At 60.1% G+C, this 113,183-nt stretch carries 107 protein-coding genes, 2 tRNA genes and 3 riboswitches (2 of these 112 running past the window's edge); of the genes, 67 read left to right on the top strand and 42 right to left on the bottom strand.

What is annotated here, in order from left to right:
- Positions 1-404 carry the end of a peptide MFS transporter gene (locus JK199_RS02685; RefSeq protein ID WP_077930328.1) on the top strand. The gene continues 1,087 nt to the left of window position 1, outside the view, so the window shows 404 of its 1,491 coding nt (coding positions 1,088-1,491); its start codon lies off the left edge, out of view; its stop codon occupies positions 402-404.
- On the opposite strand, the gene JK199_RS02690 is transcribed toward JK199_RS02685, so the two are convergent.
- From JK199_RS02690 to JK199_RS02700, 3 genes are all read right to left on the bottom strand, one after another.
- Positions 358-573, bottom strand: coding sequence for a hypothetical protein (locus tag JK199_RS02690; protein WP_212360274.1), 216 nt, complete (start codon positions 571-573; stop codon positions 358-360). The two genes, JK199_RS02685 and JK199_RS02690, sit on opposite strands and share 47 nt — an antisense overlap.
- A 159-nt stretch (positions 574-732) precedes the next feature.
- Entirely contained in the window at positions 733-1,557 is an 825-nt protein-coding gene (locus JK199_RS02695; protein ID WP_212373748.1) for a glycosyltransferase family 32 protein, read from the bottom strand.
- A gap of 226 nt (positions 1,558-1,783) precedes the next feature.
- On the bottom strand, positions 1,784-4,177 hold the full coding sequence (locus tag JK199_RS02700; RefSeq protein WP_212373750.1) for a TonB-dependent siderophore receptor: 2,394 nt from the start codon (positions 4,175-4,177) through the stop codon (positions 1,784-1,786).
- A gap of 389 nt (positions 4,178-4,566) precedes the next feature.
- Between JK199_RS02700 and JK199_RS02705 the strand changes: the two genes are divergently transcribed.
- Positions 4,567-4,884 carry a DMT family transporter gene (locus tag JK199_RS02705; RefSeq protein WP_025829026.1) on the top strand — a complete coding sequence of 106 codons (318 nt, stop codon included), beginning with the start codon at positions 4,567-4,569 and terminating at the stop codon, positions 4,882-4,884.
- 177 nt (positions 4,885-5,061) lie between these two features.
- Here the strand turns inward: JK199_RS02705 and JK199_RS02710 are convergent.
- Positions 5,062-5,137 (bottom strand) — tRNA-His (locus JK199_RS02710).
- A gap of 85 nt (positions 5,138-5,222) precedes the next feature.
- Entirely contained in the window at positions 5,223-6,398 is a 1,176-nt protein-coding gene (locus tag JK199_RS02715; RefSeq protein WP_212373752.1) for an aminotransferase, read from the bottom strand.
- A 273-nt stretch (positions 6,399-6,671) separates the two neighbouring features.
- Here JK199_RS02715 and JK199_RS02720 point away from each other — a divergent pair, with 273 nt between their 5' ends.
- The 4 genes from JK199_RS02720 (at position 6,672) to JK199_RS02735 (ending at position 12,621) form a co-directional block, all read left to right on the top strand.
- Positions 6,672-7,010 (top strand): P-II family nitrogen regulator, encoded by a 339-nt coding sequence (locus JK199_RS02720; protein ID WP_006557470.1) that lies wholly within the window; start codon positions 6,672-6,674, stop codon positions 7,008-7,010.
- A 98-nt stretch (positions 7,011-7,108) separates the two neighbouring features.
- Positions 7,109-8,554 carry a type I glutamate--ammonia ligase gene (glnA, locus tag JK199_RS02725; protein WP_025829029.1) on the top strand — a complete coding sequence of 482 codons (1,446 nt, stop codon included), beginning with the start codon at positions 7,109-7,111 and terminating at the stop codon, positions 8,552-8,554.
- A 183-nt stretch (positions 8,555-8,737) separates the two neighbouring features.
- Positions 8,738-8,962: riboswitch (cobalamin riboswitch) on the top strand.
- A 123-nt stretch (positions 8,963-9,085) separates the two neighbouring features.
- Positions 9,086-11,293, top strand: a complete 2,208-nt coding sequence (locus tag JK199_RS02730) for a TonB-dependent receptor plug domain-containing protein (RefSeq protein ID WP_244984853.1) — start codon at positions 9,086-9,088, stop codon at positions 11,291-11,293.
- Between the two features lie 224 nt (positions 11,294-11,517).
- Positions 11,518-12,621 (top strand): L-dopachrome tautomerase-related protein, encoded by a 1,104-nt coding sequence (locus JK199_RS02735; protein ID WP_212374076.1) that lies wholly within the window; start codon positions 11,518-11,520, stop codon positions 12,619-12,621.
- A gap of 126 nt (positions 12,622-12,747) precedes the next feature.
- On the opposite strand, the gene JK199_RS02740 is transcribed toward JK199_RS02735, so the two are convergent.
- Together JK199_RS02740 and JK199_RS02745 are read right to left on the bottom strand one after the other, a co-directional pair.
- Positions 12,748-13,017, bottom strand: a complete 270-nt coding sequence (locus tag JK199_RS02740) for a hypothetical protein (RefSeq protein WP_212373754.1) — start codon at positions 13,015-13,017, stop codon at positions 12,748-12,750.
- Positions 13,018-13,158: 141 nt separating this feature from the next.
- Complete coding sequence (locus JK199_RS02745; protein ID WP_212373756.1) at positions 13,159-14,370, bottom strand: aldose epimerase family protein; 1,212 nt, start codon at positions 14,368-14,370, stop codon at positions 13,159-13,161.
- A gap of 485 nt (positions 14,371-14,855) precedes the next feature.
- Between JK199_RS02745 and JK199_RS02750 the strand changes: the two genes are divergently transcribed.
- The 5 genes from JK199_RS02750 (at position 14,856) to JK199_RS02770 (ending at position 22,018) form a co-directional block, all read left to right on the top strand.
- A complete protein-coding gene (locus JK199_RS02750) occupies positions 14,856-17,258 on the top strand; it encodes a glucose/quinate/shikimate family membrane-bound PQQ-dependent dehydrogenase (RefSeq protein WP_212373758.1) in 2,403 nt (800 codons plus the stop codon).
- A 118-nt stretch (positions 17,259-17,376) separates the two neighbouring features.
- Positions 17,377-18,243, top strand: coding sequence for an NmrA family NAD(P)-binding protein (locus JK199_RS02755; protein WP_212373760.1), 867 nt, complete (start codon positions 17,377-17,379; stop codon positions 18,241-18,243).
- 30 nt (positions 18,244-18,273) lie between these two features.
- The gene (locus tag JK199_RS02760; RefSeq protein ID WP_408742324.1) at positions 18,274-18,540 is read left to right on the top strand and encodes a hypothetical protein; all 267 of its coding nucleotides are present in this window, start codon (positions 18,274-18,276) and stop codon (positions 18,538-18,540) included.
- Entirely contained in the window at positions 18,537-19,343 is an 807-nt protein-coding gene (locus tag JK199_RS02765) for a helix-turn-helix transcriptional regulator (protein ID WP_212373762.1), read from the top strand. Before JK199_RS02760 ends, JK199_RS02765 begins: the two co-directional genes overlap by 4 nt.
- Positions 19,344-19,540: 197 nt before the next feature.
- Positions 19,541-22,018, top strand: coding sequence for a TonB-dependent receptor domain-containing protein (locus JK199_RS02770; protein WP_244984855.1), 2,478 nt, complete (start codon positions 19,541-19,543; stop codon positions 22,016-22,018).
- A gap of 22 nt (positions 22,019-22,040) precedes the next feature.
- On the opposite strand, the gene JK199_RS02775 is transcribed toward JK199_RS02770, so the two are convergent.
- Positions 22,041-22,397: a hypothetical protein gene (locus JK199_RS02775; RefSeq protein ID WP_212373764.1), complete on the bottom strand. Its 357-nt coding sequence runs from the start codon at positions 22,395-22,397 to the stop codon at positions 22,041-22,043.
- Here JK199_RS02775 and lepA point away from each other — a divergent pair.
- From lepA to JK199_RS02800, 5 genes are all read left to right on the top strand, one after another.
- A complete protein-coding gene (gene lepA / locus JK199_RS02780) occupies positions 22,396-24,201 on the top strand; it encodes a translation elongation factor 4 (protein ID WP_025828964.1) in 1,806 nt (601 codons plus the stop codon). The genes JK199_RS02775 and lepA overlap by 2 nt on opposite strands.
- Positions 24,202-24,301: 100 nt before the next feature.
- A complete protein-coding gene (gene metX / locus JK199_RS02785) occupies positions 24,302-25,465 on the top strand; it encodes a homoserine O-acetyltransferase MetX (RefSeq protein WP_212356184.1) in 1,164 nt (387 codons plus the stop codon).
- Positions 25,465-26,085: a methionine biosynthesis protein MetW gene (metW, locus tag JK199_RS02790; RefSeq protein ID WP_077930316.1), complete on the top strand. Its 621-nt coding sequence runs from the start codon at positions 25,465-25,467 to the stop codon at positions 26,083-26,085. The genes metX and metW overlap by 1 nt, the downstream gene beginning before the upstream one ends.
- A 47-nt stretch (positions 26,086-26,132) precedes the next feature.
- Positions 26,133-26,735 carry a nitroreductase family protein gene (locus JK199_RS02795; RefSeq protein ID WP_086655751.1) on the top strand — a complete coding sequence of 201 codons (603 nt, stop codon included), beginning with the start codon at positions 26,133-26,135 and terminating at the stop codon, positions 26,733-26,735.
- 450 nt (positions 26,736-27,185) lie between these two features.
- Positions 27,186-28,532 (top strand): DEAD/DEAH box helicase, encoded by a 1,347-nt coding sequence (locus JK199_RS02800; protein ID WP_086655750.1) that lies wholly within the window; start codon positions 27,186-27,188, stop codon positions 28,530-28,532.
- Between the two features lie 70 nt (positions 28,533-28,602).
- Here the strand turns inward: JK199_RS02800 and JK199_RS02805 are convergent, their stop codons facing one another.
- From JK199_RS02805 to JK199_RS02815, 3 genes are all read right to left on the bottom strand, one after another.
- On the bottom strand, positions 28,603-29,682 hold the full coding sequence (locus tag JK199_RS02805) for an endonuclease/exonuclease/phosphatase family protein (RefSeq protein WP_244984856.1): 1,080 nt from the start codon (positions 29,680-29,682) through the stop codon (positions 28,603-28,605).
- Positions 29,654-30,337, bottom strand: a complete 684-nt coding sequence (locus JK199_RS02810; RefSeq protein WP_086655749.1) for a carbonic anhydrase — start codon at positions 30,335-30,337, stop codon at positions 29,654-29,656. Before JK199_RS02810 ends, JK199_RS02805 begins: the two co-directional genes overlap by 29 nt.
- A 253-nt stretch (positions 30,338-30,590) precedes the next feature.
- The gene (locus JK199_RS02815) at positions 30,591-31,223 is read right to left on the bottom strand and encodes a LabA-like NYN domain-containing protein (protein ID WP_025829480.1); all 633 of its coding nucleotides are present in this window, start codon (positions 31,221-31,223) and stop codon (positions 30,591-30,593) included.
- A gap of 127 nt (positions 31,224-31,350) precedes the next feature.
- Between JK199_RS02815 and folK the strand changes: the two genes are divergently transcribed.
- The 20 genes from folK to gloA all read left to right on the top strand — a co-directional run bounded on the left by folK (position 31,351) and on the right by gloA (position 50,454).
- A complete protein-coding gene (gene folK, locus JK199_RS02820; RefSeq protein ID WP_212373766.1) occupies positions 31,351-31,887 on the top strand; it encodes a 2-amino-4-hydroxy-6-hydroxymethyldihydropteridine diphosphokinase in 537 nt (178 codons plus the stop codon).
- A 78-nt stretch (positions 31,888-31,965) separates the two neighbouring features.
- The gene (rpoZ, locus tag JK199_RS02825; protein WP_025829482.1) at positions 31,966-32,337 is read left to right on the top strand and encodes a DNA-directed RNA polymerase subunit omega; all 372 of its coding nucleotides are present in this window, start codon (positions 31,966-31,968) and stop codon (positions 32,335-32,337) included.
- Positions 32,338-32,376: 39 nt separating this feature from the next.
- A complete protein-coding gene (locus JK199_RS02830) occupies positions 32,377-34,701 on the top strand; it encodes a RelA/SpoT family protein (RefSeq protein WP_408742325.1) in 2,325 nt (774 codons plus the stop codon).
- Positions 34,698-35,105 carry a holo-ACP synthase gene (gene acpS / locus JK199_RS02835; RefSeq protein ID WP_212373771.1) on the top strand — a complete coding sequence of 136 codons (408 nt, stop codon included), beginning with the start codon at positions 34,698-34,700 and terminating at the stop codon, positions 35,103-35,105. The genes JK199_RS02830 and acpS overlap by 4 nt, the downstream gene beginning before the upstream one ends.
- Before the next feature lie 76 nt (positions 35,106-35,181).
- Positions 35,182-35,991: a signal peptidase I gene (gene lepB / locus JK199_RS02840; protein ID WP_077930312.1), complete on the top strand. Its 810-nt coding sequence runs from the start codon at positions 35,182-35,184 to the stop codon at positions 35,989-35,991.
- Positions 35,988-36,734, top strand: coding sequence for a ribonuclease III (gene rnc / locus JK199_RS02845; RefSeq protein ID WP_212373773.1), 747 nt, complete (start codon positions 35,988-35,990; stop codon positions 36,732-36,734). The genes lepB and rnc overlap by 4 nt, the downstream gene beginning before the upstream one ends.
- Complete coding sequence (gene era / locus JK199_RS02850) at positions 36,724-37,626, top strand: GTPase Era (protein ID WP_179194585.1); 903 nt, start codon at positions 36,724-36,726, stop codon at positions 37,624-37,626. Before rnc ends, era begins: the two co-directional genes overlap by 11 nt.
- A gap of 114 nt (positions 37,627-37,740) precedes the next feature.
- Positions 37,741-38,478: a UMP kinase gene (gene pyrH / locus JK199_RS02855; protein ID WP_025828795.1), complete on the top strand. Its 738-nt coding sequence runs from the start codon at positions 37,741-37,743 to the stop codon at positions 38,476-38,478.
- 143 nt (positions 38,479-38,621) lie between these two features.
- Positions 38,622-39,143, top strand: a complete 522-nt coding sequence (gene frr / locus JK199_RS02860) for a ribosome recycling factor (protein WP_212356201.1) — start codon at positions 38,622-38,624, stop codon at positions 39,141-39,143.
- Between the two features lie 47 nt (positions 39,144-39,190).
- Positions 39,191-39,937, top strand: a complete 747-nt coding sequence (gene uppS / locus JK199_RS02865; protein WP_035374663.1) for a polyprenyl diphosphate synthase — start codon at positions 39,191-39,193, stop codon at positions 39,935-39,937.
- Entirely contained in the window at positions 39,934-40,764 is an 831-nt protein-coding gene (locus tag JK199_RS02870) for a phosphatidate cytidylyltransferase (protein WP_212373775.1), read from the top strand. Before uppS ends, JK199_RS02870 begins: the two co-directional genes overlap by 4 nt.
- Positions 40,765-40,827: 63 nt before the next feature.
- Positions 40,828-41,985 (top strand): 1-deoxy-D-xylulose-5-phosphate reductoisomerase, encoded by a 1,158-nt coding sequence (gene dxr / locus JK199_RS02875; protein WP_077930307.1) that lies wholly within the window; start codon positions 40,828-40,830, stop codon positions 41,983-41,985.
- A 31-nt stretch (positions 41,986-42,016) separates the two neighbouring features.
- Positions 42,017-43,129, top strand: coding sequence for an RIP metalloprotease RseP (rseP, locus tag JK199_RS02880; RefSeq protein WP_212374083.1), 1,113 nt, complete (start codon positions 42,017-42,019; stop codon positions 43,127-43,129).
- Positions 43,130-43,258: 129 nt separating this feature from the next.
- Positions 43,259-45,688 (top strand): outer membrane protein assembly factor BamA, encoded by a 2,430-nt coding sequence (gene bamA / locus JK199_RS02885; RefSeq protein ID WP_086655744.1) that lies wholly within the window; start codon positions 43,259-43,261, stop codon positions 45,686-45,688.
- Between the two features lie 4 nt (positions 45,689-45,692).
- Entirely contained in the window at positions 45,693-46,586 is an 894-nt protein-coding gene (locus JK199_RS02890; protein WP_077930305.1) for an OmpH family outer membrane protein, read from the top strand.
- Positions 46,587-46,588: 2 nt separating this feature from the next.
- Positions 46,589-47,674 (top strand): UDP-3-O-(3-hydroxymyristoyl)glucosamine N-acyltransferase, encoded by a 1,086-nt coding sequence (gene lpxD, locus JK199_RS02895; RefSeq protein WP_025828784.1) that lies wholly within the window; start codon positions 46,589-46,591, stop codon positions 47,672-47,674.
- Positions 47,675-47,719: 45 nt separating this feature from the next.
- Positions 47,720-48,196 carry a 3-hydroxyacyl-ACP dehydratase FabZ gene (gene fabZ, locus JK199_RS02900; protein ID WP_077930303.1) on the top strand — a complete coding sequence of 159 codons (477 nt, stop codon included), beginning with the start codon at positions 47,720-47,722 and terminating at the stop codon, positions 48,194-48,196.
- 106 nt (positions 48,197-48,302) lie between these two features.
- Positions 48,303-49,190 (top strand): acyl-ACP--UDP-N-acetylglucosamine O-acyltransferase, encoded by an 888-nt coding sequence (gene lpxA / locus JK199_RS02905; protein WP_212356171.1) that lies wholly within the window; start codon positions 48,303-48,305, stop codon positions 49,188-49,190.
- On the top strand, positions 49,187-50,029 hold the full coding sequence (locus JK199_RS02910) for an LpxI family protein (protein ID WP_212373777.1): 843 nt from the start codon (positions 49,187-49,189) through the stop codon (positions 50,027-50,029). The genes lpxA and JK199_RS02910 overlap by 4 nt, the downstream gene beginning before the upstream one ends.
- Before the next feature lie 32 nt (positions 50,030-50,061).
- On the top strand, positions 50,062-50,454 hold the full coding sequence (gene gloA / locus JK199_RS02915) for a lactoylglutathione lyase (protein WP_025829078.1): 393 nt from the start codon (positions 50,062-50,064) through the stop codon (positions 50,452-50,454).
- A 22-nt stretch (positions 50,455-50,476) separates the two neighbouring features.
- Here gloA and JK199_RS02920 read toward each other — a convergent pair whose 3' ends face one another.
- Entirely contained in the window at positions 50,477-51,007 is a 531-nt protein-coding gene (locus JK199_RS02920) for a hypothetical protein (RefSeq protein ID WP_212373779.1), read from the bottom strand.
- A 151-nt stretch (positions 51,008-51,158) separates the two neighbouring features.
- Here JK199_RS02920 and rpmH point away from each other — a divergent pair, with 151 nt between their 5' ends.
- From rpmH to JK199_RS02960, 8 genes are all read left to right on the top strand, one after another.
- On the top strand, positions 51,159-51,293 hold the full coding sequence (gene rpmH, locus JK199_RS02925) for a 50S ribosomal protein L34 (RefSeq protein ID WP_025829074.1): 135 nt from the start codon (positions 51,159-51,161) through the stop codon (positions 51,291-51,293).
- Positions 51,294-51,316: 23 nt separating this feature from the next.
- The gene (gene rnpA, locus JK199_RS02930) at positions 51,317-51,724 is read left to right on the top strand and encodes a ribonuclease P protein component (RefSeq protein ID WP_077930298.1); all 408 of its coding nucleotides are present in this window, start codon (positions 51,317-51,319) and stop codon (positions 51,722-51,724) included.
- Positions 51,725-51,873: 149 nt separating this feature from the next.
- Positions 51,874-53,640: a membrane protein insertase YidC gene (gene yidC, locus JK199_RS02935; RefSeq protein WP_212373781.1), complete on the top strand. Its 1,767-nt coding sequence runs from the start codon at positions 51,874-51,876 to the stop codon at positions 53,638-53,640.
- Entirely contained in the window at positions 53,640-54,317 is a 678-nt protein-coding gene (gene yihA, locus JK199_RS02940) for a ribosome biogenesis GTP-binding protein YihA/YsxC (RefSeq protein ID WP_025829070.1), read from the top strand. The genes yidC and yihA overlap by 1 nt, the downstream gene beginning before the upstream one ends.
- 35 nt (positions 54,318-54,352) lie before the next feature.
- Entirely contained in the window at positions 54,353-55,258 is a 906-nt protein-coding gene (gene argB / locus JK199_RS02945; protein WP_086655738.1) for an acetylglutamate kinase, read from the top strand.
- Positions 55,259-55,401: 143 nt separating this feature from the next.
- A complete protein-coding gene (gene dapD, locus JK199_RS02950) occupies positions 55,402-56,250 on the top strand; it encodes a 2,3,4,5-tetrahydropyridine-2,6-dicarboxylate N-succinyltransferase (protein ID WP_212360337.1) in 849 nt (282 codons plus the stop codon).
- 29 nt (positions 56,251-56,279) lie between these two features.
- Complete coding sequence (gene dapE, locus JK199_RS02955) at positions 56,280-57,476, top strand: succinyl-diaminopimelate desuccinylase (RefSeq protein WP_212373783.1); 1,197 nt, start codon at positions 56,280-56,282, stop codon at positions 57,474-57,476.
- A complete protein-coding gene (locus tag JK199_RS02960; RefSeq protein WP_342356278.1) occupies positions 57,473-58,105 on the top strand; it encodes a hypothetical protein in 633 nt (210 codons plus the stop codon). Before dapE ends, JK199_RS02960 begins: the two co-directional genes overlap by 4 nt.
- Positions 58,106-58,266: 161 nt before the next feature.
- Here the strand turns inward: JK199_RS02960 and JK199_RS02965 are convergent, their stop codons facing one another.
- Positions 58,267-59,340 carry a YeiH family protein gene (locus JK199_RS02965; protein ID WP_212373785.1) on the bottom strand — a complete coding sequence of 358 codons (1,074 nt, stop codon included), beginning with the start codon at positions 59,338-59,340 and terminating at the stop codon, positions 58,267-58,269.
- Positions 59,341-59,451: 111 nt separating this feature from the next.
- Here JK199_RS02965 and JK199_RS02970 point away from each other — a divergent pair, with 111 nt between their 5' ends.
- A complete protein-coding gene (locus JK199_RS02970; protein WP_212373787.1) occupies positions 59,452-60,339 on the top strand; it encodes a LysR family transcriptional regulator in 888 nt (295 codons plus the stop codon).
- 6 nt (positions 60,340-60,345) lie between these two features.
- Positions 60,346-61,440: an NAD(P)H-dependent flavin oxidoreductase gene (locus JK199_RS02975; protein ID WP_212373789.1), complete on the top strand. Its 1,095-nt coding sequence runs from the start codon at positions 60,346-60,348 to the stop codon at positions 61,438-61,440.
- A gap of 21 nt (positions 61,441-61,461) precedes the next feature.
- On the opposite strand, the gene truA is transcribed toward JK199_RS02975, so the two are convergent.
- From truA to def, 3 genes are read right to left on the bottom strand one after another with little or no spacing between them, the layout of a single operon-like run.
- Positions 61,462-62,328 (bottom strand): tRNA pseudouridine(38-40) synthase TruA, encoded by an 867-nt coding sequence (gene truA / locus JK199_RS02980; protein WP_212373791.1) that lies wholly within the window; start codon positions 62,326-62,328, stop codon positions 61,462-61,464.
- Positions 62,325-63,272, bottom strand: a complete 948-nt coding sequence (gene fmt, locus JK199_RS02985) for a methionyl-tRNA formyltransferase (protein WP_212373793.1) — start codon at positions 63,270-63,272, stop codon at positions 62,325-62,327. The genes truA and fmt overlap by 4 nt, the downstream gene beginning before the upstream one ends.
- 18 nt (positions 63,273-63,290) lie before the next feature.
- Positions 63,291-63,851 carry a peptide deformylase gene (def, locus tag JK199_RS02990; RefSeq protein ID WP_179194581.1) on the bottom strand — a complete coding sequence of 187 codons (561 nt, stop codon included), beginning with the start codon at positions 63,849-63,851 and terminating at the stop codon, positions 63,291-63,293.
- Positions 63,852-64,093: 242 nt separating this feature from the next.
- On the opposite strand from def, the gene JK199_RS02995 reads away from it, so the two are divergent.
- On the top strand, positions 64,094-64,585 hold the full coding sequence (locus JK199_RS02995) for an Hsp20 family protein (protein WP_212373795.1): 492 nt from the start codon (positions 64,094-64,096) through the stop codon (positions 64,583-64,585).
- A 109-nt stretch (positions 64,586-64,694) separates the two neighbouring features.
- Positions 64,695-64,925, top strand: coding sequence for a DUF1150 family protein (locus JK199_RS03000; RefSeq protein WP_370684596.1), 231 nt, complete (start codon positions 64,695-64,697; stop codon positions 64,923-64,925).
- A gap of 156 nt (positions 64,926-65,081) precedes the next feature.
- Here JK199_RS03000 and hpf read toward each other — a convergent pair whose 3' ends face one another.
- Positions 65,082-65,696, bottom strand: a complete 615-nt coding sequence (hpf, locus tag JK199_RS03005) for a ribosome hibernation-promoting factor, HPF/YfiA family (RefSeq protein ID WP_212373797.1) — start codon at positions 65,694-65,696, stop codon at positions 65,082-65,084.
- Between the two features lie 324 nt (positions 65,697-66,020).
- Between hpf and JK199_RS03010 the strand changes: the two genes are divergently transcribed.
- Complete coding sequence (locus JK199_RS03010; protein WP_212373799.1) at positions 66,021-66,305, top strand: hypothetical protein; 285 nt, start codon at positions 66,021-66,023, stop codon at positions 66,303-66,305.
- A 12-nt stretch (positions 66,306-66,317) separates the two neighbouring features.
- Here the strand turns inward: JK199_RS03010 and lptB are convergent, their stop codons facing one another.
- The 8 genes from lptB to JK199_RS03050 all read right to left on the bottom strand — a co-directional run bounded on the left by lptB (position 66,318) and on the right by JK199_RS03050 (position 72,576).
- Positions 66,318-67,139 (bottom strand): LPS export ABC transporter ATP-binding protein, encoded by an 822-nt coding sequence (gene lptB, locus JK199_RS03015; RefSeq protein ID WP_099050337.1) that lies wholly within the window; start codon positions 67,137-67,139, stop codon positions 66,318-66,320.
- A gap of 3 nt (positions 67,140-67,142) precedes the next feature.
- Positions 67,143-68,243: an LptA/OstA family protein gene (locus JK199_RS03020; protein ID WP_212373801.1), complete on the bottom strand. Its 1,101-nt coding sequence runs from the start codon at positions 68,241-68,243 to the stop codon at positions 67,143-67,145.
- A 2-nt stretch (positions 68,244-68,245) separates the two neighbouring features.
- Entirely contained in the window at positions 68,246-68,980 is a 735-nt protein-coding gene (lptC, locus tag JK199_RS03025) for an LPS export ABC transporter periplasmic protein LptC (protein WP_212373803.1), read from the bottom strand.
- Positions 68,977-69,984, bottom strand: coding sequence for a KpsF/GutQ family sugar-phosphate isomerase (locus JK199_RS03030; protein WP_212356142.1), 1,008 nt, complete (start codon positions 69,982-69,984; stop codon positions 68,977-68,979). The genes lptC and JK199_RS03030 overlap by 4 nt, the downstream gene beginning before the upstream one ends.
- Positions 69,985-70,011: 27 nt before the next feature.
- Complete coding sequence (locus JK199_RS03035) at positions 70,012-70,671, bottom strand: ribonuclease D (protein ID WP_212373805.1); 660 nt, start codon at positions 70,669-70,671, stop codon at positions 70,012-70,014.
- 294 nt (positions 70,672-70,965) lie between these two features.
- The gene (locus tag JK199_RS03040) at positions 70,966-71,529 is read right to left on the bottom strand and encodes a DedA family protein (RefSeq protein ID WP_244984858.1); all 564 of its coding nucleotides are present in this window, start codon (positions 71,527-71,529) and stop codon (positions 70,966-70,968) included.
- Between the two features lie 217 nt (positions 71,530-71,746).
- Complete coding sequence (locus JK199_RS03045) at positions 71,747-71,968, bottom strand: hypothetical protein (RefSeq protein WP_212373809.1); 222 nt, start codon at positions 71,966-71,968, stop codon at positions 71,747-71,749.
- Between the two features lie 101 nt (positions 71,969-72,069).
- The gene (locus JK199_RS03050; protein WP_212373811.1) at positions 72,070-72,576 is read right to left on the bottom strand and encodes a YaiI/YqxD family protein; all 507 of its coding nucleotides are present in this window, start codon (positions 72,574-72,576) and stop codon (positions 72,070-72,072) included.
- Between the two features lie 157 nt (positions 72,577-72,733).
- Between JK199_RS03050 and rlmB the strand changes: the two genes are divergently transcribed.
- Positions 72,734-73,570: a 23S rRNA (guanosine(2251)-2'-O)-methyltransferase RlmB gene (rlmB, locus tag JK199_RS03055; RefSeq protein ID WP_212373813.1), complete on the top strand. Its 837-nt coding sequence runs from the start codon at positions 72,734-72,736 to the stop codon at positions 73,568-73,570.
- On the opposite strand, the gene JK199_RS03060 is transcribed toward rlmB, so the two are convergent.
- Complete coding sequence (locus JK199_RS03060) at positions 73,504-74,856, bottom strand: purine-cytosine permease family protein (protein WP_244984859.1); 1,353 nt, start codon at positions 74,854-74,856, stop codon at positions 73,504-73,506. The two genes, rlmB and JK199_RS03060, sit on opposite strands and share 67 nt — an antisense overlap.
- A 105-nt stretch (positions 74,857-74,961) precedes the next feature.
- Positions 74,962-75,780 (bottom strand): SDR family NAD(P)-dependent oxidoreductase, encoded by an 819-nt coding sequence (locus JK199_RS03065; RefSeq protein ID WP_077930278.1) that lies wholly within the window; start codon positions 75,778-75,780, stop codon positions 74,962-74,964.
- A gap of 121 nt (positions 75,781-75,901) precedes the next feature.
- Here JK199_RS03065 and gmk point away from each other — a divergent pair, with 121 nt between their 5' ends.
- The 4 genes from gmk to JK199_RS03085 all read left to right on the top strand — a co-directional run bounded on the left by gmk (position 75,902) and on the right by JK199_RS03085 (position 80,793).
- Entirely contained in the window at positions 75,902-76,552 is a 651-nt protein-coding gene (gene gmk, locus JK199_RS03070) for a guanylate kinase (RefSeq protein ID WP_086655720.1), read from the top strand.
- Positions 76,553-76,557: 5 nt separating this feature from the next.
- Positions 76,558-77,991 carry a D-glycero-beta-D-manno-heptose-7-phosphate kinase gene (gene rfaE1 / locus JK199_RS03075; RefSeq protein ID WP_212373815.1) on the top strand — a complete coding sequence of 478 codons (1,434 nt, stop codon included), beginning with the start codon at positions 76,558-76,560 and terminating at the stop codon, positions 77,989-77,991.
- A complete protein-coding gene (locus JK199_RS03080) occupies positions 77,988-79,208 on the top strand; it encodes an AGE family epimerase/isomerase (RefSeq protein ID WP_212373817.1) in 1,221 nt (406 codons plus the stop codon). The genes rfaE1 and JK199_RS03080 overlap by 4 nt, the downstream gene beginning before the upstream one ends.
- Positions 79,209-79,278: 70 nt before the next feature.
- Positions 79,279-80,793 carry a replicative DNA helicase gene (locus JK199_RS03085; RefSeq protein WP_086655717.1) on the top strand — a complete coding sequence of 505 codons (1,515 nt, stop codon included), beginning with the start codon at positions 79,279-79,281 and terminating at the stop codon, positions 80,791-80,793.
- Here the strand turns inward: JK199_RS03085 and JK199_RS03090 are convergent.
- Both JK199_RS03090 and JK199_RS03095 read right to left on the bottom strand, forming a co-directional pair.
- Positions 80,790-82,241 carry a PepSY domain-containing protein gene (locus JK199_RS03090; RefSeq protein WP_212373819.1) on the bottom strand — a complete coding sequence of 484 codons (1,452 nt, stop codon included), beginning with the start codon at positions 82,239-82,241 and terminating at the stop codon, positions 80,790-80,792. The genes JK199_RS03085 and JK199_RS03090 overlap by 4 nt on opposite strands.
- On the bottom strand, positions 82,238-82,648 hold the full coding sequence (locus JK199_RS03095; protein WP_212373821.1) for a hypothetical protein: 411 nt from the start codon (positions 82,646-82,648) through the stop codon (positions 82,238-82,240). Before JK199_RS03095 ends, JK199_RS03090 begins: the two co-directional genes overlap by 4 nt.
- Before the next feature lie 39 nt (positions 82,649-82,687).
- Positions 82,688-82,898: riboswitch (cobalamin riboswitch) on the bottom strand.
- Between the two features lie 126 nt (positions 82,899-83,024).
- A riboswitch (cobalamin riboswitch) is annotated at positions 83,025-83,234 on the top strand.
- A gap of 87 nt (positions 83,235-83,321) precedes the next feature.
- Here JK199_RS03095 and JK199_RS03100 point away from each other — a divergent pair.
- The gene (locus JK199_RS03100; RefSeq protein WP_342356279.1) at positions 83,322-85,595 is read left to right on the top strand and encodes a TonB-dependent receptor; all 2,274 of its coding nucleotides are present in this window, start codon (positions 83,322-83,324) and stop codon (positions 85,593-85,595) included.
- A gap of 7 nt (positions 85,596-85,602) precedes the next feature.
- Here the strand turns inward: JK199_RS03100 and JK199_RS03105 are convergent, their stop codons facing one another.
- From JK199_RS03105 to JK199_RS03125, 5 genes are all read right to left on the bottom strand, one after another.
- Positions 85,603-86,097, bottom strand: coding sequence for a hypothetical protein (locus tag JK199_RS03105; protein WP_086655507.1), 495 nt, complete (start codon positions 86,095-86,097; stop codon positions 85,603-85,605).
- Between the two features lie 139 nt (positions 86,098-86,236).
- Positions 86,237-88,666 (bottom strand): mechanosensitive ion channel domain-containing protein, encoded by a 2,430-nt coding sequence (locus JK199_RS03110; protein ID WP_212373823.1) that lies wholly within the window; start codon positions 88,664-88,666, stop codon positions 86,237-86,239.
- 138 nt (positions 88,667-88,804) lie between these two features.
- On the bottom strand, positions 88,805-89,053 hold the full coding sequence (locus JK199_RS03115) for a hypothetical protein (RefSeq protein ID WP_212374125.1): 249 nt from the start codon (positions 89,051-89,053) through the stop codon (positions 88,805-88,807).
- 80 nt (positions 89,054-89,133) lie between these two features.
- Positions 89,134-89,910: an ABC transporter ATP-binding protein gene (locus tag JK199_RS03120; protein WP_212373824.1), complete on the bottom strand. Its 777-nt coding sequence runs from the start codon at positions 89,908-89,910 to the stop codon at positions 89,134-89,136.
- Positions 89,907-90,692 carry an MlaE family ABC transporter permease gene (locus tag JK199_RS03125; RefSeq protein ID WP_025827744.1) on the bottom strand — a complete coding sequence of 262 codons (786 nt, stop codon included), beginning with the start codon at positions 90,690-90,692 and terminating at the stop codon, positions 89,907-89,909. Before JK199_RS03125 ends, JK199_RS03120 begins: the two co-directional genes overlap by 4 nt.
- Before the next feature lie 304 nt (positions 90,693-90,996).
- Here JK199_RS03125 and JK199_RS03130 point away from each other — a divergent pair, with 304 nt between their 5' ends.
- From JK199_RS03130 to JK199_RS03145, 4 genes are all read left to right on the top strand, one after another.
- Entirely contained in the window at positions 90,997-92,322 is a 1,326-nt protein-coding gene (locus tag JK199_RS03130) for a UDP-glucose dehydrogenase family protein (RefSeq protein ID WP_212373826.1), read from the top strand.
- Positions 92,323-92,389: 67 nt separating this feature from the next.
- Positions 92,390-93,778 (top strand): DNA repair protein RadA, encoded by a 1,389-nt coding sequence (radA, locus tag JK199_RS03135; protein WP_212373828.1) that lies wholly within the window; start codon positions 92,390-92,392, stop codon positions 93,776-93,778.
- Between the two features lie 55 nt (positions 93,779-93,833).
- Positions 93,834-93,907, top strand: a tRNA-Gly gene (locus JK199_RS03140).
- Positions 93,908-94,239: 332 nt separating this feature from the next.
- Positions 94,240-95,016, top strand: coding sequence for an alpha/beta fold hydrolase (locus tag JK199_RS03145; RefSeq protein WP_212373830.1), 777 nt, complete (start codon positions 94,240-94,242; stop codon positions 95,014-95,016).
- Between the two features lie 103 nt (positions 95,017-95,119).
- Here the strand turns inward: JK199_RS03145 and poxB are convergent, their stop codons facing one another.
- Positions 95,120-96,859 (bottom strand): ubiquinone-dependent pyruvate dehydrogenase, encoded by a 1,740-nt coding sequence (poxB, locus tag JK199_RS03150; RefSeq protein ID WP_212373832.1) that lies wholly within the window; start codon positions 96,857-96,859, stop codon positions 95,120-95,122.
- A 770-nt stretch (positions 96,860-97,629) separates the two neighbouring features.
- On the opposite strand from poxB, the gene JK199_RS03155 reads away from it, so the two are divergent.
- The 3 genes from JK199_RS03155 to JK199_RS03165 all read left to right on the top strand — a co-directional run bounded on the left by JK199_RS03155 (position 97,630) and on the right by JK199_RS03165 (position 101,040).
- The gene (locus JK199_RS03155) at positions 97,630-99,168 is read left to right on the top strand and encodes an alginate export family protein (RefSeq protein ID WP_244984860.1); all 1,539 of its coding nucleotides are present in this window, start codon (positions 97,630-97,632) and stop codon (positions 99,166-99,168) included.
- A gap of 66 nt (positions 99,169-99,234) precedes the next feature.
- Complete coding sequence (locus JK199_RS03160) at positions 99,235-100,590, top strand: amino acid permease (RefSeq protein ID WP_212357408.1); 1,356 nt, start codon at positions 99,235-99,237, stop codon at positions 100,588-100,590.
- 288 nt (positions 100,591-100,878) lie between these two features.
- Positions 100,879-101,040 (top strand): hypothetical protein, encoded by a 162-nt coding sequence (locus JK199_RS03165; RefSeq protein WP_167552530.1) that lies wholly within the window; start codon positions 100,879-100,881, stop codon positions 101,038-101,040.
- Between the two features lie 75 nt (positions 101,041-101,115).
- Here the strand turns inward: JK199_RS03165 and JK199_RS03170 are convergent, their stop codons facing one another.
- The 3 genes from JK199_RS03170 to JK199_RS03180 form a co-directional block, all read right to left on the bottom strand.
- Entirely contained in the window at positions 101,116-101,799 is a 684-nt protein-coding gene (locus JK199_RS03170) for a YoaK family protein (protein ID WP_077930269.1), read from the bottom strand.
- Positions 101,800-101,913: 114 nt separating this feature from the next.
- The gene (gene putA / locus JK199_RS03175; protein ID WP_212373834.1) at positions 101,914-105,549 is read right to left on the bottom strand and encodes a bifunctional proline dehydrogenase/L-glutamate gamma-semialdehyde dehydrogenase PutA; all 3,636 of its coding nucleotides are present in this window, start codon (positions 105,547-105,549) and stop codon (positions 101,914-101,916) included.
- A gap of 233 nt (positions 105,550-105,782) precedes the next feature.
- Positions 105,783-106,487, bottom strand: a complete 705-nt coding sequence (locus tag JK199_RS03180) for a GntR family transcriptional regulator (RefSeq protein ID WP_077930268.1) — start codon at positions 106,485-106,487, stop codon at positions 105,783-105,785.
- A gap of 561 nt (positions 106,488-107,048) precedes the next feature.
- Between JK199_RS03180 and JK199_RS03185 the strand changes: the two genes are divergently transcribed.
- The gene (locus JK199_RS03185) at positions 107,049-107,501 is read left to right on the top strand and encodes a DUF2501 domain-containing protein (RefSeq protein WP_077930266.1); all 453 of its coding nucleotides are present in this window, start codon (positions 107,049-107,051) and stop codon (positions 107,499-107,501) included.
- 234 nt (positions 107,502-107,735) lie between these two features.
- Positions 107,736-109,661, top strand: a complete 1,926-nt coding sequence (gene acs, locus JK199_RS03190; protein ID WP_342356280.1) for an acetate--CoA ligase — start codon at positions 107,736-107,738, stop codon at positions 109,659-109,661.
- Between the two features lie 152 nt (positions 109,662-109,813).
- Here the strand turns inward: acs and JK199_RS03195 are convergent, their stop codons facing one another.
- A complete protein-coding gene (locus tag JK199_RS03195; protein ID WP_086655499.1) occupies positions 109,814-110,263 on the bottom strand; it encodes a CHRD domain-containing protein in 450 nt (149 codons plus the stop codon).
- Between the two features lie 168 nt (positions 110,264-110,431).
- Entirely contained in the window at positions 110,432-110,683 is a 252-nt protein-coding gene (locus JK199_RS03200) for a DUF1653 domain-containing protein (protein WP_025827843.1), read from the bottom strand.
- Between the two features lie 40 nt (positions 110,684-110,723).
- Between JK199_RS03200 and JK199_RS03205 the strand changes: the two genes are divergently transcribed.
- Both JK199_RS03205 and JK199_RS03210 read left to right on the top strand, forming a co-directional pair.
- Positions 110,724-111,338, top strand: a complete 615-nt coding sequence (locus JK199_RS03205) for a hypothetical protein (protein WP_244984861.1) — start codon at positions 110,724-110,726, stop codon at positions 111,336-111,338.
- Between the two features lie 87 nt (positions 111,339-111,425).
- Positions 111,426-111,728 carry a hypothetical protein gene (locus JK199_RS03210; RefSeq protein ID WP_212373836.1) on the top strand — a complete coding sequence of 101 codons (303 nt, stop codon included), beginning with the start codon at positions 111,426-111,428 and terminating at the stop codon, positions 111,726-111,728.
- On the opposite strand, the gene JK199_RS03215 is transcribed toward JK199_RS03210, so the two are convergent.
- Complete coding sequence (locus JK199_RS03215; RefSeq protein WP_212373837.1) at positions 111,711-112,679, bottom strand: SAM-dependent methyltransferase; 969 nt, start codon at positions 112,677-112,679, stop codon at positions 111,711-111,713. The genes JK199_RS03210 and JK199_RS03215 overlap by 18 nt on opposite strands.
- Entirely contained in the window at positions 112,676-113,059 is a 384-nt protein-coding gene (locus JK199_RS03220) for a DUF423 domain-containing protein (protein WP_212373839.1), read from the bottom strand. The genes JK199_RS03215 and JK199_RS03220 overlap by 4 nt, the downstream gene beginning before the upstream one ends.
- 86 nt (positions 113,060-113,145) lie before the next feature.
- Here JK199_RS03220 and JK199_RS03225 point away from each other — a divergent pair, with 86 nt between their 5' ends.
- Positions 113,146-113,183 carry the beginning of a cob(I)yrinic acid a,c-diamide adenosyltransferase gene (locus tag JK199_RS03225; RefSeq protein WP_212373841.1) on the top strand. Its footprint extends 541 nt past the window's final position, so the window shows 38 of its 579 coding nt (coding positions 1-38); its start codon is at positions 113,146-113,148; its stop codon lies off the right edge, out of view.

Here is a 113,183-nt window from a genome sequence, read left to right on the forward strand (position 1 = left end):
CCTTCCTGATCTGGTGGTGGAGTGCCGCGACCGGGGGCAATCATCTTGTCTCCCCCTGGGTGATGTTCTGGGCCTATGGGGCGCTGTCTATCGGGGAGTTGCTGATCAGTGCGCTGGGTCTGGCTGTGGTCGCCCGTTATGCGCCCGCCAATGTGGGCGGCTTCATGATGGGCAGCTACAACGTGTCCAACGGTGTGGCGATGTATCTGGGCAGCGCGCTGGCCAATCTGGCTGCTGTCGGGCCTGCCGTGGCCTCGGCGGACCCGGCCCAGACTCTCCCGGTCTATGCCGGGCTGTTCCGTATGCTCTTCCTGCTGGGTGCGGGCTGCACGCTGCTGTTTGTGCTCTGCCTGCCTTTTACCCGCCGGTGGGATGCTCAGCACAGGGCGGCACAGGGGCGATAGCCGTAAGAGGCAGCCCGTCAGTTTGCATCAGTGCTGCGTGTGCGTGGGGCGGGGGGAAATCCTCCGCCCCATTTGCGTCCGGGCGGGCAAACAGGCTGCTGTTTGTCCAGAGTTCGCGCCTGCGCTCCGTCTGAAGGGCATCCGAAGGGCAGGGCGTCAGCGTTTTCACGAAAGTCTCTCCATCTCACCCGGCCCGCACAACAGCGGCCCGGCATTCAAGTTGCTGCCCAAACGCGGGGAGATGGGAAAGGTTCAGGTCGGTTTGATGTAACCGGAAGGTATGACGGACCTGTTACATGCTGCGGGCACCGTGCTGGCTCAGCGCGCCTTAACGGCGAGGTGCCCTTGCCTTGCGCCAGTTTCCTTCAGCGGAGGCTTTATAAGCAAGTTCATCGTGCCCGTAACTGGCATTCGCGCGGCTGTGGTGGCCAAGCAAAAATCCCTCACCTGTTGCTACAGAGGCTTCTGATGGTGTGGTCTCAAAAAGATATTTTATGGCGCCTATGGTCGTTACGCCGGGACCTGTATTCATCCAGATATTTTCAAAGTTGGCGGAATTGTTTTTGTAACGGGTAAGAGACTCACACAGTGCGTGAATAATACCTTCAATCAGAGGGTGTTTTTTTCTGGAGATAATAAGCCCGTTTTCAATGCACCATGGGGATCCAATGGCATACATTAGAAAACATTCGTAGGCAGCATGGCCGGTGATATCACTGAGCGGTGCGTGCATAGAAATATCAACATCAATATAAATCCCGCCGTGAATATACATGTCGCACATACGCCACAGATCAGAGCGCATGGTGGGATGAAAACACACATCAAAAAGCTCAACCATGCTCTGGCCGAAATGCGTAGCGAGAAACGCTCTCGCTGAGTCATCATGGGTGAGGGTCAGCTCAAAACCCGGATTATTGTTTTTTACTTTTTCGATGGAAGCTGACACGTCATCCGGCAACGTCTCACTATGCCAGTATTGTGAAATTCTTTTAGGGATAGAGGATGGAAAAATGCCCTCGCCTGGAGGAGCGATGTCTTCCTGAGTAAGCGTTGGAAGCCAGCCGCTTTCCACACCTTGCTTAAGGCAACGGAAAAAATCCATTTTGGCAACAGGCGTGGCAGGACGTTGTGAGTTGGTGTCTGTGCTCATGACATACTCTTTGCAATTTATTGTATATTTTTTAAAACTGACCTCTTCGCACAATGCAAGTATCAAGACTAAGTTTATAGATTTTGCGAATTATTAGGAAGTTATTTCTTCTGAAATGGATAAATCAGGCTGAATATTTTTCAGGCCCGCCACAGAGTGTAACGGGCCTGCCAGAAGGTAGTTTTGACTGTGGGGTTCTAACCTGAATGAAGTCTGAAAAAATCTCTCAGAATTCAGCAGACAGCGTGAAGTGATAGACACGCGGGAGGCCTGCATACAGGCTGGAGGCTGCGCCGGAGGTGCCGCTGGGGGCCCCTGTGTAGACTGACGCCCAGTAGCGTTCATTCGTGGCGTTGCTCACCCCGAAGCGCAGGACCATCGGCAGTCTTTCCGTCGCGCGGAAGCTGTAGCGCGTGCCAAGGTCCAGCGTGGTGTAGGAGCCTGTGTGCAGGGTGTTGGTCACGTTGGCAGCGCGGTTGCCCATGTAATGCACGTTGGCGTTAAACGCCCAGCCGGACGCAAAGCGCCCAAGGGAGGCAGGCAGGCGGTAATCCAGCAGCAGGTTGGCCTGAAGGGGTGCAGCGCCCACAATTTCCTTGCGGTCCAGCGCGCGGGAGGCCGCGTTGACCAGTTCCGCATCCAGCCATGTCATGCCCGCCAGCACGGACAGGTTGGGCAGGACTTCGCCCGAAATCTGGGCTTCCACACCATAGTTCCGCTGCGTGCCGCCGTACTGGTAGGTCTGGCAGTTGGTCATGGCGGCACACCCGGCATTCGGGTTGGAGGCCGCGACATACATGGCGTAGGGCGATGTCATGCGGAAGCCTGCCACGTTAAACTGCATGGTATTGTAACGCAGTTTGTAGCCGACCTCATATTCTTCCGAATGTGCTGCGGGCAGGGCAATGTTGGTGTTGGTGTAGCTTGTGCTGTTGGGCGTAACAGGCCCGGCTTCCACGGAGCGACCATAGGTGAAGTAGAAGGTCTGGTTGTCCGTTGGCTTATACATGATGCTGGCGGTCGGGCTGAATGCGGCGGAGGTTTCAAACGTGTCCCGCATGGCGGTTTTGGCGTTCAGCGCGCCGCGCTGATGGATCCAGCCCCATGAGAGCGTGCCCATGATGGACCAGTGTTTGTTCAGTTGCAGGGTGTCTCCCACAATAAAGGACTGGCTCATGATGCTGCTGGATTTATAGCGGCCATGATAATAAGGCTGCGTGCCACCGTTCTGGCTTGCGCCATACATATTGTGGATACCCAGATTCTGCGCTGCGGTTGAGGCCGCAACCGGGTTGTAGTTGCCCATCATGTAGCCGTTGGTGCCAATCACCAGATCATGCCGGATGGGGCCGGTGTAAACACGCCCGTTGAGGTAAGCCATGTTACTGCCAACGCGGAAATCATTCGCGGTGGTGGTGGCGGTCGCTTTGGAACTGTACCAGCCGTCGCTCCCGCGCAGGCCGCCACAGGTCTTGCCGCCGTCACACAGCGTATCGGCGACACCAAATGCCTGACGAGCTGCGTCCTGATACAGGCCACCGAGCGTGAAGCTCCAGTTCTCGTTGAACTGATGCTTGATCTTGCCCAGAAAGGTGTTGGTTTCCATGTGGTAACCGCTCCACTCCGGAGCCAGACGCTTGCTCAGGTCCGGGGCTTCAGGGAGTTTGTCACCGCCCACGCCGGTGGCCAGAATACCAAAACCGGGTGCACCGCCGCGCTGGTCATAGGTGTAGTGGCTGGCGTCAATTTCGATAACTGTCTTGTCGTCCAGATGGAAATCGAAATCCCCGCTCACCATTTCACGGCGCATGGAACTGCCCTGCGTATAGGCCGTGCCATCCGCATGCAGCATGTTCAGGCGGTAACCAAACCAGCCATTGCGGCCCAGACGCCCGGAAATATCGCCGTTTACCGTCGGGGTGCCGATGGAATCCACACCGACGGAAAGTCGTTCCGTGCGCCGGTCAGTCGGGCGTTTAAGCGTGTATTCAAACACGCCCGCCGGGTTTTCCGGCCCATACATGGCACCGGCCAGACCGTTGAGAACCTGAAGGTTATCCACCCATTCCGCCGGATACGGCGTGGTGGAGACAACGTTCAGGCCGTCCAGACGGGAGTTGGCCACAACATCGGATTCAAACCCGCGGGACTGCGGGCGGGAAGTGTTGGGGTCCCCGCGCACTTCAAGCTGCACGGAGGGCAGATACTGCGCCATATCATTGATGCTGCGGATCTGCTGGTTGACCACCACGTCATGCGTCACACCCATGACGGAATAGGGCGTGTCCAGCGTATCGCGGTTGCCCAGCGGGCCGAGATACACAACCTTGTTCATGTATTTGGCGGCCGTGCCGTCTGCTGCATGATGCCCGTGGACGTTAATGGTCTCCCCGTTGGAGCCGTCCAGAATCCCGGCAATGGGGGTGGAGGTGCGTCTTGCGGCCCCCACAGCGGCTGGAGCTTTCAATGCGGCTTTTCTGGCAGGGGTGGCTTTGACAACGGCGCGTTTGTCAGCCGTGTCGTACGGGGCCGAAGCCGGGGTTGCGGCCAGAGCGGAACTTGTCAGCAGGAGTGCGCCGAATGTTCCTGAAGCGAAAAGGCGGGGAAAACGATCGTGCATGGCTCAGGCAGGTCCGGGAATTGGTAAAGAACAGAAGGTGAGCCGCTTCTGCCGGTCCTGCCGGGTGTTGTCCATATACGGTGATGCATAAACCTGTATATGCAGGAATATAATCACTGGACTGATGCCAGAATAATACAGTCAGGCCGCGTTCACTCGGAAATCCGGCGGGACTGTTCGGTTTTCTGCATCGGCGTAATGCAGAAAATCTATCGGAGAAGGCGGGAAGGAACCCGGCCCCTGTCGTGCCAGCAGGCTCAGTATTCTTGTGGTCTGTGTGGGTGATGGCAGCCAGAGGGAGGCGGACGTCTCCGGGGTGTGCCTTTATTGTGCCCGCTTCAGCCTGTCTTTAGCATGCGCTTCATCAGGCAACCGGAGAGAGATGTTACGTGAACTGGCTGTATTTATTTATGAGCGGGTTTCTGGAAATTGGCTTCACCACCTGTATGCGTTTTGCAAAAGGGTGGCAGGATATTGGCTGGTTTATCGGGCTGCTGTTTTGTCTAGTGACAAGTATCGGGCTGGTGCAGCTTGCAACCCGCACCATTCCACTGGGTACGGCCTATGCCATCTGGACAGCATTGGGCACCGCCGGAACCGTTGTGTTCGGCATGGTGGCGTTTCATGAACCCGTTTCCGTCATGCGGCTGGTGTTTATTGCCGGGATTATGGTGTGCGTGATCGGGCTGAAAGTCTGTGGTGGCTAAAAATGCCGGGCGGCTGAACAGAGCCGAAAACGGGGGGCGCCAGCTAGTTTTTGCTCAGGCGGCATTTGTGCGGAGTGGGAAAATCCAGACAAAGGGCAACATGCTCTGAGAAGCACGCAAGGCGCGCCTCTGGCAGCAGAGACTTTGCAGGAACTACACATTTAAAAAGGGAAATGCTGGGGCGAATGACGGGGCTCGAACCCGCGACAACCGGTACCACAAACCGGCGCTCTACCAGCTGAGCTACATCCGCCACACAGCAAGCGCTCATGTAGAGAAACGCGTATGCCCCGTCAAGACCGAGATGCGGTGAAGACGGAGAAAAATTCTCCGCGGCTTCAGGTCCGGGTGCTGGCCCAGCGTTCAATACGGGCAACGGCGTCCTGCAACACCGTGTCCTGTTTGCAAAAAGCGAAGCGGACCAGATGCCGGGGCGGGGTGCCATTGGCAGGGTCATAAAAGGCTGAGGCGGGGATGGTCGTCACCCCGGCTTCTTCCGTCAGCAGGCGGGCAAAGGCGACATCATCCAGCCCGTTGGCCAGCGGGGTGATATCCACCATGACAAAATAACTGCCATCGCACGGCAGCACGTCCAGCCCCACGCCGCGCAGCCCGGCGGAGAGAATGTCACGCTTGCGGGCCATGTCCCCGGCCAGATCCCGGAAATACTGCACATCTTTCTTCAGGCCGAACGCCACGGCGCGTTGCAGGTTGGGGGCGGTGGCAAACACCAGATTCTGGTGGGCCTTGGCGACGACCGATGCCAGCGGAGCCGGGGCCGTGACGTAGCCAACTTTCCAGCCCGTGAGCGAGAAGCTCTTGCCTGCACTGCCAATACGCAGGCACCTCTCGCGCATGCCGGGGCGCGTCATGAGTGAGACGTGCGGCGTGCCGAAGGTCAGGTGCTCATACACCTCATCACACACGGCATAGGCGTCGTGCTGGCTCAGCAGGCCTGCGATGAAGTCCAGCTCATCCGGGGTGAACACCTTGCCAGTGGGGTTCATGGGGGTGTTGAGTAGAATGGCCTTTGTGCGGGCGGAAAAAGCGGCGGCCAGAGCCTCCCGCGGCAGCGTCCAGCCTGGTTCTTCCAGCCGCACCAGCCGGGGCACGCCGCCAAGCTGGCGGACCATGGGGAGATAGGTGTCATAAAGCGGTTCAATCAGCACCACTTCATCCCCCGGTTCAATCAGGGCCATCAGGCAGGCGGCAAGGGCTTCCGTCGCACCAGATGTGACCACCACCTCCGACTCCGCACTGACCTCCAGCCCCTGAAAGCGGGCATTAGAGTCTGCCACCGCCGCGCGCAGCTCCGGCAGGCCGGTGAGGGGCGCATACTGGTTGCGCCCATCGAGCAGAGCATCCGCCGCAGCCTGCACCATATCCTGCGGGCCTTCCGTATCCGGGAAGCCCTGCCCGAGATTGATGGCGTCATGCGCGCGGGCCAGCTCAGACATGACGGTAAAAATGGTGGTGGGCAGGGCGGCAATCTGCCGGTTGAGCGGTTTGGTCATGGCCGTAAATCCTGGGAGTTGCCGGGGGAAGGGTGGCGAAAAAAAGCGAAAGTGGCGCGCAGAGTGGCACGGCCTTGCGGCGTGAGAAAAGAGGGGAGATTGGTGCTGGATCGTTATATTTCGCACAAGCCCGATTGCCCGCGCGGCCAACCCGTGCAAGTTTGGGGCTGTTCGCTCTGAGTCTTCATGCCCCCCGGGATGCCCCATGGGCAGGTTGCGCGCAGAAAGAACCCCCTCTTGTTGAGTGCAGCACCAGAATATTGATGACGTGACATGAGAAAGATCGAGGCCATAATCAAGCCGTTCAAGCTGGACGAGGTGAAGGAAGCCCTTCACGAACTCGGCCTGCAAGGCATTACCGTGATCGAAGCCAAGGGCTTCGGGCGGCAGAAAGGGCACACGGAGCTTTATCGTGGCGCGGAATATATTGTTGATTTTCTGCCCAAGATGAAAATTGAGGTTGTCTGCCCTGCCAGTCTGGTGGAGCGCGCGGTGGAAGCCATTTCCGCTGCTGCCCGGACCGGACGAATCGGGGACGGCAAGATCTTTATTCTCCCGGTGGAAGATGTGGTGCGAATCCGCACGGGGGAAAGAGGGGAAGACGCTATCTGAGGTGCCCCGGTGCGGGGCCGCCCGGCGGCGGACGCGAGTTTTATAATCCTAGACGTGCCGCAAGAGTGTGGTGCGCAACAGGTTGTAGGTGAAGACATATGGTGAAGAAAACGACCACTGCGGGTGACAGCAAAGCCGCAGCGATTGCTAAGGTTTTTGACCTGATCCAGGAAAACTCGGTCGAGTTTGTCGATCTGCGTTTCACGGATCCGCGCGGCAAGTGGCACCACACCACGCAGTATGTCACCACGATTGAAGAAGACACCTTTACCGAGGGCTTCATGTTCGACGGTTCTTCCATCGCTGGGTGGAAAGCCATTAACGAAAGTGACATGGTTCTGCTGCCGGACCCGGAAACCGCTGTGATGGACCCGTTTACGGCGCGCCCGCAGCTGATCCTGTTCTGTGACATCATTGAGCCGTCCACAGGCCAGCCCTATAACCGTGACCCGCGCTCCACCGCCAAACTGGCTGAGCAGTATCTGAAGTCCTCTGGGCTTGGTGATACCGCCTTCTTTGGTCCGGAAGCTGAATTCTTTATCTTCGATAACGTGCGCTTTGGCACGGGCCCGAACTTCGGCAAATATCAGCTCGACAGCATCGAAGGACCCGGCGCCTCCCTGAAGGATTACCCGGAAGGCAATATGGGCCATCGTCCGGGCGTGAAGGGTGGCTACTTCCCCGTGCCGCCGGTGGATAGCGAAAACGACCTGCGCGCAGAAATGCTCGCCACCATGGGTGAAATGGGTCTGCCGATTGAAAAGCAGCACCATGAAGTCGCACAGTCCCAGCACGAACTGGGCACCAAGTTCGACACGCTGGTCCGCTCTGCCGATTTCATGCAGATCTACAAATACTGCGTGCACAACGTCGCTCATTCCTACGGCAAGACCGCCACGTTTATGCCCAAGCCGATCTATGGCGATAACGGGTCCGGCATGCATGTGCACCAGTCCATCTGGAAAGACGGCAAGCCGACGTTTGCAGGCAATGGCTATGCGGACCTGTCCGATACCGCCCTGTATTACATCGGCGGTATCATCAAACATGCCAAGGCGCTGAACGCCTTCACCAACCCGTCCACCAACTCCTACAAGCGCCTGATTCCGGGTTTTGAAGCTCCGGTGCTGCTGGCCTACTCTGCGCGCAACCGCTCTGCGTCCTGCCGTATTCCGTATGCCACCAACCCCAAAGCCAAGCGCGTTGAAGTCCGCTTCCCGGACCCGACGGCCAACCCGTATCTGGCCTTCTCCGCCATGCTGATGGCCGGCATTGACGGCATCAAGAACAAGATCCACCCGGGCGACGCCATGGACAAGGATCTGTATGACCTGCCGCCGGAAGAACTGAAGCAGATCCCGACGGTTGCCGGGTCCCTGCGTGAAGCGCTGGAAGCTCTGTCTGCGGATTATGAGTTCCTGCTGGCTGGTGGCGTGTTCACCAAAGACCAGATCGACAGCTACATCGCCATCAAGTGGGAAGACGTGTATCGCTTTGAACACACGCCGCACCCGGTTGAGTTTGAAATGTACTACTCCGTCTGATCCCTCCTTCCCGGAGTTTCAGATGATCAGGAACGCGGCCTTCTTCGGAGGGCCGCGTTTTTTTGTGCCTGTCTTGGGGGACATTGCCGGGTGGGAGGCTGATGTGTTTTTGCGATTTTGGCGTTGCGTGTTGCCCTGTGGCAGCACTGTTGCACCGGGTAATTGACTCGACCGGGCAACGCGATATGACACCCGTGTGATGGTTTCCCCTGCAACGGGGGATGAAAAGGGAACCGGGTGCGGGCCGTGCTGGCCTTAGTCCCGGGCTGTCCCCGCAACTGTAAGCGGCAGGGCTGAGGCTGCCCGGACGTACCGCGTCCGGCCCACTGGAGCAGACGATTCTCCGGGAAGGGAAGGCTCAGTCAAAGTGCCGCAAGCCAGGAGACCTGCCATCCGGCACGTGGTTGCAATCAGGAGACGCCAGCCGGGGTGTGCTGGCGTGCGTGACTGAGTTTTGCTCCGGCCTTTGCCGCATGAGCAGGCGGAGCACGTTTTCCTGTGGCAACGGCTGACCACAGGATACGAGTTAAAATGAGTTTTTTTCGTTGCGCGCTGACCACCTCCACCATTCTGGCTGTCACCGGACTGTCTGTGGCTGGCGCACAGGCCGCCGCCTCTTCCGCGACCAATGCGCGTTCTGGCAAACCTTTTACGCATAAAGCCGCAGCTTCGGGCAGCCATCTGAAAAGCCGCGCCACCGGACGGACCGCAACGGACAACACAGTTCCTGCAATGCCGGGGCAGTCTGTCGCGGCGCTCGCACCGACGGGCCGCACGCTTGTCTCACTGAGCCCGTCTCAGGGATTGCCGGAGGTGGTGACGGTCAGTGCGCTGCGCAGACCCATACGGGCGGATGATGTCGGGTCCAGCGTGACGGTGGTGACGGAGGAGCAGATTGCCACCCAGCAGCGCCGCACCCTGCCGGATATTCTGGCGCGGCAGCCGGGGCTGAATGTGGTGCGGTCTGGCGGATTTGGCGGAACAACCTCCATCTTTATGCGCGGGGCAAACGCCAATGATGTGAAGGTGCGGATTGATGGCATGGACATCAATGACGGCAGTTCCGCCAGCAACGCGTTTGATGCCGGGCAGTTTGTAACGGACGGCATTGGCTCCATTGAAATCTTGCGCGGCCCCCAGAGCGGCCTGTATGGCGCGGATGCCATGGCGGGTGTGATTGATATCAACACAAAGCAAGGGCAGGGGCGCTTTAAACCGTTTGTGCGGATTGAAGGTGGGTCTTATGGCACGTTCAATCAGGCCTTCGGGGCATCAGGCAGCAGCGGGCGCTTCCACTATAATGTTGTGCTCTCTCATTACCGCACGGATGGGTTTCATGAAATTCCGCGCTATATTGAGCGGTATAATGGGGCCAACCGGGCCCAGCGCCGCGCGGGGGACCGGAATGATAACCGCAGCGCTAACGTCAAACTGGGTTATGATGTCACGCATAATTTTGATCTGGGTCTGACAGCACGGCTGATACAGGCCAACTATCATACCTTTACAGCGTATGATCAGGTTTATACGCCCTATAACGGGGACCAGCTGATCCGGGACCAGAATACCCAGAACGAGGCCGTGGTGCGCGGCACGGCGCATCTTTCCTCCTTTGGCGGGCGGTTTGATCAGGTTCTGGGGCTTGGCTACATGACCAACCGCCGCCGGTACATGCAGGACGGGTTGTACGCGGATGGTGATCCTGCCATGACAGACCCGGATTATTACCGTTCCACACGCCTGAAAGTGGACTGGCATGGCACGGTTGATCTGCGGAAATTCGGGACGGTTCTTGTGGGTGCCGAGCATTTTCATGATGGCATCAATGTCGCGACGGATGACCCGACCGAGCCAGTGCACACCACCGCAGGCATGGATACCACGGCGGGGTACGGGCAGTATGAAGGCAACTGGAACCGTGTTCTCTATGGTGCAGCCAACGTGCGGTATGATGCCAATTCCCGCTACGGCAACCATGTGACATGGCGTGTGGCTCCCGCCATCCATGTGCCCAATACGGGCACCATCATCAAAGCCAGTGCCGGGTCGGGCTTTCATGCACCCTCGCTATATCAGCTTTTTGTCAATCAGCGCGGCGCTGGCTGGGCGGAAGAAGGCAACGCCAACCTGAAAGCCGAAACCATGATTGGCTATGATGTCGGTGTTGAGCAGAAACTGCTGCATGACAAACTGCGTTTTGGCGCCACATGGTATGACAACAAGGTGCGGAACCTGATCCAGTCTTCTGCTTACGTCATGCCTGCTGCAGGGAGTGCGTGGGGGGATTATATCTATTCCTTCGGCAATGTTGGGCATGCGCGCATGTATGGGGTGGAGGCATTTCTGGACTGGAAGGCACTGGACACACTCAGTTTTGCGCTGAATTACACATGGACCCACGCGCGGGATACGGATAGTGACGCGCTGTTGCAGCGCCGCCCGCAGCATAAGTTCAACTTCAATACCACATGGTCTCCGGTGAAGGATTTCACCCTGTCTGGTAATATTCTCTATACCAGCGGCTGGCGGGATTATCCTCTGGTGGGAGAAAACTTTTGCGCGACCTGCGCAAAAGGGCATGGATATTTTACCATTGATCTGACCGCGAATTACAAAATCAACCGCTATATCTCGGTTTTTGCGCGGGCTGATAACCTGCTGAACCGGCAGTATGAAAACCCGGTGGGCTACCTCCAGCCGGGTCGGGCCGGATATGGCGGCTTTACGCTGAATTACTGATCCTGCATGCGGTTTTGTGTGCCGGAAGGCCATTGCGGCGGGGGTACGCTCCCGTGGCAATGGCCTTTTTTGCGTCATGCGGTAGAATGAGCGCACAGGTTAAGACGCATTTCAGAAAGGCATTCCTTATGCTCACGCATCGCCCCGAAGCACAGCTAGCATCCCCCCAGCCCCAGCCCCAGCCCCGGCGCCGCAGGCTTGGCGTGTGGGCGCGGACCGGCCTGATGACGGGTCTGCTCTGTGCCAGCGTCTCCGGCACGGCACTGGCGGAAGACAGCACCGTGCATAACTGGACTACCAGCGGAAATGTGACGGTCGCGGACCGCTTCCCCACCGTGCAGGCGTCCGGTATTGCCCGTCTGCCAGATGGGCGGGTTGTGCTTTCCCTGCCCACCAGCGCCCAGCGGCATAAAGGCCCGGTGCTGGTCACGTGGGCACCGGGGCACCTGACGCCGTTCCCCAGTGCGGCCGCACAGAGCAAAATCCTCTCGCCACTTGGCATGACGGTCGATGCCAATGGTCAGCTCTGGCTGCTGGATGAGGGCGTTCGGGCTGGCAGCAAAGCCAGAGCAAAACCGGCCCTGCTGCATATTGACCCGAAGACAAACAGGATTATCCGTCGCTACGCCCTGACTGCGCCAGCGGTGCGGCCAGACAGCCATGTGAATGATGTGCGCGTTGACCTTACACATGGCAGCGCGGGCACGGCTTTTATCAGTGATACATCCCAGACCACACACCCGGCTTTGCTGGTAGTCGATCTGGCCAGCGGACAGGCACGGCGCATTCTGAAAGAAACGGTGTCCGTCAGCCCCATACCGGGTTTTGTGATGGAAGCCGACGGGCGTCTTGGCCGCTATGATGCGGAACATCCGACCGTGCCGCAGGGCGGTGTGGATGGCGTGGCGCTGAGTGCGGATTCCACCCGGCTTTACTGGTCTCCGCTCTCCTCCCGCCGCCTTTACAGCGCCCCAACCGCTGTGCTGGCAGACCCGAATGCCACTGAGGCCACGTTAGAGGCTGCGGTAAAGGATGAAGGGGAAGTCGGCATTATGGACGGGATGATTACCGCCCCTGACGGCAGCCTGTATGTGACGGATATTGAGCGGCACGCGGTTGTGCGCCGTGCGCCGGATGGCAGCCTGTCCCTCGTGGCGCAGGATGCCCGCCTGATTGCGCCGGACAGTATGGCGTTTGATGGGAACTCCATCCTGCTGACAGTCGGCCAGTGGGCGCGCCTGCCGGACTTCCATAACGGAAAGGATATGCAGGAGCGACCGTATATTCTGGTGCGGATTACGCCTCTGGAAGCGCCTGCTCAGCCCTGACGGTTTTAGAAAAATGGCTTTCTGTACCGGAACGGGATATCAGGTGTCCGGAACGGTGCAGAGAGGGTTTTTCAGGCTCAGGGCTTTTGGTGCGCGGGTTTGCCAGAGTGATGTCGGGCGTTGACCTTAAATAAACCGTGGCACTTTATGGATTTTCCTTGAGCGCATATTCATGAGCGTGCAGCACGCCAGAGCGAATTTATTGCGTGGAAAGCTTTTGCTGTATCCGTAGAGGAAGACACTATCTTCATTGGTGACGGCTTCGTTGTCTTTCCCAAGGGGAATACGCTTTTCCGGATTGTTTTTATGGATAAAATTCCAGCCGCTGACAAAAGCCAGGCAGGCTTCATAATAAACAACGACAAATTCACGAGTGTTCTGTTCATAAAATTTCACAAAATGCGCGCATGGGGTTGAAACCGGCCCGGCCAGAAGAGAGTGAGCAGAGAACACTGGATGGGGCATCAGGGAGGTGTAATCCCCCTCTGCCCGTGCCAGCGGGCAGCGTCCGGCAGGCAGTTTTGCGGGCCTTAAAGGTCAGCCCTGATCAGCCCCAAACTCAAAAATCGTGGTCTGATCAAAATCCTCACCCGGTCTGAGCACGGTGGAGGGAAAGTTGGGGTGATGCGGGGAGTCCGGGAAAAACTGGGTTTCCAGCGCAATACCATCCGTCTGGCGATAGGTCTGGCCGGACGGCCCGGCGTAGCGGCCATCCAGACTGTTGCCCGTATAAACCTGAAGGCCGGGCTGCGTGGTAGATACGGACAGGCTGCGCCCGCTGGCCGGGTCCGTGAGGGTGGCGGCAAGGCCGGGTGCTGTGCCGGTTGGGGCGTTGAGCACCCAGTTCTGGTCATACCCGCGCGCCTGAAGCATCTGGCTGAAGGTGCTGCGCAGTCGCTCCCCGATGCGGTGCGGTGTGCGGAAATCAAGCGGCGTATTCTCAACTTTGGCGATATCACCTGTCGGGATGGAGGCAGCATCCGTTGGGGTGTAATGGTCCGCATTCAGGGTCAGGACGTGGTTTTCCACTGTGCCGGAGCCTTCGCCTCCCAGATTGAAATAGCTGTGATTTGTCAGGTTCAGGACGGTAGGGCGGTCTGTGCTGGCGCGGTAGCGGATGCTCAGCCGGTTGGTGTTGTCCAGAATGTAGGACACATGCACGGTCAGTGTGCCGGGAAAGCCTTCATCCCCGTCCGGGCTGACCAGTGTAAGCTCCGCCCCCGTTGCGTCCGTCAGGTCAGGGATTTTCTTGACAGACCATATCTTTTTATCAAACCCGTTGCGGCCGCCATGCAGGGTATTGGGTGGTTCCGTGGCGGCAAGATGGTATGTGCTGCCATCCAGATCAAACGTGGCATTGGCAATGCGGTTGGCATAGCGCCCCACCAGCGCGCCAAAATACAGGCCCCCTGCGGCGCTGTCGCGCGTATAGCCTTCCAGTGTTGGAAAACCCAGAACAATGTTGGCGAATTTTCCCGTTTTATCCGGTGTGGAGATCGCGGTGATGATGCCGCCATAGGAGAGGAACTGCACGCTCAGCCCGGCTTTGTTGCGCAATGTATAGCGCGAGACTTTCTGACCATCCGCCAGTGTGCCAAACGGCTCGGCCTCAAACGCCGCGTCTGTTTCTGCATGGGACACAAACGGGAGCAGTGCCAGCAGTGCGGCGATGCCCGCCGTTGCCGGGCGGCGGAGGCGGGCGAGAAAGCTGCGCGGTGCGGCAGCGGGGGAGGGAGCGTGTGGCGTCATGGTGCAAAACCGTTCAGGCAAAACAGGAAGCAGGTCCTGATATGAGTGCAGGCGCAGGAGGCAGGATGCAAGAGGGCAGAATGGCTGCTCGCAGGGAACGCCCGCCGCGCCTCTGCGTTTGCGTGATCTCGCCCTGTAACGCTCTGAACGGCATGGTGGCATGACAGTTCGCCCGAGTAAGAAGGATGCCGGTATGATTTTTTGCAGTCATGGTTCGTGGTGAGATCAATTTTTCTGGAATAAATTCTTTAAAAAAGAAAGTTCCTTCAGTTTTTCTCGAAAAACCGTCCTATTGTTTGGCGGTATCAGGATATGTTCTTCATTAAGAAAAAATAAAAACCGATTTTTGGTCTGGTCCCTTGCAATCAGTTAATCTTTTTTCTGATAGGTGGGACGCCTGTGCCGGATTTTTCTGGAAAAAAGTGAATTTATCTTATACGGTTTCCTTCCTTCTTCGCATGTTCTGACAATACTGGTTGACCTGAATGACGCCACCCTCATCCCGGCCCCCTGTGCCGCTTCTGATTACAACAGTCCTTGTGGCAGTGCTTGGCCTGTTCCTGACCGGAGGCGGCGCGTGGCTCGCCGTGCTGGGCGGGTCCTGTTTTTATGTGCTGGCCGGTCTGGTCCTGCTGGTTACGGCGGGCCTGCTCTGGCGGCGTCGGCAGGAAGCCCTGTGGCTCTATGCCCTGCTGGTTTTTGCAACGCTTATCTGGTCCGTAGGGGAAGTCGGGTTTGACTTCTGGGCGCTCGCACCGCGGGGTGATGTGCTGCTGCCTCTGGGCCTGTGGATGCTCCTGCCGTTTGTCAGCCGTGGTCTGGCCCCGCAGTCCCGCTGGGCGCGGGCCCCGCTGGCGGCGGGCGTGGTGGCAGGGCTTGCCGTGTATGGCTTTGCGCTGACGCAGGACCCGCAGGATCTTGCAGGCGTGCTGCCCTCCGCCGCACAGCAGGCGGCGGTGCCGGGAGATGCGCCCGACGCGGCGGATGCCGACTGGCCCGCTTATGGCCGCACCCAGTTTGGGGACCGGTATTCTCCGCTGAAGCAGATTACCCCGGCCAATGTGGCAGGGCTGAAAGTGGCATGGGTGTTCCGCACGCATGACCTGAAAACCCCGAATGACCCCGGTGAAATTACGGACGAGGTTACGCCCATCAAGGTGCGGGACACGCTGTATCTGTGCTCCCCGCACCAGATCCTGTTTGCGCTGGATGCCGCAACAGGCAAGGAGCGGTGGAAGTTTGACCCCAAGCTCCAGTACAACCCGACATTCCAGCATATGACATGCCGTGGTGTGTCCTATTCTGAAATGCACCCCGGCGATGTGACGAGCGATGGCTCACCCGCGCCAACGGAGTGCAGCCGCCGCATTTTCCTGCCGACCAATGATGGCCGCCTGTTTGCGCTGGACGCGGAAACAGGGGAGCGCTGCCACGGGTTTGGCAAGGACGGGGAACTGGACCTGAAAGACGGCATGCCGATGCATGATGCCGGGTTCTATGAGCCGACATCTCCGCCGGTTGTGACGCAGAAGGTTGTGATTATCTCCGGCGCAGTAACAGATAACTATTCCACGCATGAGCCGTCTGGCGTAACGCGCGGGTATGACCTGTATACGGGTCGTCTGGTCTGGGCATTTGATGCGGGCAACCCGAACCCGAACGAACTGCCGTCCGGGAGCCACAAATATGTGGCCAATTCCCCGAACTCCTGGATTACGGCGTCTTATGACCCGCGGCTGAATATTGTCTACATCCCGACCGGGGTTGCCACGCCGGATATCTGGGGTGGCCATCGCTCTGCTGATCAGGAACGTTATGCGTCCGGTATTCTGGCGCTCAATGCGGATACGGGTGAGAAAGTCTGGTTCTACCAGACGGTGCATCATGACCTGTGGGATATGGATATCCCGTCTCAGCCGAGCCTTGTTGACCTGAAGCAGGCTGATGGGTCCGTCATTCCAGCGCTGTATGCCCCGGCCAAAACCGGCAATATTTTTGTGCTGGACCGCCGCAACGGGCACCTGATTGTCCCGGCTCCTGAAACACCGGTGCCGCAGGGCGCCGCGCCGGGTGACCATGTCGCCCCCACGCAGCCGTATTCTGAACTCACCTTCCGCCCGAAGCGCAACCTGACCGATGCGGATATGTGGGGCGGCACCATGCTGGACCAGATGGTGTGCCGCATCATGTTCAAAAAACTGCGTTATGAGGGGCCGTTCACACCGCCTTCCCTGCAGGGCACGCTGGTGTTCCCCGGGAATCTGGGCATGTTTGAGTGGGGCGGTCTGGCTGTGGACCCTGTGCGTCAGGTGGCTTTTGCCAACCCGATTGCCATCCCGTTTGTCTCCACTCTGGTGCCGCGCGGGCCGAAAAACCCGGCACAGCCCGACCCGAATGCCGGGCCGTCCGGCTCGGAAAGCGGTGTGCAGCCGCAATATGGCACGCCGTACGGGGTGGACCTGCATGCGTTCCTCTCCCCGCTGGGGATTCCGTGCAAACAGCCGGGCTGGGGGTATGTCGCGGGGATTGACCTCAGGACCAACAAGATCATGTGGATGCACCGTAACGGCACTGTGCGGGACAGTTCTCCGCTGCCTCTGCCGTTCAAGGTCGGGATTCCTTCTCTGGGTGGCCCGCTTGCCACGGCGGGTGGGGTCGCGTTCCTGACCTCTACGGCGGATTATTACATTCGTGCGTATGACGTCACGACAGGTCGCCAGCTCTGGCAGGACCGTCTGCCTGCCGGTGGTCAGTCCACTCCCATGACGTATGAAGCCAATGGCCGCCAGTTTGTGGTGACGGCCGATGGTGGGCACGGCTCCTTCGGCACCAAGCTGGGCGACTATATTGTGGCTTATGCCCTGCCGGAGGATGCTGAAAAGCACTGAGCGGCGCAGCGGGTATGATGCCGCCGGAATAAAACGGAAAAGGGGCGAGCCGGGAGATCGGCTCGCCCCTTTTTTGTGTGAGGCGCGCTGCTGAAAGGCCAGACAAAAAGGAGAGTCAATGTTTGTTGTCATGGGGGCCACGGGCCATGTTGGGGGCAGAGTGGCGCGGGCGGTGCTGGGGGCCGGGCAGGCCGTAACGGTCATCACGCGGAGCGAGGCGAAGGCGCAGCTCTGGAGAGAGCAGGGGGCAGAGGCCGCTGTGCTGGATGTACGGGATGTTCCCGCGCTGGCCACCGTGTTTCAAAAAGCGCGGCGTGCTTTTGTGCTGAACCCGCCTGCCAGTCCCGCGCTGAATACCGATGTAGAAGAACGCCGGACCATGCAGGCTATTCTGCGCGCCTTGCAGGGCGCCGGGCTGGAAAAAATTGTTCTTCAGTCCACCTATGGCGCGCAGCCGGGTGCCCATTCCGGGGATCTGGGCGTTTTGTATGAATTTGAAGAAGGTGCGCGCACGCTGGAAACGCCGCTCTGTGTTGTGCGGGCTGCGTATTACATGAGCAACTGGACGATGGGCAGTGAGGCTGTCCGGTCCACCGGTATTCTGGAAACCATGCTGCCTGCAACGCAGCGTGTGCCGATGGTTGCCCCGCAGGATGTGGGGGCTGTTGCGGCTCAGCTGCTGATGGCTCCGGTTGCTGAGGCGGGTCTTTATTCGATTGAGGGACCGGCATGGTACAGCCCGGCAGATGTGGCGCAGGCACTGGCGGCGGTTCTGGGGCGGTCTGTCCGGGTGGCCTCTCTTGCCAGAGCAGACTGGCTGGCGGCGTATCGCCGGGCTGGTTTTTCTGAAGAGGCAGCGCGCTCCTACGTACACATGACGGACATTTTTATCTCGCAGGCTTATGAAAGCCCTGCAAACCCCCTGAAAGGCGCGACGGATCTGCACACCTATTTTCAGCAGGTTTTTGGGCTGAAACAGCGCTGAGCAGAGAAGCTGCTTGCATTCCCGGTGGTGATTGGTGATTCTGCAACAATGTGGAATGAGCCGTATCTTGAAACCTGTTGTCGCTCTGCGTTGCACCGTCTGTGTCTGGCGGGGGCTGTGGGGCGTCCTGCCGGGCAGCGGGATGATCCGTGCCTGATCAGGATGGAAGGCATGGGGTTTGTCCGCGATAACGGGCAGGGCCGGTTTTTTGCAACCGACGAGGGCAAGGCTCGCCATGCCCGGGAAGTGCTGAAAGTGGCAGAGGGGGCTCAGCCCGCGTCTGCCCGGCATGGATGATCAGCCCCGCTGATGTGTGGGAGGCGCTGGATGCACTTGCGCTGGAACAGGGGCTGACGCCCTCCGGTCTGGCGCGTGCCGCCGGGCTGGACCCAACGACTTTTAACCCCTCCCGCAGGATCAGCCCGCATGCGGACGGGCGAGGGGATATGCGCTGGATGGCGCTCCCCACGTTATTGCGGGCGCTGGACGTTCTCAAAATTTCTCCGGCCCAGTTTATTCAGGGGCTGGACGGTGCGGGGCGGGGAGCGGGTCAGGCTTCTGTGAGGCGCCTGCGCGGGTTGCCTTTGTCACGCTTGCAGGGAGGCGGTCTGTTTAACAGCGCAGGCTACCCGACCGGCGTGCAGTGGGAGGATGTTACACTCCCCTGCGCCATAAGCGAGGATGCCTACGCTGTGCGTGTGGACACGGATGCTCTGGAGCCACTGCTGCGGGAAGGCAGTTCACTGGTTGTGATGCCGGATATGCCGCCAAGACGGTCAGACCGCGTCCTGCTTTTGCAACCCGGGATGCCGCCGGTTGTCGGGATTCTGGTTGATAATACGGCGCGGCAGAGGGGCGTAGCACCTGCACCTGCACCCGCATTGCCGGTCTCGGCAGCCGTGTCGCGTCCGCAGAGCACAGGCGACATGTCTGGACGCACTGCGGAGGGGCTGCGCTGGGGTGTTCTGCCTTATAAAAATTCTCAGACTGGCGGAGCAGACGCGCAGGGAAATGTGTGCGGTATGGAGGAAACTGTTGTGCCTGTGCAGGAGGGGAAATCCGGGGTGTGGGTGCATCGTATCGTCATGGCAACATTTTAAGAAACAGAGTATTTCAGTTATTTTCATAAAATCCGGAATAAATTATTCCCGTTCCGTAATTATTAATATGAAAAACAAATCTATTTCAAAGTGCTACACATAATGTGAACGGAAAGCCCTCAGGAATCCGTTCTGGTACCGTATCAGAATCCCCGACTTTGTGATCGTATATTATAATATATACGACATAGGTGAGCATGATGACGGTGTTGCGTTACGGCTGGCGAGGACGGTCCTATTTCTTAACCTGTACGGCTCTGGTGTTTTGCTCGGTTGGGGTGGCAAAACATGCACAGGCCGAGGCGGCATCGCCCAAAGCGGGCCGCGTGGCTGCAAAACGGCACCATCCCGAGGTGCCTGCCACTAAAAAATCTGTGCCTGCGCGAGGCCGGGCTGCATCGGCTCCGCATCGCCCCCGAGCGGTAAATTCCGCAGCGGGGGAGGAAGTGCAGGTTACGTCTAACCACGCGCATTCCACGGGTGCAAATGTTGTGGTCTCTCGTGCGGCTATTGATCATTTTACCGCAGGTTCCAGTCCGCTTCAGGTTCTTGCAGCGACAGCGCCGGGTGTCAGTTTCGGGTCTTCTGATGCCTTGGGGATGGATACAGCCGCCAGCACTTTTTACGTCCGTGGATTCAACCAGTCCCAGCTTGGCGGCACGATTGACGGTATCCCAATGGGGGGCTTCGGGTTTCATAACTGGTATGGTTTGAATATCGATCAGATTGAAATTCAGGATAATATCCAGTCCATGTCCGTCTCTCAGGGGGCAGGGGCGGTGGATATGCCATCTGGCCAGACGCTGGGCGGCGCGCTGACTTTTCAGTCTTCCGACCCTAAAGATAAGGCCGGAGGCAAAATCAGCCAGAGCTTTGGCAGCTATAACGGTTTTCGTACCTTTGCCCGCGTAGACAGCGGTATTCTGAATGAAAGCGGGACAAAATTCTATGCGTCCTTTGCCCGTACGTCTCAGAATTTGTGGAAAGGCTACGGGGACCAGCGAGAGAATCAGGCGAACGTCAAGCTGGTGCAGCCCTATCAGCACGGGCGCGGGAAGCTGACAGCTATTTTTGATTATTCGGGTTTTACACAATATAATTTTCTGACCATGACAAAAAACATGTGGCAGAACTACGGTCAGGTCGCCATGCTGAAACCGGACTATGCCAAGGCTGTCCGCTGGGCAGCGAACGCACAGGCTGGCACGGTGCCAACCGAAGTGCAGGGTGTCCTGTCGGCGGATGAAGCGTCCAATATTTACTGGGATGGATCACAGGTGCAGCGCAACTATCTCAGCGCGCTGGTGAATGAATATAATATTCTGAGCAATCTTAAATCCAACACCGTCCTGTATGGGCATGTTTCAAACGGCGATTACGGCGGCACGAACAACTTCCTCACATCCCCGACGTCCGGCATCCCCATGGTTCAGCAGATGGGGCACCCGGATGTCCGGCGCATCGGGTTTACGCAAAGTTTTACGCTCAAGCTGCATAATAACGATATTCAGAGCGGTTTCTGGTATCAGAATAACACCTTCAACTACCCCACACGTCTGTATGAAGATGGCGTAAATGGCGCGCATGCAACGCTGAGTGGTTTTAAAAAGGGCACCGGCACCACGTGGTGGGCGGACTCTTTCAACAGCAATACATTTCAGTTCTACATCAAAGATGTCTGGCACATTATTCCGGGTATGACGCTGGAAGGGGGCTTCCGCTCTCTGACGCAGACAACGCATGGCGGCACGACCGTGGATAACACAGCGGCTCTGGCTTCCACCTGGGGCACCTATTATGCGCACCCGGTCTCCGGCAGTATGACGGCCTCCAACGCGTTTCTGCCGCATTTTGCCTTTGACTACCATTTTCTCGATCAGCATGAATTTTACTGGGATATTGCGGAAAATATGCGCACATATGACTACGCAACCCAGACAAACGGCGGCACACCCTGGGGCGCGCTCGGCAATGCCAAAAACTCGGCGCAGCAGGTTTTTGATGAAAACAAAAGTAAACTGAGGCCGGAAAGAACATGGAACTATGTCGTCGGGTATCGTTATAACTCGGCCTTTTTCTCTGGGTCAGCCGATTTTTACCACACTGATTATTATAACCGGCTGGCGGGCATTACGTCCGGCCCGGTGAATAATACCTACAGCGCCTATCTGAACGTGGGGCGTGAAACCATGAATGGCGCGGACGTTCTGGGCACAATCCGCCCGTTCCACGGTCTGGAAATTACCAATAGCTTTAGCTGGAATGATGCGGAATATAAATCAACCGCCGTGCCGTATAATGGAAGCACCATCAGCCTGAAAGGTAAGCATCAGGTTTTCTATCCGAAGTTCATGTATAAGGCGAACGTCAACTATACATATCGCCGGGCCTCTTTTAACTTTAACACGACCTATAGCAGCGCCATGGCCATGACCTATACGAACGACGTAAAGGTGCCGTCTTACTGGACGTCCTCACTGATGGCATCCTACAATTTTGGAAAAATTGGTCACGCGTTGCAGGACTTCAAGGTCAGCTTCTCGGTCAACAACCTGTTTAATCAGAATTACTTTGGCGGCCTGTATGGCACGGCGGCTATGTCTGGCGATAATAACGCCATTCTGTATCAGGCTGCTCCACGGGAATATTTCGGCACACTTTCCGCCGAATTCTGATCAGGCCGGAAATTGCTGGTGGTTACTGGCGCAGGTCTGGAGATTTGTGCCAGTGCCAGTGCCAGTGCCAGTGCCAGTGCCAGTGCCAGTGCCAGTGCTGGCTGCATGGTGCTTGGTGCGAGATGCTCGGGCGGAGCAGGGGCGAGGAGAGGGGAAGCGGCAGATCAGTGTAACGTCGCTGGTCCGGATCGTATGAGCTTTGCGATCGTGGCGCTGTCCGGTGGTTGCTGTCCGGTCTGGCAGCGACCCGTTGCCGGGTGGGCGTGGCGGCAGGAGGCTGGTCCTGCCGGAGAGGGTCACAAAATTTTTTAGAGAAACAGCGCCCGGCGGTGCAGAACTGGCTGACAAGTCTCTCCGTATCGCTTAAAGGGAGCAGCATGACCGACACACCCCTTTCGCTCATCCGTAATTTCTCGATTATTGCCCATATTGACCATGGGAAATCGACACTGGCCGACCGCATGATTCAGGCTTGCGGGGCGTTGACCGCCCGCGAGATGACGAATCAGGTGCTCGATAATATGGAGCTTGAGCGCGAGCGCGGGATTACCATCAAGGCCCAGACCGTCCGGCTGACCTACCCGGCTAAGGATGGCAAGACCTATGTGCTGAACCTGATGGACACGCCCGGACATGTTGACTTTGCGTATGAAGTCAGCCGGTCTCTGGCCGCGTGTGAAGGGTCTCTGCTGGTTGTGGATGCCTCGCAGGGGGTGGAAGCGCAGACACTGGCCAACGTGTATCAGGCCATTGATGCCAACCATGAAATTGTGCCGGTCCTGAACAAGGTCGATCTGCCCGCAGCGGACGTGGAGCGGGTGAAGGCGCAGATTGAGGAAGTGATTGGCATTCCCGCGGATGACGCGGTGGAAATTTCCGCCAAGACCGGCCTGAATATTGAAGGCGTGCTGGAAGCCGTCGTCACCCGTCTGCCCCCGCCGGTGGGCGATGCGGAAAAGCCCTTGCAGGCCATGCTGGTGGATAGCTGGTATGACCCGTATCTGGGCGTGATCGTGCTGGTGCGCGTCAAGGAAGGCCGCCTCCAGCGCGGCATGAAAATGCGCATGATGTCCACCGGGGCCGTGCATCAGATTGATCAGGTCGGTGTGTTTGCCCCGCGTATGACGCCGGTGGACAGCCTCGGGCCGGGCGAGATGGGCTATATCAACGCGGCTATCAAGACCGTGGCGGACTGTAACGTGGGTGATACCATTACAGATGACCGTCGCCCGGCGGACAAGGCTCTGGCTGGCTTCAAGCCCTCCATCCCGGTTGTGTGGTGTGGCCTGTTCCCCATCGTGGCGGATGATTTTGAAAAGCTGCGGGACAGCCTTTCCAAACTGCGCCTGAACGACGCGTCTTTCCATTATGAGGCCGAGACATCTGCCGCGCTGGGCTTTGGCTTCCGCTGTGGCTTCCTCGGCCTGCTGCATCTGGAAATTATTCAGGAACGCCTGTCCCGCGAGTTCGATCTGGACCTGATCGCCACCGCGCCGTCCGTGGTGTACCACATCACGCTGACAAACGGGAAAGAGGAAGAACTGCACAACCCGGCGGATATGCCGGACCTCTCCCAGATTGAGCGGATTGATGAACCGTGGATCAAGGCGACCATCATGGTGCCGGATGAATATCTGGGCGCTGTGCTGACGCTATGCACGGAGCGCCGTGGCGTGCAGGTGGACCTGACCTACGTGGGCAACCGCGCCATGGCCGTCTATCGCCTGCCGCTGAACGAAGTGGTGTTCGACTTCTATGACCGCCTGAAATCCCTCACGCGCGGTTATGCCAGCTTTGATTACCAGATGGACGGATACGAGGAGAGTGACCTCGTCCGGATTTCCATTCTGGTGAATCAGGAGCCGGTGGATGCGCTGTCCTTCATTGCGCACCGGTCTGCCGCGGAAACCCGTGGCCGGGCCATTTGTGCCCGCCTGAAAGACCTTATCCCCCGCCAGCTCTTCAAGATCGCCATTCAGGCGGCCATTGGCAGCAAGGTGATTGCGCGTGAAACCATCGGCGCGCTCTCCAAGGATGTGACGGCCAAATGTTATGGCGGTGACATCTCCCGTAAGCGCAAACTGCTGGAAAAGCAGAAAGAGGGTAAAAAGCGCATGCGGCAGTTCGGGAAGGTGGAAATTCCGCAAAGCGCCTTCCTCGCAGCGCTCAAAATGGATAGCTGACGCAGGCAGGGCAGACCTGCGGCAGCGTTAAGGCGGACTTGATCCGTCCTGTTTTCGCTTTTATGTCGGAGGTCTTCCAGCCGGAGTTGGTATCACCGTCATGAACAGCACTTCGCCCCTTGATGTCGGCGACCATCAGCACGCCACCTTCCCCGATGGGCTGGATCTGGAATGTGGTGTGCATCTGCCCGCGCTTGACGTCGCTTATCGCACCTACGGCCAGCTTTCCGCCCGGCGGGACAATGCAATTGTCATTTGTCACGCGTTTACGGGGGACCAGTACGTGGCGGAAACGCACCCGCAGACTGGCAAACCCGGCTGGTGGGCGCGCATGGTCGGGCCGGGGCGGCCAATTGATACCAACCGCTTTTTTATTATCTGCACCAATGTGCTGGGCGGCTGCATGGGCAGCACGGGGCCACGCTCCCTCAAGCCCGGCAGCACGGAACGATGGGGCACGGATTTCCCGCCCATTACTATCCGGGACATGGTGCGCGCGCAGTATAAACTGGTGCGTTCGCTGGGGATTGAGCGGCTGTTTGCGGTTGTCGGCGGTTCCATGGGCGGCATGCAGGCGCTGGAATGGGCCGTGACCTATCCGGATATGATGCTGGCGGTCATGCCGATTGCCACCGCGCCGTATCATTCGGCCCAGAATATCGCGTTTAATGAGGTCGGGCGGCAGGCGATTTTTGCGGACCCGGACTGGTATGGCGGCCGCTACTGGGAACATAACGTCGTCCCGGCACGCGGGCTGGCCGTGGCGCGGATGATGGCGCACATCACCTACCTGTCCGAAGAGGCGCTGACCCGTAAATTCGGCCGCCGGGTGCGGCGTGACCCGAAGGATGCGCAGGCGCCGGAAGCCTCTCTGGCGATGTTCGGGGATGTGTTCGAGGTCGAATCCTATCTGCGCTATCAGGGCTCAGCCTTTGTGCGGCGGTTTGACGCCAATTCCTACCTGACCATCACCCGCGCGATGGACTGGTTTGACCTTGCCGCCGAGCATGATGGGGAACTGCCCGCCGCCTTTGCCGGAACGCCGGTGCGGTTCTGTGTGGTGTCTTTCTCGTCCGACTGGCTGTTCCCTACCTCAAGCGCGCGCTATCTGGTGCGCGCGCTCAATCAGGCGGCAGCCAACGTCTCCTTTGTGGAGATTGAAACGGATAAGGGGCATGATTCCTTTCTGCTGGATGAACCGGATCTGGACAGAACCGTGCGGGGCTTCCTCTGCGGTGTGGCAGACCATGCGGGGCTGGCCTGATGCGTCTTGATCAACGGCTGATTGCGGACATGATCGAACCCGGCACCCGGGTTCTGGACGTGGGCAGTGGCGATGGGGCGCTGATTGACCATCTGTTCCGCCTGCGCGGGTGCGATGCCCGCGGGATTGAAATTGACATGCGGGAAGTGACCCGCTCCGTCGCCCACGGTCTGCCCGTGGTGCATGGTGATGCCGACCACGATCTGGCGCACTACCCCAATGATGCGTTTGATTATGTGGTGTTGCAGCGGACCCTTCAGGCGGTGGAACGGCCACGGGAAGTGCTGCGGCAGATGCTGCGTATCGGGCGGCATGCCATTGTGTCTTTCCCCAATTTTGGCCACTGGCAGCTCCGGCTGAAACTCCTGCTGAGCGGCCGGATGCCCATGACGGCTGTGTGGCATACCCAGTGGTATGAAACGCCTAATATCCACCCCTGCACCATCCGGGACTTTATCGCGCTGTGTGAGGAAGAAGGTTATTGCGTGCAGCAGTGGATGGCGGTGGATGAAGAGGGTGAACGCGCGCCATGGCGGCGTTCAATCCGGCTGGCGAACCTGTTTGGTGAGCAGGCGCTGTTCCTGCTGCGGCGGGAAGGGGACTGCCCGCCCGCTGCCTGAACACTCTTCCTGCGGAAAATTCTGACCCTAAAGAAAGGCCGAGTAAGATGGATGTTCTGAAAGCTGTCGCAACGCGACGGGCCGTTAAGCAGTATGATCCGGATTTTCAGATCCCTGAAGCCGATCTTGCGCAAATTCTGGATGCCGCCCGGATGGGGCCGACGGCCTTCAATCTGCAAAACTGGCGCTTTGTTGTTGTAACAGACCCGGCGTTACGCAAACAGATCCGGGCCGTCGCGTGGGATCAGGCTCAGGTGACGGATGCATCCGTGCTGATTGTGGTCTGTGCTGACCTCGCTGCCTGGACAAAAAACCCGGCCCGCTACTGGCAGGACGCCCCGCAGGATGTGCAGACTCTGATGGCGGGGATGATTGACCAGTATTATCGCGGGCGTGAGCAGGTGCAGCGGGACGAGGCCATGCGCTCCTGCGGTCTGGCGGCACAGACGCTGATGCTTACGGCGGTTTCTCTGGGGTATGAGACCTGCCCGATGGACGGATTTGACTTTGATGCCGTGGGTAAACTGATCAATCTTCCGGAAGACCATGCAATTGGCCTGTTTGTGGCCATTGGCAAAGGGAGCGCCCCGCCAAAGCCCCGTGGCGGCAGTCTGCCGCGACAGGATGTGGTGATTTCCAACCATTTTTAAGGGGCTTCGGAGAGTTTCTTCTAAAACTTTGGTTAGTTGATTGCTTGGCCGGGTCTGCTCTTCACAGGGGCGTGTACCCGGCCTGTTTTTTTAAAACTTCCTTAAAAATTGAGAAAACCTGATTTTTTGCCCCAGTCTGCCTGCCTGTGCGGGAATGGGGCATGAACAGAGCATGACGATTATGAGGCGCTCTTCTTTTCGGACCAATATGGTACGGAAGGCTTGCGAGGCCTGAAAACACCTCTTATATACGATTTCAAGGCAGGGTTTTCAGACAGACTTTTTCTGAAAAGACGTGACGCTGCCAGTATTGTTAAAAAAAGTTCACGAACGTGAGTGAGAAGAACGCCTCCGTGTGTCCTGTTCGCTGCGTTCTGACACGATATGGTGCGTAGCTGAAAAAGGGTGTTCTCGTCTCGCTTTTCAGGCTGCACGAAAAGGTTTGCCCTGATGACCACGTTCTCTGATCTGAAGCTTGCCGCGCCTCTGCTGAAGGCTCTTGCCGAACAGGGGTATGAAACGCCGACCCCCATTCAGGCCCAGTCCATCCCGCATCTGCTGGAAGGGCGTGATCTGCTGGGTCTGGCGCAGACAGGCACCGGGAAAACGGCAGCATTTGCCCTGCCTATCCTGAATTACCTGCATGCCCACCCGAAGGTTGCCGGCCCCAAGAAGCCGCGAGTGCTGGTGCTGGCTCCCACGCGTGAGCTGGTTTCCCAGATCAGCGAGAGCTTCAAGGCCTATGCCCGCCACATGAAGTTCACGCAGGCCGTTGTGTTTGGTGGCGTGGGGCAGGGGCGTCAGGTTGAAGCCATGCGCCGGGGTGTGGACGTACTGGTGGCGGCTCCGGGCCGTCTGCTGGACCTGATTGGTCAGGGCTATATCGACCTGTCCGGGCTGGAAGTGCTGGTGCTGGATGAAGCAGACCGCATGCTGGACATGGGGTTTGTGCGCGATATCCGCCGCATCATGACGTATCTGCCGGAAAAACGGCAGACGCTGCTGTTCTCTGCCACCATGCCGCGCAGCATTGCCGATCTGGCAAGCTCCCTGCTGCATGACCCTGCAAAAGTGGAAGTGACGCCGCCGTCCAGCACGGTGGACCGCATCCAGCAGGCTGTGATGTTTGTGGATGGCACGGACAAACGTGATGCTCTGCTGACACTTGTGGAATCCCCCAAGGTCGCCCGCGCTGTTGTGTTTACCCTCATGAAGCATGAGGCCAACAAGGTCGCGGAGTTCCTGAACAAGAACAACATCGTGGCGGAAGCCATCCACGGCAACAAATCTCAGGGCGCGCGTGAGCGGGCAATGAGCGGTTTCCGCGCCGGTAGCGTCAAGGTGCTGGTCGCGACCGACATTGCCGCGCGTGGGATTGATGTGGACGATGTGAGCCACGTCTTTAACTACGATCTGCCGAACGTGCCGGAAAGCTACGTTCACCGGATTGGCCGGACGGCGCGTGCCGGGCGTGATGGCTGGGCTGTGTCCTTCTGTGACCCGGAACAGCGCGCATGGCTGCGGGATATTGAAAAGACGATCGGCAAGCCCATTCCGGTGGTGCGTGATCACCCCTGGCATTCTGAAAGTGCGGAAGCCTCTACCATGCGTCCCCCCGTTCTGGGTGGCGGTGGTGGCCGTGGGCGCGGTGGCCCGCCGCGTGGCGGGAATGGCGGCGGCGGTGGTCGTGGCCGTGGTGGCCCGCCGCGTGGTGGGAATGGTGGCGGTGGCCGTCCGGGTGGCGGCGGTCGCTCTGGTGGCGGTGCCTCTTCCGGCCGTGGCCGCGCCTACTCGTAAAAACCTCGACCCTTTCGGGGGTCTGGTGTGTTCTGAAAACCGCTGTGGTGCAAAGCCGCAGCGGTTTTTTTTATGGGGTCAGCCGGATGGAAACCGCGCAGTGGTCGGACAGGGTGGGGATGCCGGTTTCTGCCTTATAGGTCATGACGCGCAGGGAATGGGGTTGCAGCCAGTTCCGGGCCGCACCACCCAGCAGGATATGGTCAATAAAATACGTGCCATTATCGCACGGGCTGGCCCAGCCTGCGGTCGTCAGGCTCAGCGGGGCGGCCTTGTTCAGCAGCAAAAAAAACGGGTCATAAACCGTCATGCGCCGGTTGAAATCCCCCATGATAACAAACGCCTCATGCGCAGCCGTGCGGGCGCTGATCCAGTTTTGCAGAACGCCAAACTGTTGCAACAGCACGGGGCAGTTGTGTTTTTTGTCTGAAAGAGGCGTATCCCAGCACCCGGTTTTAAGGTGCAGCACCAGAACACGCAGCGGGCTTGTCCCGGTCTCTATCGTCACGTCCAGCCCGCGACGTAACTGATGCGCGGCGGCTGTGGGGGCGACGTTCAGGTCCACCACATCCGGGTTCTGGTGGGCGTGCAGCGATTTGCGGACGGCCAGCGCCGGATGCTGGAGCAGGGCATCCTGTGTGATGAAAATCTGATAGGCCTGCGGCGGGAAAAGTCTCTGTGCGGTGGGGATGGAATCCACCTCCTGCAAGCCGATCAGATCCGCATCCAGATGCTGCGCGTAGGCTGCCAGTTTTTCAAAGTCGGCGGGGGTGCGATGCGGGCGGTCCGGCGGGGCTGTGGCGGCCAGAGGTCCGTCTTCCGCCATCAGCCAGTCCATATTCCACGTCGCCAGTTTTAAGGGGTGCTGCGTAACGGGGCGGGTATCGGAGTCCGGCTGTGTGTCGCGCGCTATGGGGGCGTGCTGCGCCGTGAGGGCGGCGGCATGAGCAGCATAGGCGGTTGGGGGCAATGTACTGCCCAGAACAGTCAGGGCCAGAAAGACCGCGCGTGAGCGGGGCAGGGTTTTGAAATACGTCATGGGGCAAAGAAAAACCGGCGAAGCCTCTGCTTCGCCGGTCTTGTTTTGCGGCATCCGGGCTGAAAGCGGGATGACCAGCATGTCAGGCAGGCAGCGCTTCCAGACTTGCAATGGCCTGCGGGATGCTGGTGGTTTTACGGGTCTGTTCATCCAGAATGGTGATTTCACCCGTCCCGATGTCATAAAACCAGCCCTGCAGGAACAGTGTGCCGCGAGACATGGCGGCAACCACGGCCGGGTGCGTTCTGAGGTGGGAGAGCTGAAGCAGCACATTCTGTTCAGACAGGCTGCGGACATTGGCCGGACCGGCGTCTTCAGCCTTCAGGTCACCCAGCGCCGCGCGGGCGGCTTCTGCGTTGCGCAACCAGGAACGGACCGTCGGCATTTTATCCAGCCCGCTTTTTTCTGGTGCCAGCAGGGCCTTCATGGCCCCGCAGTCAGAATGACCGCAGACGATAATGGCGGATACACCCAGACCGGCGACGGCATATTCCACCGCGGAAGAGACCCCGCCCAGCATTTCCCCATAGGCCGGAACAATGTTGCCAATGTTACGGAGAATGAACAGGTCACCCGGTTCTGTCTGGGTGATCAGGCTGGGGTTAATGCGGCTGTCTGCGCAGGCAATAAACAGAGCGTTAGGAGACTGCCCGTCTGCCAGAGCGGCAAACAGGGTCTGTTTGGCGGGGAAAACCTCAGTATTGAAGTGTTCAACGCCACGCAGCAGCGAAATAAGGCCAGCTCGGGCTTCAGAACAAGTAGGCATAGGCTTCTCCAAAAAATACTCAGTGGGTGCAGGATTCGGTCCTGACCAAAGACCTTCGCTCTGCATGTTAGAGTTGAATGAAACGCATGGCACCGGCTTTTTTTCCATAACTCTGAAATTTTTTTTATAGAAACGTCAGAGTCGAAAGAAAAAGCACCGAAAAAAAGACCCCTGCCAGCCTATACCGGAAAACCGGAAAGGCTGAAGCAGGGGTCTTACCTGAAAATCAGAGGAGAGGAACGCTATTGCTGGATCAGAGGAGATCATCCTCGTCCAGATCCGGCTCGCTCATCTGATCCGCCGGGTGGCGGATGGGGGCGGGGGCGGCCCCTGTGCGGGGGCGCTGGGTTTCTGCCTGCTGGCGGCGGGTGAAGTTGCTGGCGATGGTCGCCAGTTCCATGAAGTTATCGGCCTGACGGCGCAGATCATCCCCGATCAGCGGCGGGGAAGAGCGCATGGAGGACACAACGGACACGCGGGTGCCCTGACGCTGCACGGCTTCCACCACGCGGCGGAAATCTGAATCGCCGGTAAAGAGAATGGCGTGATCAATATGCGGGGCCATCTCCATCATATCCACGGCAATCTCGATTTCCATATTGCCTTTAACGCGGCGTTTTCCGGTGGAATCGGTAAATTCGCGTGCAGGTTTGGTGACGAGAAAATAACCGTTATAGGAGAGCCAGTCTGTCAGCGGCTTGAGGGGAGAATAATCTTCCGTATCCAGAATGGCGGCGTAATAATAAGCGCGAATGATGTGCGTTTTAGAGGTAAAGAAATCCAGCAGCTTTTTATAATCGACGTCAAAACCCAGACCGCGAGAGGTGGAGTAGAGACTTGAGCCATCAATGAAGAGGCAGGTTCTCTCTTCTTTTTTGAGATTCATTTGGATTTTTTCCTCTAAATAATACAGTGATACGTTTTGAATGTAGGTTAAAAATCTATCGCATTCAGGGATTTAAGGCTAAGCCTGCGCGGATTATACCGGTGTTCAGAAAAAAAGATACATTCACATGGCAAATATATCAGGTCTGACAAAAACTCCGGACGAGGCAAATACCGTCCTTATCGCGATAGGGGCAAATCTGCCTTATGCGGGGCAGGCGGCGCTGCAAACATGCCATCGGGTTGTGGCCGCATTGCGGCAGGTGCCTGGATTAACGGTCGAGGCGGTTTCCCACTGGTATGAAAGTGCTCCTGTGCCACCGTCAGGTCAGCCTCCTTATATTAATGGTCTGGTCAGGGGGGTGGCCAGCATTGAGCCTGAGGCTCTGCTAAAGGCGCTTCAGACCATAGAAACGCAGTTCGGCCGGGAACGTTCCATCCCGAATGCGGCCCGCACGCTTGATCTGGACCTGATCAGCTTTGGGGCACTGTGTCAGACTGACCCGTCTCTGACCCTCCCGCACCCCCGCGCGCAGGAGCGGGCTTTTGTGCTGCTGCCCCTGCGGGATGTGGCGCCGGACTGGGTGCATCCTGAAAGCGGAAAAACGCTGGCGGACCTCCTGCCGGGCGTTGCAGATCAGGAAATCCGGCGGATTCAGGAATAAGGACTTCCTAGGGGTGGGGGGATGCGTTACAATGGTCCTTCTGAATTTTTTTGCTGAATTGTGTGGAGGCTCTTCGTAATGGCACGCGTCACTGTCGAAGACTGCGTTGAGAAAGTCCCGAACCGCTTTGAGCTGGTGCTGTACGCAGCCCAGCGCGCCCGTAATATCTCACGCGGTGAAGAGCTTACCATTGACCGGGATAATGACAAGAATCCGGTTGTCGCCCTGCGCGAAATTGCGGATGAAACTGTCAAACTGCCGGATCTGCGCAATGATCTGATCCGCTCTCAGGCGCGCGAGCCCGAGCCCGAGCCTGTGGATGAAGAAGTGCAGGATCTGGTTCCCACGGAACAGAATATCTTTGGTCTGCAGGAAGTCTCCCCGGAAGAGGAAGCTTCTGATGATGCCGGTGCGATTGAAGCCGCTCTCAGCGGGCGCGCACGGCGGTAAGAGCGTGTGACGCAGGCGGGGAGCGATAACAGAACCGAAATTCTGGTGCCTGAGGCAGGTGCTTCGGCTGGTTCTGCGCTCCTGCCTGGTGTGACGGGAGAAACTGCTCCCGTGCCGGTTGCCCCGGAACCGTCCGGGCGAGGCGATGTGACCTGTGACCGGCTGGTTAATATTGTGCGCGGCTACGCGCCCAATGCTGACCTTGACAGTATCCGCCGCGCTTTTGAGGTGGCGAAAAAGGCTCATGAGAGCCAGCTCCGCGATAATGGTGACCCGTACATAACGCACCCGCTGGCGGTGGCGATGATTCTGGCTGGCTTCCGGCTGGATGTTCCGTCCATCGTCACAGCCCTGCTGCATGATACGATTGAAGATACCGGCGTTACGCAGGAGGAACTGCGGGCGCAGTTCGGCGCGACGGTGGCTGATCTGGTGGATGGCGTCACCAAGCTGACGCGGCTGGAACTCCAGTCTGACCGGACCAAACAGGCCGAAAATTTCCGCAAACTTGTGCTGGCAATGTCCAAGGACATTCGCGTTCTGCTGGTCAAACTGGCAGACCGGCTGCACAACATGCGCACGCTGCATTTTGTGGAGCGTGTGGACCGCCGCCAGCGCATTGCGCGGGAAACGCTCGATATTTACGCCCCCCTTGCCGAACGTATCGGTATGGACCGGGTCAAGACCGAGTTGCAGAACCTCTCCTTCGCGCAGCTTGAGCCGGAAGCGGATGCCACCATCCGCGCCCGCCTGAACTATCTGCGCGGGCAGGGTGCGGATGTGATTGAAGAGGTGCGGCGGGAACTGCTGCGCCTGTGTGAAGAGGCCGGGCTGAAAAACGTCCATGTCTCCGGGCGGGAAAAATCGCCGTATTCCATCTGGGAGAAAATGCAGCGCCGGAATGTGGCGTTCGAGCAGCTTTCGGACATCATGGCCTTTCGCGTGGTGGTGGACACGCGCGAGGATTGTTACATGGCGCTGGGGGCTGTGCATGCGGCCTATCCCGTCATTGCCGGGCGTTTTAAGGACTATATTTCCACCCCCAAGGCCAACGGATATCAGAGCCTGCATACCGGGGTGACGCTGCGCTCCCCGCGGAACCAGAAGATTGAAGTGCAGATCCGTACCGAGGCGATGCATGACATTGCCGAAAACGGTGTGGCGGCGCACTGGGCCTACAAGGAAGGCGATGCCGGGAGTGAGGGGGGTATTACCGGCTTCCGTCGTCCGCGCTGGGTGCAGGATCTGCTGGAAATTCTGGAGGCGTCCTCCGCGCCGGATGAGTTTCTGGAAAACACCAAGCTTGAACTCTATCAGGATCAGGTTTTCTGCTTTTCCCCCAAAGGCCAGCTTATTTCCCTGCCACGCGGGGCAACAGCGGTTGATTTTGCCTATGCCGTGCATAGTCAGATCGGGGATTCCTGCGTAGGCGCCAAGATCAACGGTCGCCTGATGCCGCTGCGGCATGAGTTGCAGAACGGGGATCAGGTCGAGATCATGACCGCGCGTGGCGGCGCGCCGTCTCCCTCGTGGGAACGGTTTGTCGTCACCGGCAAGGCGCGTGCGCGCATCCGCCGTTATGTCGCGGCCCAGCAGCGTCAGACCTATCTGGATAGCGGGCGCGCGGCACTGGCCAAGGCCTTCCGTCAGGAAGGGGTCGATGGCTCCGAAAAAGTTATTGAAACGACCATCAAGGCGCTGAAGCAGAGTTCGCTTCAGGATCTGTATGTGGCTGTGGGCAACAATAATCTCGGGGCGCGGGATGTTGTGCATGCGGCCTATCCGGAACTGCGCCGCGCCACGCGGGCTCCGCGCATGGTGGCGGGGCTGCCGGGTGTTCTGGGTACGGCCGGGCCGCGCCCGCGGGCGACCAGTGGTGCCGGGAGCGGCCGGTCTGGCGGGGCTATTCCGCTGGTGGGGCTTGGCCCCGGCGTGGCCGTGCATTTTGCCGCCTGTTGCCATGCTCTGCCGGGGGACCGGATTGTGGGTGTGGTGGCAACCGGCAAAGGTGTGACCATTCACACCCGCACCTGCCCGACGCTGGAAAGTTTTGCTGCAACCCCCGAGCGTTTTCTGGATGTGGACTGGGATTATGACGCCATGGCCCGCTCGGGCAGTGGAGAGCTGCGGGTGGGGCGCGTGACCATTGTGGCGGAAAATGAATCCGCCGTGCTGGCTGCTATTACCAACACCGTGTCCAAAGCTGATGCGTCTGTGGTTAATCTGAAAATTGTGCACCGGCAGCTCGACTTCATGGAAATCCTTGTGGATGTGGAAGTGCGGGATCTGCGGCATCTGTCCTCGGTTATTGCGGCCCTCCGGGCGGCGCAGGGGATTTCTCAGGCGGACAGGGCACGGGCATGAGTGTCATTTCAGCCGGGATTGACCTGTGTGACATGCGCCGGATTGAGCGCGTGATTGAACAGTTTGGCGACCGCTTCCTCCAGCGCGTTTTTACAGCGACGGAGCGGGCGCGGGCGGACCGGCGGTACGGGCAGGCGCGGATTGGCGCCTATGCAAAACGCTGGGCCGCCAAGGAGGCCTGCGCCAAGGCGCTGGGCACAGGCTTTGCGCAGGGTGTGGCGCAAAGCCAGATCGGGGTGGAAAACCTGCCCTCTGGCCAGCCGACACTGGTGCTGACAGGTGCAGCCCTGCTCCGGTTGCAGCAGATCATGCCAGCCGGGCAGGTGCCGCATCTGGTGCTGAGCATGACGGATGAACATCCGTACGCGTTTGCCGAGGTCCTGATCTCGGGGCGTCCGGCTTGACATCGGGCAGGGTGCGCGGCTTGATCCCGCCGGTTTTTCTTTTCTTTCCTAATGACGCAGACAGGCGGTGCAGGACATGACCAACCCGAACCAGACTCCCACGGTATCAGGCGCAGGGGAGCCGGCAACACTCGGGCAGCTCGTGCTGGACTATGCCAGAACCATCATCGGGGTGGTGCTGGCGGTTACGCTGTTCCGCACTTTTCTGTTTGAAAGCTTTGTCATTCCGTCCGGCTCCATGATCCCGACCCTTCAGGTGGGGGATTACATCATGGTGTCCAAATACAGCTATGGGTATTCCCGCTTTTCCTTCCCGTTCTCGCCCAACCTGTTTCAGGGACGGATCTGGGGCGCTGAGCCGCACCGGGGGGATGTGGCTGTGTTCCGTTTTACCAAAGATACCTCGGTTGATTACGTCAAACGGATTATCGGTCTGCCGGGTGACCATATCCGGGTGACGGAAGGGCATCTGTATCTGAATAATGAGCTGGTGCCCTGCCTTGCCCCGCACCCATACACGGCGATGGATGAATCCCGCGTGCCGATGGAAGGGGAGGCCTGCGAGGAGCAGCTTCCCGCCAGCGGCGGTAAAGGGGTTGTAGCACATCAGGTGCTGAAGCTGATGGATGATGGCGCGCAGAATAACACGCCGGATTACGTTGTGCCGCCGGGCTATTTCTTTGCCATGGGCGATAACCGGGATGATAGCGCGGACAGCCGCTTTATGGGCGATGGCCCGAAAGACCTTGGTTTTGTGCCCATGGAAAATCTGGTGGGCCATGCCGGGCGCGTGTTCTTCTCGGTAGAGTCCGCGCATCCGTTCTGGCAGGTCTGGTACTGGCCGGTGGAAATTCGCTGGGCCCGGATTTTCCGGAGCATCACGTGAAACGCCCCGCTGTTTTTGCCGGAGAAGCCTCTGCGGTCATCGCTTTGCAGGATCGGCTGGGCTACCAGTTTCGCAATCCGGCCCTGCTGCATGAGGCTCTGACCCATCGGTCCGCCGCGCACCAGAACGCTGGTGGCCGCCGCCGCCCGCAAAAGGCGCGTGGCATGGGCTCCAATGAACGTCTGGAATTTATCGGGGACCGCGTTCTGGGGTTGCTGATGGCGGAATGGCTGCTGGAACGCTATCCGGCGGAGCAGGAAGGCGCGCTCGGCTCCCGTCTGGCGCATCTGGTCTCCCGCGCCACGCTGGCTGAAATTGCCGAGCGGATTGATCTGCCTGCCAGTCTGGCGGTCGCCACGCATGAGGCCCGCGTGGGGGTGCAGAGCACCGCCAATGTGGTGGCCGATGCGCTGGAAGCCGTGCTGGGCGCCGTCTTTCTGGATGGCGGGCTGGACCCGGCCCGCGCCATTGTACGCAAAGCCTGGAAGCCGATGCTGGATGCACAGGCCCGTCCGCCCAAGGACCCGAAAACGGCCTTGCAGGAATGGGTGCTGGGGCGCGGGCAAAGCCTGCCGGTTTATGAGACAATCGGGGCTGATGGCCCCTCCCACGCGCCTTTGTTTGTGGTGCAGGTGACCGCTGGTGGCCGGAGTGGAGAAGGGCGGGCTGGTAACAAGCGCGCCGCCGAGAGTGCCGCGGCAGCGGATCTGCTTGAACAACTTGGAGGCCCGGATCATGGGTGAGACGACGCGCTGCGGCTTTGCAGCACTGGTGGGGGCGCCAAACGCCGGGAAATCCACGCTGCTGAACAAAATGGCGGGGGCTAAACTCTCCATTGTCAGCCCGAAGGCGCAGACAACCCGTGCCCGCGTGCTGGGGATTCTGATGCGCGGCTCCACGCAGATTCTGCTGGTGGATACGCCCGGTATTTTCCAGCCGCGCCGGATGCTGGACCGGGCGATGGTCGCTGCGGCATGGAGCGGTGCGGAAGATGCGGATATCACGCTGCTGCTGGTGGATGCACGCTCTGGCCTGACGGACGCCGTTAACAGCATTATCGAGCGTCTGGCCAGCACGGGCCGCAAAGTCTGGCTGGTGCTGAACAAGACGGACCTTGTCTCCCCCGAGCGCCTGCTGCCGCTGACGCAGGAGATTACGCAGAAGCTGGCAGTGGAGCACGTCTTTATGGTCAGCGCCCGCTCTGGCAGCGGTGTGGAGGATCTGCTGGACCGTCTGGCCGCAAGTCTGCCGGAAGGCCCGTATCTCTACCCGGAAGATGATCTGACGGACCTGCCCGACCGTCTGCTGGCGGCGGAACTGGTGCGGGAGCAGATTTTTCTGCAAACGCATGAGGAAGTGCCGTACGGCGCCACGGTTGAGACGGAAAGCTATAAAGAGCGCCCGGACGGCTCCGTGCGGATTGATGCCACCATTTATGTTGGCCGCGCCGGGCATAAGGCGATTCTGATCGGGGAGCGGGGGCAGAAAATCCGCCAGATTGGTGAGCGTGCCCGTAAGCAGCTTTCCGGTCTTCTGGAACGGCCCTGCCACCTGTTCCTGAATGTCAAGGAGCGGTCCGGCTGGGATGAAGAGCGCGCCCGTCTGCGGGCCATTGGTCTGGATGATGTGCCATAAGGCGGCTCTGGCCGCTTGTAGCCGCGCGTCATGAAGGATAAGAGAAGGGCGACTTGTCCCGCCCCCTGTCCGGAGGCGGGGCCTTTTTCAGACGATCTGCGTGATTGAGGGCCAATGACTGCTTCCACTGGCGAGATGCCACCCCGTAAACGCGTATTGCTCAAAGTTTCCGGTGAGGCCCTGATGGGGTCAGGCGCTTATGGCGTCGATCAGCAGACGGTTGAGCGTATTGCCGCTGATGTTGCCGAGGTTGTGCGCAGCGGGTGGGAAGTCTGCCTTGTTGTGGGCGGTGGCAATATCTTCCGCGGTCTGGCCGCGGCGGCCAAGGGGATGGACCGCGCGCAGGGTGATTATGCCGGGATGCTGGCAACCGTGATCAACGCCCTGCTGTTGCAGAACGCGCTGGAAGGGCAGGATCTGCCGACGCGGGTGATGTCCGCCATCGGCATGTCCGCCATTGCTGAACCCTATATCCGCCGCCGCGCTGTGCGGCATATGGAAAAAGGCCGCGTGGTGATTTTTGCCGCAGGCACAGGCAACCCCTTCTTCACCACCGATACGGCCGCTGCCCTGCGCGCTGCGGAAATGGAATGTGACGTGCTGCTGAAAGGCACGCAGGTGGACGGCGTTTATTCGGCTGACCCCAAGCATGACCCGTCTGCCGTGCGGTATGAAGAGCTGACGTATATGGATGTGCTCTCCAATCAGCTCAGCGTGATGGATGCCGCTGCCATCAGTCTGGCGCGGGAAAATCGTCTGCCGATTATTGTGTTCAATATTGGTGAGCCGGGGTCTTTCCCGCGCGTGATGCGTGGAGAAGGCCCGTTTACGCGGATTATTGAAACCGCGTAAACCGAACGGAATGCCTTGTCCGGTGCGTTCTGCCGCCGGACGCTAATGCTAAGAGTGATGAGGCGGGCCTGCGGGTCCGTCCGGGAAACGGGAGAAAGACCGTGTCTGATCTGAATGCCCTTCTGGATGACCTGACGCGCCGCATGGATGGCGCGCTGGAAAGCCTGCGTCGTGACTTTGCGGGCCTGCGTTCTGGCCGCGCCAGCCCGGCCCTGCTGGAGCCGGTGCGCGTGGAAGCCTATGGCGGTGAAGTGCCGCTGACGCAGGTTGGCTCCATTGCCGTGCCGGAAGCCCGCATGATTACCGTGCAGGTGTGGGACCGCGTGTTGGTCGGGGCTGTTGAACGCGCCATTCGTGACGCAGGGCTGGGCCTGAACCCGGCTTCTGACGGCCAGCTGATCCGCGTGCCGATCCCGCAGTTAACGGAAGAACGCCGCCATGAACTGGCAAAGGCCGCTGCCCGCTATGCGGAAGGTGCCAAGATTGCCGCCCGTGGCGTGCGGCGTGACGGCATGGATAAAGCCAAGGCGTTTGAGAAAAAGAGTGAGATCAGTCAGGATGACGTCAAGACCTGGTCTGACGCTATCCAGAAGCTCACGGACCAGTATGTGAAAAAAATTGATGACATGCTGGCTGACAAAGATCGCGAGATTAAGCAGGTCTGACGCGCGTGGCGTCGGGATTCCTCTCTCTGGCCCGTGGTGGTGAAACCGTGCCGACAAAATCATCCGGGACTGTAGACAGGAAATCTGTCGTCCCCGCGCATGTTGCCATTATTATGGATGGCAACGGTCGCTGGGCGCTGGAGAGAGGTCTGCCGCGTCTGGCCGGGCACAAAGCGGGGGCGGAAGCGGTTTCACGCTGCCTGCGTGCCGCGATCAATCGTGGCGTAAAATATCTCACGCTCTATGCGTTTTCTTCAGAGAACTGGTCACGCGAGCCTGCTGAGGTCGCGGATCTGACCAGCCTTCTGCGGTATTATCTGCGGCACAAAGTGGCGGAACTGCACCGGGAAGGTGTGCGTATCCGCTTTATCGGGGATCTGGCGCGGTTTGACGTCAGTCTGCGGGAAGAACTGGCGCGTGCGGAATCCCTCACACGGGATAACGGGCGACTGACCCTGCTTCTGGCGCTCTCCTATGGCGGGCGTGGTGATATTGTGCAGGCCGCCCGGCGGCTCGCGCAGTCCGTGCAGCAGGGTGACCTGAAGCCCGAACAGATTGATGAAACCCTGTTTGCGGACAAGCTGTGGACCGCTGGCGTGCCAGACCCGGATGTGGTGGTGCGGACCAGCGGGGAGTTCCGGCTGTCCAACTTCCTGCTATGGCAGAGTGCTTACGCGGAACTCGTTTTTCTCGATATTTTCTGGCCCGACTTCAATGAAGGGCATTTTGCGACCGTGCTGGAGGCCTATGCCCGCCGGGAGCGCCGGTTTGGCGCGAGGCCCTCTGCATCATGAGCCAGCCTGATGCTTCTGCGTGGAGAGACCTGCGCACGCGTCTGATGTCCGCCTGCGTGCTGGTTCTGGTGGCCGGGCTGTGCATCGGCATGGGCGGTATCCTTTATGATCTTCTCATTCTGGGCGTGATGGGCGGCATGGCGGCGGAAGCGGCTCTGCTGTTCGGGCTCTCCCCGCGATCATGGCGGGGCAGCGTGTATGTGCTGTGGGCCATCGGGGCCGGGCTGGCGGCGGTTACGGGCCGGTGGGAGGCCTTTCCGGTTTTCTGCCTTTCTTCCATCATATTCGGGGCGCAGTTATGCGCGGTGATGTGCGTGATTGTGCTGGCGGGCACGGCTCTCGTCTGGCTGCGGCTGGAAAGCGTATGGCCGGTGCTGTTTGTGGTGGCAGTTGTGGTGGCGAGTGACACCACGGCGTACCTGACTGGCAGGTTGATGGGTGGGCCCAAACTGGCACCGCGTATTTCTCCCGGCAAAACATGGTCAGGCTCGGCGGGTGGTCTGGTGGGCGCTGTGGTGTGCGGCTGCGTGATCGCGGCTCTTTCCGGGCAGGGCGGTGTGGCAACTGCTGCGTTCTGGGGCGCGGTGCTGGGTGTGGCGGCGCAGGCGGGTGATCTGGCGGAAAGTGCCATGAAGCGCGCGCTGGGTGTCAAGGACTCCGGCACGCTGTTGCCGGGGCATGGCGGGTTGCTGGACCGGTTTGATGGTCTTGTCGTCGCCGCACCGGCTGCGGCTCTGATCTCATTATGTGTGGCGGCTCCGGCTCCGTTCTGGACGGCAGGGGCACACGCTGTTTTCGCTTTTCTGGCAGGAAAAATGCCGGGGTGAGTCTCAACAGGCGGCAGGCTTTTATCAGGCCATGCCGCCTTTGTCTGGTTTGGAAGAGGGCGCATGAGAACCGTTACCGTTCTGGGAAGCACAGGCAGCATTGGCTGCTCAACCGTGGATCTGCTGGAGCAGGCGCGTGACCAGTTCCGGGTGCGGGCGCTGGTAGGCGGCAGCAACGCCGCCAAACTGGCGGAGCAGGCAAAAAGCCTGAAGGCCGAACTGGCTGTTGTTGCCGATGAAAAGGCGTTTGAAGAACTGCGCACGCTTTTGGCAGGTAGCGGCACCGAGGTCGCCTGCGGCCGAGCGGCTGTGATTGCCGCTGCTGGCTTGCCAGCAGACTGGACAATGGCGGCTATCACCGGGGCTGCCGGGCTGGAGCCGACGCTGGCGGCTGTCAAAAACGGCAAGTCCATTGCGCTGGCCAACAAGGAAGCTCTGGTGTGCGCCGGGGATGTCATGCTCCGTGCTGTAGCGGACGCCGGGGCCACGCTGCTGCCGGTAGATTCCGAGCATAACGCCATTGCGCAGGCTATGGCGGACAAGCAGGCGGATCAGGTTGCCAAAATTATCCTCACGGCGTCCGGCGGCCCGTTCCGCAAAGCGTCTCTGGAAGAGATGGAAGCCGCGACCCCGGCACAGGCGCTCAAGCACCCGACATGGAGCATGGGGGCAAAAATCAGCATTGATTCCGCAACCATGTTCAATAAAGGACTGGAAGTGATTGAGGCCGCCCGCATTTTTGGTCTGACGGAAGACCGTATTGATGTGCTGGTACACCCGCAGTCTGTGGTGCATGGGCTGGTGCAATATACGGATGGCAGCCTGATTGCGCAGATGGGGTCTGCGGATATGCGGATCCCCATTGCGCACACGCTGGCCTGGCCGAAGCGCATGGCAACAACCTCTAGCCATCTGGATCTCGCGGCCTTTGCCACGCTTGAATTCAGCGCGCCGGACATGGTGCGTTTCCCGGCGCTGCGTCTGGCGCGGGAAGCTCTGCGGAGCGGCGGCGCTGCTCCGGCCATTCTGTCCGCGGCTAATGAAATTGCGGTTGAAGCGTTCCTGAAGGAACAGATCGGCTTTCTGGACATTGCCCGTGTGGTTGAGCAGACCATGACGGCGCTCGGCGCCCCCCCGGCGGATACGCTGGAGGCCGTGCTGCACTGGGATGCCGAGGCCCGTAAAGCGGCCCGCAGCCATACTCTTGCCCTGGCGGCTTGAGAAAACAGCTCTCTGAGCCGATATCCGGATAATCATGATACACGAATACCTGCGTACCCTTATCTCCTTTGCCTTTGTGCTCGGCGTGCTCGTGACCATTCACGAGCTTGGGCATTATCTGGCCGCGCGCTGGCGGGGGGTGCATGTGGAAGTGTTCTCTCTGGGGTTTGGCCCGGCCCTGTTCCGCTGGCATGACCGCAGCGGCACGGAATGGCGTGTCTGCCCCATCCCTCTGGGGGGCTATGTTCGCCCGCACGGGTTTGAAGACCCGGAGGACGCAACGGAAGAGCAGAAAGCCGCGTGGATTCCGGGCCGGACCTTCCATGATAAATCCGTCTGGTCACGGGCGATCGTGATTGTCGCGGGGCCGGTGTTTAACTTCCTGCTGGCGATTGTGCTGTTTACCATCATTTTTGCCTCGGTCGGCCAACCGACGGTGCGCAATGAGATTGCGTCCGTCATGCCCGGCGGGGCCGCCGCGACGGCAGGCGTGCAGCCCGGTGACGTGATCCGCAGAATCGGCACGCATGACGTCACGGACGTGCAGGATGTGCAGACAACTGTCACGGGGGAAGCCGGGGCTAAAACCACCCTCACGGTGCGCCGCGCGGGGCAGGACGTGGACCTGCCGGTGACAATCGGGACCGCAGCGGAGTCGTCCTCAGCGCAGCCGCATGGCCAGCTTGGCGTGATGTTTGCAACCGAAGCCGGCAAGCCGCTTTCCGTGCCGTCCGCCGTTGTGGCTGGCGTCAGGGCGACGTGGACAACATCCGTCCAGACACTGGATGGCGTGTGGCAAATTCTCACCGGCCGTCATACAGCCAAGGATCTGGGCGGCCCGCTCAAGATCGCGCAGCTCTCGGGGCAGGTGGCGCAGTATGGTTTTGCCAGCCTGCTTTCGTTCATGGCTTTGCTTTCTGTTAATCTGGGTCTAATAAATCTGTTCCCGGTGCCGCTTCTTGATGGCGGACGTCTGGTTTTTTATGCCATAGAGGCAGTAAGAGGGCGTCCGGTTTCAAAGCGTATTCAGGAAATCAGTTTTCAGGCTGGTTTCGCGCTTCTGGCTGGCCTGTTCTTGTTTTCGACGTTTAATGATCTGTCTGGTTTCGGATTGTTTAAGTGGATTGCATCGCTCGTAAGCTGAATTACAGTCGGGCTGGAACGGAAGAACTTGCGTGACACGGGTTATATCGGATACGTCCCCCTGCGGGCGACAGAACAACAGGGGAAGGTCTCCTGAGATGGGAACGACCCGGATGGAGGATGGCAAATCTTGACGGGTAAGCGTTCAGCCCTTTTTGTTTCTGTCTGCGTGCTGCCTTTCTTTCTGACGGAAGGAAAGGTCGCGCGCGCTGCGGCTGCGGATGATGGCGCACAGGCGCCTGCCTCCGTCTCTGCGCGGCAGGCCAGACTCTCGGCATCCACCTCTGCTCTGTCGGGACATTCCGGTGGGGTGATTGAAGATATTACGGTCTCCGGGAATACCCGTATCGAGACCAATACCGTGCTGTCCTACATGGTGGTGCGGCCGGGAGATTCGTTCAGTCAGGAAGACCTGAACCGCTCCCTGAAAACGCTTTACGCCACGGGTCTGTTCAAGGATGTTTCCATGCGGCGCGAGGGGGGGATCCTCCATGTGCGGCTGGTGGAAAACCCGATCGTCAACCGCATCGTGTTTGAAGGCAACCACGCGGCGAAGGATGAAGACCTGCGTAAGGTTATCGCCCTGCGTCCGCGTGCTGTGTATTCAGCAGAAACAACGGCGGATGACCGGCAGAAGATTCTGGACGTCTATGCCCAGAAGGCCCGTTACGCCGCTGTGGTGACACCCCAGATTGTCCGTCTGGCGCATAACCGTGTGGACGTTGTCTTCCAGATCAATGAAGGTCCGCAGACGCTGATCCGCAAGATCAGCTTCGTTGGCAACAAAGCCTATTCCGAAGCGCGTCTGGCCGGGGTGGTCTCCTCCAAGGAAACCGCATGGTACCGGTTTTTCTCCTCTTCTGATGAGTACAATCCGGACCGTCTGAAATATGATGCCGAGCTGCTGCGCCGTTTCTATCTGGCCAATGGCTATGTTGATTTTGACGTCAAGAACGCCACGGGTGAACTCTCTCCGGACCGCAAATCCTTCTACGTGACCTTCACGATGAACGAAGGTATTCGCTACCGTCTGGGGAAGGTGGATATCCGGTCCAGCCTGCGCCATGTTCCGGCGAAGTCCCTGCGTAAATATGTCGAGCTGTTTGCCCATCAGTGGTACGACGGTAAGGCCGTGCAGGATAACGCGACGGATATGGAGGAAATTCTTCAGGCACAGGGCCATCCGTTTGCGATGGTGCGCCCGGAAATTGCCCGTAACCCGGAAAAACATACCGTCAACCTGCTGTTTGATGTGAGCGAAGGCCCGCGCCGGTATATCGAGCGGATTGACGTGAACGGAAACACCGTCACGCAGGATAACGTGATCCGTCGCCAGTTGCCGTTTGCGGAAGGTGACCCGTACACCCCCAGCTACAAGAAATACGCCAAGCAGAGTCTGGAAGATCTCGGATTTTTCAAAAGCGTTTCGCTGGATGAAAATCAGGGGTCTGCGCAGGACCGTACCAACGTGTCTGTCAACGTGACGGAAAAGCCGACGGGTGAATTCTCGCTGGGTGGCGGGTACTCAACCGACGTTGGCGTGCTGGGCAATATCGGCCTGAAGCAGCATAACCTGCTCGGCTCAGGTGTGGATGCCGGTCTGTCCGGCACCATGTCCATGTGGCAGAAGCAGGCGGATTTCTCCGTGACTGATCCGGCCTTCCTGAGCCGCAACATGGTGGCGGGGATTGACCTGTTCGGGATTGAGAACAAATACCAGACCTATCAGAACTATTCAGAAAGCCGTTACGGTCTCACCCTGCGTATGGGGTATGCCTATAACCGCTATCTGTCCCAGTCGTGGAGCTACACCCTGATGCGCCGTAACGTCGGCAATACATGGGATGAGTCTTCATGGTATGTTCTGGACAATAAAGGGGCAACCACGCTCTCCCAGCTCAGCACCAATCTGGTCTATGATACGCGCGACAATCATATGGTGCCGCATAGCGGCTATATGGTGTCTGTCGGGGGTGATTTCGCTGGTATCGGCGGGAACTCGCGGTATGTCCGTGGCAAAGTGAATGGCGCGTACTATATTCCGCTGGATGACCTGACCAATAGCCATGAATGGACGGTCGCGCTGCGGGCCGGCATGGGGTACATGACCGACTGGGGCGACGGCAAGAAAAGCATCATTGATAACTTTTATCTGGGCGGTAACAATCTGCGAGGCTTCCTCGACGGTGGTGCCGGGCCGCGAAGCATCGGTTATTACGGGCATGCCTCGGAAGATCTGATCGGTGGCCGCTTTATGTATACGGCGTCTGCCCAGCTGAACTTCCCCATTCCGTTCCTGTCTGACATGGGCGTGAAGGGGCGTGCGTTTGTTGACTCCGGGAGTGTCGCCGGCTTGCGCGTTCAGCGGAATATTATCAATCCTTACACAAATAAGCAGGACGTAAGCGGTAACACCTTGCGGCCGCGTGTCAGTGCCGGTGCGGGTTTCTCCTGGAAAAGCCCCTTCGGTCTGCTGAATATCGATCTGGGCGTGCCCGTTATGCGTAGCCATAATGACCGCACGCAGCTCCTTCGCTTTGGCTTCGGCCAGCAATTCTGAGGTAATGATGCCTAACTTTAACAGAACAGCCGCTCTTTCTGCGGCTCTCCTGTCAATTTCCGTTGCGCTGGCTCCGTCCGCCATGGCTCAGAACGCGGGCGGCGGCTGGTTTGTGCCCAAAGCGGCTCAGCAGCCTGCTCCTCCGGCGGCACATACCCAGCATCGGGCACCGTCTCCTGTCCAGTTGCCAGCACCTCCGGCTGATAGCAGCGAAGCAGACCAGCAGCAGACCCCGCCGGTCCTGCCGCTGCCGCCCATTCCGTCCATGCAGGACCTGCCGAAGGGTGTCGCTCCGCCGCCGACCGTTATTGGCGTGATCAGCGTGTCCGGTGTCATGCGTCAGTCTACCGCTGCCATGCAGGTGGAGCGTACTCTGGGTGGCCGCCGTGATGCGCTGGCGCAGGACCTGCAGAAAGAGCAGGCTGGCTGGCGGAATGAGCAGCAGAATTTGCAGGCTCAGGCGAAAACCATGACGTCTGATCAGATTCAGAACCGGGAACGCAGCCTGCAGAACCGCGTGATGAAGGCGCAGCACGACTTCCGCAATCGCAACCGGATTATTCAGGAAGCGGCGCAGGTGTCTCTGGGGCAGATCGAGCGTGAGCTGGTTCAGGTCATTCAGAAAGTGGCCGCAGCCCATGGCATGAATCTGGTGCTGCATAGCGAGCAGATTGCCCTGCATGTTGACGGGCAGGACATTACGAACGAAGTGGCCAAGCAGCTCAACAGCGTGCTGCCGTCCGTGTTTATTCCGGATGCTAATGTAGACCCGGAAGAGCTGGCAAAATCCGGCAAGATGCCGACCACGGCAGACGCGGATCAGGATGCCCCGGCAACGGGTCCGGCTCCTGCTGTCGCCCCTGCGGCTCCGGCCGCCGCTCCGGCTGCGCATAAGTAAGGATGGCCAGCACGCAGGCGTCTTCCGGGCCAGCCGACCCCCGGTTTTTTACACGGTCTGGTCCGTTTGACGGGCAGGCTCTGGCTGATGCAGCCGGAGCCACACTGGTTCCGCCGCGTGAAGGCGGATTTCCCGAAGCTGGCTACGCTGGCATTGCCCCGCTTCAGGTCGCGGGGCCGGGAGATGTGAGTTTTCTTGATAATCGCCGCTATGCGCCTCTGCTGGAAGGCACAAAAGCCGGTCTGGTGATTGTGGCTCCGGCGTTTGCGGATAAGGTTCCGGCGCATTCCGCCGCGCTGGTGTCCGCAACGCCGTATCTGGCGTGGTCCCGTGTTGCGCGGCTGTTTCACCCCAAAGCTCCCGCGCAGCCGGGTATTCACCCCCTCGCAGTGGTTGATGCCAGTGCCGTGGTAGACCCCTCGGCTGAAATCGGCCCATTTGTGGTAATTGGCGCACGGGCTGACATTGGTCCCCGTTGCATCATCAATTCTCACTGTGTGGTGGGTGAGGGCGTGGTGCTTGGGGCGGATTGCCGCATTGGCTGCCATGTCACCCTGTCTCACGCAACACTGGGTGAGCGTGTGATTATCCTGCCGGGTGCGCGCATCGGGCAGGATGGCTTCGGGTTTGCCGTGGGGCCGAACGGGTTTGAAACCGTGCCGCAGCTTGGGCAGGTGGTGCTGGAACATGATGTTGAGATCGGGGCAAACACCACGATTGATCGCGGTTCCGTTAATGATACCGTGATTGGTGCGGGCTCACGGCTCGACAATCTGGTTCAGATCGGCCACAACGCCCGGCTTGGGCGGTGTTGCATTGTGGTGTCTCAGGCCGGGATTTCCGGCTCCACGGTGCTGGAAGACTATGTGACTGTCGCAGCGCAGGCAGGCCTTATCGGGCATATCCGTATTGGGGCCAAGGCGCGTATTGGAGCACAGTGCGGCGTGATGTCCGATGTGGAGGGCGGCGCTGATGTGATTGGCAGTCCGGCCATGCCGTTCCGGGAGTTTTTCCGGAATGTTGCGGTGTTGCGCAAGCTGTCCAAAAAAGCGTCTGGACCGGCAGAAGGCGGTTCGGGCAAGGGTTGAACAGGTACCGGGCGCTGTCCGGCTGAAAAAGGTGGTCCAGGGGACGTGGAGACGAAACAAGAATCGCAGCAGGACGTTCAGACAATCGATGCGATTGACGTCACGCGCATTATGCAGGCGATTCCGCACAGATATCCTTTCCTTCTTATCGACCGGATGGTGGATATCAGACTGGGGGAAGAGGCAACCGGCATTAAGAATGTCTCGGTCAACGAGCCGTTCTTCCCCGGTCATTTCCCTGTGCGGCCCGTTATGCCCGGTGTTCTGATTGTAGAAGCCATGGCGCAGACAGCAGCAACGCTGGTGGTGCTGACGCTTGGCAAGGCTTTTGAGGGCAAGGTTGTCTATTTCATGACAATCGAAAACGCCAAGTTCCGCAGACCTGTGGAGCCGGGTGACCAGTTGCGCATCCATGTTGTGAAGGAACGCCACCGCGCCAATGTGTGGAAGTTCCGTGGCGTTGCCAAAGTGGATGGGGTTTCCGTCGCGGAAGCAACATTCAGCGCCATGATCATGGGTTGAGTCCCGCATTATTTTTAAGATAAGTGTTACAAAATATCCTGATCTGCCCGGAAAACGCCTGTTTTCTGAGGCAGATAGTCCCGCGTAATGCGTTGTACTCTGCGGGATGCAAACAGGTGAAAGAGGAGTGGAACTGGTGCATGCAGTAGGAGAAAACGGGGGGGCGCGTGTTCACCCTACCGCCATTGTTGCACCAGAGGCTCGGCTTGGGCGTGGCGTGGTAATCGGACCCTGGTGTTCGGTCGGCCCCCATGTGGTGATTGAAGACAACGTGGAACTGATTTCTCACGTTGTGGTGGATGGGCATACGCGGCTGGGTGCGGGATCACGCTATTTCCCGTTCAGCACCATCGGCATGGCCCCGCAGGATCTCAAATATAAAGGTGAGCCGACCCGGTGCGAGGTGGGTGCCCGCACGGTGGTGCGTGAGCATGTGACCATCCATCGTGGCACCGCCGTGGGCACGGGCCTGACGCATATTGGTGACGATGTGCTGATTATGGCCAACGCCCATGTGGCGCATGACTGCACGCTCGGGAACCGGGTGATTATCGTCAATAACGTCGTCATGGGTGGCCATGTGACAATTGAGGATGATGCGCGGGTCATGGGCTCTGCGGCTATTCACCAGTTTGTCCGCATTGGCCATGCGGCTCTTGTTGGCGGTGTGGCCGGTGTGGAAGCGGACGTTATCCCCTACGGTAGCGTACTGGGGAACCGCGCGCGGCTTGTGGGCCTGCACTGGATCTGGCTGCGCCGGAACGGCGTGCAGTCCGCGGAAATCCACCGGATGCGCAAGGCGTTCCTTACGCTGTATCCGAAAGGTGTGTGCGAGGAAGGGCCATTTGCGGCGCGTCTGGAAGTGATGCGGCGTGAGTTTGGGGATGAACCCCGCGTGCGTGAAATTCTTGCTTTTATTGATGCTCCCAGCCGCCGTGGCCTTGTCCGTGTGGCGCGCGGAGACTTCAGCACGGCGGAAACCGAAGGCGCGTGAGCGCGCAGCCCGGCGCAGTTGGTATTCTGGCCGGGGGCGGTCCGCTTCCGGCACGCGTTGCCGAGGCCGCAGCGGCGGCCGGGCGGCCGGTTTTTATTCTCGGATTTGATGGATTTGCGGAGCCAGAGGTGATCAGCCCCTGGCCGCACCAGTTTGTGCGCCTTGGCGCTGCCGGGCACATGCTGTCTCTTCTGCGTGAGCATGGCTGCACGGATCTGGTGCTGATCGGCCCTATCCGTCGTCCGTCCCTGCGCAGCCTGTACCCGGATGCGGAAGGGGCGCGTATTCTCGCCCGGCTGGGGCGGGCGCTGTTTGCGGGAGACGATGGGCTTCTGGCGGCTCTGGTGCGTATTCTGGGCGAGGAAGGGTTTTGCGTCCGGGGTGCGCATGAATTTCTGGCGCATGCCGTTGTGCCGCCGGGTGTTCTGGGCGCGATTGCACCGGATGATCAGGCTCAGGCGGATATCAGCCGCGGGATTGAGGTTGTGCATGCGCTCGGCCGGATGGATATCGGGCAGGGCTGCGTGGTGCAGAATGGTCTGGTGCTGGCTGTGGAAGCCATGGAGGGCACGGACCGCATGTTGGCGCGCGCCGGAGAGTGCCGACAGCCGGGCGAGGGCGGTGTGCTGGTCAAGCTGCTCAAGCCCGGGCAGGACAAGCGGGCGGATATGCCCACCATTGGCCCTGCAACGGTGCGCAACGCGCATCTGGCGGGCCTGCGCGGGATTGCGTTTGAAGCAGGCCATACTTTGCTGACAGACCGCGAGGCCTGTGTGCGGGAGGCGGATCAGGCAGGATTATTCCTGATTGCGGTAACGCCGGAGCCTCTCGCGCGCTAAAAACAAGAGCGAAACAGAGGAGACGCAGCGCGATGGTACGCTATTTGCACACAATGGTCCGGGTGAAAAACCTGGATGACAGCATCGCTTTCTATAAACTTCTGGGCATGCATGAACTGCGGCGGCGCGAGGTGCCGGATGGCCAGTATACGCTCGTTTTTATCGGCTATGCTGATAATGCCGCCGGTGAGGCCGAGATTGAGCTGACCTATAACTGGGGCAAGGATGACGGCTATGACGTTGGCACCGGCTTCGGGCATTTTGCCGTGGGTGTGCCGGACGTCGCGGCTGCGGTGGAGCAGGTGCGGGCCGGGGGCGGTAAGGTTACGCGGGAAGCAGGTCCCGTGAAGTTCGGCACATCCGTCATTGCCTTTGTGGAAGACCCGGACGGTTATAAAATCGAACTGATCCAGCGCCCCGACTAACTCCGCGCAGCGATGCGTGGTTTCAGGACTGCGGTTTCTGCTTCAGGCGGAGCAGAGCGCGGTCCAGAGACTCGTCTATGGTTCTGACGGCCTTGAGCACCAGAGGGTCCGTGCTGGTGCCAAGCTGCTCGGCTGCGAGCATGGCGGGGGAGAGAATATTCCGGATATCGTGCCGCAGCTTTGGGTCAGTGTCCGTTGCTGTGGGAGCAGGGGCTGTGTCCGCCGCCACAGGAGCAGGCTGAGCCTGTGTGACTGAAGGCTGTGAGGGCAGCGTGGGCGTGCGGGGCGCAGACGAGGGTGCTGGAACCGCAGCCGGTGTTATAGAGGCATTCCGCTGCGAGTCTGCGGGCTGACTGTGGGTCGGATGGCGCGAATCAGCCAGAGCAGACGTCCTGAAACGGGTGCCGAGCCACGCCCCGATCCCGGCTGTCAGCGCAACAGGCAGCAGCCCCGCAGGGAAGGAAAGACCGAGCAGGCCCGCGGTCAAAGCGCCGAGGAGCGGCAGGCAGAAGAGAAGCAGCACGATGCTGAGGGGGGATTGAGAGGTGCTCATGGAGGACCAGCCCTTCTTTTTGTCGGAACAGAGTGTGCCGGGACTCTGCCGATATGATTGACGTTCTCCTTTCTGAACATTATAAGCCGCCCCTTCAAGACAGGTGGCTCTGGGCTGCCTGCATATCTGTATCAATGAAGGGAGTGCTGCAATGAAGCGCACTTATCAGCCGTCCCGGCTCGTCCGTAAGCGTCGTCATGGTTTCCGCGCACGTATGGCAACTGTTGGTGGCCGCAAGGTTATTGCCAACCGTCGTTCCAAAGGCCGTAAGCGTCTCTCCGCTTAAGCTTTTTATGGCTTACGGGCATCATGCAGCAGCGTGAGAGTCTGGAGGGAGCGGGGGCTGAGCCCGTTCGTTCCCAACGCCTAAAAAAGCGGAAAGAGTTTCTCTTTCTGGCCGCGCGTGGGCGTAAGGCGCCCGTGCGGGGGCTGGTGCTCCAGCTTTTTCAGCGGGCCGACTCCAACGCACCGCGCGTTGGGTTTACCGTTACAAAAAAAGTTGGCAACTCTGTGGTTCGCAACCGCGCCCGCCGAAGGCTGCGCGAGGTTGTCCGCATTGTGGAAACTGAAACACCTCTTAACGGCCTTGATCTGGTTCTGATTGGCCGCGCTGCAACCCTGAACCGCTCCTTTGTGGATCTGGTGGCAGATTTTCGCAAAGCCTTGCAGCAGTGTCTTTCTCAGGCTGACCGGAGCGCAAAGCCCGGCCATAAGTGAGATTTCTGCCTGCCTGACAGGGCAGGAAGATGCTTTCCCGGCTTGCATTCCTGCTCATCCTGCGCTGGAAACCAGAGTGCCGTGAAGACTCCGTGTTTCACGGTTGAATTATCTGTTCCGTTTCGTGCAGGGGGGCCAGCAGGCCAGCAATGGATACAAGACGTCTGATACTGGCAACACTGCTGTCAGCCGCGGTTCTTCTCGGGTTTGATTATTTCTTCCCGCAGGCGCCCAAAGCTCCTGTTACGCAGCAGACAACGCAAAGTGTTTCTGCGCCGCCGTCTGGTGCCGCGCAGCCTTCTCCCGCAGCCTCGGCGCAAGCCGCTGCCGATCCGGCCAATGAGGCCAGCGGGCCTGAGACGCATCTGGCGATTGATGCCCCTGCTGTGCAGGGTTCCATCAATCTGCGCGGTGCGCGGCTGGATGATCTGGTCCTCAAAAAATATCGGGAAACGGTCAAGCCGGACAGCCCGGACGTGCGTGTGCTGTCTCAGGACGCAAGTGCGCGGCCGGACTATATTGATTTCGGGTGGCGCGCGCCGTCCGACGTTTCCGTGCGTCTGCCCGATTCCCATACGTTGTGGAAGGCAGACAGCGCAAAGCTGGATTCCACGCATCCCGTCACCCTCTCATGGGATAACGGGCAGGGCCTGACGTTTGAAATTGCTCTGGCGGTAGATCAGGACTTCATGTTCACCGTTACCCAGCGCGTGCATAACGCAACGGGTCAGGCTGTGGCGCTGTATCCGTATTACCGCGTCAACCGTGCCTACACGCCGGAAACCAACGGCGGGATGCTGGTGCATGAAGGGCCGATTTCCGTCATTGATGGCCGCCTGAATGAAGGGTCCTACAAAGCCCTGCGGAATGAAGGCGTGCCGCCCGATAACGTCTCATGGAGCCATCAGGGCACAGGCGGCTGGGCCGGGATTACCGATAAATACTGGCTGATGGCCGTCCTGCCGGACCAGACCACACAGGCTGTGGGGGCCTATACCTATCTGCCCGCGCAGCACATCTATCAGGTGGGCTTTACAGCCAGCGCCCCGGTGCAGGTGGCAGCAGGCCAGACGGCCTCTTCCGAAGCACATGTGTTTGCCGGTGCGAAGGAAGTGCGGCTGCTGGACCGGTATGAGCACAGCCTGCATGTGCCCATGTTCTGGAAAGCGGTGGATTTCGGGTGGCTGGCGTTCCTGACGCGCCCGGTCTTCTTCGTGCTCGACTGGCTCTACACCATGATCGGCAATTTTGGTCTGGCGCTGCTGACCTTTACCGTGATCGTGAAGCTGCTATTCCTGCCGCTGACCATCAAGCAGATGCGCATGACGTGGAAGACGGCCCGCCTGAAGCCTAAGGTGGACCAGATCCGCGCCCGCTACAAAGACGACCCGATGGCCATGCAGCAGCATATTATGGGGCTGTACCGGGAAGAGGGCGTCAACCTGTTTGGTGGCTTCCTGCCCCTGCTTATTCAGGCTCCGGTGTTCTGGTGTCTGTATAAGGATCTGTATGTCACCATTGAGATGCGGCATGCGCCGTTCTTTGGCTGGATTAAGGATCTGTCTGCCCCGGACCCGACGAACGTTTTCAACCTGTTCGGCCTGATTCCGTTTGACCCGGCACAGGTGCTGTCCATTCTCTCCCTTGGTGCATGGCCCATCCTGTATGGCGCGACCATGTTCCTGATGCAGAAGATCAGCTCCAGCTCCACCAACATGGACCCTGCGCAGCAGAAGGTGATGACGTTCATCCCGCTGGTATTCACCTTCTTCATGGCGCATCAGCCGGTTGGTCTGGTGATCTACTACGCATGGAGCAACCTGCTGACGGCGTTGCAGCAGTTCATCATTCTCGGGCGCTTCAAGGCGGCTGATAAAACTGCCGATGGCAAGACGACTGGAGTGAGCAAGCGCTGATGCCCGAAGCCGGAACTGACTTTCGAGACCTGACGAATGACGAACAGATTGCCGCCGCCCTGGAAGAGGGGCGGCTGCTTTTTGCCGGTTCGTGCGATTTTATTTTTGGGGCGCAGAAGCTCGGGCAGCTCCCGCCGCAGACCCTGCCGGAAATTGCCTTTGCGGGCCGGTCCAACGTGGGCAAGTCCAGCCTTGTCAACGCGCTGACAGGCCGGAAGACGCTGGCACGCGCCTCATCCCAGCCGGGCCGCACCAAGCAGCTCAACTTTTTTGATCTGGCCCACCGGCTGATGCTGGTGGACATGCCGGGCTACGGCTTTGCCAAAGCCGCGAAGTCGGTCAAGGAAGACTGGCAGGAAATGATGTTTGACTACCTGCGCGGCCGCCCCGGCCTGCGGCGGGTGCTTCTGCTGCTGGATGCGCGGATTGAAGTCAAACCGCATGATCTGGAAGTGATGAAGCTGCTGGACCGCGCCGCCGTCAGTTTTCAGGTGGTGCTGACCAAGTGTGATGCCGTGAAACCCACGGCACTGGCCCGTAAGGAAGAAGAGGTTCTGGCTCTGACCAGACGCCACCCTGCGGCATGCCCCTTCCTTTCCCTGACCAGCAGCGAGACCGGACTGGGCATTGAGCCTCTGCGGGCAGAACTTGCAGACTTTGCTCTGCCGCCCCAATAACACCCGGCAGGATTATCGAGCAGGATTTTCAGCCCATGACCGACCCTTCTTCCTCAGTGCCTGATCTGCATCATGAAGCCGCCGTTCTGGCCGGTGCGCTGCCGTATCTGCGGCGTTACGCGGGTGATACCATTGTGGTCAAATATGGCGGACACGCCATGGGTGACCCGGAACTGGCGCTGACGTTCGGGCGGGATATTGCCCTGCTCAAGCTGGTTGGCATCAATCCGGTGGTGGTGCATGGCGGCGGCCCGCAGATCAACCAGATGCTGGCGCGGCTGGATATCCGCTCCACCTTTGTGGATGGCCTGCGCGTGACAGATGCTAGCATGGTCGATGTGATTGAGATGGTGCTGGCCGGGTCCGTCAATAAGGAAGTGGCGGAACTAATCAGTCAGGCCGGTGCGCTGGCGGTTGGTATTTCCGGCAAGGACGGCAAGCTGATTACCGCCCGCAAGCTGGCTCGTACCGTGCGGGATCCGGACAGCCAGATTGAGCGTGTGCTGGATCTCGGCTTTGTGGGTGAGCCGATCAAGGTCGACCCGCGGGTGATTTACGCTCTGTCTGGCTCCGGGCTGATTCCGGTAATTGCACCGGTTGGTCTGGGTGAAGATGGCGCAACCTACAACATCAATGCCGATACCGCAGCCGGTGCGGTGGCCGGGGCCGTGCATGCCACGCGCCTGCTGATGCTGACAGACGTGCCCGGCGTGCTGGATAAGGACGGCAAGCTGATCCCGGAACTGACAGCCGAGCAGGCCCGGCAGGCCATTGCGGACGGCGTGATTACCGGCGGCATGATCCCCAAGGTGGAAACCTGCATTGAGGCCGTTCAGGCCGGGGCGCGGGCCGCCGTGATCATCAATGGCCGCACACCGCATGCCTGCCTGCTGGAACTGTTTACGGCGTCCGGTTCCGGCACGCTGATCCGCGCGGACTGATCTGCGTGGGCGGATACCTGACAGCAGGTGTCCGTCCCGCCGCGTTGACAGGAGCGTGCCCTGTCCGCATGGTTCCTTCCTCTTTTTGCCGGTCGGGGGTTCCGCCCCGGCCCTGTCTCCATCCTGTCTGACGGTATTGTCTTATGACTGAAGAAACTCTCCGCGCTCAAATTGAAACTCTGTGGGACGCCCGTGACCGGATTTCCTCCGCCACGACCGGTGATGATCGCAAGGCGATTGAAACCGCTCTGGAGGCGCTGGATTCCGGGCGTCTGCGCGTGGCAGCCCCTAGTGAAGATGGCTGGGTGGTGCATGAATGGCTGAAAAAGGCTGTTCTGCTTTCTTTCCGTCTGAATGACAGTGTGATCGTGCCGGGTGCTGCCGCGGGTGGACCGGCATTTGATAAGGTCCCCGTCAAGTTTCAGGGCTGGGATCAGGCCCGTTTTGAAAAGGCCGGGTTCCGCGTGGTACCGGGTGCCATGGTACGCTACTCAGCCTATATCGCACCGGGTGCGGTGCTGATGCCCAGCTTTGTGAATGTGGGCGCGCATGTGGGCAGCGGCACAATGGTGGACACATGGGCAACCGTTGGAAGCTGTGCGCAGATTGGCAGCAACTGCCATATCAGCGGCGGGGCAGGCATTGGCGGTGTTCTGGAACCGTTGCAGGCGGCTCCGGTCATTATTGAAGATAACTGCTTTATTGGTGCGCGGTCCGAAGTGGCGGAAGGCGTGATTGTGGAGCGCGGCTCTGTTCTGTCCATGGGGGTGTTCCTCGGCGCGTCCACCAAAATTGTGGACCGTGCGACGGGTGAGATCTTCATGGGCCGTGTTCCGGCCTATTCCGTGGTGGTGCCGGGTACGCTGCCCTCGTCCAGCCCCGTCGGGCCGGATGGCCGCCCGAACCCCAATCTGGCCTGCGCCGTGATTGTGAAGCGGGTGGATGAACGCACACGCTCCAAGACGTCTATCAACGACCTGCTGCGCGACTAAGCACGGGATCTCTCAGGCAGATTATACACATGACCTATTCAGCGCCGGACCAGACCACCACAACCGGACCCCGGACCGGGCTTCTGCCCGATCTGACGGACCCGGTGGCGGTCACGCAGGCGCTGATCCGGCATGCGTCTGTCTCGCCTGACCCCGGCCCGGCCCAGCAGACTCTGGCCGCCATGCTGGAGGCGCTGGGCTTTACCATTATCTCCCTGCCGTTTGGGGAGGGGGCGGAGCGGACGCCAAACCTGTTCGCCCGGCTGGGCACGGCGGGGCCGCACATCTGTTTTGCAGGCCACACCGATGTAGTGCCGCCGGGTGCGGAGGGTGCCTGGACCCATCCCCCTTACGCGGCAGACATTGCAGACGGTATTCTGTTCGGGCGCGGTGCGTGTGACATGAAGGGCGGCATTGCCGCTTTTGTCTCCGCTGTTGCCCGGTGTGTGCAGCAGGGCGGCCTGCCCGGCTCCATCAGCCTGCTGATTACCGGGGATGAAGAAGGCCCCGCCACATACGGTACCTGCAAGGTGCTGGACTGGATGGCGGAGCAGGGGCAGATTCCGGATTTCTGTGTGGTGGGGGAGCCAACCAACCCCGCCGCCATGGGGGATATGATCAAGATTGGCCGCCGTGGCAGCCTGAACGCCCATATTGTGGTTGAGGGCGTGCAGGGCCATGTGGCGTATCCGCACCGGGCGGATAACCCGGTGCATAAGCTGCTCAGTGTGCTGAGTGCTTTGCGTGAGACGCCGCTGGATAACGGGTCTGACTGGTTTGAACCCTCAAGCCTGCAAATTACCAGTATGGATGTGGGCAATACCGCGACCAACCTGATCCCTGCAAAAGCGGAAGCGCGGCTGAATATCCGCTTTAATGACCTGCATACCGGCACAGGCCTGAAAGGCTGGCTGGAGACCATCTGCCGCCAGCACGCGCCCACGGCACGGGTGACTGTACGCATCAGCGGTGAATCGTTCCTGACGGCCCCGGGGGCGGCGACGGACCATCTGGTGCAGGCCGTGCAGACCGTGACAGGCCGCACGCCTAAGCTGGATACGGGTGGCGGCACATCTGATGCGCGCTTTATTGCAAATTATTGCCCGGTGGCGGAATTTGGTCTGGTCGGGGCCAGTATTCACAAGGTGGATGAACACACGACACTGGCTGATCTGGAAACATTGACGACGATTTATAAGACCTTTCTGGAAGGGGTCATGGCGTGATTTCAAGTTCGGGTTCTGGCAAACAGGGTAATGGCCGCAGAATTTTGCAAGGGATGCTGCTGCTGGCCAGTGGGCGGCGTGAAGGCATTGGCTGCTTTCAGGGAACGCCTGATTCCTTTGGTGCGGCCCTTGCGCCGCAACTGGCGTTATTGCTGGTTGGTATTTTTCAGGCCTCCATGCAGGCGGACAAGGTGCTGGGCTTTACCAAGCTCCTGCTTTCTCTGTGTGTGGTGCTGCTGCCTGCCGTAATCTCGCATTTTTACGCCCATAAATGGGGGCGGGATGCGCTCTGGCTCCGCTATATCACAGCTGCTACGTGGTGCGGTTGGGTGGTGGTGCTCATCTCGCTGGTGGCCACGGTTCTGGCGGGTCTGCTCTTCCCGCCGCTGCTGCATCAGCCGGGTTTTATGGCCGCGCTGATGGTCACGGTCTCTGTCTATGAAATCTGGCTGCAATGGTATGTGGCGCGTGTCGGGCTCGGGCTGAGCCGGGGGCGTGCCGTGCTGATGTATGTCTCGGTGCTGGCGGCGACGCTGGTTCTTTACGGTCTGGCGGCTCTACTGCCGCCGCATTACATCGTGATGCAGGATCTGCTTCAGCCGATGATTTCAGTTAAGCCGTCTCACTAAGTCTCTCACCAGACCACGCTGCGGAGAGTGCGGTCTGAGGGAAGAGAGTTGTTCTGTTTTTGAAAAGCCTGTGCAGGCATGAGAGCAATTCTCTCACGCCGCGCAGGTTTTTTTATGGGCTGCGTATCCGTGTGCGGAGTCTTGCAGGAGGGCAAGGCTTTTCACTTCAGGGCCACCAGACGGAGTAGAAGCAGGCTCAGCCCCCCTAACACGGTGAGCGATAGGACGACGGTTGTCGTGACGCGGCCTCCTGCTCTGGCGACGGTACGAACATCAACCCCCAGCCCCAGAGCCGCCATGGACAGGACTGTCAGCACTGTTGCCGTCTGCGTAAGCGGCGCAATCAGGCCAGAAGGGACAAGCCCGAGACTGCGGCAGAGCATGAGCGCCAGAAAACCGGGGATGAACCACGGGACAAACCGTGTGAGGCCGGGACGCCCGGCCTCGGCTGGCCCGGCGGTGACAGTGCTGCCATCCGGCTGCGCAGGAGGCAGGCGGGGCGCAAGGCAAGAGAGAACACAGCAGACCGGCCCCAGCATCAGCACCCGCACCAGTTTAACAACGGTCCCTGTCTGCACAGCCAGTGGGCCAAGGGGCGCTGTGGCAGGCAGAACCTGCGGCACGGCGTAAACCGTCATGCCCGCAACAATGCCGAAGGGCTGGTCAGGCATCCCGGTCGCAAAGGCCAGAACAGGCAGGGCAAGCACCACCCCAATCCCCAGAACAGCCGTAAAGGCGATTGAGGCTGCCACATCCTTGCTGTCTGCCCGGATCACCGGGGCCACGGCGGCAATGGCGGAATTGCCGCAAATAGCGTTCCCGCAGGCGACAAGCAGGGCCATGCGGGGCGAAAGGCCGAGCAGCCTGCCAAGGCCAAAACTGATCAGAATGGCCGTGGCGACGACGGCCGCAATCCCCGCCAGCAACCGGGGGCCAAGAGGTATGAGAGCGGCTGCACTGACGGAGGCGCCCAGCAGCATGACGGAAACCTCCAGCAGGGTTCGTGCGCTGAAGCAGATACCCGCATCCCACTGAGTGTCTGGCGTCCATAGGCTACGGATGCAGGCGCCCAGAAGGATGGCAAGGACAAGTGCTTCCAGCCACACCTTGCCAAACAGCAGGGATTCGAGTGACTGGAGGCCATACGCGCCTCCTGTAATGGCCGCGCATAAGCCAATGCCGGGGAGCTGGGTGCGGAGGGTGCGATAGACTGTGCCCAGAGGTGCGGTGATCATGGATGTGTCCTTCCGCCCTCTGATCTAGGCGCGGAAGATCAATCAATCCAACGCATTGTTTTTCTCATTCCAATCAGTAAAAATAATGAATTGGAAAAGGATGGCCTGATTGTGACTCTTGAGCAGCTTCGGATTTTTGTGTGTGTGGCGGAACGGGAGCACATGACCGATGCGGCCAGAACCCTGCATGTCACGCAGTCTGCGGTCTCGGCGGCCATTGCCGCACTGGAGGCGCGGCACGGGGTCCGGCTGTTTCACCGCGTCGGGCGCGGGATCGTGCTGACAGAAGCGGGCAGCCTGTTTCTGGCGGAAGCCCGTATTATTCTGGCGCGTGTTGCCGCAGCGGAGGCCATGCTGGATGATCTGAGCGGCCTGAAGCGGGGCACCCTGCGCGTTGTTGCCAGCCAGACCATTGCGGCATACTGGCTGCCGCCCGCACTCGCGGCCTTCCGGGCGCGGTTCCCGCATCTGGAAATCGTGCTGGAAATTGGCAACACCATGCAGGTTGCGGCCCATGTGCAGGCGGGGCAGTCTGACTTTGGCATTGTGGAAGGCAAAGTGGACAACCCTGTTCTGGCGCAGTGGCCCATTGCGCAGGATCGGCTGGTGCTGGTACGCTCCACACCGTTTGATGCGCAAAGCTGCACATCGGAAGCCCTGCAAAAGGCAGACTGGGTGATGCGGGAGCAGGGGTCTGGCACCCGCTCCACGCTGGATGAGTGTTTGCGGCAGAGCGGCGTGGACCCCGAGACGCTGACCGAGGTTCTGGTTCTGCCATCTAATGAGAGTGTGCGCACGGCGGTTGAGGCCGGGGCCGGGATTGCCGGTCTGTCCTCTCTCGTCGTTGCTCCAGCGCTGGCGGCGGGCACGTTGTATGCGGCTCCGCTGGCCTTCGGGCCGCGCGAGTTCTTCGGCCTGCGGCACAAGGAACGGTACCGGAGTCAGGCCGTTGAGGCTCTGACAGATTTTATCGCGCAGTATTCAGCGCAGCAGGGGTGAGGGCGCATGCAGACTCTTGACCGTCTGGGGCTGAGTGTCCCGGTTTTTCAGGCCCCGATGGCCGGGGTGGCGACGCCCCTGCTGGCGGCGGAAGTCTCCATGGCCGGAGGGCTGGGCGGGCTGGGTCTCGGCTCAGCCCGCCCCGCGCAGGCGCGTGCTATGATGGCGGAAGTCCGGGCCAGAACCGACCGTCCCTTTAACGTCAATCTGTTTGTGCATCAGACACCCCGGCAGGACCCGGAGCGTGAGGCGCGCTGGCTGGACTGGCTGAAACCGGTTTTTGCAGAATACGGGGCGGTGCCGCCTGAAAAATTGTCTGCGTCCTATACAAGTTTTCTGGATGATCCGGAGATGATGGCGCTGCTGCTTGAGGTCAGGCCAGCCGTTATCAGCTTTCATTTTGGCCTGCCGCCCGCAGCCTGTGTGACGGCGCTCAAACAGGCAGGCGCAGTGCTGCTGGCGAGTGTCACCAGCCCGGCGGAAGCCCGCGCGGCAGAAGCGGCCGGGATGGATATGGTCGTGGCGCAGGGGATTGAGGCCGGAGGGCACCGGGGTATTTTTGACCCCAATGCACCGGATGATGCACTGGGCACCTTCGCACTGGTGCGTCTGCTCAGCCGCCAGTGTCATGCCCCGGTGGTGGCAGCGGGCGGCCTCATGGATGGGGCAGGTCTTGCCGCAGCGCTGGATCTGGGGGCCGTGGCGGCCCAGATGGGCACGGCTTTTCTGCTCTGCCCGGAAACCGGCCTTGAGGACGGATACCGAAAAACCCTGATGGGGCAGGCGGCTTTTCATACCCGTCTGGTCAGTCTGATTTCAGGCCGCCCTGCGCGCGGGCTCTCCAACCGGTTTACCGCGCTTGCGGAACAAGCGGATAAGCCCGCCTGCCCGGATTACCCGATTGCGTATGATGCGGGGAAAGCGCTGGCCAAAGCTGCCCGCGCACAGGGGGATGCAGGTTTTGGGGCGTACTGGGCCGGGCAGGGCGCGCCACTGGCCCGCGCAGTGCCAGCGGGGCGGTTGATTCGGGAAATCTGGTCTGACTATCAGGACAGCGTGAAACAGCAGAAACGCTCAGCGGAGCGCGAGGGGCAGGTCTGAGACCGGCCTCCCCGGCCAGCGTCAGTCTGAGGGGATCTGGTCCGCAAACGGGTCCGGGTTGTAGCCAACGCCTGTCAGATACAGGCCGGTCGGCGGGGCTGTCGGGCCTCCCGCCGTGCGGGAGCGGGCTTCCAGTGCGGTGGTAATCCGCTCCGGTGTCCAGCGTTCCCGGCCGACAAGAATCAGCGTGCCGACCATGTTGCGCACCTGATGATGCAGGAAAGACCGCGCGCGGGTGCGGATATGAATTTCTTCTCCCACACGTTCCACGGTCAGACTGTCCAGCGTGCGGACCGGGTTTCTGGCCTGACAGGCGGCGGCGCGGAAAGAGGTAAAATCATGCGTGCCCACAAGCCTGTCCGCTCCGGCGCGCATCAGGTCCAGATTCAGGCGGGCGCGTACATGCCACATATGGGTGGCCCCAAGCGCCGGAGGGGCCGGTCGGTTGATAATGCGGTACAGGTAGGAGCGCCATGTGGCGGAAAACCGCGCACTCCATTTGTCCGTTACCCGCGCGGCCTGAAGCACGGCGACGGTGTTGGGCTTGAGGTGATAGCTCAGCCCATCCCGCACGATATGGGGGGCTAGGTTCATATCCGCGGGAAAGTCCAGATGCGCGACCTGCCCCGTGGCATGGACGCCGGCATCCGTGCGTCCGGCGGTAATGCTGGAAACGGGACGTCCGTTCGCCATACGGGTCGCGGCGGCTTCCAGAAGGCTCTGGACGGATGTGCCCTCATTCTGCTTTTGCCAGCCGACGAGACCCGTGCCGTCATATTCAATTTTAACGGCCCAGCGCTGGAACGCATCCCGGTTTTCCGCCGCAGCGTGCGGGTCAGACGGGAAAATGGGCGAACGATCCTGCAGGACCAGCGGCTGCTCTGTCATACGCTGTCTGGAGCAGCGGGGGGCGTGTGGTAGAGGCGGGTGCCAGCGGGAACAGGCTGGCCACGCAGGAAGGCCTCCGCGTCCATCATGCCGCGCCCCGGTTTTTGCAGGCGCGTCAGGCGCAGGGCACCCTCGCCGCAGGCAATGGTCAGGGCATCGTCCAGCGCCGTGCCAGGCGGGGCCGTGTGCGTGCGACCCGGCAGCGGGGTGGCCGCACCAATTTTCAGCACCGTGCCATCCGCCTGCACGGTAAAAGTGCCGGGCCATGGCGTGAGGGCGCGAATACGCAGGTCCAGTGCGCTGGCGGGCTGGGACCAGTCAAGACGCCCGTCCTCCCGCGTCAGCATGGGCGCGTAGGTCACGCCCTCTTCCGGTTGCGGGATGGGGGCAGGGTGGTCCGCCAGAACGCGCACGGCAAGCTGGCCTCCAATGGCGCTCAGCGCATCATGCAGGCTGGTTGCGGTGGTCTCAGTTGTAATCGGTACAGCCTCACGCAGCAGCATGGGGCCGGTATCCAGCCCGGCTTCCATCTGCATGATGGTCACGCCGCTTTCTGTATCGCCTGCCAGAATGGAACTCTGAATGGGGGAGGCCCCGCGCCAGCGCGGGAGCAGGCTGGCATGAATATTCAGGCAGCCAAGGCGCGGCGCATCCAGCATGACCTGCGGCAGAATGAGGCCATAGGCGGCCACAATGGCGGCATCAGCCTTGAAGGCGGCAAAAGTGGCCCATTCTTGCTCATTTTTGCGGAGCTTTTCCGGGTGGCGCACTGGCAGGCCGAGGGCTTCCGCCGCCTGCTGCACGGGGGAGGCCCGCAGCGCCTTGCCCCGGCCAGCGGGGCGCGGAGGCTGGGAATACACAGCGACAATCTCGTGCCCTGCGGCATGGAGGGCGTGCAGGGCAGGCACCGCAAAATCCGGCGTGCCCATAAAGATAAGACGCATGGTGTCCGGCCCTCCGGCTTATTTCCGCTTCTGTTCCTTGGCCAGCCGCCGCAGGATCATGTTCCGGCGCAGCACGGAGAGGTGATCCACAAACAGGATACCTTCCAGATGGTCAATTTCATGCTGCATGCAGGTGGCCAGCAGGCCGTCCACTTCACGCTCCATGACATCGCCATTCACCGTGCGCCACTGGACGCGCACTTTCTCCGGCCGGGTGACTTCCGCGTACTGGTTGGGCAGGGAAAGGCAGCCTTCCTCCCGCGCGGCCAGTGTCTCTGTCTCGGCAATTACTTCCGGGTTGATCATGACAATCGGCTCACGGGCCTCTTCCTCGCCCAGATCAACCAGCGCGAAGCGCAGGCCGAGCCCCACCTGCGGGGCGGCCAGCCCGATGCCGGGGGCGGCATACATGGCGGAAAACATGCTGGGCAGAACCCGGCGGATATCCGCCATATCTTCCGGTTTGACCTCACGTGTTTTGCGCCGCAGCACAGCATGCGGGGCAATGAGGATGGGCATGGGAGCGGCATCTGCCGCCGCAGCGGAAAAAGCTGCGTCTGTCATGGCTGCGTCTGTCATACGCCCGATTTAACCTCCCGCGTCCGGCTGCGCCAGAGGAAGATGTTCAGGATGTGCCAAAAACCGTGGGAAATATGCCGCACTCGCGACTCAGATGATGCAGGAGCGCGCCTGAGCGGCCTTTTCAGGCATGCGTGGGCCTCCGTGCAGTCTTGCGTTTGGCCGCGTGTCTCCCATATCGTGAGGAAAGCCGGGTGCCATGAAGGGCCCGGTTTCTGTCTCGCTCAGAAAGGGGAGGCTTTATGTCTGGCAGAGTATTTGGCTCACCCATGTTCCTTGGTTTTGACCATCTCGAGCAGATGCTTGAGCGGGCCAGCAAAGGCAATGGCGATGGGTACCCACCTTATAACATTGAACAGATAGCCCCCAACGGGCTGCGCATTACGCTGGCGGTGGCGGGATTCCGGATGGATGATCTCCAGATCACGCAGGAAGACAACCAGCTGGTCATTCGTGGTCGGCAGGTGGAAGATGGTGAGGAGCATGTGTATCTGCACCGTGGCATTGCCTCCCGCCAGTTCCAGAAGGCTTTTGTGCTGGCTGAAGGCATAGAGATTGGCGGGGCCTGGCTGGATAACGGCCTGCTGCATATTGATCTGTTCCGCCCGCAGCCGGAAGTGCGCGTCAAGCGGATTGAAATCATGCAGCCCAGCAGCACAAAAACGGCAGCCGCTGCGGCGGGTGGTCTGAAGCCCCGTTCTTCCCGCATGCTGCATAAGGTGGTGGAGGACTGAGCCGCCGGGCGCAGGCTGGTGGATCTTTTTCCGCCGGACAGCGTTGGTTTTCTAGAAACGGAAAGGAGACACCATGAGAGTCACGACCCGTAACGGACGTGTTGTTCTTATGCCCGATGAGTCGGATAAACCGTTGGATGTCCATCAGCTTTCCGAAAAACAGTTTCGGTCTCTGGGGGTTGCCAATGTCGCCTACGTGCGCCCGGCCCTGACGGAAGATGGCGAGGAAGGCTGCGCCATTCACGCTGCTGACGGCTCCCCGCTGGCCGTTGTGGAAGATCTGGAAACCGCGTGGGGGGTTATCCTCCAGCACGATATGGTGCCAGCCAGCCTCCAGTAACAGGCCTTCCATTCATTGATCTTTCCAGTCGCCGGTCTTTGTCATTTTCTGACCCATTAAAAACTCTGGCCCATTAAAAAACCCTGCCACGGGACGGATGAAAAATCCGCTGTGTGGCAGGGCCTTTTTTTGGGCGGTAGGTGCTCAAGGCGTCCTTCAGGACGGCCCCGTATCCACCCACCCGATATTCCCGTCATCACGCCGGTAGACCAGATTGATCTGCTGGTTCTTCCGGTTGCGGAAAAGCAGAATGCTGCATGCGGCAAGGTCAAGCCGCATGACGGCCTCACTCACGCTCAGGCTCGGGATATCCGTGGTGTGTTCCGCAATAATCGCGGCATAGGTCTCGGCTTCTGCCTGAGCCTCATGGTCCGTGCCGTGGTCCGGCCTGTCCTGCCGGGCTTTTGTGGCGGGCGGGGCGGATTGCAGCACATAGGAGCGACCGGTTTCCTGCGTGACATCCGCCTTGCTGGTGCGGGCGTGGGTTGTCACGCGGCGATGGTAGCGGCGAAGGCGTTTGGCAATATGTTCGGCGGCATCATCAAACGCGGCGTTGGCGTCAGCGGCTTCGCCCTCACCGCGCAGGGTCAGGCCACGGCCCGCATGCACGTTGATATCACAGGTGAAGAAGGACCGGGCTTTGCTGAAAGTCACATTGGCTTCCAGCGCCTTGTCAAAGTATCGTTCTGCAAGGCCGCCCAGGTGAGCATTGACCCGGTGCTTGAGCGCATCGGACAGAGCAATCTGTTTACCGGAAACATGAATATGCATCGGATGTCGTTCCTTGCTGGTTAAAAGCAGGACCGTCTTTGCCTGAGCGCGGAGCCGTAACAGATGCAGCCCTCTCTCAGGCGCAGGCGGTTTGACTCGTCAGACACGGAGCCTATGCCCGCGTGCCTGAACGTATTTGGGCATGTCCGGGCCGCGTCTGTCTACGGTTTTATGACAGTTTTAATGCAGGAACCCGAAGGGGCATGCAGCGTTACGGCGCGAGGATTTCGGCCCGTTTCTCAAAAAACCGCACGCTTCGGGGTTGCTGAGGCGGAAAGCTGGCGCATACAACACAGAACAGAGTTGCAAGCCAGACAGGATGCCATGCTTTTAAGATCCAGCCCGCCCGTCAACATGCCAAAGATGCGCCGCAAGTGGCGGGTCAAGGTAATGATCCTGCTGGCGCTGCTGGCCGCCTATGGCAGCATCATGTGGTACATGACGCATTACAAGCCGCCGATGGAACGGGTGGTGATTCCGGTGGAGGTGGTCAGGCAGAAGACCCGTGCCGGTCTTGCGGCCCCTCCGGCCCCGGTGCCGGAACTGGAGCCAGCGCCTCCGATGCCCGAAATTGCGCTGCCACAGTTAGTAATTAAAGGGCGGCAGTAAGGAGACCGCGCCTTACAGCGAGAAGCTTTCGCCCAGATACACGCGGCGCACATCCTCGTTCGCAACAATTTCTTCCGGTATGCCCTGCATCAGCACCTGCCCGCTGTGCATGATGTAGGCGCGGTCGATCACTTCCAGCGTCTCACGCACGTTATGGTCGGTAATCAGCACACCAATGCCACGGTCTTTCAGGTGCGAGACAAGGTCACGGATTTCCCCCACCGCAATGGGGTCAATCCCGGCCAGCGGTTCATCCAGCAGGATATAATGCGGCTGGCTGGCCAGTGCGCGGGCAATTTCCAGACGCCGCCGCTCACCGCCTGACAAAGCGAGGGAGGGAGAGCGGCGCAGATGCGAGATACCAAATTCACTCAGCAGTCCGTCCAGCATCACTTCCCGCTGGTCCGGGTCACGCTCCACCACTTCCAGCGCGGCCATAATGTTCTGCTCAACATTCAGCCCACGGAAAATACTGGCTTCCTGCGGCAGATACCCAATGCCCAGCCGCGCACGGCGGTACATGGGGAGCTGCGTGATATCCGCGCCATCCAGCGTGATGGAGCCGGTATCCGGCTGCACAAGGCCCACAATCATGTAGAAGCTGGTGGTCTTCCCGGCCCCGTTCGGCCCGAGTAGGCCCACGGCCTCGCCCCGGTGCACTTCAATGGAGACGTTTTTCACCACCTCGCGCTTTTTGTAGGATTTGCCAATGCCATTGGCAAACAGGCCCTGCCCGGGTGCATGGGGGGCGTTCAGGTCGGCCGGTTCAGGCCCCGGCCCGATGATCTGATTGTCCACGGCTTCGTCCGAGGTCCAGCTGATCTCCTGCGTCATCTGTTATTTCCTGTCCGATCCGTCGCCATTGTTCGGCACAACCAGCCCGCTTACGCGGCTGCCGGGGCGCTCGGTCATGGTTGCCAGACCTGTATGCATGTTGATGATGGCGGCAGCGCCTTGAATCTGGTTTGGCCCGCGGGTGATGTGCACATTCCCCACAATACGGGCAATGCCGGTATCCGGCACGTAGACGCCGCGATCCCCGGTGACGGTTTCCGTCTGGGTGCGGACCCACACATGGCCAAACGCATTGACCTTTTCCAGCTTGCCAGAACCATTTGCCAGCGGGTCGGACGAGGTCTGGCCCGCATCCTTCTTCTGGTCCGCAGGCTGGGCGGACTGGTCTGGCGGGGCGCTGTAGCCCACCAGCACATCCGCGCGGATCTGCCGGTTATCATTGGTGGTGACCGTCGCGTTGCCACGCCCGATGGAAATACGCTGCTGCGAGTAATATTCCATGGAATCCCGCGCCGTCAGAATATCCTGCGGGGTGGTGAGCTTCAGGGCATTGCCCGTCATCACCAGCACGGCCTGATCCATGTCATACACGGCCTTATCGCCCCAGCCCTGATCGGTCTGGGTGTAGATATGCACATGCCCGACGGCTTCCAGCCGGTAAATTTCATTCGCGCCGGAGGAATCCGGGTCCCCACCGCCTGCTTTGCTGTCAGCCGGTTTTCCGTCCGCAGGCTTGGTATCTGCCGGGGCCGGTGTGCTGGCCGGAGCAGGCGGCTGGCCGGTTGGGGCGGCGGGGGTGCCTGCGGCTGCGGCGGGTGCGTTGGGGCCGGCGGGTGTGCCTGCTGCGGCATCATCCGGGGCCGGGGCACCATCCGGCGTGGTTTTCTTGCGGTAATAGGCAATCAGCTTGTCTGCCGTGACCGTGACATCGCCACGCACGGCCTTGGCCTGATCATACGCAGTGACTTTTTTCTGGTTCTGGTCCCAGTCAAACCCACCGGCTGCGGTGACGGTAATCTGCCCGCCGTGGGAAAGGTCGATCGACTGGGCATGGGCTGTGCCGCAGAACAGAGCCGCCACCATTGGCAGGGCCATAAGGCCCGGAGCCACAGCCAGCTTAGCGGAAGGAGGGAGCAGACGCATGTTCAGGAAGCCTTCCCATCAGCCGGATGGCTGCCGCGGTCATCATTCAGGATCAGTCGGCCCGGCCCGCGGAACTGGGCAATGCCCTCATGCTGAGACACCAGATATCCTTTTGCATCAAGCACGCCAAACGGCCCTTCTGCCCGCACCCACGCGTTGGATGCAATAATGCCCGTACGGATGTTCACATCCGCCACAGGGCTGCGCATCATAAGGCCATCATCACGATACAGGGTTACTTCTCCGGTGAGGTCAAGAATCTGTGCATGCTGCATGTAGACGCCTTTTTCCGATCGGACCAGCAGCCAGCTTCCGCCCTGACTGAGGATATCCGCCACCGGGTCTGTCAGATCCATCCGTTCCGGGTTGGCCTGATGCGCGCTGTCCGCCGTCACCATAAAAGGTCGATTATGTTCATCCACACCCCGGTAGGTCGCGCCGATCAGATTCCCGCTTTCAATCTTGACCCTTGAGAGATCTTTCAGCGCCGCCTTGTTGGCGTTAATCAGCCGGTCCACTTCCGGCCAGACCGCAATGGAGCTGAGCAGCAGCAGGGCCGTGGCGGGCAGAACCCATTTGGCCCAGCGCAGCAGCAACCGCCTGCGGGCGAGTTCCGCGGCGTCCGGCGGCAGGCGGCGGGGTGCTGAGGGCGCCATGCGCTCACGCTGCTGGCGCACGCTCTCCTGCGAGCGCGCAAAATCATCACGCTGGGGGGGACGGTCAGCGGGGTCGGTCATCCCACGCCCGCCCGCAGCAGGTCATGCACATGCACAACGCCCATCGGGCGGCGGTCCGCGTCCAGAATGAACAGGGAGGTAATGGGGCGGTCACGTTCGTTCATCATGCGCAGCGCATCAGCAGCAAAAATGTCAGGCCCTATGGTAAGAGGGTGACGGTTCATGACATCCTTTGCCAGCGTGGTTGTCAGATCAAGGTCCAGCGCACGGCGCAGGTCACCATCCGTGATCAGCCCCGCCAGACGGCCATTATGGTCCAGAATGCCAATGCAGCCTAGGGCTTTGCACGTCATTTCCATAATCACGTCCCGCATAGGGGTGTCTTCCTGCCCCAGCGGGATATCCGCGCCGTTATGCATCAGCTCCTGCACGGTGCGCAGGCGGCTGCCCAGACGGCCTCCGGGGTGAAAATTGCCAAAATCGCTGGCGGTAAAGCCGCGCTGGCGCAGCAGGACCACGGCCAGCGCATCCCCAAACGCCAGTTGCATCAGGGTGCTTGTGGTCGGGGCGAGGCCCATCGGGCAGGCTTCCGGCATGGCAGGGAGCGTCAGGGCTACATCCGCCGCGGAGGCCAGTGTGGAGTTTGCCCGGCTGGTCACCGCCAGCAGCGGCAGCCCTGCCTTGCGGGTATGGGCTGCGATATCGCCCAGTTCCGTCGTCTCGCCCGAGTTGGAGAAGGCCAGAACGGCATCCCCCGGCTGCACCATGCCCAGATCCCCGTGGGAGGCTTCTGCCGGATGCACAAACAGGGCGGAGGTGCCGGTGGAAGAAAGGGTTGCCTGAATTTTCCGCGCCACATGGCCGGATTTACCAATGCCCGTTACCACCACGCGGCCGGACACGCTCAGCAGAATCTCCACCGCGCGGGCAAACGCGCCGCCCAGCCCGTCCGGGTCCTGCAAGGCGTGGACCAGCGCATCCAGCCCGGTGCGTTCCGTCTGGATCACGGCTGCGGCCTCGGTCGCGAGAGTGGCGGGAGAGGCCGGTAGAGTGCGGTCTGTCATGCGGGGCGGGTTCCGGTCCGGTCGGGATCAGGCGCGGTGGGAGAAAATATCGGGGTCTTCATACCCCAGAAGGTCAAGCCGGGCACGCGCGGGCAGGAAGTCGTAACAGGCCTGCGCCAGATCCCGGCGGCCTTCACGCACCAGCAGCGCATCCATTTTTTCCCACAGCGCATGCAGATACAGCACATCGGACGCAGCATAGGCCAGTTGTTCCGGCTTGAGGTTTGTCGCCCCCCAGTCGGACGTCTGCTGCTGCTTGCTCAGTTCCACTCCCAGAATGTCCCGGCACAGGGCGGCCAGACCGTGGCGGTCCGTAAAGGTGCGGACCAGACGGGCGGCTATTTTGGTGCAGACCACGGGGCTGACGGTAATGCCCAGCGCATGCTGGAGAATAGCGACGTCAAACCGCGCGAAATGCATGATCTTGGTGACGGCAGGATCGGCCATCAGGCGTTTGAGGTTGGGGCAGTCATACCCTTTACCGCCGAGGGATTCCGGGATGATCTGCACCAGATGCGCCGTGCCGTCTCCGGCGGAAAGCTGCACAAGGCACAGCCGGTCACGATGGGGGTTGAGGCCCATGGTTTCCGTATCCACGGCAACGGACCCGGTAAAGGTCAGCCCGTCGGGCAGGTCGTTATGATGAAGGGTGATGCTTCCCTCGGAAGAGGTCCGGGATGCGTTCATGACCCGCTCCTGCCTTGTTGTTGATCAGGCTCAGACGGATACAGCCGGGATGCAGGAATGTCCATTCCGGACACTCTGCCAGAGCTTTCAGGCGATTTGATGGTGAAGTCCTGCGGGAGTACTCCAGCCGGAACATGCACGAGAGTAAGGGCGGCGTCGCTCTTATCCCGGACGGCAAAGGCAAGCCGCCCGCTGGCCTGAGCTCTGAGTGTTCCAGAAGCGTATCTGGCGTGTGTTTGGGTGCGGGGATGCAGGATGTAGGTGCAGAAATAGGCCGGGTTTTCAGGATGCGTTTCAGGACGCCGGGAGTGTGCCGTTCCGGGATTCCTGCACGGCAAGCAGGGTCAGCCGTGCCTCGTTTTTCTTCAGGAAACGCCCCATGGCAATCATGCCACCAACCGCCGCAATGCCAATGATGATTCCGGCCGGGCCGGAAACTTCGGAGATCTTGCGGCCCAGCGCATAAGTGCCCAGCGCATAGCCGCCTGCCCAGCAGGTGCCCCCCAGCGCATTGAACAGCATGAAGCGCGGCCAGTGCATACGGCAGGCCCCGGCCAGCACGGCCACAAACACCCGCACGACGGAAATAAACCGGCCACAGAAGACAATGGCGCTGCCGTGGTGATGGAACAGATATTGCCCCAGAATCAGCCGGTCGGCATTGAGCCCGAAGCGCGGGCCGTATTTTTGCAGCAGGGGCAGCCCGACCCTGCGGCCAATGACGTAGCCGATGTTATCGCCAATAATCGCCCCGGCCACAGCCGCAACCGCCACCCAGCCAATGGCGAGGTGATGCGTCTTGAGGCAATAGAGCGAGGCCGTGATGATGCAGGCCTCAGCCGGAACAGGCACCCCCATGCTCTCCATCATGACAATCAGGGTAACAATGCCGTAGCCGTAATGCTGAAGCAGCGTGTCCAGATGGTGCAGCAGGGGTCAGGTGTCCTTGTGCAGGAGGGTGCGACAGAACCGCGCAGGGTAGGCGGACCATGCCGCAAACCTCTGCCGGGGAGAAGGCAGGCTGCGGCATGGCAGTTCTTCGGTCGTCCCGCAGAAGGGCGTGGGATGAAGGAGTTTAGTAATCCTGATCTTCATCAGGGAATTCATCATCCTGATTGTCGCCGAGATAATGGTCGGCGTAATTTGTCATTTCTTCAATAATGTCTTCGCTTTCTTCCGCGCGCTGGCGTTCTTCTTCATCTTCTTCCTGCTGAAGGAGCATGAGTTCATAGGCTTCGTCTTCAGCGGAGTTGTCGTAAAGATCGTCATCACCAGAGTGGAGCGGGCGGTTTGGCATTTTGAAAAACTCCCTTGCGAATCATCCGTTCTTCGGCAGTTTTATCAGCAGACTATGACGGCTGCACTTTCAATTTTCTGTTCAGGTAACTTGCCGGATAGTCAGACGCTCCGCCCACCCGGCGGGGCTGCAAGCCGTGCGGCGAGAAGACCGCCTGCGGCCTGTTTTTTGCCGCGCACCACGGCGGTATCCAGTGCGGAGAGAAACGCGGAGCGGTCTTTTTTGGTAAAGCTTTTCCCGCCGCCCGTCATGGTGCCCGTGGAGCGGAGGTCTTCCATCAGATTGCGCATGGCCAGCGCCATGCCGATGGCGTTTTCATCCAGAATGCGGCCGGTGGGGTTCAGCACACACGCGCCTTTTGCCACGCAGCGGGCGGCCAGCGGAATGTCTGATGAGATGACGATATCATGTGCCTGAGCATGTTCGGCAATCCAGTCATCCGCCACGTCCATGCCGTCCGTCACTACAACCCGTTCAATCTGCGGGGAGGCCGGAGCCGCCAGCAGGCGGTTGGAGACGACATAGGTTTTCAGCCCGTGGCGTGCGGCCACCTGATAGGTTTCATCCCGCACCGGGCAGGCATCGGCGTCTATAAAAATACGTATCATGGGCGCAAGCCTATGCCCTGCTGCAAGCGGGTGGCAAGGCCGCAGGGCCGCCGCCTGCACGGCGCGGCGTTCCCGAATGTCCCGCTTAAAGGGGGATAGCCCGGCAGGGGCAGTTTGCGGTAGGGAGGGGGCTGAACAAGATAGCTCAGGGTTTTTCATGCGTCCTCCCCGTTCTGGCCGTCCGCCCCGCCGCTCACGCGGTTCTTCTCCCGCTGGGCGTGAGGGGGCCGCGCCCGCTGGTACCTGCTGGCTGTTTGGCACGCATGCCGTGGCTGCCGCGCTGGCCAACCCGAACCGGGTGTTCCAGCGCCTGATGGTCACGGAGCCTGAACATCCCGCCCTTCTGGCTGCGAAGGAGGCCGGGGCCGTTATCCGCATTGAGCCGGAAATTGTGCAGCGCGCCCGGCTGGATGATCTGCTGGGGGAAGAGGCCGTGCATCAGGGTGTGGCTGCGCTGGTTAAGGCGCTGCCGAACCTGACGCTGGAAGAAGCTCTGGCCCGCCCCGGCCCGGTGCTGGTGCTGGATCAGGTGACAGACCCGCGCAATGTGGGTGCCATTCTGCGTTCTGCCGCCGCCTTTGGCGCGGCCTGCCTTGTGGTGCAGGACCGCAATGCCCCGGAAGAAACCGCTGTGCTGGCCAAGGCGGCTTCCGGCGCGCTGGAGACGGTGCCGATGGTGCGGGAAGTTAATCTTTCCCGGGCGATTGAGGCGTTGCAGAAAGGTGGCTGCTGGACAGTCGGGCTGGATGCGGGCGGCGGCCTGCTGGATGGTCCGTCCTTCAAAGGCCGCCGCGTGGCACTGGTGCTGGGGGCGGAAGGCAAGGGCCTGCGCCGCCTGACGCGCGAAAGCTGTGACGAGATTGCCGGGCTGTATATGCCCGGTGAGATGGAAAGCCTGAACGTGTCCGTTGCGGCGGCTGTCGGGCTTTATGAACTGGCGCGGGAACGCATGCCCAGCACATACCAGCCCCCGGCAACAAAAAAGCCCACGTAAGAGCCGATATCCGCCCCGTTCAGCCACCGGGCGACGGGGCCGGTATAAAGCTGGCTTTCTGAAAACAGCAGGATGGTCAGCACCGAGGTCACGGCAAAAATCGTGGCTCCGTACGTCCAGCCCGGCGGTACCGGGCGGGGCTGGCGCGTGCCGCAATACCAGTCGGCCAGCACAATGCCGATCCACGGTGCAATCCAGTACATCGTGACCAGCAGATAATCCGTATAAAGGGCTGTATAGCGCCCCGCTCCGGCCACAGCCAGCCCGTAGCCCAGCAGAGCGGTCAGGATGGCAGCGGTCACGCGCGGTACATGCAGTCCTGCGGAAATCAGGCTGTAACTGGCCGTATTATCGTTAAACGAATTGCCGGTAATGGAAGAGAGCGCAATGGCGGCCAGCGCCACAGCCCCCAGCGGCCCCATAGCCTGCTGGAGCGAGGCAATGACGGCGGTGGGGGAGGGGTTCGCCACGCTCCCGGCACTGATCAGCCCCAGAATCTGGAACGGGATGGCGGAACTCAGCAATCCGGCCAGCGCCAGCCAGACGACCTTTTTCGGGTCCGTATCCGCAGGCAGATAGCGCGTATAATCCGAGGAATAGGACGCCCATGAGAGGTTGAAGCTGACCAGAATCCCCGTGGCCAGCAGGAAGGTGGACAGGCTGACGGGATGATGCGCGGTAATAGGCGCAGACCCGCGCACGGCAAACACAACGCCCATCAGAATAAAGGTAATGAGCAACAGCCCGCCCAGATATTTCTGCACGGCCTGCACCACATGATGCCCGTAAATGGAGGCCACCATCTGCACCGAGGCCAGAACGGCCAGCGCCAGCCAGAACGGCAGCGCCACGCCTGCCAGCATGAGCAGCGCCATCAGGGCTGTGGCGGCGGGCACGTTGTTCACGGCGTCCCACCCCACGCAGTAAATCCAGTTCAGGAAGGCCGGAGGGCGCACACCCAGCCGCCCCAGCGCGCGGCGCGAGGCTTCCATCTGTGTCAGGCCGGTGGCGGGGCCAATAGAGGCGGCAAGGGCCACCGGCAGCGCGCCGATCAGATTGCCCAGCAGCACTGCCAGCACCCCGGTTTTAAAGTCCAGCCCCAGACTAATGAGCAACGCGCCCGTCACCCAGCCGCCCGGCCCCAGATTAGGGGAAAAATGGCTCCAGAACACCTTGTCCAGCGCCATGGTTTTCTGCGCTGCCGGGACAGGTTCCCGCACGGAGGCTTCGGAAAGGTCCTCCATCAGGCCGGACGGCGTGCGGGGGGGCGTGGAGGGCTGGGTCATGCCGGGCGGGTCCTGAAGCGGGATGGCCTGAAAAGCAGGCAGGGCTGCATGGAAAGGGACTGATCAAAAAGCCGGGAACGGGGCCGGGCGGCAGAGGCTGGACGGTCAGGACAGGTCCGGTTCCGGCATGCTGCCCGCGGCCCCGGTGGGCTGGTGGTTGTAATAGGCTTCCGCCAGACGGATGGGCAGCAGGTCCATAAAGCGGGACCCGGCCACCAGCCAGCGTGGGAAGATAATGCGCCGTTCATTACGCCGGAGTCCACGCAGAATACGGCGGCTTGCGTGATCCACATCCGTCAGCCCCGGCATGGGGAAGCGGTTGCGGGCCACCATCGGCGTGTTGAGAAAGCCGCAGACAACGGATGTCATCAGAATGCCCGCCTGCTTCATGTTGCCGCCCGTTGCAACCATAAAGCGATCCACCGCCGCCTTGGATGCACTGTATGAGGGTGTTCCGGGATAGGATACAACTCCTGCGACAGATGAAATGGCGCAGAGTCGCCCGCGCATGCCGTCCGCCGCCCTCGGCTGGCGCCGCATGATCTGCAGGGCTGGCAGCAGCGTGTTCAGAACCCCTTCCACATTGGTGGTGATCATCCGGCGGATCTGGGCGTCCGGCTCATACGGCGCATCATCCGGGCCGGGTGCGCGCCGGGTGCCGCCGGTAATGCCCGCGCAGGCCAGAACCATGTCCAGATGGCCGGTCGTGTGAATCCATTCTTCCATGGCGAGCCGGTCCGTTACGTCACACAGCCGGATGTCTGCCGCAGCCCCGCGGGAGATGCACTGGCGGGCTGTGTCCGTCAGCCGCTGGCTGTTGCGGCCGCCCAGAAAAAGTCTGCGGCCAGGGCGGGCCAGTGTCAGAGCCAGCGAGCGCCCCAGTCCGGAGGAAGCGCCGGTAATCAGAACGGTATCGTGTTTCATGTCGCCCTCTTAACCTGAGACTGTTAGAAGATCTCCCCATTATGGCACCCCGACGGCACTTGTGGCAGAGACGCCGGGTGGAGTGTGCGTTGAAAACACGTCAAGAGTGGGAAAGTCCGGGATGTCGAACGCAGTGTCTGATCAGGGTAAGGCCATCAAGCGGCGGGGGGTGTGCTTTGTTATTTCCGCGCCGTCAGGGGCCGGAAAATCGACCATTGCGAACGCGCTGCGGGCGTCTGACCCCAGGCTGCGGCACTCTGTTTCCGTCACCACACGCCAGCCGCGCCCCGGTGAGAAAGAGGGGGTGCATTACCACTTCCGCACCATGGAGCAGTTTGAGGAGATGGCTGCGCAGGGAGACCTGCTGGAATGGGCCACGGTGTTTGGCAGGGGCTACGGCACCCCCCGTGCCCCGGTGGAAGAGGCGCTGAACGCCGGACACGATATGGTGTTTGATATCGACTGGCAGGGCCACCAGCAGATTCGCGCCGCCCTGCCTGATGACGTGGTGAGCCTGTTTGTGCTGCCGCCGTCTCTGGCCGAACTGGAGCGCCGCCTGAATTCCCGTGCTTCTGACCACCCGGATGAAATTGCCCGGCGTATGGCGGCTGCGCGGGATGAAATTTCCCATTGGCGCGAGTTTGATCATGTGGTGGTGAATACGGAACTGGACCGCGCCATTTTTGAAGCCCGCGCGGTGCTGACGGCCGGACGCCTGCTTACGCGGCGGCAGACCGGGCTGGCGGAGTTTGTTCAGACATTCGGAGCCTGACGGGCATGGATTTTTCCTCGGTTTCTGTCCTCTGTCTGGGGGATGTGATGCTGGACCGGTTTCTGTACGGCACCATGGAGCGCATCTCTCCTGAGGCCCCTGTGCCGGTGCTGCTGCTGGAGTCCCGGCGGGAAATGCCCGGCGGGGCAGGGAATGTCGCCAACAACATTATCTCTCTGGGCGGGCGTGCCATTCTGGTCGGGCTTGTCGGGCAGGATGAGGCCGGGGCAGTGCTGCGGGAGGCGCTGAGCCAACAGGAGCGGGTGGTGGATGCCACCGTCCGCACCACCGCGCGCCCGACCATCTGCAAGACCCGGTTTATTGCCGTGCATCAGCAGGTCGTGCGTGCGGATGAAGAAAGCCGGGTGCCGCTCCAGCCGGAAGAGGCCGAGGCTCTGTGCCGCGCCATTGATGCACAGATTGATCAGGTTCAGGCCGTTGTGGTGTCTGACTACGGCAAGGGCGTGTGCAGCCCCGCCGTGCTGACGCATGTGTTCGCCATGGCCCGTGCGCGGAGCATACCGGTATTTGTGGACCCCAAAACGGCGGATTACACCCAGTATCGCGGGGCGACCTGCATCACGCCCAACGCGAAGGAACTCGCGCTGGCCTCCGGCCTGCCGGTCGTGACGGAAGAGCAGGCGGAACTGGCGGCCCGCACCGTGATGGCGCATGCGGAGGCCGCGGCCATTCTCGCCACACGGTCAGAAAAAGGCATGATGCTGGTGCGGCGGGATGGCCCGGTGCTCTCCGTGCCCGCCCGTGCGCGGGAAGTGTTTGATGTGTCCGGCGCGGGGGATACCGTGATTGCCACCATGGCGCTGGGTGTGGGCGCCGGCATGACGTTCGAGCAGGCGATGCGCGTGGCCAATGCCGCAGCCGGTGTTGTGGTGGGCAAGCTGGGCACGGCCACGGCGGATATTCAGGAAGTGCTGCACGAGCTGGAAGAACAGTCCGGCCCGGACCAGATGCCGCATCTGCTTCCGCTCTCCGCCGCCTGCGCGCAGGTGCAGCGCTGGCAGGCGCAGGGGCTGAAGGTGGGCTTTACCAACGGGTGTTTTGATATCATTCACCCCGGCCACGTTGGCCTGCTGGCGGAAGCCCGCGCCGCGTGTGACCGGCTGGTGGTGGCCCTCAATACGGACGCCAGCGTCAGCCGCCTGAAAGGCCCGGCCCGGCCTGTCAACACGCTGGAATCCCGCGCCCGCGTGATGGCCGCCATCCGGTATGTAGACGCCGTGGTGTCTTTTGATGAGGATACTCCACTGGAGACGATCCGCACCCTGATGCCGGACGTGCTGATTAAAGGCGCGGACTATAAACCGGAGCAGGTTGTGGGGGCTGATCTGGTTACAGGCAATGGTGGCCAGCTTGTGCTGGCCACGCTGGCGGCCGGACACTCCACAACGGCTACGATTGGACGGATTCAGCAATCATGAGTCGCACATTGCCCCCCAACCCTCTGACAGATGCACAGACCGACGGCGCACCGCTGCCTCTGGTTGCCGTGCGGGACCGGTTTTCGGACTGGCTGTTCCAGAAAGCTCTGCCGTTCTGGGCCACAACAGGGTGTGACGGCACCCCGCATGAGCTGGCTCTGCTGGGCGCGCAGGAACATCTCACGCTGGAGGGTGAGCCCGCTTTGCCGCCGTTCAAGCGGGTGCGGGTGCAGGCGCGGCAGTTGTTTGCGTTCTCGTGGGCTGCGTTGCAGGGGTGGGAAGAGGGTGTGTCCCGTGCGCACGGCATTTTCCGGTTCCTGCTGCATGCCCACCGGGAGGACGGGGGCTGGGCGCGCACCTTAACGCGTGAAGGCGCGGTGAAGGATGCCACGGCGGACCTGTATGATATCGCGTTTGTTGTGTTTGCTCTGGCCTGGTACGGGCGGCTGGAAGGTTCAGGCCGTGCCGAAAAACTGGCGCGGGACACTCTGGGCTGGGTGCACCAGCATATGGCCACGCCGGACGGTGGCTTTCTGAACTGGCTGCCCGATGACGGTGCCCCCCGGCAGCAGAACCCCCACATGCATCTGCTGGAAGCCGCACTGGCTCTGTATGGTACCACGCAACATGAGGCCGATCTGGCTCTGGCCCATACGTTATATGAGCTGTTCCGCACCCGTTTTCTGGACCCTGTAACGGGTACGCTGGGCGAGTTTTTCACAAAAGACTGGCAGCCGGTTCCGGGTGAGGCCGGGCAGTGGGTGGAGCCGGGGCATCATTTTGAATGGGTGTGGCTACTGGGGGAATATCAGCGCCTGACGGGCGTGGAGACGTCCGAGCCCGCCTTGCGGCTGGCCAGCTTTGCCACCCGCTTTGGCCTTGAGCCGGAGACGGGCCGGGTTCGGGATGTTCTGGCGCGCGACGGGTCTGTTCTGCGCGGTGGCTCCCGCCTGTGGGTGCAGGGGGAAGCCCTGCGCGGTATCCTGAGCCGTGACAGGCTGGATAGCCGGGGGATTGCGGTCCTGCTGGCGGAAAATCTGCTGGACCATTATTTTACCGGCTGCCCGGTTGGCACATGGGTGGACCAGCTGGATGCGGCGGGCGCACCGGCTGTAACCAAAATCCCGACCAGCTCCCTCTACCACATCATCACCGCGTTTGATGCACTGGATCTGGCGGCAAAGCAGGCCACAAAGCCCGTTCTGCCAAAGCTGTAAGGCATGGGCGTTTTTCGGTTAAAGCCGGAAGACGGATGTGTCAGGACCTGATAAACGAAACGGCGTGAGTATGACCCAGACCCAACCCGCGCGGCAGGAAGAAGAAACGCTTCTGTCGCTCTCCCTTCGCCATCCTCCTGCCAACCTTGAAGCAGAGCAGGCCCTTCTGGGCGCGCTGCTGACAAACAACCGGGCGTATGACCGTGTTTCCGACTTTCTGACGGGCGCGCATTTTGCCAATCAGGTCAATGGCCGGATTTATGATGCCATTGCCCGCCGGATTGAAAACGGCCAGCTTGCGGACCCTGTTACGCTGCGGGCCGAGCTTGAAAACTCCGGAATCCTGAATGATGTCGGTGGTATGGCCTATCTGGCCAAACTGCTGACCTCCATGGTCGGCATTATCAACGCCGGGGATTATGGCCGCGCCATTCATGATGCGTGGATCCGCCGCCAGTTGATTGATATTGGCGAGACCGTGGTGAACAGCGCGTTTGGCACAATTTCTGATCTGTCCGGCCCGGACCAGATTGCCGCGGGGGAAGAGGCTCTGTTCCGCCTCGCGACGGAAAAAGGGCAGGACGGCGGCTTTGTGGTGTTTGACCGTGCCCTGACGGACGCCATTAAAACAGCGGAACTGGCCTTCAAGCGGGAAGGGCATGTGTCCGGTCTGACTTCCGGCCTTCGGGATCTGGACAAGAAAACCGGTGGCCTGCACCCGTCGGATCTGATGATTCTGGCGGGGCGTCCCGCCATGGGGAAAACCGCGCTGGCCACCAAAATTGCCTTCTCCGCCGCGCGTGCGCTGATGATTGAGGCGGAAGAGAAAGGGCCGGGCGTGGAGCCAACCGGCACGGTGGCTATTTTCTCGCTGGAAATGTCGGCCGAGCAGCTGGCCACCCGTATTCTGTCCGAGCAGGCGGAAGTGTCCGGTGAAAAAATCCGTCGTGGGGATATCGGGCAGAAAGAGTTTGACCGCTTTGTGCGCGTCAGCCGTGAACTGTCCCGCCTGCCGCTGGTGATTGACGATACCCCGGCGATCTCGCTTTCCGCCATGCGGACCCGCTGCCGCCGGCTGAAGCGCACGCGCGGGCTGAGCCTTGTGGTGGTGGATTACCTCCAGCTTATGCGTCCCTCCGTTGGTACACGCCCGGAAAGCCGCGTTCTGGAAATCTCCATGATTACACAGGGCTTAAAGGCGATTGCGAAGGAACTGGAAGTGCCGGTTATCGCGCTCTCCCAGCTCTCCCGTCAGGTGGAAAGCCGGGAAGATAAACGCCCCATGCTTTCGGATCTGCGTGAATCCGGGTCCATTGAGCAGGACGCGGATTCCGTGATGTTTGTGTATCGTGATGAATATTACCTCCAGCAGCGTATGCCCAAGGAAACAGCGTTTGATTCCATGGAAAAATACTCAGCCGCGCTGGATGACTGGCAACGTAAAATGAGCCTTGTGCATAACAAGGCCGAACTCATTCTGGAAAAACAACGTCACGGCCCCACCGGTGTCGTGCATCTGTTCTTTGAAGGTGAATTCACACGTTTTGCGGATCTCGATATGGTGCATGAGGAGCCGCATCACTAAGAGCGGCCCGCTGCACGCAGGCTGGTGCGGCGCAGCCGCCTGATGCCGATAAGAACGCCGGACAGAAAAACGCAGAACACGCCACATAATAACGGCACGGCAATGCTTCGGTGCGTCAGGGTTCTGCGCAGTCCGGCCTGAAAATCCAGATCATGAAACCCGTACACCAGCCAGCGGGACCGGCGGGCAGGGCCGTCCAGAATGGTCTGCACAGCGCCGGACTGTCCATCCAGATAGGTCAAGGTGCCATCCGCCGCCTGTGCCCGCCAGACGGGAAAATGGCGTTGATGCGTGGGGCGGCTGAAGTAATAGGCATCCGCCTGCGTTAGAAACGTCAGATCGTCCGGCGTTTTCAGCAAGCCTGCGGACTGCAGGGGCTGCCTGATCTGCTCTGGGGTGAGAGGGGCTGGAGTGAGGGCTTCATCCAGTCTCCGGCTCCTGAGGCCGGCAGCGGTTTGCTCCGTGATCTGCATAAAAACTTTGCTGTTTAGAAAAGCCGTTTTTATGCCGGTGCATCCGGGTGGTGCGGCACTTATCAACCGTGAGAGAACCTGATGGATCTCCGCGCCGGTCGCCGTGCCAGTCACGCGCAGGGGGCGGGTCGCGTTTGGATTGCTTTGAAACAGGCCTGCGGGAGACATGGTAAGCAGCCCGGTTGTAACCCATAAAAGGGCCAGTACACCAAACACCGCGCCACTGAGGTGATGGACCCCATGCCACCTTTTATAAGGGGTAAAAGGGGCGGCGCGGCGGAGGCGCAAAACGCCAATCCATAGCCCGGTAACGGTGAGAAAAACTCCTGTGCCAGACAAAAGAATAACGACGTCGCTCCAAACCGCCGGGTGCTTGCGCAGCACCGCCGGGTAAAGCCAGTGTGGAATAGCCCCCACCCATGCCCAGAGGCGGGTGGAGCGTGTTGTGGCCTGCATGACCTCTCCGGTCAGGGAGGAGACGTACACCTGCGTGTGCGCCGCATCGGGAAACAGAAAGCGATAAAAGCCATTTTCCCGGCCATGCGTATCCAGAACCCACTGGTCGTCTGTGGTCAGGCCATCAAAGACGGGGCGGCCTTGTGCGCCGGTGGCCCGCGCGTATCGGATGGCGCTGGCAGCAGCATCTTCCGGGGGGATGCGCCCCGCATGGCCGGTGCGCAGGTCCAGCGCAAAAGGTGGGCCTTCCTGTGGCGTGAGTGTCAGAACCGGTTCGTGCCCTACCATATTGATCTGAAAAGCCTGAAAGCGTTCTGTGCTGCCCAGTTCAGCCAATTTCGGAAGTATGGCGGGCCAGTGGATTTCCGTCGGAACACGGCGCAGGGCGCTTTCCTCCGGCTGAGGCCATGTGTGCCAGAGCATGACAAGGCCGGAGGCGCACCAGCCTGCCATCAGCAGGCCCATGCCAATGCCCAGCCATCGGTGGGTCAGATACAGCGTCCGGCGGAAGGCCTTCATGCGGGGCTGTTATACAGCGCCATGGCGGCGTTCTGGGCGCCGCGCGTCCAGTGGACGGCAACATAGGCCCGCACAATGCGCTGCGCGGCAGCGGGCGGCATGTCCGTGCTGAGGGCTGGCATGGCTTCAAGATAGTCAGAGGCGGTGAGGAGCAGCGGCCGGAAAGCCTCTTCCAGCACAGCACCCCGTTCCCGGTGGGGGGCGGGCAGGGACGGGACCAGTTTGAGGAAGAGTGCGTGGCCGTTCTGGGCAATGACCTCCTCCTGCTCAGGAGGCGGCAGGTGCGCCAGATGCGCGGCCTGCAAGGCATGAGCGCGGGACGGGCAGGCGCTGAGCAGGCGGGAAAAAGCCGGGTGATATGCCTCTTCTGGTTGAAAAGGTCGGGGGAAGGGGGAAAACGGTCCCACTGGTATACTCCTGCCTTCCGGTACATCCCGCCCGGCGGCGCGGTCTGAACGACAACAGCAGGTCTCCTGGCTCACGGTTAAACGTCCGTCTCCCGCCTTCCCGGTTGTGCACCAGTGGCGTGCCTTGCGGCAAAAAGACACGGACAGACCGCCTACAGTTGCGGGAGCAGCGACCGACTGAGCCGTGCGGCACGGCATACGGTCTTCCCTTTTAACCCGCCTGCGCGGGGCTGTTGACTGACAGGGAGAGACTGTACGCAAATGCCGGTTTTGCGCAACAGGCTGGGATGCAACGTGTGCACGGCCTGCGCCTTAGAGCCGTTTTTTATGGGGTATAAAGCAGCACGTTCGTTGACAAGGTTTTTCAGACCCTGTTTACGCTGCACGCAGCAATGGTGCTTTGTGGCTGCGTGCGCGGCCAGAAGGCTAAGAGGGAAATCGGTCCAAGCCGATGCTGCCCCCGCAACTGTAAGCTGAGAGGGCTTGCGGCGTTTATGCCACTTTCTGTGCCACCCACAGGGGGGAAGGCAGCCGCAGGACCCGAGGACCAGCAAGCCAGGAGACCTGCCATTACGCCAAAGTCACGGACGGAGCTGCCATACGGGGTGATGTGGCGGCGAGGCACGGTTTGCTCAGTGCCTCCATCGCGGTGACGTTGTTTTGGAGCGAACCCGTGCGTCCAGTCTCTTATGCCCTCAGTCTTCTGTTCGGCATCAGTTGCGTGCCCGCAGCCTATGCGGCCACCCCTGATCCCTCAGACCCGAAAGGCAGCGCTGCCCATCCGTATAAAAAACGGACAGCAGTACCCCCGGCCAGAAAGGTGGCAGGCCCTGAATATATCACGGCTTATGGTAAAACTGCCCCTCTCCAGATAACACCCGCAGTCGGTGGGAAACTTGGCCTGTCCATCCAGCACACGCCGGGCACACTCAATGTGGTCTCGCATGATCTGATGATGCAGCGCGGTTATGCTCAGGCTGAGGCCGCGGCAGACAGCGCGCCGGGTGTTTCCTCTGGCGGGTCTCCGGGGTCACCCGCGCAGCTGATGATGCGCGGCTTTACCGGCAACCAGATTCTGGTGCTGCATGATGGCCAGTATTTTGGCCCGACCACCATGGTCAACCGGCCTCAGAACACCTTCAATCTGGAAAGTGTGCAGGTGCTTAAAGGCCCGTCCTCCGTGCTGTATGGGCAGGGGGCCGTGGGCGGCACGGTGGATATGCGTAGCCGTACGCCCACGTTTGATGGCCCGCATGCCAATGCGCTTGTGTCCTACGGCAGTTTTAATACGTGGAACGCCGGGATTGGTGGCTCCGTGCCCATTACGCAAACGCTTGCGTTGCGCACGGATTTCAGCCGGACATCGTCTGACGGATTTGTAAAAGGAGCTGACCCGCACTCGGATGATTTTACGACAACCTTGCTGTGGAAGCCGACGGAAAAGTTCACCGCGCGGCTGAGCATGGATTATCTGACGGACCGGCTTTCCACTTATTACGGCACGCCGCTGGTGGATCTGTCGCAAACAGGCGGGCGCGTAGGCGGTTTGCTAAGTTCCAGCAAAGGGTTGGGCCTTACCCGCGCGTCCCTGTGGCGGTACTATAACGTGCGGGACGGCAAGGCCGGGTCTGTCAACGCGACGCCCACACTGCATCTGGACTGGCGGGTGAACAGCCATGTTCTGTTTCATAACAGCAGCTATTTCATTTATTCCAAACGGCGCTGGAACAACGCGGAAAGCCTGACTTACATCAGCGCCCCCGGCCAGACGGATGCCGCAGGCAATGCCATTGCCCCCGGCAGCATCAGCCGGGACCGGTTTTATGTGTATCAGAACCAGCATCAGGTTGGGGATACGCTGCACGGGCAATTTGATTTTTCCATTTTCGGCATGAAGAACCGTTTTGTGCTGGGAGGCGACGCCTATTATCTGCGCTTCATCCGTAACCGGGGTTTTCCGGCTGCGGACTATGCGGACAGCGTCTCTCTTGTCAGCCCGGACGCCACGCCACTTGGGGCGTTTTCCGGGGAATATCCGTACATGAAATCCCCCACCACGATGGTGCAGGCGGGCCTGTTTTTAGAGGACGTGCTGACCATCCGGGATAATCTGCGGCTTGTGGGCGGCTTCCGGTATGACTGGCTCGCACTGGACCGGCAAAACTACCGGCAGAACGGGCAGTTTAACGCCGCAACCAGTTTTAAGGGGCACTACAACCCGGATAATTTCCGTATTGGTCCGGTGTTTGATCTGACAAAAAATGTCAGCCTTTACGGGGTATATACCACGGGGGAAGACCCTCCGGGCTCCAACCTGTTTCTGGCCAACCGGGGGCAGTTTACAAAACTCAGCCACTCCCGGCAGGGCGAAATTGGTGTGAAGGCCAGCCTGTGGGACGGGCGTTTGACCACCACTCTGGCGCTGTATGATATTCGCCGGACGCGGATGCTGGTTTCAACCGGGCCGGATACGGTGGCAACGGCGGGTGTCCAGAAATCACGCGGGGTCGAATGGCAGGGGGATCTTGTTCTCAACCGCCACTGGAGCCTGTCTGGCAATGTGGCTTATACCTATTCCCGTTACGGCTCTTTCCACCCCAGTGCCTCGGTTGATGCCTCTGGCAATCAGGTGCCTGATGTGCCTGCGGTCACAGCAAACCTGTGGGCTATCTGGTCCCGCGTGGGGGATCTGCCGCTCGATCTGGGGGCAGGGATGCGCTACGTCTCAGCCCGTAAGGGAGATTACGCCAACACGCTCTCCCTGAAAGACTATGCGCTGGTCAATGTTTTTGCAGGCTGGCATGCCTATAAAAACATTACGGTCTATGGCCGCATTGATAATATCGGCAACAAGCGGTTTATCCAGTGGGCGGATACGGGCTACGCCGGGCAGGTGATGCTCGGGGCGCCCCGCTCCTTCTCCATCAGTGCGCAGGCGGATTTCTGAGGCGAGGTTATGTGTGGTCGCGGTAAGGCTTGCGTGCAAGGTAGAGCAGCACAGGCGCCGCGATCACAAACACAATTCCAAAGCTTGCCGACACATCATCATTGGATGATGCGCCGAGCGCTAAAAATGTCCCAAAAAGTGAGTCGTCATAAGTGTGATATTCAACCGAATGACTACCGTAAACCTGCGTGACAAAGGACAATAGGCAGTAGGCGTAGGTCAGAAAAGACGCGCCGTCTGACAGGTTGAGGTAGCGTGCAAAATCCCGGTTATATCGTGCGTAGGCAGAGCAACAAAAGGCGATAACCGCCAGATAGTATTTCTTGCCACAAATCCTGTGTGCTGTGAAACTATAGGATGTTGTATGGAAAAACTGGGAATGGACATTGTGTACGGACGGCAGGATCAGGCCGGACAGAATACAAAGTGCAGCAAGAAGAGTCAGCTTGCGAGGTGATTTACGGATACTCAGGAAAAACTCATTGCTCAAAAAATTGCGCATGCCTGAAATTTTCCCTGATCTTTATAAAATTAAGCCAAACAAATTTTTAATAAGCAGAAGCAAAGAGATTAAAACTAGAAACTACCGGGCATCCTGTCCAGTATTTTAAGGTCGTGTCCCGCGAGCGGGGTGGCCCCCCTTAGCTGGGAGAGGCCACAACCGTCGCGCTGACGGTGACGGGAATCTGATGATCCTGAAACGCCTGCCAGAGGGCAAAAAGCGCCTGACTGCGCACGGCGGCGGTATCCATCCCCACCCGCGCACGGGCGGTGCCGGTCAGAATGGCGGAGCCATCCGCCACGGAGGTAATGCTGGCGGTGGGCACGGGCTGTGCCTCAACATTTTCACACTCCGCCAGCGTGCTCGTCATCACATTCATGGCTTTGTGCAGGTCAGACGTAAACGGCACCTGCAACGGAATGGTAAAGACGCCCGGCTTTTCCGCCCGCGTGGCATTGCGCACGGCGGAGGTGATGAACTGGGAGTTCGGCACGATCATGGTGGAGCCATCAGCCAGCTTGATGTTGGTAGACCGCACGCTGATGCGCGCGACCTCTCCGTGCGCACCGGCAATATCCACCACATCCCCGATGGAAACGGGGCGTTCGGCCATAAGGATAATGCCGGAGACAAAGTTCTGCACAATGGATTGCAGGCCAAAACCAATCCCGACGGACAGGGCGCTGACAACCCATGTCATGCTCTTAACCGTCACCCCGAGGGCTGAGGCCATGCACAGGCCGATAATAATCCAGGCGCTGTAGGACAGAATATTCAGGATGGACGCCTGCGCGCCAATATCCAGCCGCGTGGTGGGGAAGAAGCGCAGGCGGAACCAGTTTTTAACAATACGGATGGCGTAATGCCCAAGGATGGGCAACCCGGCGCAGAGCAGCACGGCATCCATGGAGAGGTTGAAGCTGCCATCTGTGGGCGCCTGCCCTTTGAAGATGGACAGAATACGGCGGCTGACCTGTGTCGGGTCAAAATCCGCGCCAGCCGTGGCGACGGAAAAAGCAATAATTAGCAGAAAAACATTGATCAGACCGGGCACGACCACACTGGCCTGATCCACCAGCCGGGCAGGCAGACCCAGCCGCACCAGATGCGCCCCCACGGGTGCTGAGGACGGAAAAACACTGCTACCTAGTGCCGTGGCCAGAAGGGAGACCAGCAGCAGGCCTGTCATGGTGATGGCCATGACGGACACCCATGAGATGATGGTGTATCCGAGCGGGATATATCCCGTCAGCACAGCCCCCCAGCAGACAATGGCGATAGTCGTGACCAGTGTTCTTAAAAGCGGGGCAATATTGGCGGAGTTTGCGGAAGGATCATCCTCCTGCGCGGACAGGCGGAGCTGGCGCGGGATGGCAAACAGCAGCGGGCTGACGGCCAGCGTATATAATCCGTCCAGAAGCTGGATGGGCAGCAGGCCGAACCCGCTCCGCGTATCCACATAGCGCAGCACCCCGCGCACAATCAGGGCCGAGGCAAACCAGAAGGGAAACAGGCGCAGATTACGGGCCAGCGTATCCGGCATGGAAAACACGCGCCATTCCGGCTTGCGGGACAGGATGCTCATGCCCAGTTCCAGCACAAACCCACAGAGCGGCACCTGTGCGGCCACCATGTCTGCCAGTGCAGAGAGATCATCCGCTACGGCGTCATTATTAAAACTGATGGCATTCCAGATGATCTGGAATGCGCCGCCCCATGCCACAACGCCGATCAGGGAGCAGATGACGGCGGCTGTAATAGGCCGGATACGGCCTGTGGGCAGAAAACGGGCAACCAGCAGCCTGACAGGCGTATGGCAGAAAAAATGCAGGGCCAGCAGCAGGCCGGAGAGCGCCAGCGCTCCCAGTGTGAGCAGGGCATGCTGGCCGGTAAAGGCCTCTTTGAGCACCGCCCCGGTTTCAGACGCCAGTGCTGCGGCGCGGTTTTTATCCTGCCCGGAGGTGCTGGAAAGCTGGGACCAGAAATTGATCCCCAGCGGGGTGGGGAACCGCTGCGTCATGGTCGCCTGCTGGATGGCGGTGCCATGCTGGCGGAGTTCCTGCACCAGTTGCTGTGCTTCAAGCTGATACAGCCGGAGGCGGGTAATCCGGCCGGAAATATCCTGCTGGCGGGTCGTCAGCATTTTGCGCTGCTGCGTGATGGAGTCCGGTTCAGCCGGGTCTGGTTTGCCCAGAATATCCACAAAGTTCTGATAAACCGATTCATACGGTTTGATCTGCGTCAGCAGGGTATCGGCTTTGGTCGCCACGGCGTTTGCACGGCGCAGCAGCATGGTCAGGGCGTTGGTGTTCTGGCTGGTGGAGTAGTCTTTCCGGCTGCCCTGATAGATGGCGCGGATTTCATCGCCCATCGCGTTCAGCGTGGCATCAGACGCAAAAAGCGTGATGTCGGCAATCAGAGGGGCTGGTGTCTGGGCGGGCGCCGCCTGTGCTGCGGGGGGCGGTGCGTCTGCGGCCTGTGCTGCCGGACTGAAAAATGTGGGGTGGAGAAACCCTGCCAGCACCAGGTACAAAACAGGAAAAAGAACGCGGAACGGCAGGCGGGTCATAAGGCTTCTCTACACTCCGGCACAGGGAACATGGGGGTTCCAACGTGCCAGAGAACCGGGTGGTTGCGAAGAGAAGCGCGTGACGGAGAGGGAACAGGCAGTCAGCGGAGGCGGCGTGGCCTCCCTCTCAGGTGTGGATCAGGAAGAGGACTTTTTCCGGTTCTTCTTTTTAGCGTCTTTGCCCTTGGCATCTTTGTGCGTCTGGAGCGGGTCGGCATCATCTGCTGAGCTGGGGCGGGTGGCCTGCGTTGTATCCTGCAGGTGGTCTTTGTAGCCGTATTTTTCCCACTGGGCCGCTGTGGTCATATGGCGCGGCTCACTTTTGCCGAACATCCCGCAGGAGCAGAGCGTCAAAGCACATACCAGCATCAGAACCGCGTGTTTCATGGTCTTGTTCCTGTGTTTCAATCCGGTTGTGCTTCTATCTCACCCGGCGGGGAGGCGGGCAAGTGGAAAAGCATTGCGGCTTAGCGCCGCAGTTCCATGGTAATCGGGCCTTCACGCCGCCCGTGCGTAAACTGGTCCACCATGGCGTTTCCGCTGTCCATCAGGGCACTTGCTGGCCCCTGCCAGATAAGCTGGCCTTTATAGAGCATCGCGGCTTCATCCCCGATGCGCTGGGCGGAGGCCATGTCATGCGTAATGGCAATGGCGGTGGAGCCCAGCTTTTTCACGCAGTCCACAATCAGCCCGTCAATCACGGCCCCCATAATCGGGTCCAGCCCGGTTGTGGGTTCATCAAAAAACAGGATATCCGGCTGGGCGGCAATGGCACGGGCCAGACCAACGCGCTTTTGCATCCCGCCAGAAAGTTCTGAGGGGTAGAGTTCCCCCACAGACGGGTCCAGCCCCACCTGCGCAAGGATGCCGCCTGCATGGGTACGCGCCTCCTTGCGGGTCAGGCGCTTGAGCGCCAGCAGGCCGAAGGTCACGTTTTCCCACACCGGCAGGCTGTCAAACAACGCACCGTTCTGGAACAGCATGCCAATTTTGCCGCGCAGCACATCCTGCCTGCGGGGGGAGGCGGTGATCAAGTCCTCGCCGTCAATTTCAATGCTGCCGGAATCAGGCGTGATCAGGCCGAGGATACAGCGCAGCAGCACGGATTTCCCGCTGCCGGACCCGCCGATAATCACAAAGGAGGTGCCGGGCATGACATCCAGATTGATGCCATCCAGCACCTTTTTGGAACCGAAGGACTTGTGAAGGTCCCTGATGCGGATTTTGGGGAGGGTGCCGGTCATTGTGAGAAGAACAGATCCGTCAGGAGGTAATCAAACGCCAGCAGCAGGATGGAGGCCGCCACAACGGCGGAGGTTGTGGCCGTGCCCACGCCTTCCGCGCCGCCTTTACTGTTATAGCCGTAATAGCAGCCCATCAGGGCAATCAGGAACCCGAACAGGGCGGCTTTTACCAGCCCGACTGTGACGTCAATCACCTTCACGGAGTTCAGTGTGGCGGTAATGTAGGCATGCGGCGAAAAGCCGAGCTTGACGACGGAGACGGTAAAGCCCCCGGCAACCCCCAGCACGTCCGCCACCAGCACCAGTAGCGGCAGGGCAATCAGCCCCGCCAGCAGGCGCGGGGCGACCAGATATTTCATGGGGTTGGTGGACAGCGTGGTGAGGGCATCGACCTGATCCGTCACCCGCATGGTGCCAATTTCCGCCGCCATGGCGGCCCCCACGCGGCCCGCAACCATCAGCCCGGCCAGAACCGGCCCCAGCTCACGGGTTACGGCCAGCACTACAATGCCAGCAATCGCACTCTGCACATGGTACTGCGCAAAGCCCGTGTAGGATTGCAGGGCAATCACGCCGCCGGAGAACAGGGCCGTGAGGGCCACGACAGGCAGCGAGAAAAACCCGGTTTCCAGAAAAGTGGACAGGAACACGCGCCCGTAAAACGGCGGCCTGACAATATGGGACAGGCCGGAGAGGGCGAACAGCGTCAGAGACCCGGCGGCGCGGATCAGGCCGAGGGTGGTTCGGCCCAGTCTGGCCACAAGATCGAGCAACATATCCATACGGTCAGGTGGTCCGGTCCTGTTTCTGGGGCAAAACTTTCAAGGGTTCAGCCGTAGCGTGAAGTCCCGGCCCCGTCAAAGGGTGTGTGGTGCTGGTATGCGGTCCGGGTGCTGTCTCTGGCGGGAAAAGAAAGGGGGATGCAGGCCGGGTTAGCCGCCTTGCCGTGGTCTGAATGTCTGAAATCTGTGCCACAGGCATTGCGGCAATCGTCTGCTGAGGGCATGTGTGTCAGCCAGTTTTGAAGTCCACCCCATCCGCTGTGATGAGTAGCAGCGGTGATGAGTAAAGGCAGGAGGGCAGCGGATGCGCATAGCCATGATTGGCGGCGGGTATGTCGGGCTTGTATCAGGCGCGTGTTTTGCCGAGTTCGGTATCAATGTTGCGATTGTTGAAACCAATCCTGAGCGTCTGTCCGCCCTGCGGGAAGGGCGTATCCCTATTTATGAGCCGGGGCTGGATGCGCTGGTGGCCTCCAACAGTCAGGCAGGCCGCCTGACGTTTGGGGATGATATTGCTACAGCCGTTGCCGGGGCCGAGGCCGTGTTCATTGCCGTGGGCACCCCGCCCCGCAATGGGGATGGCGCTGCGGATATGCAGTATGTCCACGCAGCCGCCCGCCAGATTGCGGAAGCCCTGACGGGTTATGCCGTGATTGTCACCAAATCCACCGTGCCGGTGGGCAGCAGCCGCCGTATTGCTGAAATTATCCGGCAGGCGCGCCCGGACGTGGATTTTGATGTGGCCTCCAACCCGGAGTTCCTGCGGGAAGGGAGCGCCATTGGGGACTTCATGCGGCCGGACCGCGTGATTATCGGGCTGGACCAGACACGCCCCGAGCGCGCCAGCCGGGCGGAGGATGTGCTGCGCCGCGTTTATCGCCCGCTCTCCGTGATTGAAGCCCCGCTGCTGTTTACGGGGCTGGAAACGGCGGAACTGACCAAATACGCGTCCAACTCCTTCCTCGCGATGAAGATTTCCTTCATCAATGAAATGGCCGATCTGTGCGAAACGCTGGGCGCGGACGTGCATGATCTGGCGCGAGGCATGGGGCTGGACGGGCGTATTGGCCGCAAGTTCCTGCAACCCGGCCCTGGCTATGGCGGGTCCTGCTTCCCCAAGGATACGCTGGCTCTCTCCCGCATTGCGCAGGAAGCCCACAGCGCCTGCCGACTGGTGGAAACCACCGTGCAGGTGAACGAGGCGCGTAAGGCTGGCATGGCGGGCCGTATTATTGCGGCCTGTGACGGGTCCGTCGCGGGGAAAACGGTGGCCGTGCTTGGCCTGACCTTCAAGCCGGAAACGGATGATATGCGCGAATCCGCCTCCATCCCGATTCTGCACCGTCTGGCGGAGGCCGGGGCGGACATCCGGGCGTATGATCCGGTGGGCATGGCCGCAGCCAGACCATTGCTGCCGGAAAGCGTAACCTATTGTGCCGATGCGCTGGATGCGGCGGAGCAGGCGGATGTGCTGGTGGTGCTGACGGAGTGGAATATTTTCCGGGCACTCTCCCCCGTTGAACTGCGCCGCCGGATGCGCACCAAAACCATTGTGGACCTGCGCAATATTTTTGACCCTACCGCCATGCGTGCCGCCGGGTTTACCTATGAGTCCGTGGGGCGTCCGTAACCCCCGGCTCTTGAGAACAGGGGTGTTCACCCCCAGATGAGCGACAGGATAACGGGGGAGAACGCTCTTGGCTAAACGACCAGCCCGCCAGTTTGCATGTCGGGCCTGCGGGGCGGTGTATCCCAAGTGGATGGGCCAGTGTGAAGCCTGTGGCGAGTGGAATACGCTGGAGGAAATAGCGGTTGAACCGCTTGCCGCCTCGTCCCCCCGCGCCAGCAGCAAGGGGCGGCGCGTCCAGCTTGAAGGGCTGGAGGGCATGGCGGCACCCCCGCCCCGCATTAAAACCAGTATTGAAGAACTGGATCGCGTGCTGGGTGGCGGCCTTGTGCCCGCGTCCGTCGTGCTGGTGGGGGGTGATCCGGGGATCGGGAAATCCACCCTTCTGCTTCAGGCGGCCTGCAAGCTGGCCGGGAAGGGCGACCGCGTTCTGTATATTTCAGGCGAAGAAGCTGTGGACCAGATCCGCCTGCGCGCCCTGCGTCTGGGGGTCGGGCAGGCCAAGCTGGATCTCGCGGCCTCCATTAACGTCGCGGATATTGTGGCCACACTGGAAGCCGAGCCGGATGTGCGGGCTGTGGTGATTGATTCCATCCAGACGATGTGGCTGGAAACGGTGGAAAGTGCGCCCGGCACAGTCTCACAGGTGCGGGCCTGCGCGTTTGAACTGATTCGTCTGGCCAAGCGCAAAGGGTTTAGCCTGATTCTGGTCGGGCATGTCACCAAGGAAGGTGCGCTGGCCGGCCCGCGTGTGCTGGAACATATGGTCGATGCCGTCATGTATTTTGAGGGCGATCGCGGGCACCAGTTCCGTATTTTGCGTGCCGCCAAAAACCGTTTTGGCGCGACGGATGAAATTGGTGTGTTCGCCATGACGGACCGTGGGCTGGAGGAAGTTTCCAACCCCTCAGCCCTGTTCCTTGCCGAGCGGCGCGGTAATATTGCCGGGTCCGCCGTGTTTGCCGGGCTGGAAGGTACGCGACCTGTCTTGCTGGAAGTGCAGGCGTTGCTGGCCCCTAAAAGCGGGGATAATGCGCCGCGTCGCGCAGTGGTGGGCTGGGATAGTGGCCGCCTGTCCATGCTGCTGGCGGTGCTGGAAACACGGTGTGGCGTCAAGCTGTCTGGCATGGATGTGTATCTGAACGTGGCGGGCGGGCTGAAGGTGGCCGAGCCTGCGGCGGATCTGGCCGTTGCTGCGGCTCTGATTTCCGCGGCGACTGGTATGCCGACCAACTCGGGGGAGGTCTATTTCGGGGAGGTCGGTCTGTCTGGTGAGGTGCGTCAGGTCTCACAGGCGGATGCCCGCCTGAAGGAAGCCGCCAAGCTGGGGTTTGATAAAGCCGTGCTGCCCCGCCGTATTGCCCGTGGCAGCGCGCGCAGCAAACCACCGGAGGGTCTGACGTTACGGGAGATCGGGCATCTGTCTGATCTGGTCACGGCGGATATGGAAGCGGACTAACGCTGTGCCCTATTGTCAGCCTTATAAGATGCCGCTATAGTCCGCGCCACGGAATGCGGATGTAGTTCAATGGTAGAACGGCAGCTTCCCAAGCTGCATACGGGGGTTCGATTCCCCTCATCCGCTCCAGTTCCCAAAAAATCAATGAAATCAACAGCCTGCGACCGTTAAACGGAAGCGAGTGCTACTGTGTTGGTCGTCGTTCAGCGGTAGTCCTTTCTGCTTAGGAAGGATGCTGAAATGTTTGGTCTGAAGCTGACAGGTGGCGGGACATGGTCTGCCCGCTTTTCCAGTCCTCGTGACCGCCGGGAAAACGTGGGCGCGGCTTTGGCATCGCTTCAGGCATCAGCCAGATTTTGATATGCCCCTGTAAACAGAGGGCGAGCATAACGTCTTCAAACGTAGACGCTCTGCCCTGAAAGCCTCTTATTTTCAGAGTCTTCCAGTAGAGGAAAATAGTCGTGCAGAGAAAAACCTTTCAGAGAGATAATCTGACTTTTTCCTATCTGGACACGGAAGGAGAAAAGCCGCTGCTGGTGGCACTGCATGGTCACATGATGGAAGGAGCCACCTTTCTGCCGCTTATGCAGGTTTTGCAGTCAAGCTTCCGGGTGGTTGCGCTGGATCAGCGCGGACACGGGGCGTCAGACCATGCGGCAAGCTACACGCGTGATGATTATCTTTGCGATATTGAGGCACTTTTACAAACGCTGGATTGCGATGCACCTGTTATTCTTCTGGGGCATTCTCTGGGCGGGGTGAATGCGTATCAGTTTGCGGCGCGTCACCCTGAGCTGGTACGGGCGCTGATTATTGAAGATATTGGCGCTGTGGTGAACGATAACCTTAGCTTTTGTCTTGCATGGTCAGGGTTTTTCAAAACACAGGAAGATCTTGTGGCGCGTATCGGCCCGAATATGGCGCGCTATCTTGCTCCGTCCTTCCGCCAGACAGCGCAGGGCTGGAAACTGGCGTTTAAGTCTGCTGAAATGGTGCAGTCCCAGACCTGTCTGAATGGAGACCACTGGACAGACTGGCTGGCAACGTCTTGCCCCGCACTTCTGCTGCATGGCGCGCAAAGCCCTGTTCTGACCAGCGTAATGAGCGAGGAAATGGCGAAGCGTCGCCTCAGAACACAGGTGCAGACCCTCCCCGGCGGGCATGTTCTGCATCAGGATGATTTTCCGGGGTATGTTCAGGCTGTGGAGGGTTTTCTTGCGCGCCTGTCAGCGGAATAGACCTGAAAACTCTCTGGCTGCACAGTAGAATTTTTGAAAAACTAAGCGGCAGCATTTGTATAATACTGCCGCTCAAAAAACTCTTTAAAACAGTTTTGGCGTATTACCGAAGAAACGGAATATTGGTTCTGGCAACGTCCAGAATTTCATCACCGCGCCCGTTCATCACGGCTTTCAGGGCGTAGAGGCTAAAGCCGGTAATCTGGGCTTTTTCAATTTTAGGAGGGAGCGCCAGTTCCTGCGTGTTGGTGACGGCATCCAGCACGGCGGGGCCGGGGTGGTTGAGAATATCGTCCACAGCAGCAGGCAGGTCCGCCGGGTTTTCCACCCGCACGGCATGCAGACCCATCGCGCGCGCCATGGCGGCGAAGTCGGGGTTTTGCAGGTTGACCCCTGTCTCCAGATAGCCTGCGGCCTTCATTTCCATGGCGACAAACCCGAGTGAGCCGTTATTCACAATCACCAGTTTCACAGGCAGCTTTTCCTGTGTCAGCGTAATCAGGTCCCCCATCAGCATGGTAAAGCCGCCATCTCCGGAGAGGCTGATAACCTGCCGTTTTGGTTGAGCAACCTGCGCGCCAATGGCCTGCGGGAGTGCATTGGCCATGGACCCGTGGACAAAGGAGCCAATCAGTTGCCGGCGGCCGTTCATGGTCAGGTAGCGGGCCGCCCAGACGGTCGGGGTGCCAACATCGGCGGTAAAAATGGCATCATCTGCTGCGGCCTGATCAACCAGCCGGGTGAGATATTGCGGGTGGATAGGGGCTTTGCCGTTGCCTGCTGTTGCCAGATCATCCAGTCCGTGCCGGGCTTTGGCGTACAGGTGCAGGCTGTGGTCCAGATGGCTGCGGTCTGAGCGCACGGGCAGGCGGGGGAGCAGTGCGTCCAGTGTGTCGGCTACATCGCCCACCAGCCCCTGTGCCAACGTACAGCGGCGGCCTAACTGCTCCGGGCGGAGATCAATCTGCGCGATTTTCGCGTCTTCCGGGTAAAACTGACGGTAAGGGAAATCCGTACCCAGCATCAGCACCACATCCGCCGCCATCAGCGTGTGGTACCCGGATGAAAAGCCGATCAGGCCCGTCATGCCGACATCATAAGGATTATCGTAAGCCACATGTTCTTTGCCGCCCAGCGCATGCACGATGGGCGCTTTAAGGGTTTCCGCCAGTTGCAAAAGCTGGGTGTGCGCGCCCGCACAGCCGCGCCCGGCCAGCAGGGTGATTTTCTTGCCGCTGTTTAAAAGGGAAGCCAGCGCGTCCAGTTCTTCTTCAGAGGGGAGAATACGCGGGGCTTTGGGCAGAAGGGCTGCCTGTTCAGAAATCGCGGTGGTGACCGCCGCCTTGAGCGCCACATCTCCGGGAAACACCAGAACAGCCACACCCCGCTGCCCCACCGCCGCCCGAATGGCGAGTTCTACAAGGCGCGGGGCCTGCTCTGGCGAGGAAATGGTCTCGCAATAATGGCTACAGTCACGGAAGAGTGCTTCCGGCCGTGTTTCCTGAAAGTAGCCCGAGCCAAGTTCCGCGCTGGGGATCTGCGCCGCGATGGCCAGCACGGGCACGCGGGAGCGGTGGGCATCATAAAGTCCGTTAATCAGGTGCAGGTTCCCCGGCCCGCAGGACCCGGCACAGACGGCCAGCCTGCCCGTAACATGCGCAGCCCCGGCGGCGGCAAAAGCCGCGACTTCCTCATGCCGGACGTGCACCCAGCGGATGGATTTATGCTTGAGCAGGCTGTCGGTAATCCCGTTCAAGCTGTCCCCCACCACGCCGTAAATGGCATCCACGCCAGCGGTGGCAAGCGTCTGAACAATAACATCCGAAACATTGGGCTTCGCCATCGGTCATTGGTCCTTCTGGCAGGGGAGGGAAAAGGCGGCACGGGCCGTTTGTGCGCAGAGAACGGATGAAGGCGGGGAGCGGTTAGAAAAGCCAGCGTCACAATTTTGTGACAACGCCCGAAGGGAACCAAAGGCTCCGTTTTTGATCATGAACAGGAAAATGGGGAGAAATGGGCTGGAAAGCCGTAGTTCACGGGTTTGTGTACTCTTTGGAGAGCCTTAAAAATCCGTTTTTTCCTTCAGAGCGGGCAAAAATTTGCCCGATATTTTTGTTTCGATTTCGTATGGTATAAGCCAGTAAACCTGCCTATTTCATTTTTATTTCAGAACCATATGCTTGAGAAACGTATTTTTGTTCTTTGCTTTTTCGGTAGAATTTGGGCTAATAACGTCCCTGTGCGGCAATAAATGAAAAGCCATCTTGTGCTTGAAAATAATATAATACCGTGCAAACCTTATATCACTGATTGGTTATTATAAGGTTTCTGGGCTTTTTTAGAGTCTTTTGGTGGCGTCTCTGCGGGGTGATGCTGCATGACTGTTTGCGTCTGCGCGTCATGCAATTATACCTTCTGGAAAACATTCTGTAAAATTCAAAGATTTTGCAGGGTGAGAAATGCGCCATACCTGCTGTGGCAGGCCGGACTGTACAGGCTGGCGGGGGTTCTGGCGCAGATTTCTGTGCTGAGAAGGCTCTGAAAAATAGGTGGAGTGTTTAAGGTATGAAACAGTGGAGAGCGGGCTGTGACCGCTGCCTGTGTTAGAACAGCATGCGTAAGACAGCTCATTTTCTGGCTCTTGGGGGCGCGTGCCTATGTCTGGCTTTTGGGCGTCAGGCTGCGCAGGCTGATACCACGCTGGTTTCCCTGCACGGGCTGACGCTGCAAGGGGGGCTGGATATTGGCGGGTCCGCGTTTTTCGTGCCGCATGCCAATTTTGGCGCGGGCTCTTACGCGCCACAGCGGAACGGCACCTATCAGCGGAATAAGAACCCTGTGTATGGTGAACTGTACGGCAAGCCGATCCTGACGGGCCAGTGGGCACTGGGGCATGGATTTACCGTTATTGGCAAAGCCTCCGCCCTTGGCGCCACCACTCTGGGGGACGGGGATGCGGAAGAAGTTTCTCAGACATCCGGCACACCGCGCTCTGTTTATCTGGAAGAAGCCAATCTGGGCGTGGAAATGCCCGTCAAACTCTTTGGTAAGCCCAATACGCTGACGGTTCTCGGCGGTCGGCAGGCTTTTGCGGTGGATGATGGCTTTCTGATTGGCAAAGGCACCTACAGTGCCGGGAACCGTGGCGCATGGTGGTATGCGCCACGCTTTGCCTTTTCCGGCCCCGGTGTGATCAAACTGGAAGGTAATCCGGTGCGCGCGGACGTGTTCATGCTGGAAAGCAATGCCGATAATGACATTGATAAAGGCTATGACCGCCCAAAAACCAAATTTGTCGGGTTTGATGTCAGCTGGTTTGTCAACCGCCCCGGCGGGCATGGGGAAAACACGTATGCGGACCGGGCCGCGTTTGTCACGCTGACCTATTTCCATGTGCGTGAGGCCGATACCTCCGCGCATTATGATTACTCTACACGCGCGGACAGGCAGGGCATGAATGTCGCGTCCCTGAGCTGGGGCGGGACGCTTTTTCCGATTAAACAGCTCGGAATTTCAAAGAATTTTACGTTCTACGGAGATTTTGTATCCGAACAGAACAGCCATGCGGGCAACGGCTATAAATCGGTTGAGGCCTACGGGATGTTTCTTGAGCCCGGCTACAGATTTTCCATGCTGCCCTGGCAGCCGTCCCTTTTCTATCGCTATACGCGCTATAGCGGTGCCAGAAATCCGGAAGGGTCCGTCAAACGGAGTTATGATACGTTCTTCCTGTATGACGGCAAACGCTACTGCTATGGCGGATACTGGCCGGGCGAAATTGTGGGGATGTACCTCGCCCCGCTTTCCAATCTGGAAGTGCATCAGATTGACCTGACCGCCACACCGCCGGTGCATCTGATGAACCCGAAGGACAGCCTGAAGCTCGGCCTGCATTATTATGATCTGTCTCTGCTCTATGCCACCGGCGCAGGCCTTAAAGCCCATACCGGGCGGCATATTTCAGATGAGCTGGATTTCTCCGCGGAATATACATTGAATGCCACAACCTCTGCCGCGCTGGCAGGCGGTGTCGCGTTCTCTGGCCCCGCGGGGAAGGCTCTGGCGCGCGCCGGAGCGCCAGCCGCATATGCCATGCCGGATCTGGGGCACCATGCCGGTATTATCGAAGGATATTTCTTCAAGCATTTTTAACGGAAATTTCCATCTTTCTTCCGAATGGGCAATAATCTCCCGACAACAACACAGGATGCCGCGCTTATGGTCGATCAGGACAGTTCCCAACCCACCACACAGCCTGCGGGTTTAAGAAACCGGCATATCGCGATGATCGCCCTTGGCGGCATTATTGGCGCAGGCCTGTTTGTTGGCAGCAGCGCGGCTATTGCGGCCACGGGTCCGGCTGTTCTGCTGGCGTTTCTGGCCGTGGGGATTCTGGTCATTCTGGTGATGCGCATGCTGGGGGAGATGGTGACGGCAGACCCCGGCCGCGGCTCCTTTGTGGAATATATCCGCGCCGCCCACGGGGACAGGCTCGGCTTTACCGCAGGCTGGCTCTACTGGTTTTTCTGGGTGGTGGTGCTGGGGAGTGAGGCCATTGCCGGGGCCATCCTGTTACAGGACTGGATTGCCCTGCCGGTCTGGGTATTGTCCATCGCACTGATTATTGTGCTCAAACTGGTGAATTTTGCTGCGCCCCGCGTGTTTGGGGAGTGTGAGTTCTGGCTTTCAATGATCAAGGTGATCAGCATTGTCGCCTTTATTGGTGCAGCATTGCTGTATGTGTTCCATGTCTTTGGGCCGGGCGTACCTGTGCGTGAAAACGTGCTGGGGCATGGTGGCTTTTTCCCGCATGGGTTTGTTGCGGTTCTGTCCATTATTCCCACCATTCTGTTCACCATGATGGGGTCTGAAATTGCAACGGTCGCGGCGGCGGAATCTCCGGAGCCGGGCCGCAATGTCGCCCGTGTGACGCGGAGCATCGGCACGCGCGTCACCCTGTTTTATCTGGCTTCCGTCGCGATGATTCTGATGGTGGTGCCCTGGCCGTCAGTGGTGCCCGGTCGTTCCCCGTTTGTGGCGGCCATGGATGTTATGGGCGTTCCGGGTGCGGGCCTGCTCATGCGCATTGTGGTGCTGAGTGCCGTGCTCTCCTGCCTGAATTCCAGCATGTATATTACCTCGCGTATCCTGACAGAACTGGCCGGAAGCGGAGATGCACCTGCCGTGCTGGCACGGACTTCCACCACGCAGACGCCGCGTCTGGCCATTACCGTCAGCAGTATTGCGGGCACGCTGGTTGCGTTTTCTTCCATTCTTGCGCCCAACACCATTTTTGCTTTTTTGCTGAGCTGTAGCGGCGGGGTGATTCTGGTGGTGTATTGCCTGATTGTGTCTGCTTATGTGCAGGCGCGGAGCAAGGCGGAAAAAACCGGGCAGGGGGAAGGGTTCAACCTGCCGCTGTTCCCGTTCTGCAATTACGGGACGTTGCTGGCTGTGGCCTTTGTGTTCATCGCCATGATGTTCAACCCGGAGGAACGGATGACCGCCATTGCAAGCCTTGGCACTTCGGTCTTTTTCTTCCTTCTGGCGTCTTTCAGGAACAGACGCGCTTAAGGGGGCTCTGTTTACCACGAGGAAAGGCGCTGGCTGTTTAAACACAACCGCCAGCGCCTTTTTTATGCGGCATGGTGCTGGTGTGGGTGTTGCGTAAGTGTCGGTGGGGTGCGGCGGTCCTTGAGTGTGCCGGAGAGTGTGCCAGAATATTTTTACCGACCCCGCGAACCGGGAAACCTTCTGTTCGCAGCGCGTTGTGTTGTAACACCATGCAGGCAGAGAAAAGCCGGAGCGTGCTGCGTTTCTGGCCTGCGTGGCGTGGTTTCACACATATTGTGAGGTTCTGTCATGGCCGACAAAAAAGATAAAAACACCAAGCGGCAGATTCAGGAAGACAATCTGGACGAAGCGCTGGATGACAGCTTTCCGGCGAGCGACCCACCGGCTCAGGGCGGCATTACAGGGGACCGTGGTCCGCCCAAAAAACCTGAAAAAGCCCCGAAGAAATAGCCAGACGTCAGGTTCTGGCACGGAGAGGCCTCATGGCCCTTCGTGCCAGAGACTGCCCGGTGACTGCCGCTGTCTTTAATGCACGGTAATCTGGTCCAGATGCGCGAGAAACCTGTGGTCGCGCAGATGGAGCAGGGCGCCCGCACTCAGGATGGTGGCTGCGGCAATCGCAATGGCGATGGAAATGCTGTGGCTGGATGTCAGTGTGCCAATAACGGCCCCCACAAACAGGCTACCAATCGCCGTAAGCCTGCGCCATGTGCCGGGGTTGGTGCCACCGGCAAAGGTGCTGTTATGCGCCAGACCATGCAGCAGCATGGTGGCGGCGGGCAGGCTCATATCCGCAACCTTGGCGTGGCGCGTGGCGGATGTTTGCAGCCCCATGGCAAAGGCCAGCAGGCCGAGCGTGATATAAATGCAGCCCGGTGGTTGCGCGGCCCATTCCAGTGCTGTTAGCCCCACAATAGAGCCGACACCCAGCAGAACATTGCCCACCGCAAGGCGCACTGTATGGGCCCGCCGCACAAGGCGGCCGCCCGTCAGCGCGCCCAGAAGATACAGGCCAATCGCCTCAAACCCGGACAGAACGATGGTTTCTGACGTGGCGATATGCACGGCCATCAGCAGGACTGTGGCGGTCATGTATCCGGCAAAAATCTTGAGATGCACTAAGGAAATAGCGTCCAGCATCCCCATGGCCATGGTTACCAGAATAATGCTGATAACCAGTCTTGGGTCATGGCCGGTACGCGTACTCATAGGGGCTCCACTCACACGATAAACTCAGGAAAAGTTGAACAAGCCGGGCTTCATATCACTCTTTGCCCGGCTTGTGTGCGGTGTCTTGGCAGCTTTGCTGCCAGCGCAGGGCGGTCAGCCCAGCGCCATCAGGCTGGCATTGCCGCCTGCGGCCGTGGTGTTAATGCTGCGGCACTGTTCTTCCACCACACTTTCCGGCGCAGGCAGACCGGCTGCGGTGAGCCATGCGGAGGCAATGGGGCGGTTGCTTGTGCTGAGCGCCTTGCGGGCCTCGGCAAAGGCCGCATCATCCTGTTCACCCAGCACAATGGCGCAGGGTTCATCCTTTGCGGTGCTGACGGGGCGGATTACCAGTTGCAGCGCATCTGGCAGGCCCGCAATCCAGCCGGTCAGGCTTTTGTCAGCCAGAACAAGGGCTGCGTTATCGCCTGACAGGGCGAGGGAAATCTGGTCATACAGACCGGCTTTTGTCTGGGCGAGGCACAGAATATTGCCGCGCCGCGTCAGGCTGTACAGGTTGCTTTCCCCCACTGGTCCGGGGAGGGTGATCTGCCCGCCCACCAGTGTCTGGCGCGTCAGCGCTGCGGCGGTGGCGGCGGCTTTACTTTCCCCCTGCTCCCGCAGCCAGTCGGTCCAGCGTGCCATGGTGGCGGGGATACGCCCGCGCACCAGCGGCGGCAGGGCCGGAGCCTGCGCCAGCAGGCGGCGCAGAATCAGCGGGCCGCCTGCCTTGGGGCCGGTGCCGGACAGGCCCCGGCCGCCAAAGGGCTGCACGCCCACCACCGCGCCAATGGTGTTGCGGTTGACGTAGAGGTTCCCGGCATCAATGCGGGACAGCACATGCTGCACGGTGGATTCAATGCGGGTGTGCAGGCCAAAGGTCAGGCCGTATCCGGTCTCGTTAATGCTGGAAAGCACGCTATCCAGCGCGCTGCGGGAGTAGCGCAGCACATGCAGCACGGGGCCGAACACTTCGGGGCCGATTTCCCGGATGTTGGCGACTTCAATCAGCGTCGGGGCAACAAAGCTGCCCTCGGAGCAGTGTTCCGGCAGCGGCAGCGCATAAACCGGCGCTTTTTTCTGGCGGAAGCTCTCCACGTGTCTGGTAATGCCCTCAGCCGCTTCTGCCGTAATAACCGGCCCGACATCGGTGGAGAGCAGAGCGGGGTTGCCAATCCGCAGTTCACGCATGGCTCCGCGCAGCATGGTCAGCACATGGTCCGCACAGTCTTCCTGCACACACAGCACACGCAGGGCGGAGCAGCGCTGCCCGGCGCTGTCAAAAGCGGAGGCGACAACATCTGTCACCACCTGCTCAGCCAGAGCGGAGGAATCAACAATCATGGCGTTCTGGCCACCAGTTTCCGCAACAAACGGAACCGGCTGGCCGGTGTGGGTGCGGCGGCTTTCAAGCTGGCGGTTGATGATCTGCGCGACCACGGTAGAGCCGGTGAACATCACGCCGGACACGCGCTCATCCCCCACCAGAGCGCCCCCAATATCCCCTTCGCCCGGCAGCAGTTGCAGCGCGGCGGCAGGTACGCCTGCCTCATGCAAAATCCGCACGGCGAGGGCGGCAATCAGCGGTGTTTCTTCCGCCGGTTTGGCCAGCACCACGTTGCCTGCGGCAAGGGCTGCGGCAATCTGGCCGAGGAAAATAGCCAGCGGGAAGTTCCACGGGCTGATACAGGCCACCACACCCAGCGGGGTATGGGTTGCGTTATCAAAATCCCGCGCAATGGTGGCGGCGTAATAGCGCAGGAAGTCCACGGCTTCCCGCACTTCCGCAACACCATTGGGCAGGGATTTTCCGGCCTCGCGGGAGAGCAGGGCCAGCAGTTCATCCCGGTGGGCTTCAAGGCTGTCAGACGCTTTGACAAGGATATCCGCGCGGGCCTGCGGGCTGAGCCCGGACCATTCGGCCTGCCCTTTGACAGCAGCCTCAGCAGCTTTCTGCACGATTTCCGGCGTGGCGTATTCCACCGTGCCGACGCCATCCTGCCGGTTGGACGGATTGGTGACGGACTGTGTGTTTTTACCGGGTTTGACGCCCACAACCATCGGGCCAGCCTGCCAGGGGCCGGAGGCTTTGGTCAGGCCCGTCAGCAGCTCCGACAGGACGGAATCATCCGCCAGATCAGTCCCGGCGGAATTGCGGCGCTCCGCCCCGAACAAAGCGGGCGGTTTGAGAATATCCGGGTGAGACGCGCCATAAGGCGTAAAGCCATGCGCGACGTCTACCGGGTCCTGCACCAGACTGGACACCGGAATGGCGGCATCCCCGATCTGGTTGACGAAGGAGGAGTTTGCGCCGTTTTCCAGCAGACGCCGCACCAGATATGCCAGAAGGGTTTCATGTGTGCCAACAGGGGCGTAAATACGGGCAGGGCGGTTGAGTTTGCCAGCGCCCACAACCTGTTTGTACAGTGGTTCCCCCATGCCGTGCAGGCACTGGAATTCATAGGAGCCAACGTCAAATTTCTCACCGGCCAGTGTGTAAATGGTGGCAAGTGTGCGGGCATTATGCGTGGCAAATTGCGGGAAAATGACATCTCGCGCGCCCAGCAGCTTACGGGCGCAGGCAATGTAGCTGATGTCTGTGTGGGCTTTGCGGGTATAGACGGGGAAGTCTTTCAGACCTTCAACCTGCCCTTTTTTAATCTCGCTGTCCCAGTAAGCCCCTTTGACCAACCGCACCATGATGCGATGGTTGCTGCGGCGGGCGAGGTCGATAATGTAATCCAGCACATACGGGCAGCGTTTGCCGTAGGCCTGCACCACAAAGCCGATCCCGTTCCAGCCTTCCAGCCCCGGCGTGTGGCACAGGGCTTCCAGCAGATCGAGCGAGACGTCCAGACGCTCGGTTTCTTCCGCATCAATATTGAGGCCGATATCATATTTACGGGCCAGCAGAGTGAGGTCCTGCACAACCGGCAACAGTTCCGTCATGACCCGCTCATGCTGCGCGCGGACATAGCGTGGATGCAGGGCGGACAGTTTGATGGAAATGCCGGGGCGTTCATACACATTCGCCCCCTGCGCGCTCCGGCCAATGGCGTGAATGGCGGTGATGTAGTCCTGTTTGTAGCGCTCGGCATCCTGCGCGGTGAGGGCGGCTTCCCCCAGCATGTCGTAGGAGTAGGAAAAACCGATCTCTTCCAGCTTGCCGCTGTTGGCGCGGGCTTTTTCAATTGTTTCGCCCAGCACAAACTGTTCGCCCATCATGCGCATGGCGGCATCGACCGCTTTGCGGATGACGGGTTTTGTGCCCCGGCTGACAAAGCCGAGCAGGGCGGAGGTCAGGCTTTTATCATCCTGCGGGGTGACGAGTTTGCCAGTGACAGCCAGCCCCCATGCGGCGGCATTGGCAAAAATCGGCGTGCTGCGGGAGACGTGGGAGAGCCAGTCTCCTTCCCCGATCTTGTCCCGGATCAGCGCGTCCCGCGTTGCGGTATCGGGAATGCGCAGCAGGGCTTCAGCCAGACACATCAGCGCCACGCCCTCGGCGGAGGAGAGCGCAAATTCCTGTACCAGACTTTCCACAATGCCGGGTTTGCGCTCAGCGCGCAGGGCCGTGGCAAGACCGGCGGCGAGATCCGTCACGCGCTGGCCTTCAGCGGTGGACAGGGTGGCATCGGGGGTCAGTGCGGCAACGCACGCCTCTTCCGGCTGGCGCATGGCGTGGATAATGGCCTGACGCAGCGGGCTTCGGGAGGCGAATGCAGGCGCAAAAGAGTCTGATAAAGACATGGCATGAATTCCGAACAGGACAAGCCGGACTTCACCTGAGAGCAGGGGACTCAGGAAGTTTTGGCTCCATAACGATTTTTCCTCGTTACACGATATTATATGATTTGCAAAATCATATAATCACCGCGCAGCCAGTCGCCTGTTTCCACGGGTTTTCTGCGGGGGGCAGACCAGTGCAGACTCGTCTGTCTTGTGAGGTGAGGGCTTTGCAGACGCCTTTGTCTGCCAGAAGTTTAGCCTGCTTTGTTCAGGCTGCTCTGCTTGCGGAAAACCTCTGCGGAAATGTCCGCGGCTTCCAGAATATGGATGCGGGTCAGGCGGGCGGCGAGGTCCGCATCCCGCGCGCGGCAGGCTTCCAGAATGGCCAGATGCTCGGTGTCTGTCACGGTCTTGCGGCCTTCAAGCACCAGATGGCAGCGAATATAGCGATCCAGCCGGTTATGCAGATCATCAATCATGCCCAGCAGGCGCGGCTTGCGGGCGGCGGCGTAAATGGCGTTATGGAAGGCGCGGTTCAGCGCGCCGGAGGGGCGGGTGGTGTCCGGGTTGCGGGTGCCTTCCACAAAGGCCTCATACGCATCTTCTATATGCGCGAGGTCCACGCGCGTCATGTTCGCCACGGCGTCCCGCGCGGCCTGTTCTTCCAGCAAAGCGCGGATCTGCGAATATTCCAGAATATCCGCGGCATCCAGCCCCATGACCATAGCGCCCCGGTTGGGCTGGAATGTCACCAGTCCTTCTGCTTCCAGATGTTTTAAGGCTTCCCGCACGGGAATGATGCTGACCCCGAACCCCGAGGCGAGTTCAGACTGCGGCAGCGCCTGCCCGGCGCGCAGGGTATCGGCCAGAATGGCTTTGCGCAGAGCGTCGCAAATGGTTTCCGATGCCTTGCCGTGGCCTGCAAACTCGGTCTGGCGAAAAAGACTGGCCGGCAGCATGGGCGGCGGCTCCCTTCAGATCATTTCTGACTCGTGACTATCTATCATAGTCAGCGGAGGCCTTCTGTCCAATCAGTTTGCAGAAAGCTGCCGGAACAGGGGGTTGGGCGGTTTGGTCACACTATCGTGATCATCACGAAGCGGCGGTCTGGGGGTGTTTGAGGAGAGGGCGGTGTGCCTTGCGCAGCGGGAAGAATGATGCCGGGTTTCTGGACGGAAAAGGTCACAGCGCAAGGCGCGTGTATGGAAGAAATGGATGCGGTGCAGGACGTGGCCCGCGACCCGAAAATTCCTCTGTTATCAGGATATTTAGTCATCTTTCCAAACCGGATGCGCTCTGCGGTGCCGGGGCCTCTCCGGCCAGCCAGTCCGGGCGGCGGGCGGGATGGGGCAGAGGGCAGGCGTGCGTCCCGCTTCTGTTTTGCCTGCGGTCTGCGGTCTGGCCGCAGGAATGTGGCGGGCAGGCTGTGGGCTGCCATGCTCTTGGTGCGCAGGGGGCTGGCTTGATCTTTCCTGAATTTGCAGGCCAGTTTGGCGCATATTCCGCTAGGGAGATTCTGAATGAAACTGATTTCCGTACGTGCCCTGTCGGCGCTTGCTGTTACAACAATGCTGGCTGGCGCGCCGCTGTTTGCTCACGCTGCCGATACCCCGGCTCCCGTCTCCAAAGGGGGTGAGCAGGCTGAAACTGGCGTTAAAACTGCAACGCTGACCGACACGGACCTGTCCGGTTATGTTGGTTCCATCAACCCGGCTGAAGTCGGTGGTCTGCTGAACTACTGCACCCAGAACAACTACGTCGCTGATTATGACGACGCCTTCAAGGTGCTCCAGTCCTATAATCAGAAAACCAATGCTGTGCCGGACGGTCAGGAAGGCAACATGTTCTATGCCCGTGGCACGGCAGGCCAGTTGCAGGCCAATGGCAAAACCTACTCTATTGCCACGTCCAGCATCCCTGTGCGCCAGAAGACCTGTAAAGCTGTTCTGGATCGCGCCAAGGCCGCTCTGTAAGGCATGCCTCAGGCCATTTGCACCGGGCGGGGTTAAGCCGCGCCGGGTGTAAAAAGCCAGAGCGGGAAAGGGTCAGTCGGATAGCGGCTGGCCCTTTCTGCGTTTTATGGAATAATTTTAATATTTCCGATCAAGTGGCTGTGCCTTTCCCCCTTGCTCCTGATGTGATCAAAACCATTCTGTCCCTGCAATCAGACACAGCAGGGCGCAGAGTATCAAGGGAGCGGAACGAGCGTGTCAGAAGCGTTTGAAGCTCCGGCTGGAGCAGGGCTGACAGCCGGGCAATACAAAGACATGGTGCTGAAGGCCGGGCAGGAGCCTGACGCCTTCTGGCTTGAGCAGGCCCGCAAGCTTGTCTGGCATGTTCCGCCGCAACAGGCGTCCCGCTCCGATTTTACGGGTGATGTGCGTGTTGACTGGTTTTCTGACGGGTATCTGAACGTTTCGGAAAACTGTCTGGACCGGCACGTCCGCACCCATCCCGATAAGCTCGCGCTGATCTGGCAGGGGCAGGACGAGGACCAGAAGGAGAGCCTGACCTATCAGGAGCTTCATGCCCGTGTGTGCCGTCTGGCCAATGTGCTGCGGCGTCTGGGCGTGAAGAAGGGGGATTGCGTCGCGATCCATCTGCCCATGGTGGTGGAAGGGATTATCGGCATGCTGGCCTGCGCCCGGATTGGTGCGGTGCATGTTGTGCTGTTTGGCGGCTTCTCGGCGGAGGGGCTGGCCGAGCGCCTGAGTGACAGCGGTGCCGTGCTGGTGCTGACAGCCGATGTGGCGCGCCGGGGGGACAAGCGCATCCCGAGCAAAACCATCATGGACGAGGCCATTGCGCGCTGCGGGGCGGAAAGCCGGGTGCGGCATGTTCTGGTTGTGTCGGTGACCGGGGCGGATGTGCCGATGCAGCCGGAGCGGGACCTGTTTTATACGGATGAGGTCGCGCAGGAGCAGCCAGACTGCCCGGCAGAGAGCATGAGCGCGCAGGACCCGCTTTTTCTGTTGTATACGTCCGGCAGCACCGGGCGGCCAAAAGGTCTGGTGCATGGCTCCGGCGGATATCTGGTCTGGGCCGCGTTTACCCACGCCACCGTGTTTGACCATAAGCCGGACGATATTTTCTGGTGCACGGCGGATACAAGCTGGATTACCGGCCACACTTATGTGGTCTATGGCCCGCTGGCCAATGGCGGCACCATTCTGGTGTATGAAGGTCTGCCCTCATGGCCCGCGCCGGGCCGCTGGTGGGATGTGATCGACCAGTATGGCGTAACCGTTTTCTATTCCTCCCCCACAGTCGTGCGGGGCGTCATGCGGGAAGGGAATGATGTGGTGCGGAGCCGCTCACTGGCCAGCCTGCGCGTGATTGGCACGGTGGGGGAACCGATCAGCCCGGAAGCCTGGCAGTGGTTCCATGATGAAGTGGGTAAAGGCCGCTGCCCCGTGGTGGATACCTGGTGGCAGACGGAAACCGGCGGCGTGATGATTACCGCTGCTGCGGGCTGTGTAACGCCGCGCCCCGGTGCGGCCTGTCTGCCGCTGCCCGGTGTGCGGGCCACATTGCTGGACACCCAGGGTCAGGTTGTGGACGGGGCGGGGGAAGGCCTGCTGTGCATGGCGGCGTCATGGCCGGGGCAGGCGCTGTCCATCTGGAAAGATCATGATCGTTTCCGCCAGACCTACTTTACCACCTGTCCGGGCTATTACTTTACGGGCGATGGCGCGCGGCGGGAGGCTGACGGCTATTACTGGATTACCGGCCGCGTTGATGATGTGGTGAATGTTTCCGGCCACCGGATTGGCACGGCGGAAATTGAAGATGCCGTGGCGATGGACCATGAGGTGGTGGAGAGTGCCGCCGTGGGTATTCCGCATGACCTCAAAGGTCAGGGGCTGGTGGTGTTTGTCGTGCCGAAGGAGGAAGGCGTCTTCCATCCATCCGCTGTAAACCGTGCCGTAGCCGAAGGCGTCGGGCGTTACGCTGTGCCTGAGAAAATCTATGTGGTGCGGGATCTGCCCAAAACCCGGTCTGGCAAAATCGTCCGCCGCCTGCTGCGCAAGATCGCAATGCATGATCTGGAAGGGCTGGGGGATTTGTCCACTCTGGCTGACCCTGAGATCGTGCCGGAACTGATTACTCAGGTGAAGGCGCAGGATGCCTGAGGTTTTCGCCCGGTAAAAGGGGAAAGGCTTTTAGATCAGCACTGGCAGACGGTATTTTTTCTCTGCGCGAGACTTGCTCACTACAGAAAACGGGGGCTGGCGGTTCTGCCAGCCCCCGTTTTTTTCTGAGTGCCCGTCAGGATGGCACCAGATTATTTGGTGTCGGTGCCCGGAGCCGGAACGAGCTGCGCACGCACTTCACCATGCGGGTGGGCGGCGGTGCCCAGACCCACAAACAACTGACCATGACGATACAGATCAATCTGGTCGGCGCTGAGTGTCAGGGTGCCGGTCAGCGGGGCAACATACGGGCCTTTCAGATCCGCAACTTTTTCCGCTGTTTTGGAAAGATCCTTCGCCGCCATCAGTTCAGCGCCGGTCACCGGGCCGGAAAGGTTATTCCACGTGATGGTGTAGCTGAGCTGATTGTTTTCAGTTTCCAGCGTGGCGCGGACACCGCCGGTAACGCGGGACGGCGTGGCTTTTGCACTGGCAAAATGGCCTTCGGTCTGGATGGTTTCCGCGTGGGACAGGGCTGGCGCAAAAGCCAGAGCACCGGTCAGAAGAGCAGCGCTAAGCGTAAAATGTTTTTTTGAAATCATAGTCGTCTCCTGTGAAGTATAATGTGTCTTACAGAAGATCTAAACGCGCTTTATGGCGCCGGGTTCCCTGATATATTTTTAAAGGAGTTCTGAGCGAACACATATCTGTGTTGCTCAGGGTCTCTTTTTTTATTGGGAACCCGGATCTGAATAGTCCGGATGGACCAGTTATTCGGTTTCAGGCTGCGGGATGGGAGCAAAACGCGGCACGCCGTTTACGGTTTCCTGCCACATGGCCAGAGGCCGCACCCAGTAATCCCCTCGGGCTTCACTCCGGTAGGTAACAAGCCATTCCTCGGTCTCGCTGTGGCGCCCGACACAAATCACGGTATAAAGTCCGCCTTTATAATGTCGGTACGGGCCGGGGCGCGGATGGTCGGGTTCGGGTGTATCGAGAATGTTGGGGTCGTGCGTTTTCATGGTAGTCTTCTGTTCCACAGCTTGCGGGGGGATCGCAACCTTGAACCGACATGTTCTTTCAGGCCGGGCGCTGGCTGCTCTCGCCGTGCTGGCCCTGAGCGTGGCACCCGGTTACGTGGCAGCACGCGCAAAGACAGGCACACACACCAGCAGCACGCATAAAGGCCATGCCAGCAAGGCCACGGCATCGCAAAGCGGGGACCCGGTTATCATGACGAGCCAGCCCGGCACGGCGCTGGATAAGGAAGCCCGTATTCTGAACGCGGATGATCTGGCCTCCGCCGCCCGCCACCATGAAAAACCGCTAGTGCTGATCGGCTCGGCCCCCCTTTCTGCCAGCGGGAAAAGCATAGGCCTGTTTGTGCAGGTGCAGTCAGCCAGCCTGTGCGGGTCTGCCGGATGCTCAACAGACGTCTATTTGCAGCAGAAAGGCCGCTGGGTGAAAGTTCTGGATTCCGTCAGCGGGCCGATCACGCTCGGGCCGTCTTCCCACGGGATCATGAAAGATATTGTGGTGGACGGGTCTGACCGCTGGGTCTGGAAAAAAGGCGCGTATGCGGACACGCTGGTGGCGACGGACCTGCCGGGCTTTAAAACCTCCATCCGCCGCCATCAGGCGGCTATGAAGAAAAGCGGCCACCCCGTTTCTGAATAACACACAACACGAGTTTGACCGCCTTAAGAGCCAGTCCAGCCTCATTTGTGCGCGGACTGGCTCTTAAGGCCCAAAAACGGAGCGAGTATGCCGGAAAACAGGCCTCCCCCCACATCTGCTGGCAGCCTTTGGCGCACGGTGCTGAAAACACTCTGCACTGTAGGGCTGACGGCTTTGCTGATCAGCCTGCTGCGCGAAGGGCTGAGTTTGCTCCCTTGGGTTGACCGCCAGACAGGCCAGCATGTGGGGGCCTCAGTGCTTCAGGTTCTGGCGGCCGACGGCAACGCAAGCCAGCAGCAGATGATTGCGGCAGGCCTTATGGTGCTCTGCTTCCTGCTGGCGATTGTGCTGGTGCGCTGGGGCGAGCGGCTTTTAGACCGCAGGCGCTGAGGGCGCTTCCGCCTCGGCCCTGGCCTGAGACCAGAAAAATGTCAGCTCATGTTTGTTATGCGCCAGATGGCGCAGGCTGCCGCCGGGAATAGCCTCAAAGGCCGCAACGGTCTCATGGTCCGTGTCGCCCTGAAATTTGACGGTCAGCACCATGTTCCGTGTGCGCCCGGACTCAATCCAGCGTCTGGCCAGCGCCAGCAGGCGGGCGGGGTAGGCAATAATATCGGAAAAAACCCAGTCAACTTCCGGGAAGGAGGCGGGCTCCAGCCCGAAGGCGCTGCCTTGTTGAAACTGCACATGCGGCATGGCGGCCACAGCCGGGTCCAGCGGGGCGCGGTCAATGGCCGTCACGTCCGCGCCAAGCTGGGCAATGGCCCATGTCCAGCCGCCGGGAGTGGCTCCCAGATCTAGGCAGGTCTCGCCCGTTTGTGGCCAGCGGCGCAGCAGCGTGCAGGCCTCCCACAGTTTCAGGTAGGCGCGGGAGGGTGGTCCTGTCCGGTTTTCCACAAATTTCGGGGCCCCGTTGATAAACGGGCTGCTTTTGCGGGCTGAGAACAGCATGGTGTTCGGCGTCAGCAGGGTCCACGCGCCAAGGGGGGCGGTGGGCGCAGCCGTCGGGAAGGTCAGCAACGCGGTTTTGATAGGCGGCAGGTTTTCTTCAATCAGGGCAGCGCGGCGGAAGAAATCAGCTGCATACAGACCCCAGTTGCGCTGATGCCCCCGCAGGATTTTTGCCGCCCCTTTAATGGACGGGATGGTGACCTGCTCCGGTGCTTCCCACACATCCAGCGCCCAGGGGGAAAAGACGGACGGCTGGCGGGAGAGCGCAAGCTGCCCATGCCAGCGGTCTATGGTCACGCCGCGCCGCTGGAGATCCTGTTCCAGAACGGCTTCCAGCCCTTCCGCGCCAAGCCATGCGCCACGAATCACGTCTGAAATCCCGTCAGTCATGCGCGCAGCCACCCTGCGGCGAGGCAGAGCCATGAGAGGATGAGAATGCTGCCGCCTGTCGGCGCAATATGAGCCGCGTGCTGGCCTGTCAGGGCTGTGTAATACACGCCACCGCAAAACAGCAGCGTGCCCAGCAACAGGCCGCAGCCGCCCAGTGCCAGCGGTTTTGCCGGACGATCACGCGTTGTCAGCCCCAGAACCAGCAGGGCCAGCCCGTGCCACATCTGCATTTCCAGCGCGCCATGCGCCATCAGGCGGCCGCCGGGGCCGAAATCTGTATCAGGCAGATGCGCGATCAGCGCGCCAGAAATGGTGCCAAAGCCTGCAAGCAAAGCGCCGCAGACACGCCATGAACGGGGGAGACTGGATAATGAAAGCATGATGCCGCTTTATAGAGGCAGAACCGGGCAGGGCGGAAGCGGAAACCTGCCTGAAACAGACGAACCTGAACGGAAGAGGACACCCTATGAGTATCCGTATTGATCGCGTTGTGACCCGTGGGGG

This window comes from Acetobacter persici, assembly GCF_018256955.1.
Taxonomy (GTDB): Bacteria; Pseudomonadota; Alphaproteobacteria; order Acetobacterales; family Acetobacteraceae; genus Acetobacter; species Acetobacter persici.

What these genes read in the sequence shown, in the direction of transcription:
- JK199_RS02870 (WP_212373775.1), top strand. Translation starts at nt 39,934, where the DNA reads ATGAGCCAGCCTGATGCTTCTGCGTGGAGAGACCTGCGCACGCGTCTG.
- JK199_RS03030 (WP_212356142.1), bottom strand. Translation starts at nt 69,984, where the DNA reads ATGACAGACCGCACTCTACCGGCCTCTCCCGCCACTCTCGCGACCGAG.
- JK199_RS02745 (WP_212373756.1), bottom strand. Translation starts at nt 14,370, where the DNA reads ATGACGCCACACGCTCCCTCCCCCGCTGCCGCACCGCGCAGCTTTCTC.
- JK199_RS02775 (WP_212373764.1), bottom strand. Translation starts at nt 22,397, where the DNA reads ATGCTGCTCCCTTTAAGCGATACGGAGAGACTTGTCAGCCAGTTCTGC.
- JK199_RS03180 (WP_077930268.1), bottom strand. Translation starts at nt 106,487, where the DNA reads ATGCTGCCGGCCAGTCTTTTTCGCCAGACCGAGTTTGCAGGCCACGGC.
- JK199_RS03155 (WP_244984860.1), top strand. Translation starts at nt 97,630, where the DNA reads ATGCGTAAGACAGCTCATTTTCTGGCTCTTGGGGGCGCGTGCCTATGT.
- JK199_RS03040 (WP_244984858.1), bottom strand. Translation starts at nt 71,529, where the DNA reads ATGGGGGTGCCTGTTCCGGCTGAGGCCTGCATCATCACGGCCTCGCTC.
- lptC (WP_212373803.1), bottom strand. Translation starts at nt 68,980, where the DNA reads ATGACCGACCCCGCTGACCGTCCCCCCCAGCGTGATGATTTTGCGCGC.
- lpxA (WP_212356171.1), top strand. Translation starts at nt 48,303, where the DNA reads ATGCAAACAGGTGAAAGAGGAGTGGAACTGGTGCATGCAGTAGGAGAA.
- JK199_RS02715 (WP_212373752.1), bottom strand. Translation starts at nt 6,398, where the DNA reads ATGACCAAACCGCTCAACCGGCAGATTGCCGCCCTGCCCACCACCATT.
- JK199_RS03120 (WP_212373824.1), bottom strand. Translation starts at nt 89,910, where the DNA reads ATGACCGGCACCCTCCCCAAAATCCGCATCAGGGACCTTCACAAGTCC.
- rlmB (WP_212373813.1), top strand. Translation starts at nt 72,734, where the DNA reads ATGCGTCCTCCCCGTTCTGGCCGTCCGCCCCGCCGCTCACGCGGTTCT.
- frr (WP_212356201.1), top strand. Translation starts at nt 38,622, where the DNA reads ATGGATGGCGCGCTGGAAAGCCTGCGTCGTGACTTTGCGGGCCTGCGT.
- JK199_RS03170 (WP_077930269.1), bottom strand. Translation starts at nt 101,799, where the DNA reads ATGAGTACGCGTACCGGCCATGACCCAAGACTGGTTATCAGCATTATT.
- gmk (WP_086655720.1), top strand. Translation starts at nt 75,902, where the DNA reads ATGTCGAACGCAGTGTCTGATCAGGGTAAGGCCATCAAGCGGCGGGGG.
- JK199_RS03130 (WP_212373826.1), top strand. Translation starts at nt 90,997, where the DNA reads ATGCGCATAGCCATGATTGGCGGCGGGTATGTCGGGCTTGTATCAGGC.
- truA (WP_212373791.1), bottom strand. Translation starts at nt 62,328, where the DNA reads ATGACAGAGCAGCCGCTGGTCCTGCAGGATCGTTCGCCCATTTTCCCG.
- JK199_RS02795 (WP_086655751.1), top strand. Translation starts at nt 26,133, where the DNA reads ATGGATGTTCTGAAAGCTGTCGCAACGCGACGGGCCGTTAAGCAGTAT.
- JK199_RS03090 (WP_212373819.1), bottom strand. Translation starts at nt 82,241, where the DNA reads ATGAAGGCCTTCCGCCGGACGCTGTATCTGACCCACCGATGGCTGGGC.
- JK199_RS03165 (WP_167552530.1), top strand. Translation starts at nt 100,879, where the DNA reads ATGGCCGACAAAAAAGATAAAAACACCAAGCGGCAGATTCAGGAAGAC.
- JK199_RS02965 (WP_212373785.1), bottom strand. Translation starts at nt 59,340, where the DNA reads ATGATCACCGCACCTCTGGGCACAGTCTATCGCACCCTCCGCACCCAG.
- JK199_RS03045 (WP_212373809.1), bottom strand. Translation starts at nt 71,968, where the DNA reads ATGCCAAACCGCCCGCTCCACTCTGGTGATGACGATCTTTACGACAAC.
- JK199_RS03065 (WP_077930278.1), bottom strand. Translation starts at nt 75,780, where the DNA reads ATGAAACACGATACCGTTCTGATTACCGGCGCTTCCTCCGGACTGGGG.
- acpS (WP_212373771.1), top strand. Translation starts at nt 34,698, where the DNA reads ATGAGTGTCATTTCAGCCGGGATTGACCTGTGTGACATGCGCCGGATT.
- JK199_RS03020 (WP_212373801.1), bottom strand. Translation starts at nt 68,243, where the DNA reads ATGCGTCTGCTCCCTCCTTCCGCTAAGCTGGCTGTGGCTCCGGGCCTT.
- JK199_RS03160 (WP_212357408.1), top strand. Translation starts at nt 99,235, where the DNA reads ATGGTCGATCAGGACAGTTCCCAACCCACCACACAGCCTGCGGGTTTA.
- JK199_RS03000 (WP_370684596.1), top strand. Translation starts at nt 64,695, where the DNA reads ATGCCCGATGAGTCGGATAAACCGTTGGATGTCCATCAGCTTTCCGAA.
- JK199_RS03195 (WP_086655499.1), bottom strand. Translation starts at nt 110,263, where the DNA reads ATGATTTCAAAAAAACATTTTACGCTTAGCGCTGCTCTTCTGACCGGT.
- JK199_RS03200 (WP_025827843.1), bottom strand. Translation starts at nt 110,683, where the DNA reads ATGAAAACGCACGACCCCAACATTCTCGATACACCCGAACCCGACCAT.
- rpmH (WP_025829074.1), top strand. Translation starts at nt 51,159, where the DNA reads ATGAAGCGCACTTATCAGCCGTCCCGGCTCGTCCGTAAGCGTCGTCAT.
- def (WP_179194581.1), bottom strand. Translation starts at nt 63,851, where the DNA reads ATGACAGACGCAGCCATGACAGACGCAGCTTTTTCCGCTGCGGCGGCA.
- JK199_RS02750 (WP_212373758.1), top strand. Translation starts at nt 14,856, where the DNA reads ATGACGCCACCCTCATCCCGGCCCCCTGTGCCGCTTCTGATTACAACA.
- JK199_RS03115 (WP_212374125.1), bottom strand. Translation starts at nt 89,053, where the DNA reads ATGAAACACGCGGTTCTGATGCTGGTATGTGCTTTGACGCTCTGCTCC.
- lptB (WP_099050337.1), bottom strand. Translation starts at nt 67,139, where the DNA reads ATGACGCAGGAGATCAGCTGGACCTCGGACGAAGCCGTGGACAATCAG.
- JK199_RS03215 (WP_212373837.1), bottom strand. Translation starts at nt 112,679, where the DNA reads ATGACTGACGGGATTTCAGACGTGATTCGTGGCGCATGGCTTGGCGCG.
- JK199_RS02720 (WP_006557470.1), top strand. Translation starts at nt 6,672, where the DNA reads ATGAGAAAGATCGAGGCCATAATCAAGCCGTTCAAGCTGGACGAGGTG.
- poxB (WP_212373832.1), bottom strand. Translation starts at nt 96,859, where the DNA reads ATGGCGAAGCCCAATGTTTCGGATGTTATTGTTCAGACGCTTGCCACC.
- folK (WP_212373766.1), top strand. Translation starts at nt 31,351, where the DNA reads ATGGCAAATATATCAGGTCTGACAAAAACTCCGGACGAGGCAAATACC.
- JK199_RS02815 (WP_025829480.1), bottom strand. Translation starts at nt 31,223, where the DNA reads ATGAATCTCAAAAAAGAAGAGAGAACCTGCCTCTTCATTGATGGCTCA.
- JK199_RS03035 (WP_212373805.1), bottom strand. Translation starts at nt 70,671, where the DNA reads ATGAACGCATCCCGGACCTCTTCCGAGGGAAGCATCACCCTTCATCAT.
- putA (WP_212373834.1), bottom strand. Translation starts at nt 105,549, where the DNA reads ATGTCTTTATCAGACTCTTTTGCGCCTGCATTCGCCTCCCGAAGCCCG.
- yihA (WP_025829070.1), top strand. Translation starts at nt 53,640, where the DNA reads ATGCCCGAAGCCGGAACTGACTTTCGAGACCTGACGAATGACGAACAG.
- JK199_RS02730 (WP_244984853.1), top strand. Translation starts at nt 9,086, where the DNA reads ATGAGTTTTTTTCGTTGCGCGCTGACCACCTCCACCATTCTGGCTGTC.
- dapD (WP_212360337.1), top strand. Translation starts at nt 55,402, where the DNA reads ATGACTGAAGAAACTCTCCGCGCTCAAATTGAAACTCTGTGGGACGCC.
- JK199_RS03185 (WP_077930266.1), top strand. Translation starts at nt 107,049, where the DNA reads ATGAAACTGATTTCCGTACGTGCCCTGTCGGCGCTTGCTGTTACAACA.
- JK199_RS02700 (WP_212373750.1), bottom strand. Translation starts at nt 4,177, where the DNA reads ATGCACGATCGTTTTCCCCGCCTTTTCGCTTCAGGAACATTCGGCGCA.
- metX (WP_212356184.1), top strand. Translation starts at nt 24,302, where the DNA reads ATGAACAGCACTTCGCCCCTTGATGTCGGCGACCATCAGCACGCCACC.
- JK199_RS03210 (WP_212373836.1), top strand. Translation starts at nt 111,426, where the DNA reads ATGCCGGAAAACAGGCCTCCCCCCACATCTGCTGGCAGCCTTTGGCGC.
- JK199_RS02810 (WP_086655749.1), bottom strand. Translation starts at nt 30,337, where the DNA reads ATGCCTACTTGTTCTGAAGCCCGAGCTGGCCTTATTTCGCTGCTGCGT.
- dxr (WP_077930307.1), top strand. Translation starts at nt 40,828, where the DNA reads ATGAGAACCGTTACCGTTCTGGGAAGCACAGGCAGCATTGGCTGCTCA.
- fmt (WP_212373793.1), bottom strand. Translation starts at nt 63,272, where the DNA reads ATGCGTCTTATCTTTATGGGCACGCCGGATTTTGCGGTGCCTGCCCTG.
- JK199_RS03010 (WP_212373799.1), top strand. Translation starts at nt 66,021, where the DNA reads ATGCTTTTAAGATCCAGCCCGCCCGTCAACATGCCAAAGATGCGCCGC.
- lepB (WP_077930312.1), top strand. Translation starts at nt 35,182, where the DNA reads ATGACCAACCCGAACCAGACTCCCACGGTATCAGGCGCAGGGGAGCCG.
- rpoZ (WP_025829482.1), top strand. Translation starts at nt 31,966, where the DNA reads ATGGCACGCGTCACTGTCGAAGACTGCGTTGAGAAAGTCCCGAACCGC.
- JK199_RS02920 (WP_212373779.1), bottom strand. Translation starts at nt 51,007, where the DNA reads ATGAGCACCTCTCAATCCCCCCTCAGCATCGTGCTGCTTCTCTTCTGC.
- yidC (WP_212373781.1), top strand. Translation starts at nt 51,874, where the DNA reads ATGGATACAAGACGTCTGATACTGGCAACACTGCTGTCAGCCGCGGTT.
- JK199_RS02975 (WP_212373789.1), top strand. Translation starts at nt 60,346, where the DNA reads ATGCAGACTCTTGACCGTCTGGGGCTGAGTGTCCCGGTTTTTCAGGCC.
- JK199_RS03220 (WP_212373839.1), bottom strand. Translation starts at nt 113,059, where the DNA reads ATGCTTTCATTATCCAGTCTCCCCCGTTCATGGCGTGTCTGCGGCGCT.
- JK199_RS02995 (WP_212373795.1), top strand. Translation starts at nt 64,094, where the DNA reads ATGTCTGGCAGAGTATTTGGCTCACCCATGTTCCTTGGTTTTGACCAT.
- JK199_RS02765 (WP_212373762.1), top strand. Translation starts at nt 18,537, where the DNA reads ATGATCAGCCCCGCTGATGTGTGGGAGGCGCTGGATGCACTTGCGCTG.
- JK199_RS03125 (WP_025827744.1), bottom strand. Translation starts at nt 90,692, where the DNA reads ATGGATATGTTGCTCGATCTTGTGGCCAGACTGGGCCGAACCACCCTC.
- JK199_RS02755 (WP_212373760.1), top strand. Translation starts at nt 17,377, where the DNA reads ATGTTTGTTGTCATGGGGGCCACGGGCCATGTTGGGGGCAGAGTGGCG.
- JK199_RS03105 (WP_086655507.1), bottom strand. Translation starts at nt 86,097, where the DNA reads ATGCGCAATTTTTTGAGCAATGAGTTTTTCCTGAGTATCCGTAAATCA.
- JK199_RS02735 (WP_212374076.1), top strand. Translation starts at nt 11,518, where the DNA reads ATGACGGGTCTGCTCTGTGCCAGCGTCTCCGGCACGGCACTGGCGGAA.
- gloA (WP_025829078.1), top strand. Translation starts at nt 50,062, where the DNA reads ATGGTACGCTATTTGCACACAATGGTCCGGGTGAAAAACCTGGATGAC.
- glnA (WP_025829029.1), top strand. Translation starts at nt 7,109, where the DNA reads ATGGTGAAGAAAACGACCACTGCGGGTGACAGCAAAGCCGCAGCGATT.
- JK199_RS03060 (WP_244984859.1), bottom strand. Translation starts at nt 74,856, where the DNA reads ATGACCCAGCCCTCCACGCCCCCCCGCACGCCGTCCGGCCTGATGGAG.
- JK199_RS02695 (WP_212373748.1), bottom strand. Translation starts at nt 1,557, where the DNA reads ATGAGCACAGACACCAACTCACAACGTCCTGCCACGCCTGTTGCCAAA.
- JK199_RS03050 (WP_212373811.1), bottom strand. Translation starts at nt 72,576, where the DNA reads ATGATACGTATTTTTATAGACGCCGATGCCTGCCCGGTGCGGGATGAA.
- lepA (WP_025828964.1), top strand. Translation starts at nt 22,396, where the DNA reads ATGACCGACACACCCCTTTCGCTCATCCGTAATTTCTCGATTATTGCC.
- argB (WP_086655738.1), top strand. Translation starts at nt 54,353, where the DNA reads ATGACCGACCCTTCTTCCTCAGTGCCTGATCTGCATCATGAAGCCGCC.
- JK199_RS02800 (WP_086655750.1), top strand. Translation starts at nt 27,186, where the DNA reads ATGACCACGTTCTCTGATCTGAAGCTTGCCGCGCCTCTGCTGAAGGCT.
- JK199_RS03110 (WP_212373823.1), bottom strand. Translation starts at nt 88,666, where the DNA reads ATGACCCGCCTGCCGTTCCGCGTTCTTTTTCCTGTTTTGTACCTGGTG.
- hpf (WP_212373797.1), bottom strand. Translation starts at nt 65,696, where the DNA reads ATGCATATTCATGTTTCCGGTAAACAGATTGCTCTGTCCGATGCGCTC.
- JK199_RS02890 (WP_077930305.1), top strand. Translation starts at nt 45,693, where the DNA reads ATGATGCCTAACTTTAACAGAACAGCCGCTCTTTCTGCGGCTCTCCTG.
- rfaE1 (WP_212373815.1), top strand. Translation starts at nt 76,558, where the DNA reads ATGGATTTTTCCTCGGTTTCTGTCCTCTGTCTGGGGGATGTGATGCTG.
- rnpA (WP_077930298.1), top strand. Translation starts at nt 51,317, where the DNA reads ATGCAGCAGCGTGAGAGTCTGGAGGGAGCGGGGGCTGAGCCCGTTCGT.
- pyrH (WP_025828795.1), top strand. Translation starts at nt 37,741, where the DNA reads ATGACTGCTTCCACTGGCGAGATGCCACCCCGTAAACGCGTATTGCTC.
- JK199_RS03085 (WP_086655717.1), top strand. Translation starts at nt 79,279, where the DNA reads ATGACCCAGACCCAACCCGCGCGGCAGGAAGAAGAAACGCTTCTGTCG.
- JK199_RS03080 (WP_212373817.1), top strand. Translation starts at nt 77,988, where the DNA reads ATGAGTCGCACATTGCCCCCCAACCCTCTGACAGATGCACAGACCGAC.
- JK199_RS02770 (WP_244984855.1), top strand. Translation starts at nt 19,541, where the DNA reads ATGATGACGGTGTTGCGTTACGGCTGGCGAGGACGGTCCTATTTCTTA.
- metW (WP_077930316.1), top strand. Translation starts at nt 25,465, where the DNA reads ATGCGTCTTGATCAACGGCTGATTGCGGACATGATCGAACCCGGCACC.
- lpxD (WP_025828784.1), top strand. Translation starts at nt 46,589, where the DNA reads ATGGCCAGCACGCAGGCGTCTTCCGGGCCAGCCGACCCCCGGTTTTTT.
- dapE (WP_212373783.1), top strand. Translation starts at nt 56,280, where the DNA reads ATGACCTATTCAGCGCCGGACCAGACCACCACAACCGGACCCCGGACC.